A 114,213-nucleotide genomic window follows, 5' to 3' on the forward strand; every position below is an offset into this window, starting at 1 on the left:
GATGCGGTCCCCCGGAATGGAGCGGATCGACCGCAGGTCGATATTGCGCGACAGGGTGTGGAAACTGTCGAGGATCAGCCCGATATTCGGGTGGTCCGCCCGCCGCACGATTTCCCAAGCATCCCGATGATCGTTGACATGGCGGCCCCAGGCAAGGGCCTCGTAGCCGACGCGCAAGCCGCGCTTGGCCGCCCTCTCGCCCAGTTCCCGAAGGTCGTCGGCAGCGCGGTCGATACCGCCCAATGCGAGCGGGGAAACGCTGGAACAGACGAGCATCAGTTCCGTTCCAAGCTCCTGCATCACGTCGAACTTGCGCTCCGCCCGGTCGAAAGCACGCGACCGGTGCGGTTCCGGCAGACCTTCGAAATCGCGGAACGGCTGAAAAAGCGTCACCTCCAGCCCGTGATCGCCGACCATGCGGCCGACTTCCGCCGGCGAGCCGTCGAAGGTCAGGAAATCGTTCTCGAATATCTCTACGCCATTGAAGCCCGACGCAGCGACGGCGGCGAGCTTCTCCGAAAGAGTGCCGCTGATCGAAACGGTCGCGATCGAGGTCTTCATGCCGATCTCCTCTCGCCGGCCTCGTCCTTTGCCGGTCCGCGTGGCAGGGCCGGCTTGCTTCCGCAAAAAGGCGAAGCGTCGAAGCCTTGATGATGGTCACTTCCTACCTTTACCGCAAATACCGTTTTTTTCGTCCTCCATAACCTGTTGTTATGTATCTCGGCCGCCGCGCGAACGGCGGGTCGATTCATCCATGACGCGGCGCAGCGTCGTGACCAGCCGCTCGGCATAGCTGGAGAGCGCGGCGTCGGCGCGATAGGCGACATAGGTCTGGAACTCCGTATCCTCGCTGATCGGAATGACGGCCAGTTCCTGGTCGGCGATACCGCCCACGGTGAAGGCGTCGATGACCGCGATGCCGAGATTCCGCTTGACCAGCGCACAAACCGTCGTGCCGAAACGCGCCCTGATCGGGGTACGATATTCGAGCCTCTCCCTCTCGAATATGCCCGCGATGATCGCCCCGTAGGGATCGCGCGGGTCGATACCGATGAGCGGATGCTCGGCGATCTCGCGGGCGGAAATTTCGGTCCGGCCGGCAATCGGATGCTCCCTGGCGGCGATGCAGACGAGGTGCCCTTTGGACAGGGGCTCGAACGTGATCGAGGGATGGGTGAGATGATAGCTCATCGCGACCAGCTCTCCCTTGCCGAGCAACAGGTAATCGATCGCCTCCTCTATCCTCAGAATATCGAAATTGATGCGGATGTCCGGGTAGAGCCGCATAAGCCCGGCGATGGCCTGCGGCATCATTGCATTCGCAATGCTCGGCACGGAGCCGAGCGCGAGTTCCACACCTCGTCCTCGCTCCAACTGACGGATGGAAAATTGCAGGTCGTCGACCTTGCGATGGACCTCCTGGAGCTGGGCGAAGATGTCGCGCGCTTCGTCGGTCGGCACGTAACGCCCGGCTTTCTTGACGAAGAGCTTTATCCCCAGCGCGCTTTCGATATGCTTCATCGTCCGGCTGACGCCCGGCTGGGCGACATTCATCAGACGCGCCGCGCCGGCGATCGTGCCGGCGATCATCACCGCCCGGATCACTTCGATCTGGCGTAGCGTAAGCCCCATCGCACCCTCCCTGGCGGCTGCCTCACCGGCGGCAGTCGAGCAGAGCCGGTATCCGCGCGCAAGTAGCGTCCAGGGAGTTTGCGGCGGCCTCAAAACGGCAGCCCCACATAGTTCTCCGCGAGCGCGGTCGCCGCCGCGCGCGAGTGGGTGAGATAGTCGAGTTCCGCCTCCTGGATTCTCTGGTCGAAGTCGCTGGTCTCCGGAAAGCGGTGCAGCATCGTGGTCATCCACCAGGAGAAGCGCACCGCCTTCCAGACGCGGGCGAGTGCGCGGGCCGAATAGGCGTCGATGCCGGCATTCGAGCGGTCCCGATAGTGTTCGAGCAATCCCTCGAACAGATAGTGCACGTCGCTCGCCGCAAGGTTCAGGCCCTTGGCGCCGGTCGGCGGAACGATATGGGCGGCGTCACCCGCCAGGAACAGCCGGTTGAACCGCATCGGCTCGGCGACGAAGGAGCGGAGCGGCGCGATGGACTTCTCGAAGGAGGGACCCGTCACCACGCGCTCGGCGTGATGGGCGGGCAGGCGGCGGCGCAATTCGTCCCAGAAGCGCTGATCGTCCCAGTCCTCGATCTTCTCTTCCAGCGGGCACTGGATGTAATAGCGGCTCCGCGTGTGCGAGCGCATCGAACAGAGCGCGAAGCCGCGCGGGTGGTTGGCATAGACCAGTTCGTGGTCGACCGGCGGCACGTCGGCAAGGATGCCAAGCCAGCCGAAGGGATAGATTTTCTCGAAATTGCGGATGGCCCTTTCCGGCAGGCAACGTCGGCTGACCCCGTGAAAGCCGTCGCAGCCGGCAATGAAGTCGCAGTCGATGCGCTGCGCAATCCCGTCCTTCTCGTAGGCGACATGCGGTGTCCGCCCGTCGAAGTCCCGCGGCATCACGTTCGCCGCTTCGTAAATCGAGAGCGCCCCGACCCGTTCCCGATGGTCCATCAGGTCGCGGGTGAGTTCCGTCTGCCCGTAGATCATCACCCTCCTTCCGCCGGTCAGGCCGAAGAGGTCGATGCGATGGTCGCGCCCGTCGAAGGCGAGCGAGAAGCCGTCATGGGGGAGGCCCTCGGCATGCATGCGGGCGCCGCAGCCCGCCTCCTCCATCAGCCGCACCGTGCCTTCCTCCAGAACGCCGGCGCGCACACGGCCGAGAATGTGATCCTTGGTCGCGCGATCGAGGATCACATTGGCAATCCCCGCTCCCGTCAGCAATTGCCCGAGCAGGAGCCCCGAAGGCCCGGAGCCGATAATGACGACCTGAGTGCGCATGATTGTCCTCCCACTTCCCCCCGGGGAATTGCAGTTGACCGGCCGGTATCGGCACGCGAATTCTTTCCGCTATCGTACATCGCCGGCGGCTCGGCTGTAGCGCTTTGATCTGCTGCATGCTTTTTTCCGTCAATCGCGATACGATCGAAGGAAACATGAGGGGAGAGCAGTCGTGGCCGACGAAACACAGGCGCCGGAAACCAAGTTGACTTCCACGAAGCGCCGCTGGGCGGCCGACGGCAAGTTTCTCACCGGCCGCATTGCCCGTCCGGAGACGGACCGCCTGCCGCCCGGTCAGCATCTCGTCAGGGACTGGCCGGTTCTCGATCTAGGGCAGCAGCCGCACCTGACCCACGAGACGTGGCGGCTCGACGTCACCGGCCTCGTCGAGAACCCGCTCTCGCTCGACTGGAACGCCTTCCAGGCGTTGCCTCAGAGCGACAGCCTCTCCGACATCCATTGCGTGACGACCTGGTCGCGCTATGACAACAATTGGCGTGGCGTATCCACGCGCGATCTTCTCGATCGCGTCATGCCGAAGCCGGAGGCCGCCTTTGTCATGCTGACGAGCTTTGACGGTTACACCACCAACCTGCCGCTCGCCGACTTTGCCGCCGAGGATGCGATCCTCGCGACCGCCTGGGAGGGCGCGCCGATTACGCGGGCCCATGGCGGGCCGGTGCGCCTGGTGGTCCCGCATCTCTATTTCTGGAAAAGCGCCAAGTGGCTGCAGCGCATCGATTTTCGCGCGGCCGATTCGGCGGGTTTCTGGGAGCGGAACGGCTACCACATGCGGGGCGATCCGTGGCTCGAGGAGCGCTATTCCGGCGATTGACGCCAGCGCGGGATGAGTGTGGTTTTCCGTCCGGGATTGCGGAAAAGCAATTAGAGAGTGTCCGCGATTCGGAGAAAAACGGAAATGCTCTGACGCTCTCGTCTTCGACTGCAACTCGTGATTTTTGATGCTACAGTCCCCGGTTGAGGGGGGCGGTAACGCATCCCCGCGCCGAACTTGAAGCCAACATTCCTGTCCGGGAGGAAAGCATGCGCAGTCCCTGCCTGAAATCCCTGTCCATTACCCTGATCGTCGCGCTGAGTACGTTCTCGCCGCGGCCGGTCCTGGCGGCCTCGCCAGAGCCAGTCAAGGCCGAGCACGGCATGGTCGTGACCGCCCAGCATCTTGCATCCGACATCGGCGTCGAGGTCCTGAAGAAGGGCGGCAATGCGATCGATGCGGCGGTTGCGGTCGGCTATGCCCTCGCCGTCGTCTACCCGACGGCCGGCAACATCGGCGGCGGCGGCTTCATGACCATCCGCTTCAAGGACGGCAAGACGACCTTCCTCGATTTTCGCGAGCGCGCGCCTCTCGCCGCCACCAAGACCATGTATCTCGACGACAAGGGCGATCTCGTCGAGGGATTGAGCACCGAAGGCTATCTCGCCGTCGGCGTGCCCGGACCGGTCATGGGCTTCGAGTTCGCCCGCAGCCGTTACGGCACAAGGCCGCTGAAGGAACTGATCGATCCGGCGATCAAGCTCGCGCGTGATGGATTCGTGCTCGAACAGGGTGACATCGAGTCTTTCGACGGCGAGACCGAGCGGCTCGCCAGGGATCCGGCCGCCGCCGCCATCTTCCTGAAGCCGGACGGCAAGCCTTTTGCAGCCGGTGACCGGCTGGTCCAGACCGATCTTGCCGCTTCGCTTTCGAGCATTGCCGAAAAAGGCACGGACGCCTTCTATAAGGGCGCGATCGCCGACGCGATCGTCAAGGCGAGCACGGATAAGGGCGGCATTCTCGCCAAGGAGGATTTCGAGCGCTATCAGGTTCGCGAGCTCGAGCCGGTCAAGTGCAACTACCGAGGCTATGACATCGTCTCCTCGCCGCCGCCATCGTCAGGCGGATTGATCATCTGCGAGATTCTCAACATCCTCGAGGGCTACCCGCTCTCCTATCTCGGTTACGGCTCGGCCGAGACGGTGCATGCGATGATCGAGGCGATGCGCCATGCCTATGTCGATCGCAACACCGCGCTCGGCGATCCGGCCTTTGTCGAAAACCCGGTCGCAAAGCTCGTCGACAAGAGCTACGCGAAAGAAATCCGCGCCAAGATCGACCCCTTCAAGGCCGGCGTTTCCCAGGAGCTGATGCCGGCGGGCTTTACCGAAAGCAAGGAGACGACCCATTATTCCATCATCGACGACGAGGGGAATGCGGTTGCGGTGACCTACACGCTGAACGGCTCCTTCGGCGCGGGCGTCGTCGCGCCCGGCACGGGTATCCTCCTCAACAACGAGATGGACGATTTCACCGCCAAGCCGGGCACCCCCAATCTCTATGGCCTCGTGCAGGGCGAGGCGAATGCGATCGAAGCCGGCAAGACACCGCTCTCATCGATGAGCCCTACGATCATCTCGAAGGACGGCAAGCCCTTCATGGTGATCGGCAGCCCCGGCGGCGCCCGCATCATCACCATCACGCTGGAAGCGATCATCAACGTGATCGACCACGGCATGAACATCCAGGAGGCCGTCGACGCGCCGCGCGTCCACCATCAGTGGCTTCCGGACAAGGTCTTCATGGAGCCCTATGCTCTCTCGCCCGATACGCGCAAACTGCTTTCCGCCATGGGCCATGACGTTCAGGTCGACGAGAACTGGATGATCTGGGGTCAGGCAGCGGGCATCCTCGTCGGCGGCGAGAACGTTGCCGAGATCGAGGCGGGCGGCGGCGCCCGCTACAACGGCGCCGTCGACAGCCGCATCGGCGCAGGTGCGGCACGAGGATATTGAGGGCGATGGCTAAAGCGGGATGAGGAAAAATGCGTGCGGTTTTCCGCCCCCATCCCGCTCGTAGCCGGTCAATGGACAAAACATGCAGAGCTCAAAGGGCTACAGTGACCTTTGCTCGTCTCATAAGACGCGCGGCGCTGCAGGAAACTTTTCGGAGGGCTGCAATCTCTCCTCATCCTCATCTCTGTGCTTGTCACAGAGATCCAGCAGCGCCGCGTCTGCGGCGCGGAAGAGCCTTTCCAGCCCAAAGACTTGGGCTGGCTGGATTCCTGTGACAAGCACAGGAATGAGGGACCGGGGATACGTCACGCAATGAAAGGTTACGTCTACATTCTCGCATCGAAGCGAAGCGGGACGCTATATACGGGCGGGACCCGCGCCGCCTCGCTAACTTCACGGTTTATGAAGCGCGCCGAGGAACCGCACCCTCTCCACCCTCGCCCCTGTGCTCGTCACAGGAATGAGGAAATCAAACAACCCGCCGCGGGTATCCGATCTCAACACGCCTAGCGCAATACAAGCCGCAATGCGGCTTGTGTTTCCCTGAGCAGCGGCAGAAAGCGCTCGGCCATCTCGCGGGCCGGCACATGGGCGGCGGATGCGCCGATGTTCACGGCCGCGAGCACCTGCCCGCGATCATTGGCGACCGGTACCGCGATCGAGCAGAGGCCGAGCTCCAGTTCCTGGTCGATAACCGCATAGCCCTCGTCGCGAACCCGCCGCAATTCCGCCACCAGCTCTTCCGGGTCGGTTCTCGTCAGCGGTGTGTTCGCCTTCAAGTCGGAACGTCCGAGTATTTCGCGTGCCTCGGTCTCGGGTAGTGCGGCCAGCAACACCCGCCCCATCGAGGCGCAATAGGCGGGAAGACGCGAGCCGGGCGTCAGGTTGATCGACATCACCCGGCGCTGCGACGCGCGTGCCACATAGACGATCTCGGTCCCGTCGAGCACCGAGGCGGAAGCGCTCTGCCCGGCTCTTTCCGCGAGCTGGTCCAGGTAAGGCTGGACAATGGCCGGCAGCGGCGTCGCCGAAAGATAGGCATGGCCGAGCCTCAGGATCTTCGGTGTGAGCGTGAAGAACTTGCCGTCGTAATTGGCATAACCAAGCTGCGACAGCGTCAGCAGGCATCGCCTGACGGTCGCCCGGTCGAGCCCGGTGATCTTCGCGGCGTCGGCGATCGAAAGCCGCGGCTGCGCCTCGCCGAAGGCTTCGATCACCCTCAGACCGCGCGCAAAGCCGCTGACGAAATCCGTTTCCCGCATCGTGTCTCCCGCCGGTTTCTGGTCTGCGATTTTGTGCGACATACGAACAAATGTCAAATTTCGCACAAAAGAAATTGACGCCTGGGAGGAACAGGCGCTTATTCGGCTCGAACATCACTGGAGGAAAACGATGGCGCGGATAGTGTCTCTCGCCGAGGCGGTGGCGGAGAATGTCAGGGATGGCGATACGATGGCGATGGAAGGCTTCACGCACCTGATCCCCTATGCCGCGGGACACGAGGTGATTCGCCAGGGCCGGAAGGACCTGTTCCTCGTGCGCATGACGCCCGACATCCTCTACGACCAGTTGATCGGCGTCGGTGCGGCGCGGGGCATGAAGTTTTCCTGGGGCGGCAATCCGGGCGTCGGCTCGCTGCACCGCTTCCGGGATGCGGTCGAGAACCAATGGCCGCGGCCGATCGAGATCGAGGAACATTCGCATGCGGCCATGGCCAATGCTTATGAGGCGGGTGCCGCGAACCTGCCTTTTGCGTCCTTCCGCGGCTATATCGGCGCCGACCTGCCCAAGGTGAACCTCAATATCAGAAGCGTGACCTGCCCCTTCACCGGCGAGGTGCTCGCCGCGGTGCCTGCAATCCGCCCGGACGTCACGATCATCCATGCCCAACGCGCCGACCGCAAGGGCAACGTCCTGATCGAGGGGATCGTCGGCGTGCAGAAGGAAGCGGTGCTCGCCGCCAGGCGCTCGATCGTGACGGTCGAGGAGATCGTCGACGAACTCGACCCGCCCTCCCCCAATTCGGTGGTGCTGCCGGAGTGGGCGGTGACCGCCGTCGCGCATGTGCCGGGGGGCGCCTTCCCGTCCTATGCGCATGGTTACTATCCCCGCTCCAACGCCTTCTACATCCGTTGGGACGAGATTGCGCGCGAACGCGAGACCTTCAACGCATGGATCAGGGAGAACGTCCTTGCCGCCAAACCCGAGGACTTCGCCCGCCACGCCGCGAAGACAGCGGCCAAGGTTGCTTGAGGGGAAAGCGAAGAATGACTGATTTCACCCCCACCGAGATGATGACGGTCGCCGCGGCGCGCGCGCTTTCAAACGACGACGTCTGCTTCGTCGGCATCGGCGCGCCGTCAGCCGCCTGCAATGTGGCGCGGCTGACGCATGCGCCGGATATCACGCTGATCTATGAGAGCGGCACCGTCGGCACCAGGCCCGACGTACTGCCGCTCTCGATCGGCGACGGAGAGCTCTGCGATACCGCGCTTTTCACCGTCTCGGTGCCGGAAATGTTCCGCTACTGGCTCCAGGGCGGCCGGATAACCACGGGCTTTCTCGGCGGCGCCCAGATCGATCGTTTCGCCAATCTCAACACGACCGTCGTCGGCCCCTATGACCATCCCAAGGTGCGCCTGCCGGGAGGCGGCGGCGCGCCGGAAATCGCGTCCAATTGCGGCCGCATCTTCATCACCATGGCGCTGACGAAGCGCGGCTTCGTGGAGAGGCTGCCCTTCGTAACCTCCATGGGGCACGGCCAAGGCGGCAATCATCGGGAGCGGCTTGGATTGACGACCAGCGGCCCGACCCGCGTCGTCACCGACCTCTGCATTCTGGAGCCGGATGCGGAGACGAAGGAATTGACCGTCGTTTCCCTGCACCCCGGCGTCACCCGGGATCAGATCGCCGGAAATTGCGGCTGGCCGATCAAATTCGCGGAGACCGTCATCGAAACACCGGCACCGACCGAGACCGAGCTTGTCGTTCTGCGCGACATCAACGCCCGCACAAAAAAAGCCCACGAGGCCGCGGGAAGAGAGGCCACCTGATGCGCGAAGCCTATATCTGCGACTATATCCGCACTCCGATCGGCCGCTTCGGCGGCTCGCTCGCGTCGGTGCGCGCCGACGACCTCGGCGCCATTGCGCTGAAGGCGCTGATGGCCCGCAACAGGTCGGTCGACTGGGAAGCCGTCGATGACGTGATCTTCGGCTGCGCCAACCAGGCGGGCGAGGACAACCGCAACGTCGCGCGCATGTCGCTGCTACTTGCGGGGCTGCCCGTCGCCGTTCCCGGCACGACGATCAACCGGCTCTGCGGATCCGGCATGGATGCCGTGATTGCGGCCGCCCGGGCGATCAAATGCGGCGAGGCCGAACTGATGATCGCCGGCGGGGTCGAATCCATGTCGCGGGCGCCTTTCGTGCTGCCGAAGGCCGAGAGCGCCTTTTCGCGCAATGCCGAAATTCACGACACGACGATCGGCTGGCGCTTCGTCAATCCGCTGATGAAGGCACAATATGGGGTCGACTCAATGCCGGAGACCGGCGAGAATGTCGCCGAAGACCACAAGGTCTCGCGCGAGGACCAGGACGCTTTCGCCCTGCGCAGCCAGGCAAAGGCCGCGGCCGCCCAGACGAACGGCCGCCTTGCGAGCGAGCTCGTCCCCGTCACCATCCCCCAAAGGAAAGGCGAACCCGTCGTCGTCGACCGCGACGAGCATCCGCGCGCCACGACCATCGAAGCGCTCGCTAAACTCAAGGCACCCTTCCGGGAGGGCGGCACCGTCACTGCCGGCAATGCTTCGGGCGTCAATGACGGCGCTGCGGCGCTCATCATCGCCTCGGAGGAGGCTGCCAGAAAATATGGGCTGCGACCCATGGCCCGCATCCTCGGCGGCGCTTCGGCAGGCGTGCCGCCGCGCATCATGGGCATGGGACCGGTGCCCGCCTCGCAGAGGCTCATGACACGGCTCAGCGTGACGCAGGAGCGGTTCGACGTCATCGAACTCAACGAGGCTTTTGCCAGCCAGGCACTTGCGGTCCTGCGCGCGCTGGGAATCGCCGACGACGATCCCCGCGTCAACCGCAACGGCGGCGCCATCGCACTCGGCCATCCGCTCGGCATGTCGGGTGCGCGGATCACCGGAACGGCAGCGCTGGAGCTCGCCGAGACGGGTGGCCGCGCCGCGCTCGCCACCATGTGCATCGGCGTCGGTCAGGGCATCGCGGTGGCGCTGGAGCGGGTGTAGTTATCGTGTAATGCGAAATCCCGCCGGCGCTTCGACGGAAGAAGCCTCCTCGCTTGCGACATCGGCGACGGAAGCGCCGGGCGGCCCTTTCCAGAAATGATCCAGCATTCTGCTGACGGCGCCGTCCGACCCGGCGATGAGGGCGGTCACCGAGCCGTCGCTCTCGTTGCGAACCCAGCCGTCAAGGCCGAGCCTTTCGGCCTCCTCGCGTGTCCAGTCGCGAAAGCACACGCCCTGTACCCGTCCGGTAATTCTGACCAAAGCGGCCCTGCGGTCCTTCGTCATGGCGTTGGCCTCCTTTCCGCTTCGAATCTGGCGCATATGGCGGCTAAGGCAAGCGTCTTCCTGACGCTTCCGGCGCGGGACCCCGGTCCTTTCTTTTATCAGCCGGAAAAAATTTCATTTTCGGCCTTGAAGATGCTGCACTGCAGCATTATTATATAACTGTCGATGGAACACTCCTCCTCCCAGTTCCATCGCGGGATCGGCAACCCTCCTCCTCCCAGTTGCCGGTCAGGATCGAAAGCCCGGCGCACCTCCTCCCGCGCCGGGCTTTCTCTTTCAGCCGAGGCGTCGAGCCAGCGCAATCCCGAATTCCGTTATCCCTGCAAGACCAGACCGCGGTAAGATCCGAAACATGGCCGGCACATAGCTGGGAACATTTCCGGAGATGGGGCATCCAATATCCGAGAAGGAGCCCGACCATGCCTATCGCTGAAACCGAGCTTTGCCTGAATGCGCCGCCACCTGCGCAGGACCTCTCCCGTTTCCGCGCGATCATGCAGGCGCATAACCGCAAGCTCTACCGGATCGCCCGGAGCATCCTGCGCAACGACAGCGATGCGGAAGACGTGCTGCAGGAGGCCTATGTCCGTGCCTTCACGCGCTTTGAGGGTTTTCGCGGCGATGCGGCGATCACGACCTGGCTCGCCCGGATCGTCATCAACGAGGCGCTCGGCCGCCTGCGGAAAAAACGGCGGCTGATGAAACTTGCCGAAGATTTGCGGCAGTCGCAAGAGGCGGAGATCATCGCCTTTCCCCTCAACTCAGGCATCGGCGATCCGGAAAAGACGATGGCACAGCGACAAATCCTCGACCTCGTCGAAAGGCTGACGGACGATCTCCCGGACACCTACCGCACCGTATTCGTACTGCGCGTCATCGAAGGGCTCGACAACGACGAGGCGGCCGCCCTGCTTGGTCTCAAGCCTGAAACGGCACGCACAAGGCTGCACCGGGCGCGCCGCATCCTGAAAGAGCAGCTGGAGCGGCAGATCGGCCCGGTTCTGCTGGATGCTTTTCCTTTCGCGGGAAAGCGCTGCGAGCGTCTGACCGAGTCCGTTCTTGCCCGCATTTCGCCTCGGTCGCCGGAAACAGACGGAAAATAGCGGGAACGCTTCGAGCCGCGAAGCATCCAAAGCGTGGCGTTCAAACACGCTTTGATCTTCGAGGAAAGGAACATCCCATGACCATCAGACTGACGACCGCAACGGCCGTGATCGCCCTCCTTTTCGGCGCCGGCGGGGCACTCGGCAACGACAAGCCGACCGACCCGCAGATCGCCCATATCGCCTACACTGCCGGCGTGCTCGATATCGAAGCCGCCAAACAGGCGATCGCGACGTCGAAGAACGAGACCGTCGTCGAATTTGCCGAGAGCATGCTGCGCGACCACGAGTCGGTTAACGAGCAAGCCCTCGATCTCGTCAAGAAGCTCAACGTCACGCCTGAGGACAACGATACGAGCAAGACCCTCTCGCAAGCGGCCGAGGCGAAGCGGCAGGAGCTGGCGAAGCTCAAGGGCGAGGAATTCGACAAGGCCTATATCGCGCATGAGGTCGCCTACCACAAGCAGGTCAACGGCGCGCTGGAAACGCTGCTGATACCGTCGGCTCAGAATGCAGAACTCAAATCGCTGCTCAAGACCGGGCTTAAGCTGTTCCAGGGACATCAGCAGCATGCCGAACACGTCGCGGCCGAATTGAAGTGAGACCGCGATGTTCATGACGCGAGCGGCAACTGTCTTATTTTCGATGGGAGCGGCCGTCGTGGCCACTCCTTCTCAGGCCGAAACCATCCGTGTGACGATCGATCGCCTCGTCTACCTGCCCGTGGAGATCGAGGCGAAGGTGGGCGACGAGGTCGAGTGGATCAACAAGGATGCGCTCGTCCACACGGCGACCGTCAAAGGCGGCGCGGACGTGCTTCTGCCGGCGAAGAAATCCGGCCGGCTGGTGCTTCAGGAGGCGGGCAGCTTCGATTATATCTGCCGCTACCATCCCAACATGAAGGGCCACATCACCGTGCGGCCGTGACCCGCAGCTCCCTCCCGCCCGTAGGCGGAGGGAGCTGAAGCAACCGACAACTCAGTCCAGATCGTCGCTTTCCGGCTTCGGCGCATTGTCGCGGTTGCCGTAGATGATCTCGCGCTTGCCGACATGGTTCGCCGGGCCGACGAGACCGTCCTTCTCCATCCGTTCGACCAGCGAGGCGGCGCGGTTATAGCCGATGCCGAGGCGGCGCTGGATATAGGAGGTCGAGCACTTCTTGTCCCGCAGCACCACTTTCACCGCCTGATCGTAGAGCTCGTTGCCGTCTTCGGCGGCGATCGCGCTCTTGTCGAACACGGCGCCCTGATCCTCCTCGACCTCTTCCTCCTCTTCGTCCGCCGTCACCGTCTCGAGATATTCCGGACGCCCCTGCGTCTTCAGATGCGCGACCACATGCTCGACTTCCTGATCGGAAACGAACGGACCGTGGACGCGGGCAATGCGGCCGCCGCCGGCCATGTGCAGCATGTCGCCCTGGCCGAGAAGCTGTTCGGCCCCCTGCTCGCCGAGGATGGTGCGGCTGTCGATCTTTGAGGTCACCTGGAATGAGATGCGGGTCGGGAAGTTCGCCTTGATCGTGCCGGTGATGACGTCGACCGAGGGACGCTGGGTCGCCATGATCAGGTGGATGCCGGCAGCACGCGCCATCTGCGCAAGCCGCTGGATCGCCCCTTCGATCTCCTTGCCGGCGACCATCATCAGGTCGGCCATCTCGTCGACGATGACGACGATATAGGGCATCGGCGAAAGGTCCATTTCCTGCTGCTCGAAGAGCGGCTCGCCGGTGCCCTTCTCGAAACCGGTCTGCACCGTCGCGAGGATCGGCTCGCCTTTTTCCCGCGCGGCCGCCGCGCGCTGGTTGTAGCCGTCGATGTTGCGCACACCGAGCCGCGACATCTTGCGATAGCGGTCCTCCATCTCGCGCACCGCCCATTTCAGCGCCATTACGGCCTTCTTCGGATCCGTGACGACGGGGGTAAGCAGATGCGGGATGCCGTCATAGACGGAGAGTTCGAGCATCTTCGGATCGACCATGATGAGCCGGCATTCTTCCGGCTTCAACCGGTAGAGCAGCGACAGGATCATGGTGTTGATCGCCACCGATTTGCCCGAGCCGGTGGTGCCGGCGACGAGCAGATGCGGCATCTTTGCGAGTTCGGCGATCACCGGTTCGCCGCCGATCGTCTTGCCGAGGCAGAGCGCAAGCTTGCAGCCGGTCTTCTGGAAATCGCCGGATTCGATCAGCTCGCGGAAATAGACGGTTTCGCGCGTGGCATTCGGCAGCTCGATGCCGATGACGTTGCGGCCGGGCACCACCGCGACGCGGGCAGAGAGCGCCGACATCGAGCGGGCGATATCGTCGGCCAAACCGATGACGCGGGAGGACTTGACGCCCGGCGCGGGCTCGAATTCGTAAAGGGTGACGACAGGGCCGGGGCGGACATGGATGATCTCGCCCTTGACGCCGAAATCCTCGAGCACGCTTTCGAGCAGTCCGGCATTCTGCTCGAGCTGCTCCTGCGTCATGAAGAAACCCTGGCCTTGCGGCGGCTCCTGCAGAAGTTCCTTCGAAGGAAACTCGTAGGCGTCGCCGCCCTGCAGCGGCTCGATGGCGCCGATCGGCGGCAGAGACGGCGACGAACGCTGTATCACGGCCGGCATGGTGATCGCCGCCCTGGTCACCGGCACTTCGGGAGGCGGTTCGCTTGCGGGCACGACGGCGGGCACGATGGGTTCGGCCGGTTCCGAAGCGGGTGCTTCGGCTATAACCGGGGCGGCTGTCTCGATGACGGCCGGCTCAGCGGCAAGATCCTGCGGCGCGGCCGAAGCCGGTTCGGCAGCGGCGGGCTCGGGCCGCCGGCATTCCACCACCCGGAACAGCGAGCTTATCGCCGTGGGCGGCTGCGGCCGGATTTCGACAGGCGTCGCGGCGGCGATCTTTGGTGGCGAGACCTTCGGCGCGGCTGCGACCGGCGCGCGAAGGTGCGCGGCTTCCTTCACAGGTTCCGCGGCAGCCGGCGGAACAGCCGCCGCTTCGAGCGGCATGAACTCGAAAAACGCAAAATCGGATAGATAGGCCAGATGCGCTTCTGCCTGCCGGGGCACATCCTCCTCCACTCCGGCACTCCGGGGCGCAAGGTTCGCAACGGGCGGTGCATGCGGAACCACAGGCACCTCGTCCGCTACCGGCAGGGCAGATGGCGTTTCAGGAGTGGCGGGCTCTTCCTCCGTCACGGCCGCGCTTTCGGTGGTTGCCGGTTCGGTGGTGCCCGCTTCCGGCGCCGGCGAGCGTGCAGCGCTCCAGGAGGGCAGCTGCTGCGTCAGCACCCGAAGGAGCTCGGACGGACTGTAGGACGGCAGTTCCGTTTCGACCACCGACGGAGCGGGCTCGGATGCTTCCGCCGCGGCTTCGTCGGCCTCAGCCCGGCTTTCTTCTGGCGCCGGCGGGTGACGCTTCATGAGTTCGCGCTCGGGCGTGCGCGTGAAGCGCACGTTCGGCGACAGGAAGAAATGGCTCTCCCAGCTCGGCTCGCCGGATAGGCCGGTGATCTCGGCAAGCGTGGGAAGCGGATCGCGCGTAGAGACGGTAACCTCGGCCGGAGCATAGGCGGAGCCATGACCGTAGAGGCGCGCGGCGCGTCCCGCATAGCCTGTCTCCTGGTCCCGATGGCCAGGCGCGCGCCGCGGCGCTTCCGGTGCTTCGAACAGATGGTCGTGAGCGGCCGCCTCAGGCGCCGAAGCGTCCGCGGAACCTTGCGCAACCGGATGCGGGTCCTCGAAATCAACCGCGTGATTTGCGTCATACAAAGCTGCAGGCGAGAAATTTGTCCGGGGAATGCGCATGGCCTGAAAACTCGAAATTCATCATCGAAGGGGCTGCCCTACGGAATAGGAAATGAAGGTTAACAACTTCCTTCCGGGAGCCTCGCCGGAAGGGCGCCGGGCCGCCTTGAAAACCCTCCCGAGTGCTGTTCCGTGCTCGCGGCGCAAGGCTTTCCCGCGCTTTGGCGATGCAATTCCGTTCCGTTCAATTTCTGTTTCAGCTGTGGAAAATTTCCGATCCGCGGGCTCTGCATTTACAATCACGGAGCAGCGAACGCCTGCCGCCGTTCCGAAGGTCCGGAGCGGGTATGCGTTCGCGATCAGGCCATAGTGAAGAAAGGCACGTCACATGAGCGACAATCCCGCACTTCAAGGCTCCTTGGCCCTCATCGGCCGCCTGCTTCTCGCCGCCATGTTTATTCTTTCCGGCTTCGGAAAACTGGGTGATCCATCCGGCACGATCGGCTACATCGCCTCGGCGGGGCTGCCCCTGCCTCCGGTCGCCTATGCGATTGCTCTTGTCGTGGAGATCGGCGCAGGCATCCTCCTCGTCCTCGGCTATCGGGCCCGGTGGGTGGCGCTGATCCTTGCAGCCTTCACCCTGGCCTCGGCGATCGGCTTTCACACCGACTTCGCCGACCAGAACCAGATGATCCACTTCATGAAGAACCTGGCGATCACCGGCGGCTTCCTTCAGATCGCCGCCTTCGGCGCGGGTGCCTTCAGCCTGGACGGACGTACCGCCCCGGCCTGAACAGGTCCGCCTGCGGAGGATAATGATCCGCAGGGGGCTTATGAATGACGGTTCAAGGCTCAGCTGCGCGGCAGCAGGCTTTCGACTTCCGCGGCTGCGTCGTTCAGCGCCTCCTCGGGGGTTGCCGCCTGCTCGACGACGCGCGACAGGTTCTCGACGATCGTCTGCGTGACCTTGACGCCGTTCGTGCCCGGGAAGGCATACCACGGGATCATAACCGGCATCTGCTCGAGGCCGGCGCGGAAGAGCGGATTTTCCCTGTAGAAGTTTGCGAGATATTCCGGCGACTTCGCCGCGAGCTCGTTGTTCGGGACGTAGCCGGTACCCGGAACGACGACCGAAGCGCCATAGGGGCCGGCCGCGAACTTGGCGAACTTCCACGCAGCGTCCTGCTTGTCGGCGTCGCGCGTGAGGATCACGACCGCGTTGCCGCCGGTCGGCAGCTTGCCGTTCACCGGGTCGATCCGCGGAATGGCCGCGGTGCGCAGGTCGAACTTTTCGCCGACATTCTTGATCGTGTTGCGGAGCGCCCCGGTCGTCTGGAAGGCGAAACCGACCTTGCCCGCGACGAAGGCCTGCTCGCCGGCCTGCTTGGTGAGCACCGGCAGGCCGCCTTCCTTGACCATTCGGTCGAGAACTTCGATCGCCTTTTTGCCTTCCGGACCGTTGAAAGCGACCTTGCTCTCGTCCTCGGTCAGCATGCGGCCGCCCGCGCCGAAGAGGAGAGCGCAGAACATCCAGTCGTCGCCCTGCCAGCGGAAGTCGATCCCCTCGACGCCGTCGCCGAGCGCCTTGATCTTGCCTCCGAGCGCAATCACCTCGTCCCAGGTCTTCGGCGGAGTATCCGGATCCCCGCCCGCTTTGCGCACGAGATCGGCATTGTAATACATGATCGGATTGGAGGTCGCGAAGGCAAGGCCCACCTGCTTGCCGTTGACCTGGGCGAGCTTCAGGATGTTCTCCGAGAAGCCCTGTTCGGCCATGTCGCCATCCTTGGCGATGAAGGCTCCGAGGTCGACCGGGACGTCGCGTTCGTTGAGCATGCGCAGGCGGTTGAGCCCGATGAAGGTGATGTCGGGCATTTCGGCCGTTCCGGCCTGGCGCATGATCGTCTGGATCCCCTCCTCGTAAGTTGCGGAAGGATTGGCGAAGGCGATCTTGATATCCGGATTTTCCTCCATGAACTTCTTGGAGATCGTGTCCATCACGTCCTTGAAGAAGCCGGGCATCGGATAATGCACAGTCAGCACTGTTTCGGCCCGGGCCGGTAGGGCAAGGGTCATCGACACCGCCGCGGCGGTGAGAAGTTGCGTGAAATGTTTCATGATGTTCTCCTGGTTCGACCGATCAGCCCTTGAGACCGGTCATGGTTATGCCCTCGACGAAGCGCTTCTGTGCGACGAGGAACGCGGCGACGAGGGGAAGGGTAATGATCAGCGTGGCCGCCATCAGCGCGCCGTAGTCGTCGCCGGCTTCCGCAGCGCGGAAATAGAGAAGGCCGAGCGGAGGGGTGGCGTAGTTCTGGTTGGTGACGACCACCAGCGGCCAGAACAGGTCGTTCCAGTGCGCCACCACCGAAAAGATTGCGAAGGCGGTGATCGCCGGCCAGGCATTGGGCACGACGACGCGTGCGACGATGCCGATCTCCGACATGCCGTCGAGCCGGGCGGCATGGATCAGATCATCGGGAATGGCACGGAAAAACTGCAGGAACAGGAAGATCGCGAAGACCGAGATCGAGAAGGGCGCGACGAGTGCCGTGTAGCTGTTGAGCACTGCCAGCCGGTCGAAGGCGACATAGAGCGGCAGCGCGGTCGCATGGATCGGCACGAGCAGCCCCAGCATCACCAGCACCATCATCAGGCGTGCGGCGCGGAACTTGAGTTTCGCCATGGCATAGGCGCAGGGAATGGCGACCACGACCTGAACAATAAAGATCATCGCGCAGACGATCACGCCGTTCAGAAGCAGGATCGGCATCGAGACGCGCGACAGCGCCTTGGTGAAGTTCTCGACATAGGACCATTGCTGCGGGATCAGCGACAGCGAGGAGGAAAAGATCTCGCTCTGCGCCTTGCCGGCCGTCGAGATCATGAAGATGTAAGGCGCAAGGAAGATGAGAGCGCCGAGCGACAGGAGCGTGAACCGCAGGATGCGGCCGGGAGAAAGGCTGTTTACGGTCATGCGTAATGCACCTTCCGGTCGAGAACGCGGTATTGCAGGAACATCAGGACGACGAGGATCGCGAGAAAGATCACCGTCATCGCCGAGGCATAGCCGACCCGGAGATAGACGAAGCCTTCCTGGTAGATGGTGAAAAGCAGCACTTCGGAAGCCTTGTTCGGCCCGCCTTCGGTGAGCGTCTTCACCGTCTCGAAGACCTTGACGGAATTGATGATGCTGATGGTGGTGACGAAGAGCGTCGTCGGCGCGAGCATCGGCCAGGTGACGAGCCGGAACCGGTCCAGCCGGGATTTCGCGCCGTCCACCTGCGCGGCGGCATAGAGCTCGCCCGGGATCGCGGTCAGCCCGGCGAGAAACAGCACCATGTTGAAGCCGACCGACTGCCAGATGCCGATGATCGAAAGCCCGTAAAGCACGGTGCCGGAGGCGCCGAGCCAGTTCGGTCCGGGGATGCCGAGCTGTGCCAGGAAGGTGTTGATCGGCCCGATTGAGGGATGGAACAGGAATTGCCAGACCGTCGCCATGGCGACCAGAAGCGAGGCGACGGGCAGGAAATAGACGGTCCGGAAGAACGCCTTTGCGCGGGTCTCCGCCTCGATCAGGAGCGCGACGCCCAGCGCCAGCACGATCGATACCGGCGTGACGATCGCCGTATAGACGGCCGTGTTCCAGAGCGAACGGCGGAAGGTGCGGTCGCCGATCAGTTCCGCGTAGTTTTCCAACCCGACGAAACGGAAGCCGCCATAGCCGAGCTCGAAATCGGTAAAGCCGAGGAGCACGACCGCGAATGTCGGCAGCAGAATGAAGAGGAACAAGAGCACGATCGCGGGAGCGGCGAGCAACCAGGCGACCCGCGCTTCGCGCCGGTCGGCCCTCGCCATGGGCATATCGGACGCGATGCTAACCATGAGCCTTCTCCAGCGCCGCGTCGGCGGCAACTGTCTTTGCCCGCAGCCGCTCGCCCGAGGCGGCGAAGAGCATCGCCCGATCCGGTTCGATCTCGACCGACACCGGCATGCCGGTGGTAAGAGAGGAAGCTTCGGCCGGGCTGATCTTGGCGACGATCGTTTCGCCAATGGCGCCGAGACGGGCATGCACGATCACTTCGGAGCCGAGAAATTCCGTCCGCTCTACGCGCGCCGTGAGGATGCCGTCCGGATTTCCGCTAAAACGGACGAATTCGGGGCGCACGGCCAGCATCACCGACGCCTCGCCCGAAGCCGGCTTCTCGCCAGCCAGCGTGAGCGATCCGAAACGCACGATGCCCGACGGATCCATCCGCGTTTCCACCACGTTGATACGCGGCTGGCCCAGGAAGCGGGCGACCTCGACATGGGCGGGATCGTCGTAGATTTCCCTGGGCGACGCCAGTTGCAGGAGCGTGCCCCCGATCATCACCGCCACCCTGTCGGCCATAGACAACGCCTCGGACTGGTCGTGCGTGACATAGAGCGTCGGCACGCCGGCGCGCCGGTGCAACTCGACGATCTCGCTGCGGGCATGGACCCGCAGATTCGCGTCGAGGTTGGAGAGCGGCTCGTCCATCAGGAAGACGCTAGGGCGGCGGACCATGGCGCGGGCGAGCGCCACACGCTGGCGCTGGCCGCCCGACATCTGTCCGGGTTTGCGATCGAGCAGATGGTCGATCTTGAGGGAGGACGCCATCTCGCGAACCTGCCGCTGGATGTCGGCGCGGATCTGGCGCTGACCGGGAAGAAGATTGCCGACGAACGGAAATCGCTCAGCCGCCGAAAGCCGCCGCATGGCGAGGGGCACTGCGATGTTCTGGCCGGCGGTCAGATGCGGATAAAGGGCGTAGGACTGGAACACCATGGCGACGTTGCGGTCGGCGGCTGCGACCGGGGAGACCTCGCGGCCGCCGATGACGATCTCGCCGCGATCCGCATGATCCAATCCCGCGACGATGCGGAGAAGCGTGCTCTTGCCGCAGCCAGAGGGTCCGACGAGCGCGACGAATTCGCCCTCCTCCGCTTCGAGGCTCACGCCCTTGAGGATCGCATTGCCGGCGAAGGACTTGGCGATGCCGCGGAGCGAAAGAATGCTCATCGCGCCGCTCCCACGAGCTTCTTCGCGGCCTGCGGATAGACCTCTTCCACCATGTGATCCAGGACGTAAGGCTTCAGCCCGGGCACCGCGACGATCTCGCTGTCGATGCGACCTTCGCCCAGGTGGTGGACAACCGCGCCTACGAGGCGCTCGCCGGGCATTTCCCGCTCCAGCTTGTCTATGATGAAGGAGGTCGGCGGCGCCCATACGAGATCGGTGCCGGCATGATGGCCTTGCCAGGCCCAGTGTAGATGACCGCTCGCATGGAGCTTGACATCGTTCTCCGCCATCAACCCGTAAAGCCGCTGCCGCTGTTTCGGCCGCACGCTCCAATAGCCGGTATCGCCTTCCGCCGGATCGTCGACGAAAAGCGGCTTATGGGCGAAGATCGCGACGGGGCGGCCGTCGCGGCTCTCAAGTGCCTCCGCCAGCCAGCGGAACTGCCTCTCCTCTTCCGCGTCGTCGAAGCCGAGAAGAAGGCTGTCGAGGCCGATGAGCCGCCAGCCGCCGTGATCGGAGAACCAGAAATCCGGGCCGACGAGCCTGCGCCAGCGAGCGAGGCGCAAGGCGTTGACCTGCTGATCCGAGCCCGGCAGATGGCCGACATCGTGATTGCCGGGCACGATCAGCACCGGTACCGGCAGCCTGCGGAGGAGGTCCATCGCGAAGACGATGTCTTCCTCCTGGTCCGCGCCGTCTACCGTAAGGTCGCCCGTATGCACGACGACGTCGGCGCCGATCGTCTCGATCCAGCGGACAACGGGCTCCCAATTGTCGTTGAAATGGGATTTTGTCGGGCTGAAATGGGTATCGCTGATCTGCACGATCCTCATGGGAGCATGGCCTCCGGCGCGTGTTGACAGGGGCGACATGCATGAGAGGCCGTACCCCGCTCAGCGTCGCTTTGGCGCTCTCTTTAAGGGGCTCCCATGTCAGTTTGGTAACAGGCCTTCTCAGTTGTTTTTCAGTTTCTCCATGAAAGTTTCAATCTCCAGCCTATCGCTTTGCCGAGCGCGCGCTCCGAAAAATGGTTGACGCGAATCAGAGGATGAATCATTCCTCTAACGGAATAGACCGCATATTTCACATTTCGGCGTAGCTCAGTGATTACCTGTTAGGAAATGCGGCAGGCGCATCTGCACGGCGGCGAGGCGCCATGCGGGCACGAGGAGTTTAGACCATGGATATGATGACGGCAGGAGCGACCGGCGGGGCATTGCGCAAACCGGCAGACGAGGCTATCGCCGCCGACGCGCGGGCGCTTTCCGAACAGCTGAAGGCGATGCGAGACCGGCTCTTTGCGCCGACAGCGAGGAAGACGCTCCGGAGCTTCACCTCCGGCGAGGCAGCCAAGCTCATCGGGGTTTCCGACGGATACTTGCGCCAGCTGTCGCTGGCTGGCGAGGGACCGCAGCCCGACACCGGAGCCGGCGGACGACGCTCCTATTCGCTCTCCGATATCAACGCGCTGCGTCGGCATCTGGCCGAACAGGCGATTGCCAAAGGCAATGGCGCCAAGGCGCGCGGTTATCTCAAATGGCGCGATGCCGCGAGAAGCGAGCATCTGCAAGTGATCTCGGTCACCAACTTCAAGGGCGGCTCCGGCAAGACGACCTCATCGGTCCATCTCGCACAATATCTCGCTCTGACCGGGCACCGGGTGCTCGCGGTGGACCTCGACCCACAGGCATCGCTTTCGGCGCTGTTCGGCTACCAGCCGGAACTGGACCTGACCGGCAACGATACGCTCTACGGCGCAATCCGTTACGACGCCGAGGCGCGGCCACTGAAGGATATCATCCGCAAGACCTATTTCGACGGGCTCGACCTGGTGCCGGGCAACCTCGAACTGCAGGAGTTCGAACACACGACGCCGCAGGCGCTCAGTGCGCGGCAGAGCGGTGCCGATGCGGGGCCGCTCTTCTTCGCACGGGTGCAGGCGGCGCTGACAAGCGTCGCCGACGCCTATGACGTCGTCGTCATCGACTGCCCGCCGCAGCTCGGCTACCTGACGCTCTCGGCGCTCTGCGCTTCAACGTCGGTCATCGTCACCGTGCATCCGCAGATGCTCGACGTCGCATCGATGAACCAGTTCCTCTACATGACTTCGGACCTGCTCAGCGTGGTGCGCGAGGCCGGCGGCGAGCTCAATTTCGATTTCCTGCGCTATCTCGTCACCCGCTTCGAGCCGAATGACGGACCGCAGGCGCAGATCGTCGGCTTCATGCGCTCGCTCTTCGGCGACCGGGTGCTGACCTCCGCGATGGTAAAATCGACCGCGATCTCGGATGCAGGTCTCACCAAGCAGACGCTCTACGAGGTCGGCCGGGAGAATTTCACCCGCGCGACCTATGATCGCGCGATCGAATCGCTGAACGCGGTCAACGGCGAGATCGAGGCTCTCATTCACGGGGCATGGGGGCGCTGAGTCATGGCTGGTAACAACCGGAAAAACGAGTTGCGGGCGCTGTTTTCGGGAAGCGCGCCTGCCGGCGATCAGCAAGCCCCCGCCGAAGCGGCGCCGGCCGAGTTGACACCTGTCAACGCCAGGCCCGCCGCCCCGCTCGATGCGCCCCGTGCGGCTTCCGGCGCAGTGAAGGCCATGGGGCTTTCTCTCGGCAGCATCACCCGCGAGGCCGAGGAAGCACGGGTGCTCAGGGAGGCGTTGACCCAGGGAGAACGCGTCGTTTCGCTCGATCCGGCTTTGGTCGAAAGCTCCTTCGTCGAGGATCGGCTGACCGATGGCGAGGTAGACGATGCGGATTTCCTCGCGCTCGTCGAGAGCATTCGCGAGAACGGCCAGCAATCGCCGATCCTCGTGCGGCCGCACCCGGAAAAGCGGGGCCATTACCAGACCGCCTACGGCCACCGGCGCCTGAAGGCGGTGCGCCGGCTCGAGCTCCAGGTAAAGGCGATCGTCCGGACGCTGACCGATGACGAGCTCGTGCTTGCCCAAGGCAAGGAAAATGCCGAGCGGCGCAACCTTTCCTTCATCGAACGGGCGCTTTTCGCCGCTGCGCTCGTAGCGCGCGGCTTTGACCGCAAGGTGATCGGCGATGCGCTTGCGGTGCAGAAAAGCGAGCTTTCGCGCCTCCTGCAGGTGGCGGACGGCGTGCCGCACGAAGTCGCCCGCGCCATCGGCCCGGCGCCGAAGGCCGGGCGCGAGCGCTGGATGGCGATCGGGACGCTGCTTGAAAGGCAAGAGGCGCGCGCCAGAGCCCAGGACGAGATCGCTTCGCCACGCTTCCGCGCCGTCGATTCAGACCAGCGCTTTCAGCTCGTCTTCAATCGCCTGTCGCAAAGCGACAAACCGGAACCGGAAAAGCCGGAGGAGCTGAAAGATGCTAAGGGGCGGGTCTTCGCGCGGCTGAAGCGCGACGGCAAAGCCCCGAGGATCGAGTTCCTGCCCGGCACCCATCCGGCCGTCGTCCAGGAAGCCGTGTCGATGCTCGCCAAGTGGCATGCTGCCTTCGTCGAGAATCGGAAGACTTAGCCCGCCATCCTCACCGTCTCGCCGGGATAAAGCCGGTAGTCGAGGCAAAGGTGGCGGAATTGCACGCTGTTTTCAGCGATGTCGAGCAGCATGGCGGCCGCAGCGACACCCATGTCCGCATCCGGCATCGCCACGGTCGTGAGCGACGGCTTCATCAGCCGGCCGATCGCGATTCCGTCGAAACCGGCGACGGAAACGTCTTCGGGAACGGAGAGGCCTTCGCGCCGGAGCGCGGCGATCACCCCCAGCGCCAGGAGGTCGTTGGACGCAACAATTGCCGTTGGCGCATGCTTTTCGATGACCTGGGAAAGCTCCAGATCTTGGTAGCCGTCGACGAAGGGGATTTGGAGCGCCGGAAGTGCCGAATACCCGCCGTCCCGCATCGCCGCTGAATGGCCGACGTAGCGCAGGTGCGCGCGGTCGGACGAGGCGAAATAGCCTGAGACGAACTGGATGCGGCGGTGGCGATGGGCGAGAATGTGTTTGGTGATCTCGTATCCTGCCCGGTAATTGTCGACGGTCACGGCGGCTGGAAAACGCGGGACCGGTCGATTGTTGAGAAGGATCGTCGGCGGCAGCGCGGCCGAGAGCGCCTCGCTGGTCTCGGCGTTGCAGAGGGTCAGAATGAGCCCGGTCGGGCGCTGCTCCAGAAGTGCAGCGACGGCGCGGACTTCCGCCGAAGAATCGTAGTTCGATTGGGCGATCAGAACGCCATGCGACGCGGTCTGCATGCGGTGCTGTATGCCCGCCAGCGACGCCGCGAAGACCGGGTTGGTCACGCTCGGCACCAGCACGCCGACGACCGGGCGGCTGCGCCCGCTATTTGCGCCCGCGGAAGGCACCGGTCTGTAGCCGAGTTCGGCAGCTGCGCGGCGCACGCGGCGCACCATTTCGCCGCTCGCCGGCCCCTCGCCCCGCAAGACGCGTGAGACCGTCGCCAGCGAGCAGCCGGCATGAAAAGCTATCTGTTGCAGCGTCGCCATCCGCCGACGCCCTATCGCGGTTTTATGACAGCGGATTGAAGGTGCCGGTTTATGAAAGGGCTCTAGCGGCTCGGCGGCGCGCGGCCGTAAAGCAGGAGCGTGATCAGGAGACGCCTGCTACCGTGCCGAGATAGGAGTCCCGCCGCCAGGGATCGACGTGCCTTCGAGCACGACCGCCGCAATCGACGGCAGGTAATATGCGTCCCCATCGCCTGGGCCGCCTCGGACGCACAGCCTGCGAGCAGCACGAACGAAGCACACCGACGGGAATGGCGCCAAAGGCACCCGGATAGCCGAGGCCGGCAGCGGCGACGGCAGGCGCGTCCGGCGGGGGACTGCGCAGCACGGCCGCAACGATGACCATATCGGGCATCGCCACGGTCGCGGGCGGTGGCTTTATAAGCGTGCCGATCGAGATCCCGCCGAATCCGGCGATGGCGACGGAACGGAATGCATCGGATGGCTGAAGCGGTCGGCAAAGGCCTCGATGGAGCCGCGCCCGAAGCGTCTCAAGCGCCGCCGCACCAGAATGGACATGACCCGGGCGGCGGTCGAGAAGGTCATTGCGTCCAGCGGTCCGGCGCCGCTCCAGGGCTTCGTCAGCCGATCGGTGACTATACCGATCATATTGGCCGGCATGAGGTCCGTGCAGGGTCTCATCCATTCGAAAACGGCACTGACCGGAAGCACCTTGTCCTCGAAGGAAACGATGGGTTCGGGCATGCCCTCCTCCCAATCGTCATAGGCTTCGAGGGCGTCCTTGAAGAGCGTCTGGAGCGTAATGGGGGCGTGCCCTTCGTGAAGGGCGGGCAGGAAATTCGTCATTAGGGTCTCCTCCGATTGGATAGGCCGGAAACGCGAAATGGCCAATTCTGTCAGCGGGATGTGATTGCGAAACTCGCCACGGCACCATGTTTCGTCCGGAGACATGGAACGCGCCGTGACACTTTGAACTGCTGCATGGGCTAACCCTTCGACCGCCTCCGGTCGAAGAACCACGCAGGAGCAATCATCGAACATGCATGTGCAGTATGGGTCAAAGCGCTTGAGCGGGCAAACGCAATCCACAAAAGAAGTGGATTTTTCTGTCGCCCGCAGGCGACGCTGAGATCAGGTCTTCGGTCCAAACCATTGACTTTGCCGGCTATTTTCGGGTCTGTGGAAAACCGCGCGCAGGCTCGTTATGCGGCTTCAAACGGTTAGATGCCGGCGCGCCTGCGGCGTGTCGAGCGTCTCCGGCGGCCCCTCATGCACGAAAGCCCCGCGGTCCATGATATAGACGTGGTCGGCAAGCTCGCGACAGAAATCGAGATATTGCTCCACGAGCAGGATCGCCATGCCGGTCGAATCCCGCAAATATTTGATCGCGCGGCCGATGTCCTTGATGATCGACGGCTGGATACCCTCGGTCGGCTCGTCCAGCACCAGGATTATCGGGCGTGTCACGAGAGCGCGGGCGATCGCGAGCTGCTGCTGCTGACCGCCCGAAAGGTCGCCGCCCCGCCGGCCGAGCATCGTCTGAAGCACCGGAAACAGGCTGAAGATGTCGTCGGGGATCGAGCGTTGAGCCCGCCTCAGCGGAGCGAATCCGGTTTCGAGATTCTCCTTCACCGTCAGCAGGGGAAATATCTCGCGGCCCTGCGGCACGTAGCCGACGCCCTGCTTGGCGCGTCGGAAGGGCGCCATGCCGTCGAGCGGCGTGCCGTTGAAAGAGATCGTGCCGCTCGTCACCGCATGCTGGCCGGTGACGGCCCTGAGCAGGCTGGACTTGCCGACGCCGTTGCGGCCGAGCACGCAGGTGATCTTGCCCATCTCCGCCTTGAACGAGACGTCGCGAAGCGCCTGGGCGGCGCCGTAATGCAGGCTGACGTTTTCGACGTTCAGCATCGGTTCAATTCCTCCCGCTCATCGGCCGAGATAGTTCTCGATCACCTTCGGATCGTTGCTGACGAAATCGATCGAGCCTTCCGCCAGCACCGAGCCTTCCGCAAGGCAGGTGACCTTAACGCCGAGATCGCGGATGAAGCCCATGTCGTGCTCGACGACGATCACCGAACGCGTCCTGGCGATCTCCTTCAGGAGGATCGCGGTCTCCGCCGTCTCCGCATCGGTCATCCCGGCCACCGGCTCGTCCACGAGCAGGAGTTCCGGTTCCTGCGCGAGCAGCATGCCGATCTCCAGCCATTGCTTCTGCCCGTGCGAGAGATTGGCGGCGAGTTCGTCCCGGCGCGCCGTGAGCCGCACAGTCGAAAGGATCTCCTCGATGCGGCTCTCGTCCTCTCTCGTCAGCCGATAGAACAGCGTCGCGAAGACGCCGCGGCTGCGGTTCAGCGCCAGCTCCAGATTGTTCCAGACGGTATGGTTCTCGAAGACGGTCGGCTTCTGGAACTTGCGGCCGATGCCGAGCTCGGCGATTGCCGCTTCGTCCCTCCTGGTGAGGTCGATGTCGCCCTTGAAGAAGACCTCGCCCTCATCCGGCCGCGTCTTGCCGGTGATGATGTCCATCATCGTCGTCTTGCCGGCGCCATTGGGGCCGATGATCGCGCGCAATTCCCCCGGCTCCACGACGAAGGAGAGCGAGTTCAGCGCCTTGAAGCCGTCGAAGGAGACGGAGACGCCATCGAGATAGAGCAGGTTCCTGGGCTTCTTTCCGGTCATGGCGATCACTCCGCGGCCATCGTTTCGGCGGCCGCAAGGGTCGCCGCTTTTTCGCTCTCGCTTTGCTTCCGGGCCGCCGCGTGGGAAGCGCGCCGGCTTGCCAGATAGTTCTGCGCCGTGCCGACCACCCCCTTCGGCAGGAAAAGCGTGACGAGGACGAAGAGCCCGCCGAGCGCAAAGAGCCAGAATTCGGGGAAGGCGGCGGTGAAGATGCTTTTTCCGCCGTTGACGAGGATCGCGCCGACGATCGGTCCGATCAGCGTGCCGCGCCCGCCGACCGCCGTCCATATGACCACCTCGATCGAATTGGCGGGGGCGAACTCGCCCGGATTGATGATGCCGACCTGCGGTACGTAGAGCGCGCCGGCGACGCCTGCCATCATGGCCGAGACCGTGAAGGCGAAGAGCTTCATGTGCTCGACGCGATAGCCGAGGAAGCGGGTGCGGCTTTCCGCGTCGCGCAGCGCCACCAGCACCTTTCCGAATTTCGAGCGGACGATGCCCGAGGTGACGACGAGCGAAACGGCGAGCGCCAGCGCGGAGGCGGCGAAAAGCGCCGCACGCGTTCCGTCTGCCTGGATGTTGAAGCCCAGGATGTCCTTGAAATCCGTGAGCCCGTTATTGCCGCCGAAACCCATGTCGTTGCGGAAGAAGGCGAGCAGCAGCGCATAGGTCATCGCCTGGGTGATGATCGAGAGATAGACCCCGTTGACGCGCGATCGGAAGGCGAACCAGCCGAAGACGAAGGCAAGGAGGCCCGGCACCAGCACCACCATCAGCGCCGCGAACCAGAACATGTCGAAGCCGTGCCAGAACCAGGGCAGCTCCTTCCAGTTGAGAAAGACCATGAAGTCCGGCAGCAGCGGATTGCCGTAGGAGCCGCGTGAACCGATCTGGCGCATCAGATACATGCCCATGGCATAGCCCCCGAGCGCGAAGAAGGCAGCGTGCCCGAGCGAGAGAATGCCGCAGAAACCCCAGACGAGATCGAGCGCCAGAGCCAGGAGCGCATAGGTCAGGTACTTGCCGAAGAGTGAAACCAGATAGGTCGGCACATGCAGCGGGTGGTCCGGGGCGGTCAGGAGGTTGAGCGCGGGAACGGTGACGGCCAGTGCCAGCAGGATCGCGACGGCCGTGACGATGGTCCGATCCAGCGATTTGACGAGAAACGAGGTGATCATGCTTCCACCGCCCGGCCCTTGAGTGCGAAGAGCCCCCGCGGCCGCTTCTGGATGAAGAGGATGATCAGCACGAGCACGAGGATCTTGCCGAGCACGGCGCCGGCGTAGGGCTCGAGGAACTTGTTGAGGATGCCGAGTGAGAAGGCGCCGACAAGCGTTCCCCAGAGATTGCCGACGCCGCCGAAGACCACGACCATGAAGCTGTCGATGATGTAACCCTGCCCGAGGTTCGGCGAGACGTTGTCGATCTGCGAAAGCGCCACACCCGCAATGCCCGCAATGCCGGAGCCGAGCGCGAAGGTCAGCGCATCGACCCAGGGCGTGCGGATGCCCATGGAGGAGGCCATGCGCCGGTTTTGCGTTACGGCGCGCATCTGCAGGCCCATCGGCGTCTTCTTGAGCAGAAAGAGAAGTGCTGCAAACACGGCAAGCGCAAAGACGATGATCCAGAGGCGGTTCCAGGTGATCGCCAGTCCGCCGATCTCGAAGGCGCCGGACATCCAGGACGGATTGCCGACTTCGCGGTTGGTGGGGCCGAAGATCGTCCGCACCGTCTGCTGCAGGATGAGCGATATGCCCCAGGTGGCAAGCAGCGTTTCGAGCGGGCGACCGTAGAGGAAGCGGATGACGCCGCGTTCCAGCGCGAGGCCCACGGCGCCTGTAACAAGGAAGGCGAGCGGCAGCGCGATTGCCAGGGACCAATCGAAAAGATGAGGAAAGGAGGTGCGCACGACATCTTGAACGAGGAACGTCGTATAGGCGCCGAGCATCACCATCTCGCCATGCGCCATGTTGATGATGCCCATGACTCCGAAGGTGATGGCGAGGCCGATCGCCGCAAGCAGCAGCACCGAGCCCAGCGACAGGCCGTACCATATGTTCTGGCCCGCATTCCAGAAGGCTTGCGCCTGTTCGATGCTGGCGAGCGCCGCCTCGATGTCCGGCTTCAGGCTTTCGTCGGCGGAGCCGAGCGCGGCAGAAAGGATCGGCAGCGCCTCGCGGCCGCCGCTTTCCTCCAGCAGCCGCACCGCCTCCTTCTTCTCCTCGACCGGCCGGTCGGAGAGAAGAAGCATCGTGGCGCGCGCCTGTTCGAGGACCGCACGAACGGCTCCATCCTTCTCGGCAGTAAGCGCATTCTCGATGGTGCCAAGCGCGTCGGGATCGGGCGATTGCAGCACCGACTGCGCAGCCCTGAGCCGCTGATTTCGATCGGGACTGAGGAGCGTCAGGCTGCCGAGGGCGGTGCGCACGGCGCGCCGCACGCTGTTGTTCACCCTGATCTTCGAAAGTGCCGCCTTCGGCGCTTCGCCGGCGCTGTCGCCGGAGATCGGATCCGTGAGGGTCAGGTTCGAACCGCTCTCCTTCGTCAGGAAGACCTGGCCGTCCGCCTTGCGGGCATAGAGCCCGCCTTCACCGAGCGCCTCGAGGATGGCGACGGCTTCGGGCTTTCCGGTTCTCGCCAGTGCCGCGATGTGTTCGTCCATCTCGGACAACTTCGCCTCGCCGAGCGCGTTCACCAGATCGCGCAGTCCCTCTTCCGCGCGAAGCCCCGGAGCCATCGCAACGAAGAGGAACAAGGCAGCCAGCACGGTTTGGATGGTGCGGTACATTCGTCTCTCGCCTTGCAGTCCTCCGTCCGAAGGGACGCATTCGGACGGAGGGGATTTCGAGCTAGCGGTGCGTCATGAAAAGGGGCGTTCGGGGGAGCGACCCGACCCGGGCCGCTTCCTTAGCAAGTCTTTCGTCATGAAATCAGGAACCCTTGCCGCCGCACTTGCCGGTGGCCACATTAAAGTTGCCGCAGGACATGGGCGCGCGCCAATCGGAGATCAGGTCCTTCGAGTCCGGCAGGTAGTCCGACCATTCGTCGCCGACGACGAGGCCGGGCGTTTCCCAGACAGTTTCGAACTGGCCGTCGGACTGGATCTCGCCGATCAGCACGGGCTTGGTGATGTGGTGGTTCGGCATCATCGTCGAATAGCCGCCCGAAAGGTTCGGTACCGAGACCCCGATCATGGCGTCGAGCACGGCATCGGTATCCGTGGTGCCGGCCTTCTCGACTGCCTTCAGCCACATGTTGAAGCCGATATAATGGGCTTCCATCGGGTCGTTGGTCACCCGCTTGTCGTTCTTGGTGTAGGCCTGCCAGGTCTCGATGAACGCGGCATTGGCCGGGTTGTCGACCGACTGGAAATAGTTCCAGGCAGCGAGGTGTCCGACGAGCGGTCCGGTATCGAGGCCGGCAAGTTCCTCCTCGCCGACAGAGAAGGCGACGACCGGGATGTCCTCGGCCTTGATCCCCTGGTTGGCAAGCTCCTTGTAGAACGGCACGTTGGCGTCGCCGTTGATTGTCGAGACGACCGCGGTCTTCTTGCCGGCCGAGCCGAACTTCTTGATGTCGGAAACGATCGTCTGCCAGTCGGAATGGCCGAAAGGCGTGTAGTTGATCATGATGTCCTCGGGAGCGACGCCCTTGGAGATCAGGTAGGCCTCGAGGATCTTGTTGGTCGTGCGCGGATAGACGTAATCGGTGCCGGCGAGCACCCAGCGCTCGACTTCCTCGTTTTCCATCAGATAGTCGACGGCGGGAATAGCCTGCTGATTGGGAGCGGCGCCCGTATAGAAGACGTTGCGCTGGCTTTCCTCGCCCTCGTACTGGACCGGATAGAAGAGGATGGAATTCAGCTCTTCGAAGACTGGCAGCACGGATTTGCGCGACACCGACGTCCAGCAGCCGAAGACGGCGGACACCTTGTCGACGGAGACGAGCTCGCGCGCCTTTTCGGCAAAGAGCGGCCAGTCCGAGGCCGGGTCGACGACGACCGCTTCCAGCTTCTTGCCGAGCAGGCCGCCCTTCTTGTTCTGCTCCTCGATCAGCATCAGCATGGCGTCCTTGAGCGTCGTTTCGGAGATCGCCATGGTGCCGGAAAGCGAATGCAGGATGCCGACCTTGATCGTGTCGTCGGCCGCAAAGGCGCCGTTGAACGCCGTCGTCGAAAGGACGGCAGCGAGAAATGCGCCGGTGACGCGTGCCCTGATAGTCATCTGATTGAACCCCCTTGTTCCGATCGCCGCAAGGCAAGTGGCCGTTCTCCATGGCCGTTGCTCGGGGATCATCGGGCAGCCGCGCTGCACTGCACATACGTCATTCTACGTAGGTGCCGGGGGGAAGAAGGAAGCTTGGGCTTACCGCCCGGGGTTTTCTGCCGCGGATCCAGGTCGCTACCGCGGCAGACGCGAAGGAGCGGCACGCTCCTCACAAATAGGCCGTCACCGCGGGTGGCCGGTCCCATGCATCATGGCGCCCGTCCTCATAGACGATCGGGGCATTCGCCAGCTCCTCGTCGGTCGCGTCGTCGAGACAGGCGATATTCACCGCATGGAACGGCCCGCCCATGATCTCGAAGTCGGCGCTGCCTAAGGGGTGGACGCCGCAGTGCCGGCAGAACACGTGGCGGATCATGCGCTCGCCGAAGCGGTACTCCGCCAGGGCCTCTTCGCCTGAAAGCAAGGAGAAATCCTCGGGCGTGACGAACACCTTCCAGAATCGCGTCTTGAGGCAGGAGGAACAGTTGCAGCGGAAGGTCGTCGTCCACCACACGCCGGGCCGCGGCGCTGGGGAGCGTTTTCCCTCCGGAGCGAGGTCGAGATTTGCGGAAAAGCGCACCGCGCCGCAGTGGCAGCTCCCGTGATAGGTCTTCTTCATTGTATTTCCTCCTTCCGGGCAGCGACATAGGAAACGAGCCGGTCCATGCACTCGCCCCATCCTTCCGCATGAGAATCGCGGCTCTCGGCGCTCGTGAACGGCGCCTGGCGGAAGGTGAGACGCGTGCCGCCCGCCACGTCCTCAAGGGTTACCGTGATCAGCGTGTCGATGGCGCCCTCCTCTTCCCACGCGAAGCTGAGGACGATACGGCTCGGCTCCACGATCTCGCGATAGATGCCGTGCGCCCAGTAGTCCTGGCCCTCAGGCGAGCGGATACAGCCGCGCCAGGCGCCGCCTTCACGGAAATCCGCAGTGATCGCGGGCACCGTGAAGTCCTTCGGGCCCCACCAGCGCACCAGGTGTTCGGGTGTGGTCCAGACCTTGAAGACGAGGTTGGCGGGCGCGTCGAAGACGCGCGTGATGGTGAGCGCGATCTCTTCCTTCGGAGACGGGGCATTCATGATCTTCTCCCTTGCGGTCGGGCGAACCCGGTTCAGTCGTGATCCGATTTTTCGTTGCGCTGCAACTCGTGAAGATAGCTGTCGAGCCGGTCGAAACTGCCCTCCCAGAAGTGGCGGTAGCGCTCGACCCAATCGGCGATTTCCTTCAACGGCGCCGCCTCCAGCCGGCAGGGCCGCCATTGGGCGTTGCGGCCCCGGGATATCAGCCCCGCACGTTCCAAGACCTTCAGATGTTTGGAAACCGCCGGCAGGCTCATATCGAACGGAGCAGCAAGTTCGTTCACCGTCGCCTCGCCGGCGGCGAGGCGCGCAACGATGGCACGGCGGGTCGGGTCGGCCAATGCCGAGAGGGTGCTGCTGAGTTGGTCCAACATTGATAAACCATCAGGTTAATTAACTTGATGGTTTATTGCAGTAGCGTGGCGTTCTGTCAAGAGCTGCGATCTGCAATGGGCGGGTGTTCTCGCTAGAGCACCTCCAGGAGGAGTGCCTACGGTGCGGAAGTAGGCAGATTCAAAGGCTTGGAGAGCTTCGGTGTTTAATGAACACTGGGCGCTCTGGCGCGGGAGTTTAGCGACGTTGCGGTTGCGGGGGGGTGCGGTGCAACCGATCAACGCATGCCGGCCGAACGCGGAGCGCAAACCACGTCGGCATGGATGAGGTGTTCCTCGGTGCCGTAGGCGATGCCGTTGTAGTCGAAGCAGAAGCGCTTCGGCAGGATGCGGAACAGGTACCGCTCGCCGCAGCTCGCCGGGATTTCGATGCTGTAATCCCGCGGCATGCTGGCGGGCAGCGGATCCGTCCACTTGCGATGGCCGATGAAGGACGCGTCCTTCAGGAGGATCGCAGAGCCGGACGTGCCGACCTCCCCCGTGACGGCTTGGAATTGATCACCCCTGGCCTCCGCCATGGTCGGGTAGTCTTCGGCGTGCGCAGGAGCCGTCCCGGACAAAGACTTCTTTTTGACGGCGATGTGAAAACGCACGTCGTCGCGTTCGGGCACCTTTCCATAGCCGTTCAGATATTTCCACTTCAGCCGTATCGCCCGGTCGAAACCGTCTCGCGGGGAGACCGGTGAAACGATCTCGGTGGAAAATTCCTGGGGACTGTAGCCGTCGCCGTTGCGCCCCGGGCTGGGGCATGCCGTGTAGAGCGGTCTGTATCCGCACTCCTCTCCGCCGGCGCTCCACAGGCATTGACTGAGCGCCCGCCATTCGGCGTCGGTAATCGGGGGCGCTTGTTCGGACAGGTCGCCGCCATAATGGGGCAGCATCCATGGGTGGATCTTGCCTGCACCGCTTCTCGTCGCCCATGCCGTGCGGTGCTCGCCCACCACCGCCAGAAATTTTCGCTGGCCGAGAAGCGGCAGTGCCCGCTCGGGAGAGAGTATCGCCGTCGGCTTCTTTCCAGCGGCGTCAGCGGCAAAGCGCTGGCCCGTCTCCTGCGTCGTCAAGACATGGCACGAGGTGCACGGATGTCCCGGCATGGAGACGATCTTTGCTTCCGTCATTCGCCCCCGTCGAGCCGCCGTGTAGCTGGATCCTACGACGCGGAACGGAGCTTCTGCCCGCCCTTTCCTTTTCGGCAGAAACGCTCCGAGGCCAAAAGCGATGGAGCTCTCGTCGTCCCAGCCGTGACGATAACCGACCCTCGCCTGCTTGACGTGCGGGTCGATGACATGGGGTTCCTTGTTGTCGTGGCATGCGAAGCAATCGACCCTGAACGACCTGTCGTACAGATCTTCTGTGCGGGCTCTGCCTTCAACGTCGGAGTAGGATGCGCCACCGGGCGGCGGAAACGTTTCTCTCCAATCGAAGACTTCGCGGTCTTTCCTCCCGTCGATGAAGGAGACCTCCCCCGTCATCTCGTTGAAACCGATCGCGCCATAAAGGGCGAACCGCGGATCCCCCTCCCGCCAGTAGGGATCGGTGCTAAGCTCGAGGTTCCTGGATGACTTCCTGCAAAGGAACACCCACTCCACAGCGCCGCGCACGACGCGCCTCAGACGGGAGTTCATCCCGCAATAAGTCACCCCTGCAAGCGAAGGCTTGTCGCATCTGTCGATCCGGTCGGTCCATTTGACATGTCTGCCGAACGTATCGAGGTGCTCGAACTCCAGCGCGTTCGACTTCGACGGATTGGGCCTCAGCTCCACAAGATTGCCGCCCACTTCCAGACCGAGACGCCTCGAATCTTCAGCGAGGCAATTGCCTTCCGGCAGAGGTCCGAATACGGCGCGCAGCTCGTCGCCGAACTTGGTGACTGGCCTTTCCGTTGCGGAGGCCGGCGCCCAAGAGACTTCACGGTTCCAGGCCTCCAATGTCGTCGCGAAACCGTTCGCGCGGTCGGAAGGCCATAGCCGTGAAACCAGGTCACGAACGATGGCTTCGGCCGACCGTAATCGCAACACCATCTCGCGACAGGCGTGGAATGTTTCGTGGTTCGTCCGGCGAGGAGTCGAGCGTTCGGCTGTGGCCGCGGCCTGCCCGGGCTCGACCAGCTCCGGGGGAGGAACGAGACATCCGGTAGACGCCTCGCAGTTCACGCTTGTGGCGCACTCAGGCCGGCGCCGCATAGCCTCCGCAACGAGGCTGAAGTCTACCGCTTCAGCAGCAAACGCGGCCGTCTGCGCGTTCAACGACACGAACAAGAGCAGGTATTTCAGCATCGTGGCCTTCTCTCGGCTACGCCTCGGCCGCTTATCTCGCTCTTATGCTGATCCGACCATCGGCCGGTGTAACCACAAGCCTCTTTATCAGAAAAGTTCCTCTTTCCACCGTGACGAATAGGTCGGCCAAGTAGTCTAACTGAGGCAAATTCGAGTCGAAATTCTTGATGAATACAATAACGCTCATGGTCACGTTTAGATCAGTTCCGCGATTGTCGATAATAAATCCACTTAGAATTCGTTTCGTATAAAGACCATTGTCCGATAACGGTCCAAATACGTCTTCGAAATGTCTCCCTATGCCGTCTTTCGAACTGTAACTCTCGTCGGCCGTCGACTTTCCCATTTGACAGAACACATAGGATCCGCTGTCGGCAAAAAGATTCTTCAGAGCGCCTATTTCCCTGTTGTTCATGGCCCAGGTGTACCGCGCCATCAAATCGCTGAGGGCATTTCGGTGCTCGTTGGTGACATTGCTGAACGCGGGCGCGTCCTTCCATTCTTCCGCGGTGGGGCAATCTTGCGCGGCCCCGACGACAGGCATGCCAAACGTCAGGACTGCCGCTGGCACCAAACATTTGATAGTGTTGTGCATGGGAACACCTAATTGCGTTATGGGCATTCCAGCCCAGGAAAAGCGAGAAGACTGCAAAGTATTTGGACGCCATCTGTCAAAGCGCGTGAGAACGCGAAATCCTCCGCTAATGTGGCTGCATCGGCGACTTGGAAACTTCGGCTTTCAAAACAGGGTATTTCCCGTTACTAATGTAGCTTTATTGCAATAAAAGCGCAAGTTGAGGTGCCGAACCTTCGCGTCACGTGACGGGGGTACGATGAGCGATGTCGGAAAATGGCTGCAGAACATCGGGCTCGGCGATCTCGAGCAAACATTCGCGCGCGCCCGTGTCGATTTCGAGAGCCTGCACCTGCTTACGGAAGCCGACCTCCGGGAAATGCGCATCCCGATCGGCCAGCGTCGCAAGCTCATCGCCGCAATCGCGGCCATGGAGAAGACTCCTTCGCCCGACCTTGCCGATAAGAGGCTTCCCGAACGCCGGCAACTGACCATCCTTTTCTGCGACATGGTCGGCTCCACGGATTATGCGGCGAGGCTCGACCCCGAGGACTTCAGCGTCCTCACGCGCACCTACCTCAACACCTGCAACGGGCTCGCGAAATCACATGGCGGCTTTGTCGCGAACTATGTCGGCGACGCGTTGCAGGTCCTGTTTGGCTATCCGATCGCCGAGGAGGATGACGCGGAAAGGGCACTCGAGCTGGCCTTCGACATTCTGCGCGTGGCGCCTCAGGTCGAGACGCCAGACCATTCGCCTCTCAATGTGAGGATCGGCATCGCAAGCGGCCTTGTCGTGGTGGGTGACATCGAGGGGGCGCCGGCCGGCGTTTCCACCGTCGCCTTTGGCCCTGTCCCAAATCTCGCCCAGCGGCTTGAAGCGATGGCAGCGCCGCAGACGATCCTGACCGATCAGACCACCTGCCAGATGGCGCACGGCTCCTTCCTGTTCAGCGATCTTGGCGAAACGATCCTGAAAGGCTTCAGCACCCCCGTTCGCCTGTGGCGCGCCGATCAGCCGATTTCCGTCGGCAGCAGGTTCGCCCGCAAAGGTCATCTGACCGCGCTTGTTGGCCGCCAAAGCGAGATCGCACAGATCGCGGAAATCTGGCGGAGGGTCTCTCGGGAACGGCGCGGAAGAGCGGTCCTCATCAGCGGCGAGCCGGGCATAGGCAAGTCGCGGCTGCTCTTCGAGGTGAAAGAAGAGCTTTCCGGCGTGAAGACGCTTACCGCCCAGTGCTCGTCGGCCTACGCCAACAGCGCGCTCTTCCCTTTCCTTCAACTGTTTCGCCAGGAAGAGGGGATATCCGGCGCCGATCCGCCGGCCATTGCCGCCAGCAAACTGGAGGCCGCCCTCTCGGCGAGCAAGGTGCCGATCGCGGACTCCTTTCCGATCTTCGCCCGATTGCTGAACGTCGAGCAGTCTGACTACCCGCCATCCGCGCTTCCGCCGTCCCAGCAGCAGTTGACGGTCCGGCGAACATATATCGACTGGTTGCTGCGCCAGGCCGGAGCAGGCCCGATGCTGCTTGCCGTCGAGGACGAACAATGGATCGATCCGTCATCGGCAAATCTGCTCCACCGACTGATCGAAGAAGTATCGGATCTCCCCCTGCTCGTCGTTGTGACCTCCCGCGACGGCGCGCTGAAATCTGAACGCCGAAAGAGTTCCATCGAAGAGATCAGGCTCGCGCGCCTGTCGCGCGACGAAGCGAACGAACTCGTCCGGAAGGCTGCAACCGGGGTGCTGCTGGGGACGGACCTTACGCATGCCGTTCTGCGAAAGGCCGAAGGGGTGCCGCTCTTTCTCGAGGAGCTGGCACGGTCAACCTCTGAGCTCGCCGCCTCATCGGGCCCTCATCGATCGGGCGCTCACTACGCCGGTCTTTCGGTGCCGAACTCGCTCCAGTCCTCGCTCCTGTCACGGCTCGACAAGCTTGGCCCGGGCAAGACCATAGCGCAGGTCGCCGCGATCATCGGCCGCGAATTCGACGTCCGGATGCTCGCCAGCGTTGCCGACATGCCGATCGAAACATTGAAGCCGGAACTGGAGCGCCTCACCGCAGTCGGCCTGGTCGCTCCGCAACCCTTCTCGGACTGGCCGAGATACAGCTTCACCCACGCGCTTCTTCAGGAGGCGGCGAGCGGCGCTCTGCTGCGGGACAGGCGTAGACAGCTCCATGCACTGGTCGTGGATGCGATGGAGCGAACGGAGCCGTCGGCCGCAGCCGATCATCCGGAGGTCCTGGCCCAGCATCTGGACGAGGCCGGATTGTACGAGCGTGCCGCTGAACACTGGCTCACGGCCGGTTTGAAACTCGCAGCGACGTGGGCGAAGCAGGAGGCGGCCAATATGTTCGCCAGAGGCCTCGAATGCGCCCGCAAGCTGGCCCCCTCCCGCGATCGCGATGGTATGGAACTCCGCCTCGAGCTGGAGCGCGGTGATGTCCTCTACGCAACGTTCGGTTACATGACGCGCGAGGGAAGCGCTGCGTACCGCAACGTGATGCGCCTCAGCGAAGCGACGGGCGATCCGGAGGCAGCTATCAGGGCCCTGGACGGGCTTTTCGGCACGGCCTTCAACTCCGCCTCCCTCAAGGACGCCGAATGGGCGAGCGATCAGCTCCTGGAGATCGGGCAAAAACGGGACCACCTCAAGGCGCTCGTGCTTGGAAAGCAGTTCCGGGGCATGTGCGCCTTTTCTCGCGGCCAGTTCCGCAAGGCGAAGGCCCTGCTCGAAGATGCCCTTCGGCATCGCGAGAAGGCAGATCGGATCGGCAGCGATTTTCCGAGCATGGCGATGATCTATCTCTCCTGGACGCTTGAGCTTCTGGGGGAAGAGCAGGGCGCGCTTTCGCTCTTCCGGCAGGCGGAAGCCGATGCGAGAAAGCAGACCGACTACCGCCTCGCCGCATGCCTCGGCAACGGCTGCATCCTGATGGCCCTTCGCAACGACCCCGAAACGATGGAGCGCTTGACGGACGAACTCGTGCCGCTGGCGAGAAGGAACGGTTTTCAGCTTTGGCTGAACATGGGCTCCTTCTTCTCCGGATGGCTGCTCGCCATGACCCGCAAGGACGTATCGGGCCTCCAGCAGATGCGCCATGTTTGCGATAACATGGGCGAGCAGGAAATCGACAAGACCTGCTATTTGGGAATGCTCGCCAGCGGTTATCTGCAGCTTGGATTCGATACGGAAGCGTCACAAGCTATCGGTCAAGCCCTGGAACTCGCAAGGAAAACGGGCGAGAACTATTTCACGGCCGAGCTGTTGCGACTACAGGCCGAACTGCTCGTGAGAGGCGACAGCAAGCTTGAGCGAGGGTACAGGCCGCTCAAGCGTGCAATGGCACTGGCGCGCAGGCAGGGTGCCAGGACCTGGGAGGCCAAGGCAAGGCAGACCCTCGCTGGGTTCGAGGACAGGAAGGGGGCGACACGAAGCGAGGCGCGTGGGCCCATCTAGACTGGCTCATCGGTCTGCCGACGTTTTCCGCAATGCAGCAATTTCCCGGGGCGCGCGTCCGTGTTACGACATGGACGGCTGGCACATTCGGCCGGCGTTGAGATGACGAGGGACCATGGCGGCACGCCAGCGCATCATTCCCGTTCGGCGAGAATATAACCGCTGGGTCGCCAACCAGACGCTCGAAGACTATGCGCTGCGCTTCAGCGCCAAGAGCGCGCGGCGCTTCTCCTCGGCGCGCATTTCGCAGACGGCGATCGGCGCCATCTCCTTCCTGGCGCTGGAAGCCATCGGCGGTGCCATTACCATGTCCTACGGCACGACCAACGCCATCGTCGCGATCCTCGTCGCGAGCCTGATGATCCTTCTCGTCGGCTTGCCGATCAGCCGCTATGCCATTCGTCACGGCGTCGACATCGACCTTCTCACGCGCGGCGCGAGCTTCGGCTATATCGGCTCGACGATCACCTCGCTGATCTATGCGAGCTTCACCTTCATCCTCTTCGCGATCGAAGCCTCGATCATGTCCGGGGCGCTGGAGCTTGCGCTCGGCATACCGCTCTGGATCGGCTACATCGTCAGCGCCGTCATGGTGATCCCGCTGGTTACCCATGGCGTGAAGCTGATCAGCCGGTTCCAGCTCGTCACGCAGCCCTTCTGGATCGTCCTGAACATTCTTCCCTTCGTCTTCATCGCGTTTGCGGACTGGGAGAAGGTCGGCCTGTGGCTCGCCTATGCGGGCATCCATCACACATCGGGTCCCCCCGGCACGCTCGCGCCGTTCCATCTCGTCGAATTCGGCGCTGCCTCGGCGGTCATCTTCGCTCTGATGGCGCAGATCGGCGAGCAGGTGGACTTCCTGCGCTTCCTGCCGCCTGACGGCGAGCGCAAGCTCCGCCACCGAATCGCCGTCTTTCTTGCCGGCTCCGGCTGGGTGATCGTCGGCGCGCCGAAGCTGCTGGCCGGCTCCTTTCTCGTCGTCCTGGCGCTCAGTACCGGCGTTCCCTCGACCAGGGCCGCCGACCCGGCGCAGATGTATTACACGGCCTTCGGCTACATCTTCCCATCGGACACGGCCGCGCTCCTGCTGATGGCAGCCTTCGTCGTCGTCTCGCAGCTCAAGATCAACGTGATGAACGCCTATGCGGGCTCGCTCGCCTGGTCGAACTTCTTCTCGCGGCTCACCCACAGCCATCCGGGCCGCGTCATCTGGCTGGTCTTCAATGTGGCGATCGCGCTCCTCCTGATGGAGCTCGGCATCTATCGTCTGCTGGAGGAAACGCTCGGTATCTTTTCGATCGTCGCCATGGCCTGGCTCTCGACGATCTCGGCCGATCTCTTCGTCAACAAGCCGCTCGGTCTCGCCCCGCCCGGAATCGAGTTCAAACGCGCCCATCTTTACGACATCAATCCCGTCGGTCTCGGCACCATGGGCGTGTCGACGCTCTTCGCCCTCGTCGCGCATTTCGGCGCGGCGGGCGAAATCGCCGCCTCGCTCGCACCTTATATCGCGCTCGTCACGGCTTTCGTCGTCTCGCCGCTGATCGCCTGGTGGACGGAGGGGAAATTCTATCTCGCCCGCAAGCCGCGCAAGAGCTGGCTCCGCGAAAACGAGATCACTTGCTCGATCTGCGAGCACCCGTTCGAACCGGAGGACATGGCCTGGTGCCCGGCCTATGCGGCGCCGATCTGCTCGCTCTGCTGTTCGCTCGACAGCCGCTGCCACGACATGTGCAAGCCGAAGGCGCGTCTGAACGCGCAGGTCGCCACCGTGGCCAAGGCGGTCCTGCCCGAAACGGTCGTCGCAAAGCTCGCGACAAGGCTCGGCCGTTACGCGATTTCGGCGGTGATCTCTATTACCGGCATCGGGGTCATCCTGGCGATGATCGCTCACCAGACCACGGCCACCTCCCCCGAGACCGCCGACGTCGTCCAGCGGACCATCGCCATCGTCTTCTTCGTCTTCGCCATCCTTGCCGGCGTCGTGTCCTGGTTCTACGTGCTTGCCCATGACAGCCGGGTCGTTGCGGAAGAGGAATCCTCCCGGCAGAACACGGCTCTCCTGAAGGAGATCGCCGCCCACAAGAAGACGGACGCGGCGCTGCAGGACGCGAAGGAAAGGGCGGAGTCGGCCAATCGCGCGAAGAGCCGCTATGTCGTGGGCCTGAGCCACGAACTGCGCACGCCGCTCAATGCGGTGCTCGGCTACGCCCAGATCCTCGAGCGCGACGAGACGATACCGCCGCCGCGGCAGGGCGCGATCAAGGCGATCAGGCGCAGCGCCGACCATCTCTCCGGACTGATCGACGGCCTCCTCGACATTTCTAAGATCGAAGCCGGCAAGCTGCAGGTCTATTCCAACGAGATCAACATTCAGGACTTTTTGGATCAGATCGTCGACATGTTCCGCCCGCAGGCGCAGGCCAAGGGCATCGCCTTCGAGCACAACCGCGCAGCCTCGCTGCCGCAATATGTGCGGACCGACGACAAGCGCCTGCGGCAAATCCTCGTCAACCTGCTCTCCAATGCCCTGAAGTTCACGGAACGGGGGCATATCCGCTTCGACGTCGCCTATCGCAGCCAGGTTGCAAGTTTCACCATCGAGGATAGCGGCCGCGGCATCGGCGAGAAGGACCTGCCCAGGATCTTCGAGCCCTTTCAGCGCGGCGAGGCGGAATATCGCATGCCGGGCCTCGGTCTCGGCCTGACCATCACGCGCCTGCTCACCCAGACGCTCGGCGGCGAAATCTCCGTCACCAGCGAGAAGGACAAGGGCACGGCCTTCAAGGTCCGGCTGATGCTCTCTGCCGTCGACCGGCCCGCCGCGCTCAAGGACCCGGTCCGCAGGATCAAGTCCTATCGAGGACCACGTCGGACGATCGTCGTCGTCGACGACAATGCGGACCACCGCGACCTGATGGGCGAGCTGCTCGCGCCACTCGGTTTCACCGTTCTTGCAGCGGCGAGCGGGGCGGCCTGCCTGGCGCTCGTCGAACATACGAAACCGGACCTGTTCCTGATCGACATCTCCATGCCCGGCATGAGCGGCTGGGATCTGGTGATGCGGCTGAGGGAAGGCGGCCAGAGCGCGCCGGCGATCATGCTTTCGGCCAATATCGGCGACGGCTCGGCCGCCGGCGCCATCGGCCACAACGATGCGCTTGCCAAGCCCTTCGGCCTGCGCCAGCTCACCGACAAGCTCGCGGTCCACCTGAAACTCGAATGGATTTACGACGACGGCCCGCAGGAAACGTCCGGCACCGGCACGACCCCTGCGGTGGCGAGCCCCGGCCATGATCATTTGAAGGAATTGATCGAGCTCGGCGAAATCGGCTACGTGAGGGGCATCGAAGCAAAATTGACGGAGATCGCCCTGAACCCGGACAACCGAGCCTTCGCCGAGGCGGCGCGCGCCTATGTCGGGGCATTCGATCTCGCGGGCTATGACGCCTTCCTCAAACGCCTGCTCGCCGGGGAGGCGAATGCCCGTGCCTGAGGCAGCGAACGTGCGAGACATCGTACTCCTCGTCGACGATTCACCGGAGGCGCTCGGCTTTTTGACCGAAGCGCTGGAACAGTCCGGCTTTTCCGTATTGATCGCGACCTCCGGCAACGCGGCGCTCAACATCGCCGATCGCATCACGCCGGACATCATCCTGCTCGATGCGGTCATGCCCGGCATGGATGGTTTCGACACCTGCACCCGGCTGAAGGCGAATGCTTCCGTCGCCCAGGTGCCCGTGGTCTTCATGACCGGCCTCACCGAGACGGAGCATGTGGTGCGGGCGCTCGAAGCCGGCGGCGTCGATTACCTGACCAAGCCGATCAATATCGACGAGCTGCGCGCCCGCATCCGCGTCCATCTCTCCAATGCGCGCTCCGCCCAGAGCGCCCGCGTCGCCCTGGACGCGGCGGGGCGGCATCTGCTGGCGGTGCGAGGCGATGGAACGGTCCGCTGGTCGACGCCGCAGGCGACCCGTCTCGTCAACGCGGCCACCGGCAGCGACGACGGTCTCGCCTTCGTCGCCGGGCGCATTGCCGAGTGGATGCGGGAGCGGGAAACCAGTCCCGGCGAAAGGCAAGGGACCTTCACCCTGCAGCGCGCCAGCCAGACGGGCCTGCAGATCTCCTATCTCGGCGCGGTCGGCGCCAATGAATACCTCTTCCGGCTGACGGCCGAGAACGGCTTGAGCGACGACGAAACGCTGCGCCAGCACTTCCGGCTGACCCAGCGGGAGTCCGAGGTGCTGCTGTGGATCGCCAAAGGGAAATCCAACCGCGACATCGGCGAGATCCTGGGCTTGAGCGCGCGCACCGTCACCAAGCATCTCGAACAGATCTATGTGAAGCTCGGCGTCGAAAACCGGGCCTCGGCGGCAGTGAAGGCGACGCAGGTGCTGCACGGGATCTGATCGGCCCGTGCGGCGGGGGACCTTCCCGAAAAGCCCCGAGAGGATTGCGGATGCCGCACGCCATCGCAAAAAAGCGCGGCCCGGAGAACCGGACCGCGCCAACCGCACCGGCGTGCGGTCTCGCCTTGGGAGGCTAGCTTATTCGGCGGGCTGGACGAGCGCCGGGATGGCCTCGGCAGACGCCTCGCCGCCGAGAGCTGCGGAAAGCTGCGCCTGGTCGAGCTCGCCTTCCCACTTCGCCACGACGATCGTCGCAACCGCGTTGCCGACGAAATTGGTCAGGGCGCGGCATTCCGACATGAAACGGTCGATGCCGAGGATCAGCGCCATGCCGGCGACCGGCACGGAGGGAACGACCGAGAGCGTTGCGGCAAGCGTGATGAAGCCGGCGCCCGTAATGCCGGCCGCACCCTTCGAGCTCAGCATCGCGACGAGGAGCAGCAGGATCTGGTCGCCGTATGAGAGCGGCGTATCGGTCGCCTGGGCGATGAACAGGGCCGCAAGCGTCATGTAGATGTTGGTGCCGTCCAGGTTGAAGGAATAGCCGGTCGGAATGACGAGACCGACGACCGAGCGCTTGCAGCCGGCCTTCTCCATCTTGTTCATGAGGCCCGGAAGCGCCGCCTCCGAGGAAGAGGTCCCGAGCACCAGAAGCAGCTCCTCCTTGATGTAGCGGATGAGCGAGAGGATCGAGAAGCCGTTATAGCGTGCGACCGCGCCGAGCACGATGAAGACGAAGAGAAACGACGTCAAATAGAAGGTACCGATCAGCATGGCGAGATTGGCGATCGAGGCGATGCCGTACTTGCCGATGGTGAAGGCCATGGCGCCGAAGGCGCCGATCGGGGCGGCCTTCATGAGGATCGCAACGAGCCGGAAGATCGGAAGCGTCAGCGCCTGCAGGAAATCGACTACGGGCTCGGCTTTCTTGCCGACGATCGCCAGCGAAATACCGAAGAGCACCGAGATGAACAGGACCTGCAGGATGTCGCCCTCGGCGAAGGCGCCGACAAGCGTCGTCGGGATGATGTTCATCAGGAAGCCGGTGATCGACTGCTCGTGCGCCTTCTCGGCATAGGTCGCGACCGCCTTGGCGTCCAGCGAGGCCGGATCGATATGCATTCCCGCGCCCGGCTGGACCACGTTTGCGACGACGAGGCCGACGAGAAGGGCAAGGGTGGAGAAGGCGAGAAAGTAGATCATCGCCTTGCCGGCCACGCGGCCGACCTTGGCGAGATCGGTCATGCCGGCAATGCCTGTCGCGACCGTCAGGAAGATCACCGGCGCGATGATCATCTTCACGAGCCTGATGAAGGCGTCGCCGAGCGGTTTGAGCTCCGTGCCGATGTCCGGATAGAAATGCCCGAGCAGGATGCCCGCGGCGATCGCGGCCAGCACCTGGACATAGAGATGGCGGTAAAGGGGTGTCTTGCCGCGGACCTCCGCGGAATGTTCGATGATCATGATGTCCTCCACGTGGCAGGCCCAGTCCGGCGACATGCCGGGCCTCCCGGGCCGCTTTCCGAAGATCGACAGCAATGGCTGCCTTGTGGAGCTGGTGAGCAACATGCGTGCCAGTTTGCCGCGGAGGCCGATGCGATTGAATTCACGAGATTTTTGGGAGCGGCGCACGCTTTCTGTTCGTGGATATGTGCGGATTTCCGCACAGACACGCTGGCGCGCTGGGCGAAATCATGCACAATGCTCGCATGATCAGACTTCCTGCAGATGCGAGCGATCCGCATGCGCTTCGCAGCCGGGCCCGACGGTCCTGGCTGATTTTCGCGGCAGTCGCGCTGGTCCTTCTGGCGGCCGGCCTTCTTCTTGCGCGAGACTACGGCCGGTCGCAGGCGCTCGCCGGCCTTGCCGGTCAGAGCCGGATCGACGCCAGCCTGAAAGCCTCGCTTCTTCGGGCAGTCGTGGAACGGCAGCGCGCCCTGCCGCTTGTCCTCGCCGACGACGCAGCCATTCGTGGGGCATTGCTTTCGCCGGACAGGCCGTCGCTCGACCGTATCAACCGCAAGCTCGAGGCGCTGGCGACAAGCGCCGAAGCCGCGGTCATCTATCTGATCGACCGGAGCGGCGTGGCCGTCGCGGCCAGCAATTGGCAGGAGCCGACGAGTTTCGTCGGCAACGACTATGCCTTCCGCGACTATTTTCGGCTCGCCGTGCGCGACGGCATGGCCGAACACTTCGCCATGGGCACGGTCAGCAAGCGGCCCGGGCTTTATATTTCCCGGCGCGTCGACGGGCCCGGCGGTCCGCTGGGGGTGATCGTCGCCAAGCTCGAATTCGACGGGGTCGAGGCGGATTGGCAGGTCTCCGGCAAGCCGGCCTATGTCACCGACCGGCGCGGCATCGTCCTCATCACCAGCCTGCCCTCCTGGCGCTTCATGACGACGAAGCCGATCCCCGAAGACCGGCTCGCACCCATCCGCGAAAGCCTGCAGTTCGGCGATGCACCGCTGCTGCCGCTGCCTTTCCGGAAGATCGAAGCGCGGCCCGATGGCTCCTCCACGCTGGACGCCCTGCTGCCGGGCGACTCCAACGCAGCCTTCCTGCGCGTGGAAACCATGGTGCCGTCGACGAACTGGCGGCTCGAGCAGTTGTCGCCGCTGAAGGCGCCGCTTGCCGCGGGTGCGCGGGAAGCGCAGCTCCTCACCCTTGCCACGCTCGTACCGCTTCTCGCGCTTGCCGCATTGCTCCTGCGCCGTCGCCAGGTCGTCGCCATGCGCAGCGCCGAGGAGCGGCTGGCCCGCAATGCGCTTGAGGCAAGCGTCGAGGAGCGGACGCGCGACCTGCGCATGGCGCGCGACCGTCTCGAAACCGAGATCGCCGACCACCGGCAGACCACCGAGAAGCTCCAGGCAGTGCAGCAGGACCTCGTCCAGGCGAACCGACTGGCGATCCTCGGCCAGGTCGCGGCCGGGGTTGCCCATGAGATCAACCAGCCGGTCGCCACCATCCGCGCCTATGCCGATAATGCCCGCACCTTTCTCGACCGCGGCCAGAGCTCCACCGCCGCCGAGAACATGGAAAGCATCGCCGAACTTACCGACCGGGTCGGCGCCATCACCGACGAACTGCGCCGCTTCGCCCGCAAGGGCCATTTCGCGGCTGGGCCGACCGCGATGAAGGAGGTCGTCGAGGGTGCGCTCATGCTGCTCCGAAGCCGTTTTGCCGGACGGATGGACGCAATACGCATCGATCTGCCGCCCGATGACCTCCAGGCACTCGGCAACCGCATCCGGCTGGAGCAGGTCTTGATCAACCTTCTGCAGAATGCGCTGGAAGCGATCGGCGACAGCGAGAACGGCGCGATCCGGGTGCGCTGCGAGGACGTGGCCGGCGGTATCGCGCTGACCGTCGCCGACAATGGCCCGGGGATTGCGGCCGATGTCCGCGAAGAGCTGTTCACGCCGTTCAACACTTCGAAGGAAGACGGGCTGGGCCTCGGTCTCGCCATCTCCAAGGAGATCGTCTCCGACTATGGCGGCACGATCGAGGTCGAGAGCAGTCCCTCCGGAACGACATTTACCGTCAATCTCAAGAAGGCCTGAGCGATGAGCGCCGCCCCATCCGTGTTCCTGATCGATGACGACCGCGATCTGCGCAAGGCGATGCAGCAGACGCTCGAGCTTGCGGGCTTCACCGTCTCGTCCTTTGCCAGCGCGACGGAGGCGCTCTCCGAACTTTCCGCCGACTTCGCGGGAGTCGTCATCAGCGATATCCGCATGCCGGGCATGGACGGGCTCGCCCTTTTCCGCAAGGTTCTGTCGCTCGATCCGGACCTGCCGATGATCCTTGTCACGGGACACGGCGACATACCGATGGCGGTGCAGGCGATCCAGGACGGCGTCTATGACTTCATCGCCAAGCCGTTTGCCGCCGACCGTCTTGTCCAGAGCGCCCGGCGCGCAGAGGAGAAACGGCGGCTCGTCATGGAGAACCGGGCGCTGCGCCGCGCGGCCGAAGCCGCCTCCGAAGGCCTGCCGCTGATCGGCCAGACGCCGGCCATGGAGAGGCTTCGCCAGACCTTGAAACACATCGCCGACACCGATGTCGATGTGCTGGTCGCCGGCGAGACGGGCAGCGGCAAGGAGGTCGTCGCCACGCTGCTGCACCAATGGAGCCGGCGCAGAACCGGCAACTTCGTCGCACTGAATTGCGGCGCTCTGCCGGAAACGGTCATCGAAAGCGAGCTCTTCGGCCACGAGCCCGGCGCCTTTACCGGCGCCGTCAAGAAGCGGGTCGGCAGGATCGAGCACGCGAACGGCGGCACCCTCTTCCTCGACGAGATCGAGGCGATGCCGCCGGCAACCCAGGTGAAGATGCTGCGCGTGCTGGAAGCACGCGAGATCACCCCGCTCGGCACCAACCTGACCCGTCCCGTCGACATCCGCGTCGTCGCCGCAGCCAAGGTCGACCTCGGCGATCCGGCCGCGCGCGGCGATTTCCGCGAGGATCTCTATTACCGGCTGAATGTCGTGACGCTCTCGATCCCGCCCTTGCGCGAACGGCGCGACGACATCCCCCTCCTCTTCTCCCATTTCCTGGCCCGCGCCTCGGAACGCTTCGGCCGCGACGTGCCCGCGATCTCGGCTGCCATGCGCGCCTACCTGGCCACGCATTCCTGGCCGGGCAATGTGCGCGAGCTTTCGCACTTCGCCGAACGGGTCGCGCTGGGGGTGGAGGGCAACCTGGGAGCCCCGGCCGCAGCGCCCGCCTCAAGCGGAGCGACCCTGCCGGAAAGATTGGAACGCTACGAGGCCGATATCCTCAAGCAGGCCCTTACGGAGCACCGCGGCGACGTCAAGGAGACCCTGCAAGCCCTCGGCATCCCCCGCAAGACTTTTTACGACAAGCTGCAGCGACATGGGATCAACCGGGCGGATTTTATCGACCGGGCAGGCGCGAAGAGTGGCGACGCGTAGGTGGACAGTTTGCCCACTCCGACCCTCCCCGTTCGACCGGAGGGGAGTTGAGGCGGCGCTGCGAGCCCTCTTCGCCCCGCTTGCGGCGAGAAGGCCGCTATTCCGCCGTCGCCTCGAAGTCGACCCTGTCGAGAAGCAGAAGCGGATTTTGCGAAGCAACCGCGAATTCGAGCGCACCGATGCCGCTGGCGGATTTGGCCTTGGCCGTCAGCGTGAATGTCCCCGGTTTCGCGATGAACCGCGAAACTGCATCCACCACGTTCCGCAGCCGAGGCTCCTGCGCGGCAAATTGCTGCAGCATCACCGACGCCGTCATTTCCAGCATGCCGCGTGCCTGATCCTCCGTCATGCCGTTTTGTTCGGCATAGACCTGTATCCCTTTGGCGGTGAAGCCCTTGTCCTCGATCTTCAGGCTTGCTTCCCGCGCGGTGAGGCCGAACAACGCCGCCTGCGCCTTAGCCGCGTCGCCCGAAAAGAAGTCGCCGCTCACGCCTCCCAGAAGGCCGGAGAGGGAAAAGCGGCCAATATCCTTTCCGCTCGTGGAGATATCCTTGATGACCAGAGTCTCGGTCGCTTCGTCCCAGGCGGCTTCGAGGTTGGAGGAGAGGACCAACTCGTTGAAGCCCAGCTTGCGAAGTTTGGCGAGAGTCTCGTCCTGCGTATGCTCCGGGATTTGAAGGGCGAAGTCCTGGTATCCGGCGCGGACGTCAGTCGGAATGCCGTTTCGCGGTTTTGCGAGCGCCAGCTCGTATCCCTTCATCGTGAAGCGGATGCGTTGCGGCCGAGCGCCCTCTCCAGCATCCGGAGTGTCGTTGTATTCGTCCCAGTCTTCCACGCCGGTGCCCGAGTCAGGCAGATCCGCATCGATTCCCGCCACGCGGAACGTTCCGAACTCCGGCAGCAGCGTCGTGAAAGGGAAGCTCTCATGCTGCCCATCCTGCAGAGCGACGAACTTCTTCAGCGCTTCGACGCTGGGATCCCAGGAAAAGCCCGAAATGCTTGCTTCGGAGACTTTGACGTAGTCAGCGCCCTCCGCCATCGAGAAGCCATTCACAGACGCGTCGAGCTTCCGGCCATCCAGCCGGAGCGCGAGGCGATCCATCGCCAGCTTGATCCTCTCGCCCTCTTCACCATCCTTGTCCGGCGCGTCGATCTTCAGACCCAGCATTTCCATGTCGGCCTTCCTCGTCAAATCGGCGACCGACAGAATCCGGGCGAAATAGTCTTGACGCTCCGCCACGGGCAGATCCTCGGGCGACGAGACCGAGTTGAGCTTCTCCAGAGTCTCGCCAAGCGGCTCGTCCAGCATCCGCATGCTTACGCCGCTGCTGCGAACCTCGTCATAGCCGAAGCTCGCCTCGCCATCCGAAAAGGCGATATCCTTGATCGAGAATGGCCCATAGACAGGCCTTGCCTGCCCGTCGCCCGGCCCGGCTTTTTCAGTATAGATGCGGGCCAGATAGGCGGCATCGACGTCCTGCCCCGTCATGGCTCCGAGGGAGCCCGTCAGCCGCCTCTCCTCGCCGCCCTCTCCATCGGAGGCGCCTATGCCGGCTTCGAAGCTCGCACCACTCGCCGAATAGCGCGCGATGCGGCCATCCACGATACCTTCCGAGACCACGTTCTTGTAGACCAGCTTCTGCTCGCTACCGGCAACCGTCTGCGTGATGATCACCTCAGGGGCGGTGGCGCTCTTTGCCGTAAAAAGCGCCAGCTGTTTCGGCAGCGAAAGATCGCTTCCCGCGCCGAACATTTGCGCCAGCGTGTCGCGACCGAACTCCGCCTGCTCGACGATCACCTTCGGCACGGCGATCTTGCCCGGGCGCATATCGAGGTCCACGCCGCTGACCTCGAGCATGCCGTCCAGGAACAGGATCCTGGGCCGCCCGTCGATCGCGGCGACGCGAATTTCGGATCCTTCCTTCAGCGGCAGCGTCAGGTCGCGCAGGTGAATGCGCCCGAAGAAGTCCGCTTCGACCGTGCCCACTCTGCCGCCCCGTTCGGCGATCAGCCTGCTCACGCTCTTTTCGACAGCAATCTTGTAACCGGTCGCGCCTGCGGCTGCGATTGCGATGACCGCAACAGCCGCCCAAAGCGCCTTGCGTCCCCTTTTCCTGGTCCCCGTCTCCGCCTGCCCCAAGACCTTCACCCCTTTTCGCTATGCGCATCATGGCGCTTCGACTCGGACGGTAAGTAGATTTAGAACTTTGCATTTGCAAGCATGGCGCGAGCCCTGCGCACGGGATTTAGCCGGTGCAAAAACCATCTTGACGCCGCGGCGATAACCGTCCCTAATTGCGCCATTCACCAGGGGGGTCCCGGCAAGGGGCTGAGATACTGCTAGCGCGCGCAGTGACCCGTTGAACCTGATCCAGTTCATACTGGCGTAGGGACGGTGCAGACGTGCAGCAGCCAGGATTCCGTTTATCGGCAATTCATCGGCGATACGTCTTTTCATCCTTCCGGCTTCAGAACTGGGTCTCCAACGCGAAAACATTGGAGCCTCAAGATGAATCTAATCAAGCCTCTCGCCGCTGCGCCCTCGGTCACGCAAGGACCGCTCCCGGCATCCCGCAAGGTTTACAAGCCGGGCGAGATCCACCCGGAGATCCGCGTGCCGATGCGCGAGATCGCGCTGCATCCGACCTCCGGCGAGCCGCCGGTGACTGTTTACGATTCCTCCGGCCCCTACACGGTCGAAAACGCCGATATCCGCATCGACGCGGGCCTGCCGCGCCTTCGCAGCGACTGGGTTCTGAAGCGCGGCGATGTCGAAAGCTACGACGGCCGTGCGGTGAAGGCCGAAGATAACGGCTTTGCGACCGGCGAAAGGCTGACGCCGGAATTCCCGATTCGTCACCAGCCGCTCAAGGCGAAGCCGGGAAAAGCGGTAACCCAGCTCGCCTATGCCCGCGCCGGCATCGTCACGCCGGAGATGGAGTTCATCGCCATCCGCGAAAATCTCGGCCGGAAGGCCGCGAAGGAGGCGCTTGCCCGAGACGGCGAAAGCTTCGGTGCCTCGGTCCCCGATTTCGTGACGCCGGAATTCGTGCGACAGGAAGTGGCGAGCGGCCGCGCCATCATTCCGGCCAATATCAACCACCCGGAAGCCGAGCCGATGATCATCGGCCGCAACTTCCTGGTGAAGATCAACGCCAATATCGGCAATTCCGCCGTCACCTCATCGATGGCCGAGGAGGTCGAGAAGATGGTCTGGGCGACCCGCTGGGGCGCCGACACGGTCATGGACCTTTCCACCGGCCGCAACATTCACAACATCCGCGAATGGATCATCCGCAATTCGCCGGTACCGATCGGCACCGTGCCGCTCTACCAGGCGCTGGAAAAGGTAAACGGCATCGCCGAGGATCTTTCCTGGGAGGTCTTCCGCGACACGCTGATCGAGCAGGCGGAACAGGGCGTCGACTATTTCACCATCCATGCCGGGGTCAGGCTTCACTATATCCCGCTCACCGTGGATCGCGTCACGGGCATCGTTTCGCGCGGCGGCTCGATCATGGCGAAGTGGTGCCTGCATCACCACCGCGAGAGCTTCCTCTACGAGCATTTCGAGGAGATCTGCGACATCTGCCGCGCCTATGACGTTTCCTTCTCGCTCGGCGACGGCCTGCGTCCCGGCTCCATCGCCGACGCAAACGACCGGGCCCAGTTCGCGGAGCTCGAAACGCTCGGCGAACTGACGAAGATCGCCTGGGCCAAGGATTGCCAGGTGATGATCGAAGGGCCGGGCCATGTGCCGATGCACAAGATCAAGGAGAACATGGACAAGCAGCTCGCCGTCTGCGGAGAAGCGCCCTTCTATACGCTCGGGCCGCTCACCACCGATATCGCGCCCGGCTACGACCACATCACGTCAGGCATTGGCGCGGCGATGATCGGCTGGTTCGGCACCGCCATGCTTTGCTACGTGACGCCGAAGGAACATCTGGGCCTGCCCGACCGCAACGACGTCAAGACCGGCGTGATCACCTACAAGATCGCCGCCCATGCCGCCGATCTCGCCAAAGGACACCCGGCCGCCCGAACTCGCGACGACGCGCTGTCGCGCGCCCGCTTCGAGTTCCGCTGGGAGGATCAGTTCAACCTCTCGCTCGACCCCGAGACCGCGCGCAATTTCCACGACGAGACCCTGCCCAAGGAGGCGCACAAGGTCGCGCATTTCTGCTCCATGTGCGGACCGAAATTCTGTTCGATGCGGATTTCCCACGATATCCGCGCCGAGGCGCAGAAGGAGGGCCTCGAGGCGATGGCCGCCAGATATCGCGACGGCGGCGACCTCTATATGCCGGTCGATGAAAGCAATGCCGCGCCCGCTGGAGAATGAAATGCGCGTGCTGATCAGAGGGGCCGGCGTCGCCGGCCTCACCGCCGCCCATGAACTTCTCGGGCGCGGCGCCGCAGTGACGATCATGGAAAATGCCGCCGGCTTTACCGGGGCCGCTTCCTGGTATGCGGGCGGCATGCTCGCTCCCTGGTGCGAGCGCGAAAGTGCCGAGGAAACCGTCCTGAGGCTGGGGATCGGCGCCGCCGACTGGTGGGAAGCCGCGCTCCCTGCCGGTTCCGTGCATCGCAACGGCACGCTCGTCGTCGCGCAACCCCGTGACGGAGCCGAACTCAAGCGTTTCGCCTCCCGCACCTCCGGCTTCCGCTCGCTCGATGCAGAGGAGATCGCAGCGCTGGAGCCGGCTCTCGCCGGCCGTTTCCGGCAGGCGCTGTTCTTTCCGCAGGAGGCGCATCTCGACCCGCGCCGGGCACTCTCGGCGCTCCGGCAAGGGCTGACGGCACGCGGCGCGGTATTCGCCGGCGAGGACATGGACGATCGCGATTTCGCGCTCACCGTCGATTGCACCGGCGCGTCGAGCATCGGCGAGATCGACGGGCTACGCGGGGTGCGCGGCGAGATGGCCTTTCTGCAGACGGACGAGGTGACGCTCTCGCGTCCGGTGCGCATGCTGCATCCCCGCATCCCGCTCTATATCGTGCCGCGCGGCGGAGGGCTCTTCATGTGCGGCGCGACGATGATCGAGAGCGACGACGCCGGCCCGATCACCACCCGCTCGCTGATGGAACTGCTGAACGCCGCCTATGCGCTCCATCCGGCTTTCGCCGAAGCGCGCCTGATCGAGACCGGCACGGGCGTACGCCCCGCCTTTGCCGACAACCTGCCGCGGGCCTCGCGCCGCGAAAATACCATCACCGTCAACGGCCTCTATCGTCATGGCTTCCTGCTCTCCCCGGCCACGGCCCGGGAAGTGGCGGCGCTGGCCCTGGGCGACGAGACACGCAAAGGAGATTTCCGATGAAGCTGACCGTCAATGGCGAGGAACAGGAGCTTGAGGCCGCTACACTCGCCGAGGTCTTGCAGCGCCTCGAATTCGAAGGCGACTGGCTGGCGACCGCCGTCAACGGCGAACTGGTCCAGAAGGCAGACCGATCCAGCTACCGGCTGCAGGACAGCGACCGGATCGAGATTCTGTCGCCGATGCAGGGAGGCTGACGATGCCGCTATTCTATGGAACAGAAATCCGGTCGAGACTGCTGCTCGGAACCGCCCGCTATCCCTCGCCGGCCGTGCTCGCCGAGGCGGTGCGGCGGTCGGGCACCGATATCGTCACGGTCTCGCTCCGCCGCGAGACGGCCGGCGGGCGCCAGGGCGGCGCCTTCTTCGAGCTGATCCGCGAACTCGGCGTGCGCGTGCTGCCGAACACGGCCGGCTGCCATTCGGTCTCGGAGGCGGTGCTGACCGCGAAGATGGCACGCGAGGTTTTCGGCACGAGCTGGATCAAGCTCGAAGTGATCGGTCACCAGGACACATTGCAGCCGGACGTCTTCGGCCTCGTCGAGGGGGCCCGCATCCTCACCGGGGAAGGTTTCCAGGTCTTCCCCTATACGACGGACGACCTCGTCGTCGCCGAAAGGCTGCTGGAGGCGGGCTGCCGGGTGCTGATGCCCTGGTGCGCGCCGATCGGCAGCGCCATGGGACCGCAGAACGTGCAGGGCTTGCGCGCCATGCGCTCGGAATTTTCCGACGTGCCGCTGATCGTCGACGCCGGCATCGGCCGCCCGTCACATGCGACAACCGTGATGGAGCTCGGCTACGACGCGGTCCTGCTCAACACCGCCGTTGCCGGCGCTGCCCATCCCGCCGCCATGGCCGAAGCCTTCGCCAAGGCAATTGATGCCGGGCACGCGGCTCACGGCGCCGGCATGCTCGAGCCGCGCGACATGGCCGTCCCGTCCACCCCCGTCATCGGAAAGGCAGTCTTCTCGTGAAGCTCGACCCCTTTTATCTCATCGTCGACAGCGCCCAATGGATCGAACGGCTGGTGCCGCTCGGCGTCAGGCTCGTCCAGCTCCGCATCAAGGACCGGGACGAGGAAGACATCCGCCGTCAGTTACGGGTCGCCAGGGCAGTCTGCGCCGCCCATGAATGCCAGCTGATCGTCAACGACTACTGGCAGTTGGCGATAGCGGAAGGCTGCGATTTCATCCATCTGGGACAGGAGGATCTGGCGGAGGCCGATCTTGCCGCCATCCGTGCCGCAGGGCTCAAGCTCGGCGTCAGCACCCATGACGAGGCGGAACTGGCAAACGCGCTCGCAGCCGAACCGGACTACGTCGCGCTCGGACCCATCTATCCGACGATCCTCAAGAAGATGAAGTGGGCGCCCCAGGGGCTGGAGCGGCTTTCATGGTGGCGCGAGCGCGTTCACCCGCTCCCGCTCGTCGCCATCGGCGGCCTCAATACGGAGCGGATCGAGGGCGTCTTCGCGCACGGCGCCGACAGCGCCGCCGTGGTGACGGACATCACGCTGAATGCCGATCCGGAGGGAAGGACAAGGGAGTGGATACGGAAGACGGAGGCGTGGAGATGAAGTCGCCCGATCATCCTGACCTGGGACATTGGTCTTGTGACAGCCGCTGGGCAACGCCCAGGAGAACACGGGCACCGGTCACGATATGCTCGTCGGATACGAATTCCGCCTCGTTGTGGCTGATGCCGTTCCTGCAAGGCACGAAGAGCATCGCCGAAGGCGCGACACGTCCGACGAACAGGGCGTCGTGGAAGGCGCCGGAAACCATCGTGCGACTGCGGATGTCAAGTGATCTGCACGTGTCCGCTATCACCGCCGTCACCGACGGCGCAAAGCGCGCGGGCGGCATGTCCACGCGCAATCGGATTGCCGCATCGCATCCCCATCGCCTACCGGCTGCATGACATTGCTCCTTCACGCGTCGCTCGATGGCAGCAAGGGCGGCGGCGTCCGGATGGCGAATATCGATGGTGAACGAGACCCGGCCAGGGATGACGTTGATGGAACCGGGTTCGGTGGAAATACGACCGATTGTCAGCCGCGCCTCTTCGTCGGCTGGCATGATTTCCTCCTGCATGCGCGCGATGGCAACGGCGGCGGCCGCCATCGGGTCCTTGCGGAATGCGAGCGGCGTAGTCCCGGCATGGGCAGCCTCGCCGGAAAAGGTGACTTCGAGCCACTTGGTACCCTGGATGCCGGTAACGATGCCGATCGGGACGTTCTCACGTTCGAGGACCGGGCCTTGCTCGATGTGCAGCTCGATAAAGGCGGAGATGGCGTGACCGGTTGGGCGTATCTCGGCCTCCGGCAGTGCCTGCAGGGTTGCTTTCAGCTCGTCAGCAAAGACGGGATCGTCCGCTTGCCAGTCCTCGACGCGTCCGGCGCCGCAAAACGCCATCGAGCCCATGCAACCTGGCGAAAAGCGGCTTCCCTCCTCGTTGGTGAAGGCAACGATTTCGATCGGCCGGTCCGTCTCGACGCCGGCATCGCAGAACGCTTCCAGAACCTCGAAAGCGCAGAGCGTACCGAGAGCGCCATCGAAGCGGCCACCCGTCGGCTGGCTGTCAAGATGGCTGCCGATGAGCAGTGGCGCAAGCGTTGCATCCCTGCCTTCGCGTCTGATGAAGAGATTCGCGGCATCGTCCTGAAACACTGTAAAACCGCGCGCCAACGCACGCTCCGCGAGCAATCGGCGGGCGGTGCGGTCCTCGATGCTCAATGCCTGACGGTTCACGCCGCCGGCCGGCGTGGCGCCGATGGCCGCGAAATCGGAAATGGATTGCAGCAAGCGCCCAGCGATGACCTCAAGCCGTTCCTGGCTCATCGTCCGAGGCTCGCGAACAAGCGCTTGACCCGCTGGGGATCGACGGCATTCCACCAAACCCCGTCGTATTTGAGATCGCTTGCGATGATCACCCCGTCGGCGACGGAGAGGATGTCCTTGACATTTTCATGTGTCACGCCGCTGCCGACCAGTGTCGGCAGCTTGGCCGCCTCCTTGATCATGCCGATATAATCGAGTCCGGCGGCATGCCCTGTTCGCTGGCCCGTAGCGATGACCACGTCGGCGTCGAAAAAAACCAGGTCCTTGACTTGTTCCTCCACCGGCCGATCCGCAACGATCGCATGCGCGCCGTGCTTGACATGCGCATCCGCGAAAATGCGGATACCCTGCGCGCGAAGCTGTGCCCGATAGCGCATCGCGCGAGCAGCCTCGCCCTCCACGAAGCCTTCATTGGCTATATAGGCGTTGGCCCACTGGTTGACGCGGATGAAGGAGGCGGAGGCGGCGGAGGCGATGGCGAGTGCGGGAATTGCCGCGTTGGCGAGCACGTTGATACCGATCGGCCGGCCGAGTTCCCGGCGGATGCGATCGGCGATCACCGCCATGTGGGCGGAAGTCTCGTGGCCAATCTGGTCTGGCTTCGAGAATGGCACGTCACCGTGATTCTCGATTATCAGCGCGTCGCAACCGCCAGCAAGATAGGCTCGGGCGTCCGAAAGGCCGCGTGCATAGATCGCTTCCGCGCCCTCGTCGGCATAGCGCGGAGCGCCGGGTAGCGGGAGCAGATGCACTACGCCGATCACCGGATTGTCCCGTCCAAACAGCGTCTTCAGCGTATTCTTGTCCTGCCGTCCAATTGGGTTGTTCATATCGGTCACACATCTTCCAGCTTGGTTGTCTTTTTCAGGGAGGCAATTTCAGCGCGCGACGGGAAGGAAGCCAGCGTGCCAGGGCGGGCCACCGCAAGTCCCGCGGCAGCCGTCGCAACTTCTGCAGCGGAGGTGAGCGATGCGCCTTGCGCCAGAAGCCCGGCCAGCGTTCCCGCGAAACAATCACCGGCACCGCTGGCGTCAATGGCATCGATCTTCGCGGCTGGAAGGCGGATCGCCGGGGCGTGCGCAGTTTCGAGAAGCAGGGCGCCCGCGTCACCGAGCGTCACGATCGCACTGCCGGCCCCAGAGGCCAGCATCCGACGCGCTGCCCGCTCGTCATCGGCTTCGCCGGTGAGAGCCTCGGCCTCGGGCCGGTTGACGACGATGAGCGACACCGCGGAGAAGTCAAGGGATTGCGTCGGCAGCGGGCTGGGGTTGAAGACGGAATAAATCCCTGAAGCCCTTGCGGCACTGAGACAGGCCATCGTTGCCTCCGGCCGAAGGTTTCCCTGCATCAGCAGCATGTCGCTGTCGGTCCAGGTCTCTCCTAGCGTGGTCATGGCAAGCGGATCGAAGGCGGCGGCGCAGGCGGCAGCGGTGACGATGACATTCTCACCGGACCTATCGACCCAAATCACAGAGCGGTCGCAGGGAAAATCGAGGCGGCATAACCGGAGCGCCGGGACCTCGGCCGCGATCCGCGCCTCGACCCACTCGCTCGCCGCGTCGCGTCCGGCCGCTGCCCACAGCATCACGGATGCGCCGGTTCGGGCGGCGGCGACAGCCTGATTTGCGCCCTTGCCGCCCACGCCCTCCCCTGCAACCGTCGCATTCAGCGTTTCGCCCGGCCGCGGAAGCCGCTCCAGACGAAAGCTCGTATCGACGCAGACATTGCCGACGATATGGATGGTCATGAGCGCGTTCCCGCAGGGTTCGTCAGGCCGTTGCCCAGGCGAGCATCTGCTCAAACAGCGTCTTATAGCCGGGCCACGCGATGAACTCCGGCGGCAGCCAGTGCGGCCCTACGTCGGAGGTCCAGACCACTGTCTTGCCCTCTCCGTAGGTACCTGTGACGAGCAGAGGCAACGATCCGTATTCAGAGGAAACGGTCATCAACTGATTGGCGCCTTCCTTCAGCGTTACCTCGTTAAAACCGAGCAGATAGGGAAACTCGCCGGACAGGCCGGCAAGGATTGGGTGCGACGCGTCGCCAGATACCACGGGCGTGAAGCCTTCCGGCACTTCCACACGGTCATCGATCGGCAAACACGTTATAGGCAAAACCTCCTCGACGGCGGTATTGCGGAACCGCGCGCCGCCGTTGATCCCCTGGAACGAATAATAGCCGCCAAACATCAGCAGTGCGCCTCCCCTGGCGACATAGTCGCGCAGGAGCTTCAGCCGGTTCGGCGTCCGCCGGGAATGGATCCAGGTATGGGGATGAAGCAGGAGCGTGTTGGCGCCGATATCGGAGAGCACAACGGCGTCGTAGGCTTGAAGGCCGTCGAGCGTGCTCGGAAAGTCCCGCTGCGCCTCGTGCGCCGGCATGAAGGAGACATCGAAGTCGCTGCCCTTCAACGCTTTCAGCAATTCGTCGGCGCCCGTGTGATAGGTCACGGTCGGGAACTGGTCGAAGCCCTTGATATGGGTCGCGGTCGAGACCCAGGATTCGCCGGCGAGCAGGACTTTCTTCTTGGTCATGGGAACTCCTTGGACGATTGGCCGACGGGCTCAGCGCACGGCGGAAAAAACGGATTTCGGATTGTCTATGAGCATGCGGTCGAAAGCCGCTTGATCGACGCCGTGCCTCGTCAGCCGCGGCAGGAAGTGTTTCAGGATGTAGCCGTAACCGAAACCGCCATAGCGGGTGAGCATGATCTTGAGGAAGACGTCCTGCGACAGCAGGAGTCTGCCGACATGGCCCTTGTCGATCAGCGTGGCTATGGCGCGGGCATTTTCCTCGTCCGAAGGCGACTGGGCGTCCTGATCGGCGTAGTAGTAATCCATGCCGATCATGTCGTATTCCAAAAAGGCACCGCGCCGGGCGAGCGAGGTCTGGTAGTCGAGATCGCCATGACTCGGATTCATATGGCACAATACGGTGTGGGCTGGATCGGCCCCTTCTTCCTCCACCACGTCGAGAACGCGGTGCGCCAAGCGCTCCCAACCGGGGAGATGTATCGACAGCGGCAGGCCGGTAATCCTGGCTGCCCGCGCCGAAGCGCGCAACGACTTCTCCTCCTCGGCCGTGAAATGGCGGCTGACTCCGATCTCGCCGATGATCCCGGCCATGATCTCGGGCTGACTCTCGCCGCCACCGACATCCTCGACAATGAACTGGGTGACCTCCTCGACATCCATCTCCCTCAGCCATTCGGGATGGGTATGCTCCAGATAGAATCCGGTGCCCATGATGATCCGCAGACCGGACATGCGCGCGATGCGTGCAAGCCCCGCCGCGTCGCGGCCGATGCCGAAATTCGTGGTCTCCACCACGGTGCAGCCGCCGAGCATCTGGAACCGCTTGAGTTCGGATAGCGCCAAGTCCCCGTCGTCCAGCGAGACGTTGTCCCGGTTTATATAAGGATTCATCCGGAGTTCACCGATGATCCCGATGTCGACCTTCTGCTCGGCAATCGCCTTTTCGTCCGGATGGCACGGGCAGATCCAGCTCCGTGTTCCGTCGAGTAAGATGTGCTCATGCATCAGCGTCACGCCGAGATCCTCGACCGGAACGGGGCCGGTCACAGTCATGGCGGTGCCGGAAAAGACGCCGATCGGATGGCTCTTCTTCGGCTGGTCGGTAAAGAGTTCCTCCAGCATCAGCGTCCCTTCGCCTCGCCCCTGAACAGCCGGAAATTGAGCCAGATCGCCACGAGAATGATTAAGCCGGTCACAATCGGTGTGAAAAAGGGCGAGAGATGCGACAGGATGAGGCCATTCGCCAGGACCGCGACCGTAAGCGCGCCGAGGATCGTACCGACCAGAGAGCCGCGCCCGCCGAAGAGGCTGGTGCCGCCGAGCACGACCGCGGCGATGACGTCGAGTTCGAATCCCTGCCCCGCATTCGAGGAGCCGGAGCCGAGGCGGGCGGAAAGGATCACGCCTGCCGCCGCCGCTGACGTGCCGGAAAGCGTATAGACCCACAGGATGACCCGGCGCGTGTTGACGCCGGCCCGCCGCGTCGCTTCGGCATTGGCCCCCACCCCGGTCACATAGCGCCCAAAATGGGTTTCGTTAAAGGCGACATAGGCGGCGGCGAGTACGGCGACCGCGATCAGTGCAGGCGCGGGAATTCCGAATACCCAGGCTCGACCGATCGCCACGAACGGGCTTGCTGGGTCGATTGGGATCGAATAGCCGCCGGTGATCAGCAGCGCGAAGCCGCGGATGACCGAAAGGCCGGCGAGCGTGACGATGAACGCAGGGATACGCTCATAGGCGATGAAATAGCCCTGGATCACGCCCACTATACCGCCAAGCATGAGCATGAGCAGAATGGCCAGCGGCCAGGGAAGCCCGGCCTGGAGTGCGGCTGCCGAGAGCGTGGCGGTAAGCGCGAGAACCGAACCCACCGACAGGTCGATGCCGCCCGTGGTGATGACAAAGGTCATCGCCGCAGCGACGACGAGCAGCGGCGCGGACTGACGGACGACGTTGAGAAGATTCGGTGCAGTCAGAAAAGCGTCGGTCGTCGCCGAGAAGAAGACGCAGCAGGCGACGAAGAACAGCGCAATCGACATGACGCCGCCATTCGCCACAAGCTTGTCGAGGATCGTCGCCTCGCGCATGCGCGGCGGATGGCTGGCATAGGTGTTGCTTTCGGACGAGCTCATGCGGGAAGGCCTCGCTCCTGGGTGCGGCCAGCGGATCGGGCGGAGAACTTTCGCCCGACGATGAGGCTGACGACTTCCTCGATATCGGTTTCTTCGATGCGCCGTTCGGCGACGTTGCGGCCCTCGTACATCACCTGTATGCGGTCGCATACGAGAAAGAGATCCTGTAGCCGGTGCGTAATCAGGATCACGGACACACCGCGTTGCGAAACCGTGCGGATCAGTTCCAACACGGCTTCGACTTCGGCAACCGCAAGAGCGGCCGTCGGCTCGTCCATGATCAGCACGGAAGGGTCGAAAGACGCGGCGCGGCCGATCGCGATCGACTGACGCTGCCCGCCGGAGAGATTCTCCACTTTCATGCGCGTATCGGGGATGACGATACCCAAATTGGAGAGCATGTCGCGCGCGCGCTCATGCATGACCTTCTTGTCGAGCAGCGGCACGCCGGCCATCCGCCTCTTCGGCTCGCGGCCGAGAAAGAGATTGCCGGCGACGTCAACGGTGTCGCAAAGCGCGAGGTCCTGATAGACCATCTCGATGCGCGCGGCGCGGGCATCCGCCGGAGAGGTGAAGGATACGGGATTGCCGTCGATCTCGATCGTGCCCGTGTCTGGAATGACGGCGCCTGAAAGCACCTTACTCATGGTGGATTTGCCGGCACCGTTATCGCCGACCAGGCCGAGTACTTCTCCCGGCATAAGATTCAGTGACGCATTGTCGAGTGATTGCAGCGCGCCGTAGCGTTTCGATATGCCGGTCATTCTGACGCGGCTGACTTGCGTTTCGATCATGTTCCCTGGCCCTTGCGGTGAACCCGGCCGCCCGGTCCAGGTTGAAGACCGGGCAGCGGCGGCAGACGGCTTATTTGAACATGTCGCGATAATCGTCGACGTTCTCCTTGGTGACGATCGTGACCGGCACGTTGATGATCGGATCGATCTTCTCGCCTTTCTTCAGCTTGACGAGCGCCTCGACGGCTGCTTTGCCTTCCCCCGCCGGATCCTGTTGGATCACGGCCGTCACGAAGCCCTGATCGATACCGTCGATCGCGGACTTGGTCAGGTCCCAGCCGAACACCTTGATGGAGTCGCTACGGCCCTGGCTCGTAACGGCGGAGACTGCGCCCAGCAGCGCCGGTTCGCCCGTGGCATAAAGCGCGGTCATATCCGGATTAGCGGTCATCAGGTTCTCGGCAGCCGAGAGCGCCACGTCCTGCACATTCTGGCCATCGACGGTGTTGAGGAATTCAATCTTCTGTCCACTTTCCTCAACCGCAGCCTTGAAGCCGTCGAGACGCTGGTTCTGGATAAAAGAGTTCAGCGCGCCGATCACGCCGACCTTCGCTGTACCACTCATCTCGTTCTTGACGTAGTCTGCGAAGAATTTGCCAATTTCGCCACCCGCCTTGGTGTTGTCTACGCCTACGAAGGAGACGTTGTCGCCCTCCGGAATCTGCGCGTCGATGGCTATAACGGGAATGCCCGCGTTCTTGGCCGCGGTGATCGCCGGCTTCACCCCGTTGACGTCGATGGCGATCAAGATGATGCCATCCACCTTCTGGGTAATGTAGGTCTCGATGGCGTCATTTTGGGCAGAGGGGACATTGTTGGCGTTGAAGACGACGAGATCGACTCCGGCCGCCTTAGCCGCCTCGTTCGCACCCTCGTTTATCTGGTTGAAGAAGAGTGCCTGCTGGTTGATGGTGACGACGGCGAATGTATCGGCGAAGGCGCTGGAAGCGCTCGCCGATAGCGTCATGACGACGGCTGCGGCGCAGCCGAGCAAGTATCTGGTTCGACCCATTTTTGTCCCCTTGATTGTAGCCTCGAACGGCGTTTACGAAGGCATTATTCAAGCCACTTGAATTCATGTCAAGTAGCTTGAATAAACCTCGCGAAAGCGGGCGAGAAAAGGTTTCCAGGAGATATCAGAAGGTCGGTGGGGTATTGACCCAGAAGATCGAGGCGCGTTCTTTCCCTACGTTCCGGTACCAATGAGAAAGCTCGGAATTAAACACGAAACTGTCGCCAGCCGACAACCGGTACGTCTGCTCACCGAGCATCAGCTCGATTTCCCCGACCAGAACATAGCCTACTTCCTCGCCGAGGTGCTGGATGGGGCCGGCGCTCTGCCCTCCAGCATCGATGTGATGAATGTTGCACTGGAGCAAGTGACCGGTCGAATAGGGGATGACACGTTCGAGCGATATGCCTTCGCCGCGCCGTAGCGGGTCGAGTGCAATCAACGGACGGGTGCCGGCGCGAAACACCACCCCCTCCTCGCCGTCGGTCTCTTCGAACATCCAGCCAATATTGGAATCGAGCGCCCTCACTAGGCGGTGCAGCATAGGGAGAGAGGGGGAAGCCTTGCCGTTCTCGATCTTGGAAAGCAGGCTCTCCGAACATTCGGCGGCCTGCGCCAGCCCCTTCAACGTGAGCCCTCGCGTCTGGCGGGCGAGCCTCAAGCGCGCACCTAGCCGCACTGGATTGGACTGGATTCTATCCCCCTGGCTGCTCTCTGGCGGCAACGGCGGCTTGACCATGTTCATGATGTGAGTATCGCTTTAATCGGGATTGCGATCATATGTCTTTGTGCCGGTGGGTGTCCAGAGAGCGCCGGCATCGCCAACGGAGCTGGACAGCTGGCAACCGGTGCGTCGCCGCGGCCGCATCCTATTCCGGGTCGAAGCCGCGACACTTGACATTTGTCACACGTGATGAATTATGTCAGCATCTCCGTCCGAAAGAGCTCCATGCCGATCCGCGCCAACGACCAGATCATCCACAAGGCCGCCTGGCTCTACTATACGCACGGCCTGCGCCAGGATGAAGTCGCCCAGCGGCTGGAAATCTCGCGTGCTTCCATCGCCATGTATCTGCGCAAGGCGCGCGAGATGGGCATCGTCACCATCACCACATCGACGGAGCTCTTCTCCGACGACGTCCTTGCCCGCGAGCTGGAGGACGCCGCGGGACTGACGAGCGTCTGGATCGTCCCCGAGGACCGGCAGGCCATGGACCCGGCCGTCGAGATGCCCGTGGTGGCGGCCTCGGTTTTCCTGGAGCTCATCAACAAGGGGGACCGGATAGGGGTCGCCTGGGGCCGCACCGTGTATCACATAGCGGACGTCATGCCGTTCGCCGATCTTCGGGGCGTGTCGGTCGTGCAGCTCTGCGGCAATCTCGGCGCTCCCTACTCCTACCGCCCGGATCAGTGCACGACGGAAATCGCCCGTCGTCTCAATGCCGAAGGCATCAATTTCTATGCGCCCCTCGTCCTCTCATCCGAGCGGCTTGCAGAGGAGTTGCGCCGCGAGCCCGTCATCCGGGAGCAACTTGCCACGATTTCGGACTGCAAGCTCGCACTCTACTCCGTCGGGGGGATCGAGGAGGACAGCCACCTCGTCAAATGCGGTGCCCTTTCGGCGAAAGACATGCATGCCATGGGCAAAAGGGGAGCAGCCGGCGTCATCGCCGGACAACTGATCGATCTTGACGGTCAGTGGATGGACTGCGCGCATAATCGACGCTGCATCTCGGCAGACCTCGACTCCATCCGCGCGATCCGGAAGCGCATGCTGGTGGTGCAGGAGGACAGCAAGTTCGAGCCGCTGGTGGCGGCTCTGAAGGGCGGGTTTGCTTCGCATCTGGTCGTCACCGCCTCGATGGCGCGACGGATCATGGACCGCTGGAGCCGCGATCGTTGAAATGCGCGCCGAGCGTCCATCGGGACGCGCGGCGCACGCAATCAGGGCTTCGGCATCCAGGCCGGCATGGCGACGTCGGCATGAGCGAATTGCGGCAGCTTCACGCCGAGTTCTTCCATGTTCTTGATGTCCTGATCGCTCAGGTCCTTCTGGGTGATCAGCGTCGGCGGCACGATCACCTGACGGCCGGGATCCTCGCCGGCAAGCAGCATGGCGAGCGAACGCACCGAGACCTGGCCGACGACGGCGGGATTCGTCGCGGCGGTCGCCACCCAGGCCGAGCCCGCCTCCCGCATGGCGGCGATGTCCGAGGTCGAGATGTCGGCCGAGTAGATCTTCACGCTGGAGGAGAGGCCCGCCTCGTCGACCGCGATCTTCACACCCTTGGCGAATTCGTCATAGGGGGCGAACATCACCGTGATGTCCGGGTTGGCTGAAATCACGGAACGGGCCTGGTTGGCGACGGAATTTGCGATCGGGTTGTCCATCGTGCCGAACTGGGCAGCTTCCTCGATGCCGGAATATTTCGTCTTGAATTCCTTCCAGGTCTCGTCGCGGCGGTCGAGCGGCGCGATCCCGGCGACGTAGACGTAACCCGCCTTGAAGCTCTCGCCGTTATCCTTGATCGCCTGTTCGAGGGCGAGGCGGGCGAGGTCGCGGTCGGACTGTTCGATCTGCGGGATCTTCTCGTTCTCGACATTCACGTCGAAGGCGACGACCTTGATGCCGGCATCGACCGCGCGCTGTGCAGCTTCCTTCATGGATTCGGTCAGGCCGTGCTGGATGATGATGCCATCCACTCCGAGCGCTATCGCCTGATCGACCATATCGGCCTGGAGCGCGGCGTCCTGACGGCTGTCGAAGATCTGAAGCTGCACCCCGAGCGCCTTGGCCTGCGCTTCGACGCCCGCGAGATAGGACTGAAAGAAGTCGCCGGTCGAAAGGTAACGCACGAGCGCGATCTTCACGTCGCCGGGCTTGTCGAACGGCTTCGGCATCTCGGCGGCAAGGGACGGTACGCCGAAGGCAGCCGCGCCCATAAGCGCGAGCGTCCATCTGCCCAGGGTTCTGCGAGTTACGTCCATGTCAGTCTCCTCCACTGATGAACTTTGACGGTCCGCCGAGGTCTCCTCAGCGTTTGCCTCTTTTCGAGAGCGCAAAGGTAAAGATCAGGGCGACGACGAGCACCGCGCCCTTGATGAAATCCTGCGTGTAGTATGGCGCATTCATCATCGTCAGACCCTGCAGGAGGATGCCGACGAAAAGCGCGCCGACGGCCGTACCGAAAGCGTTCGGCTTGGCCGCGCCCAGCACGGCAAAACCGATCAGCGCGGCGGCGACGGCGTCGAGCAGCAAATTGTTTCCGGAAGCGATATCGCCGCGGCCGAGGCGTGCTGCGAGCAGAATGCCGCCGATAGAGGCGAAGACGCCGGAAATGACGTAGGCCGAGATCTTGTAGGCATTGACCGGCGCCCCCGCGAGCGCGGCCGCGCGCTCGTTGGATCCGACCGCATACATTATGCGGCCGAAGCGGGTGTATTCGAGGAAGAACCAGATCGCCACGGCGAGCACCACGAGCACCACGACCGAGACCGGCACGAGGTTCGGCAGGACGAGATCGAAGCGGTGGCGCCCGAGCGCCAGGAAAGCCGGACTGAAAGTGCCGGTCGCGACCGAACCGTCGGGCAGCGTCATGCCCGCGGCAATCGATCGGCCCTCGGTCGGGATGCGCTGAAGGCCGAGCAGCAGGAACATCATGCCGAGGGTAGCCAGAAGGTCCGGAACGCGCATGTAGACGATGATGAAGCCGTTGATCAGGCCGACGAGCGCGCCGACGGCAAGGCAGACGAGCGCCGCCGTAAGCGCGTCACCCCCCATCACCACCATGACATAGGAGGAAGCCATCATCGCCGTGGTGGCGACCGAGCCTATGGACAGGTCGAACCCCCCGACGACAAGCGTCGCCGTCACGCCGAGGGCCAGAATGCCGGTGATCGACACGGATTGCAAAATGAAGACGGCGCTTTGAGGGGAGGCAAAACCTCCGGTTACGAGCGAGAAATAAAGAACCATGCCGGCGAGCAGCATGAGGAAGCCGTACTTGATCGCGGTTTCCCTGATGCCCCACGGGCCCGGAAGCACGGGGGCCGCGGCGGATTTGCTCTGTTCACTGCTCATGATGCATGACCTGCTGATGGGATTGACCGGCGATCTCCGACAGCAGGCGCTCGACATCGACTTCAGTGTTCCGATGTTCGCCGACGATGGTCTGCTCCGACATGACAAGGATGCGGTCGGCGACCTCGAACGCTTCGTCGAGTTCGGTCAGGAAGAGGATGGTGGAACGGCCCGCGGCCGAGATGCGCAGCTTGTTGCCGATGTCCCGGCGCGCGGCGATGTCGACGCCCTGGAACGGCTCGTCGAGGATGAGCAATCGGGAAGGCTCGCAAAGCCAGCGCCCGACCATCACCTTCTGCTGGTTTCCGCCCGAAAGTGTCTGCATCTCGTCGCGTTCGTTTCGGCAGATGACGCCGAGCGAGGTGATCTGCCCGCGCGCCTTCTCTCTTTCGGCCCTGCGGCTCGATATGCCGAAGCGGGAGAGCCTGCTCAGAAACGGCAGGCTGATGTTCTCGTAGATGTTGAAATCGGGCACGATACCGCTTTCGGCGCGATCCTTCGCAACGAGGAAAACGCCGCGCGCAATCGCCTGACCGGTTGTCGTCGGCGCATAGCGTAGGCCGTCAAGGGTCATTTCGCCGGCCACCGGGGAGCGCGCACCAAACAGCGTTTCGGCAAGCGCCGTCTTGCCGACCCCAACCAGGCCGGTGACCGCGACGATCTCGCCGTCGAGGAGATCGAAATCGAAAGGCCGCGCATGGTCGGAGAGCTTCAGGCCGCGCACCTTGAAGATCGGCCCGCCGGCCTTGTGCACCGCGATTTTGCCGGCCGAAACCTTGCGGCCCAGCATCGCGTCGACGGCGCCCTCGTAGTCGAGGTCGGGCCCGTCGAAACGGCCCGTGATCCGGCCATCGCGAAGCGAGACGATGCGGTCGGCGAGACGGCGGATATCCGACATGCGGTGCGAGATATAGAGAATGGCGACGCCGCGTGCCTTCAGCCGGTCGACCAGATCGAAGAGGCGGTCCGCTTCGGCGCTCGAGAGGGAGGAGGTCGGCTCGTCGAGGATAAGCACCTTCGGCTCATGCGACATCGCCCGGGCAATCGCCACCATCTGCCGGTCGGCAAGGGTCAGGTCGTTGACGTTGGCGGCAAGATCGATGGAGAGCCCCATATGGGCGGCGACCGCGGCCGCCTCGCGCCGGACGCGCCGCGGATTGAAGAAGAACCGCGAGCCACGCCCGTTCAGCCGGTCGAACGTCAGATTGGTTGCGACATCGAGGTCGGCGACGACCCCGTCGTTGATGTTCTGGTGCACGGTGACGACGCCGGCGCGGATCGCCTCGGCGGGCGTCACCGGCTCGAAAGCTGCATCCGCAAGCGTTATCGCGCCGGCGTCGCGCGCATAGACGCCGGAGAGAATGCGCACGAGGGTCGATTTTCCGGCGCCGTTGGCGCCCATCAAAATCGTTACCGCGCCGGCCTTCAGATCGAGATCCACCCCCTGGAGGACCTGCACGGGTCCAAAGGATTTGCGCACGCCCTCGATGCGAAACACTGCCTGTCCGCTCATTGTCTCCTCCCGACGCTGCACGTTAGGATAGCCATTCATCAAATGTCAAGGTCATTGACATTTGCCAGAATGGTGCCTTAGCTGTGCCATGGCGGCGGGTGGTGGAGGCCGCGCCATGCGCAGGAGGAGGACGATATGGACAAGCAAGTCTTCGAGGCGCTCAGCGCCGAAACATTGCCGCATCGGCTCGGCGGCAATTCCGCTCTCAGGGAGAAGATCGGCGAGGACGTCTCGCACTGGACCGTCAAGGAGGTCGGCGACGGCAATCTCAACCTCGTCTTCATCGTCACGGGCAGCAAAGGCACGGCGGTCGTGAAGCAGGCGTTGCCTTATGTGCGCCTTGTCGGCGAGAGCTGGCCACTGCCTCTGAAACGCTCCTTCTTCGAATACCATGCGCTGGTGCGTCAGGCCGCGCGTGCTCCCGGCACGGTGCCGGCGATCTTCTTCTTCGACGAGACGCAGGCGCTGATCGTCATGGAGTATCTGACGCCGCACGTCATCCTGCGCCGCGCGCTGATCGATGGATGCGAATTGCCCAATATAGGCTGCGATCTCGGCCTCTTTGCCGCCCGCACGCTTTTCCGCGGCTCGGACCTTTCCATGGCGACGCGCGACAAGAAAGCGGACCTGGCGCTCTTTGCGGACAATGTCGAACTGTGCGACATCACCGAAAATCTCGTTTTTTCCGATCCCTATTTCGAAGCCGAACTCAACCGCCACACCGCGCCGCAGCTCGACCCGATCGTGACGGAGCTCCGTTCCGACCGTGACCTCAAGGTCGAGGCGCAGCGGCTGAAGCATCTCTTCTCCGCCAAGGCAGAAACGCTCTGCCACGGCGACCTGCATACCGGTTCGGTGATGGTCACGGACGCCGAGACCCGCGTCATAGACCCGGAATTCGCCTTCTACGGACCGATCAGCTTCGACGTCGGGATGCTTCTCGCCAATTTCTGGATGAGCTACTTCTCGCAGAGCGGCCAGGAGAGCACGACCGGCGCGCGCGACAGCATGCGCGTCTATCTGCTCGAGACGATCGAAACGATCTGGGAAACGTTCCGCTCCGAATTTGCCCGACTCTGGCGGACCGAGCGCATGGGCATGCTTTACCAGGCGCGCGTTTTCGAGGACAGGAACGACGCGCTCGGCGCCGAGCAGGCGCTCAACATCGTCATCGAGGAAATCTGGCGCGAGATGCTGGGCTTTGCCGGAATTGAGATCCACCGCCGCATTCTCGGCCTCGCCCACAATGCCGATTTCGAAACGATTGCCGATCCCGACCGCCGCGCCGCCTGCGAAAGCAAGGCGTTGAAGCTTGGACGTCATCTCGCCGTCAACCGGCATCGCATCCACAGCCTCAGGGACATCCGCGCCACGGCGGAGCGGCTTCAGAAGGAGACACTCGCGTGAAAATCGGAGAACGTCATTACCACACGATCTGGCTCAACGAGGATGGCCGCTCCGTCGACATCATCGACCAGCGGTGGCTGCCGCACGACTTGCGTGTCGTGACGCTGAAGACTGTCGCCGACGTGGCCGTCGCCATTCGCGACATGTGGGTGCGCGGCGCGCCGCTGATCGGCGTCACCGCCGCTTACGGCGTTGCCATTGCCATGGCGGAGGACCCATCGGATGTGCATCTTGATGCCGTCCGGGACAAGCTTCACGAAACGCGACCGACCGCCATCAACCTGCGTTGGGCCCTCGACGCGATGCGGGATCATCTCCGCCCGCTGCCGGAAGCAGGACGCGCGGACGCCGCCTATGAGCGCGCCGCGGAAATCGCCGAAGAGGACGTCGAACTCAACCGCGCCATCGGTGCGAACGGCCTCAACGTCATCCGCGAAATCGCCGCAAAGAAGAAGCCGGGCGAGCCGGTTCGCATCCTGACCCATTGCAACGCCGGCTGGCTGGCGACCGTCGATTACGGCACCGCGACGGCGCCGATCTACATGGCGGTCGAGGAAGGCATACCGGTGCACGTCTATGTCGACGAGACGCGGCCGCGCAATCAGGGCGCCTATCTCACCGCCTGGGAAATGAGCAGCCATGGCGTGCCACACACGCTGATCGTCGACAATGCCGGCGGCCATCTCATGCAGCACGGCGACGTGGACATGGTGATCGTCGGCACCGACCGCACCACGGCCAATGGCGACGTCTGCAATAAAATCGGCACCTACCTCAAGGCCCTCGCCGCACGGGACAACGGCGTGCCCTTCTATGTCGCTCTGCCGTCGCCTACGATCGACTGGACGGTCCATGACGGGATCAAGGAAATTCCGATCGAGGAACGGCCCGGCGACGAGGTGAGCTTCGTGCAGGGACGCGCGTCCGACGGCTCCATCGCCAGCGTTCGCATCTCGCCGGAGGGCAGTCCCGCGGCAAATCCCGCCTTCGACGTGACGCCCGCGCGCCTGATCACCGGACTCATCACCGAGCGCGGCATCGCCGCGCCGTCACCGGAAGGGCTTAAAGCGCTCTTCCCGGAACGGCGCTGAACCGACGCCGCGACCGGACGGCAGTCAGACCTCTATGCTGCGCCGGGAGGCCATGACATAGAGCCCGCTCGCGAGCGTCGCGACGGCGCAATAGGTGATGGCACCGAGCGGGCCGAAGCTGTCCACGAAGAGCCCGCCGAGAACAGCGCCGCTGGCGATGCCGACCTGAAAGGTCGCAACGATGAGACCGCCCGTGCTTTCCGCATGGTCGGGTGCGGCTCGCACCATCCAGGTCTGGACGGCGACTGGCAGCGCCCCGAACGCGAAGCCCCACAGGGTCACCGCCACGGCCGACACGACATCGAGCGAACCGAAGGTCACGAGGGCGAACGCCATCGCCGCGATGAGCAGCGTTCCGAGGCTCACGGCCGCCGTGATGCTGCGTTCGATGATGAGCCCGCCGGCCAGATTGCCGAAGAAGCCGCCGATGCCGTAAGCCAGCAGGATCAGGGAGATCGCCTCGATGCCGAACTCCGGGACGTTTTCGAGGAACGGGCGCACATAGGTGAAGCCGGCGAAGTGGCCGGAGACGAAAAGCAGGACGGTGATGATCCCGATTCGGATGCTCGGCATGTGCATGAGGTCGAACAGAAGCTTCATGCTAGGCGCCGACTGCGGCGGCAGCCGCGGTATGGTCGCCATCTGTACGATCAGCGTTACGGCACCGACCGCCGCAGCCATCAGGAATGCGGCTCGCCAGCCCCAGAGATCGCCGATATAGGCGCCTAAAGGCGCCGCACAGACCGTCGCCACCGAGACGCCGGTGAAGACGATCGACATGGCACGAGGCACGAGCGACATCGGCACGAGGCGCAAGGCGATCGCCGCCATCATCGACCAGAAGCCGCCGAGCCCGATGCCGAGGACGACGCGTGCGGCAAGGAGCATGGCGAGATTGGTGGCGAAAGCCGCAAGCAGGCTGGAGGCGATCAGCGCCAGGGTGAAGCCCCAAAGCACGAGCCGGCGGTCGAACCGGCGCGTGGCGATGGCGATCGTGAGCCCGGCGACCGCGCCGACGACGGCGGTCGCCGTCACCGCCTGGCCGGCCGTGCCCGTGCTGATACCGAGATCGGCGGCCATCGGCGTGAGAATGCTGACGGGGAGGAATTCTGCGGTGACGAGGCCGAACACGCCGAGCGCGAGGGAGCCGACCCCGGCCCATGCCGGATCGATTCGCTCCTCGCTTTCCGGTATGAACGTGGCGTCCAAAGTGGTCGCTGTATCTGTCATAAGAGCGGTCTCCTTGAGAGGGTCCGGCTTAGATAAGGCGTGACGCCCTGGACATTCCATGCTAGAAATTCCGTAATGCTTGATCATTCGTCCAAAATATCTTCTTCCGCTTCGGAGGATTTTCTCAGCGAACTTCTGCGCGGACTGCGCCTCGACGGCGTCGATTACGTCCGTTGCGAATTGACCGCGCCCTGGGGAATTTCATTTCCGGCGCAGGAGGCGGCACGCTTCCACTTCATCTGCGGAGACTGCTGGCTGCGGGTGGCCGACGGAGACTGGATCGAACTGAAGCGCGGCGATGCCGTGCTTCTGCCGCGTGGCGGCGCGCATGCGCTGGCGAGCGCGCCCGGCGAGAAGCTGTCGCCGCTCGAAGCCTATTCGGTCCAGGAGGTATGCCATTGCGTCTACGACGTCTGCGGGGGCGGGCGCGGCAAGACCACCATCCTTTTCTGCGGCAGTCTGCGGTTCAACATGGATGCCATGCATCCGTTGTTGCGCATGATGCCGGACGTGATGCGCATCGACGCCCTGACGGCAAGCGAGCCGGCGATCCCGCACATGCTCGACGCCATGGCGCGGGAAGTCGGCGCCAGCCGCGTCGGCTCCGGCGGCGTGCTTGCGCGGCTGGCCGACGTGCTCGCGGCGCTCATCATCCGCTCCTGGGTGGAGCACGGATGCGGCAATACCAATGGCTGGGTGGCGGCGGTCCGCCATCCCGGGCTCGGCCGCGTAATCGCGGCCATGCACCTCGATCCGGAAAAGAGCTGGACCGTGGATTCCCTCGCCAAGCTCATGGGCGCCTCGCGCTCCGGCTTCGCGCAGCAGTTCGCCGCCGTGGTCGGCGAGACGCCGGCCCGCTACCTCACGCAGGTGCGCATGCATCAGGCACGGCAATGGCTGACCCGCGACCGCATGCGCATCTCCGTCGTCGCGCGCCGCCTCGGCTATGACTCGGAAGCCTCGTTCAGCCGCGCCTTCAAGCGTGTGATCGGCCTGCCGCCGAGCCACTATCGCGGATCCGAACCGCCAGAAGCACCGACATTTACCATCGGCGAGGGCTGAACGAGAGGCAAAGTAGGCCTACGGCACGTTTCCTTAATCGTAATCGATTGAAGGGCAAAGACATGCAGCAGATCAAAGTGCTGCAGGACTTTTGCGTGTCTGACACGCGGCGCTGTAGAGCATTTGACCCAACGCACTTCCGGCCGGAGAACCGTTACACACTTTTCCTGGACGTGCTTTAAGGCGGCCATTCCTCGGCTGTCCATTCCCGCGCGGTGTGGATGACGCGCAGGATCATGACGCTTTCGCGGTCGCCGTGGCTCATCAGTGCATATGCGATTACATAGGGCAAGCGGTTGATGGACTTCTCGTACGTGCCGATCACCCGCCCCGGCCTCCCGGTCGCCATCTCGCCGAGTGCTGCGGCCGTATCGCGAACCCGGCCCGCCACTCTTGCCGCTGCATCCGGGTCTTCCCGTGCAATAAAGAAAACCTGATCCTTGAGGTCATCCAGAGCTGCACGCGACCACTGAACAGGCCGCCTCAAACTTTATCGCCCTTGCCGGTCTCGGCCTTCCGGATCAAGCCGAAAATTTCAACCATGGCCTCTTCATGCGGAACGAGGCGGCCAGCTTCGGCATCAGCCATGCCGCGCTTGATCCCGTCGATGATTTCAAGCTCCCGGTCCACATAGGCAGCCAGGGCTTCGCCCGCGAGGAAGGAGCGGCTGCGCGAAGTGGCGCTAGCGATCCGATCGAGCTTTTTCTTTAACTCGGGGCTGACCCGAATGGTCATGGTGGTGCTGACGGGCATGACATTATCCTGTATTCGGTTGTGTACACGCTAACACAAGGTAGCGAAACCGTCCAATCTACCTTCCTAAGACGTGTGAACACGGCCGCCGTGGACGCAGTCATCAGACGCGGAAAACGAGTGGTCTACACGACCCGACCACATCGCAGAGTTGCAAAAATGCAGCACGCGACATGTTTGTCGGTTCTGCCGTAATGAGGACTCCATCTCAAGCGGATCATTTGTTATCGCTTTGGTGAAGAGCGTTGGCATTGTAGAGGTCCACTTTGCCTAAGTAAAAACCGGTCTCAATCCATTTCTCACCCGTACTGCCGCCGGCCGACGAGAGTCGGTGGGGTATGAATGTGTTCATCGGGTGGTGGCATGAGACCGGTCTGGCATCGTTTAAATGTGCCAAGTGCAGCCCCGCTGTCTCAGCTCTTCACCCCCCGAACGCCGCCATGCCGTGCCCTAAGGGCTTTCTCACGCTCCCATCTTGGTGGACTTCCGAAAGGAAGGCCAAGACGGTATGTGCAATACACTTCAGGTCCGTTGGACCATCATTCCCCTAATCCCCCCTCAGCCTTGGGTAGCATGCAGCGGATGCGGCGGCGTTAGAGCCTTCGAAAGCAGCAACAAGATCAGGCTTAATGCCAATGGTCGGAAGCTTGATGCATGGCTTATCTACAAATGCTCGACGTGCGACAGGACCTGGAACCGCCCAATATTCGAACGCCGAAATGTTCGCGACATCCGTCCCGCTGTCCTCGACGCACTACAGTCCAACGATCCCTCTTGGATTCAAGCGGAGACTTTCAATCTCGAAGCACTCAGGCGGAAGTCGCAAAGGATCGATGAGTTTTCCGAATTCGAGGTTCGAAAGGAGCTGCTGCACGAGGTTGCTGATTGGGAGCACTTGGAGATCGAGCTTTCAGTTCCATTCCCGAGCAGTACGCGCCTCGATCGCTTACTTGCCTTGGAGCTAAGAATCTCGCGCTCTCAGTTGAGCGCACTCCATCGGAGCGCTTTGCTTCGGACGACACCTGATCGCACCGATCTCTTACGACGGCGAATCAGGAACGGTATTCGGGTAACCTTGGATCTTTCAGGCATGGCCGACAGGGATCTGGTGTGGAAGCCGGCTGCTATTGAAAATACTTCGTAGAAGGAGCCCCCCAAGGGCGGGAACTTCAGGCCCCCTTGCGGTGCTTTCCGATGGAAGACACTCCGGCTGCACTTAATCAGCGCGGTCTGCCGAAACTCGTCGTCGGTGACCAGGATCGGTACGCCTTTCGCGTCTCAGGGCATCCGCCTCGGGGTTGCTGACATTGATCGGCACGCCGGCCCTCCATGTGGAGCGTTTCTTTAAATGTAGACCCCTGCATCTGCATAACCAAGCACGGCCATGCGGCAGTTGTGAGCGGGGCGCCGGCTCGCTACCGCAAGCGCCGCCCGTCTTCGGCAAAGAACCGCCTTCGGTCCTCCGGTACGGCGAAAGAAAGTCTTTCCCCTGCCTGCCAGTTCGGACCCTCGCGCTGTTCGACGACGAGGCTCTGGCCGTCTTCGAGCTGGCAGTAGAGGTAGCGCGTTCCACCGAGATATTCCGAGAACTCGACCTGGGCAGTGATCCGTTCCGGTCCCGGCTCCGCCACGGCGATATGTTCGGGCCTTATGCCGAAAAGCAGGCGCTCGCCGTGCCTCAGGCTGCCGCCGTCGATCGCTGCCTCGACTGTGGTCTCGCCGACCCGGATCGTCCCGTCCCCCTGCCATTCCGCATCGAGAAAATTCATCCGTGGCGAACCGATGAAGCCTGCCACGAACATGTTGGCCGGGTCCTCGTAAACGTCGCGGGGGCTGCCGGCCTGCTCGATCCGGCCGTCCCGAAGCACGACGATCTGATCGGCCAGCGTCATCGCTTCCGTCTGATCGTGTGTGACATAGACCATCGTGTTGCCGAGCTCGCGGTGCAGGCGGGCAATCTCGATGCGCATCGAGACGCGCAGTTCCGCATCGAGGTTGGAAAGCGGCTCATCGAACAGGAAGACGTCGGGCTTGCGCACGATCGCCCGGCCGATCGCCACGCGCTGGCGCTGGCCTCCGGAAAGCTGACCGGGTCTTCGGTCGAGCAGATGGTCGATCTTGAGAATGGCCGAGACCTGCGCGACGCGGCGCTCGATTTCGGCCGAATCCGTTCGCGCCATCTTGAGCCCGAAGCCGAGATTGTCGCTGACGCTCATATGGGGGTAGAGCGCGTAGGACTGGAAGACCATGGCGATGCCGCGCTCGGAGGGGTCGAGGTCTGTCACGTCCCTGCCCTTGATTGCGATCTCCCCCTCGGTCACCTCTTCGAGCCCCGCGATCATTCGCAGCAGGGTCGATTTTCCGCAGCCCGACGGGCCGACGAAGACGACGAAATCGCCTTCCTCGATCGTCAGGTCGATGCCATGGATAACCTCCAGGCCGCCATAACTCTTGCGTATGTCGCTGAGCATGACGCTCTTGTTGCTGATGCCGTTCGCCATCCTGGAGGTCGCCTACTTTTCCGACTGGACCCAGACGAGCATCTCTCCCGGCGCCCGGTTGTCCCAGAGATGATAGGGCACGAAGCGCGCTTTGTGCGGGCGGCGCTCAGGCCTCGTCTGTCGGTAAAGCGCCTTTCCCCAGTCCTCCGTCTCCTCGCGCTCGACGGAAATGTCGATGGCAACCGCACCGTTCAGATCATCGAGCACGACCGTTTCGGCAGCCGGCAGTTCGCGGGGAAGCACAATTGCGTTCAGATCCTCGCCATTGTCCGTGGCCTCGACGCAATAGACCAGCGGGCCGCGCATCAGCGCCACGCGGCCGACATCCTGCCGGACCTTCGGATTGGCATATTGCGGCCGAAGGGCCAGCGGCAGATAAAGCGCCACCCGGTCGCCGTCCGACCATTCGCGTTCGATGCGGGCATAGCCGCCGGTCAAATGAGCCGAGAGATCGAGCATCCTACCGTTGACGCTTAACGTCGCGCCGACCGCCCATTCCGGTATGCGCAAGGACAGCGCGAACTTCGCCGGCCTGGCGAGCTTCGTCGTGAAGGCGATCGCCCCCTCCCAGGGATAGCTGGTCTCCTGCCTGAGCTCGACATCGGCGCCGTTCGCGAGTTTCAGCCGCGCCGTGCTTTCGCCGTAGAGATGGACTGCGATCTCATCCTCCGCGACCGCATACATATAGGAACCGATCGAGGTCACGAGCCGCGCGATATTGGGCGGGCAGCAGGGGCAATGATGCCACTTCCATCGGTGGTGCCCGCCAGTGCTTTCGAGCGGGTTGTCGTAGAAGAAGGTCTTGCCGTCGATCGAAAGACCCGGCAAGGCGCCGTTGTAAAGCGCCTGCTCCATGACGTCGGCATAGCGGCGGTTCGGGCCGCGGCCGAGCAGGCGGCTCGCCCAGAAGACAAGGCCGACGGAGGCACAGGTCTCGGCATAGGCCGTGTCGTTGGGCAGGTCGTAATAGCAGGTGAAACCCTCGTTCGAGGCTGCCGGACCGATGCCGCCGGTGATGTACATCTGCTTCGTGGTGAGGTCGTCCCACAACGTTTCCAAGGCCGCCGTCAGGCTGTCGTCCCTGTATTCGGTCGCGATGTCGGCCATGCCGGAATAGAGATACATCGCGCGCACGGCGTGGCCGACGACCTTTTTCTGCTCGCGCACCGGCTGATGCGCCTGCCCGTATTCATAGGTCTTCTGGATGAAACTCTCCGGATCGCGGCCATCCCTTTTGGCCTCTTCGGTGAAGAAATGCGGCTCGGTGCCGCGCTCGTCGATGAAGAACTTCGAAAGGTCGAGATACTTCTTCTCGCCCGTCACGCGCGCAAGCTTGACGAGAGCGAGCTCGATCTCCTCATGGCCGCAATAACCCGGAATCTGCCCTTCGCCATGCCCGAAGACCGTAATCATATAGTCCGCAAAGCGGCACATGATGTCGAGAAGCTTGCGCTTGCCGGTCGCCTGGTAATAGGCGACGGCAGCCTCGATCAGATGGCCGGCGCAATAGAGCTCGTGGTGGTCGCGCAGGTTGGTCCAGCGCCTGTCGGGCTGAACGCGCTGGAACCAGGCATTGAGATATCCGTCCTGGTCCTGCAGCTTCTCGTACATGTCGATGATCCGGTCGGCACGGGTCTCGAGTTCCGGATTGGGGCGGCGGTAGAGCGAATAGGCGATCGTCTCGATCGACTTGCCGAGGTCGGAGTCCCAGAACATCTGGGTGGTACCGCCCCAGGGTTGGATGGGGATGACGATACCGGGGCTTGGCTCACTGACGTCGATCGCCTTGATCATGCCAGCCTCGACGCAACGGTCGAGCAGGGTTTCGGCGGTGGATTGGCAGACGGCATCCTGCCATTTGCCCCAGAATCCGCCGAGTTCGACATCGGGAACGGCAACGGGGCGGAACTGGCGGTCTTTCACGGTCTTTGTCATGAGGTTTCTTTCTCTCGGATCATTTCACCGCGCCGGCCATCAGCCCGCGCATGTAATAGCGTTGCAGAAGAAGGAAGACGAACAGGCAGGGAACGACCATCACCGCGACGCCGGCCTGCACCGCGCCCCAGTTGATCGCGCCGAGACGGCCGGCGCGCACGGCGGTCATCAGAACGGGAAGCGTGTAATTGTCGTTGCTGGACAGAAGGACGAGCGCGGCGAAGAATTCGTTCCAGGCATTGAGGAAGGCGAAGATCGACACGGTCGCAATCCCGGGCATGACCAGCGGCAGCAACACCCGCACGAGCAGTTTCAGGTCGCGGGCGCCGTCGATGCGCGCCGCCTCCTCGATTTCCTTCGGCACGGCATCGAAGGCGTTGCGCATCATGAAGACGGAGAAGGGAAGCTGCAGCGTCACATAGACGAGCATCAGCCCGATGAGCGAATTGTTGAGCCCGAGCCGCGCCAGGATGATGAAGAGCGGCGTCAGGATCGACTGGAACGGGATCATCAGCGTCGCGATGATCAGCACGAAAAGCGCGTTCTTGAAGGGAAAGCGGTAGCGGGAGAAGCCGTAGCCGGCGAGCACGCTGACGGCGACCGTCAGGGCGACCGTTCCGATCGACACGAGGAGCGAATTGAACATGTGCTGCCAGATGCCGGCACCGAAGCTGTCGAGCGCCCGGTAGGCGTCGAAGCTCAGCCCCGAGATCGGCCATGGCGGCAGCGGCGGCCTGCCGGACTCGCTGTTCGGCCGGAAGGAGGCAAGAAAGGAAACGGCAAAGGGCGCCAGGAAGAAGAAGGCCGTGCCGATGCCGATGCCGTGATAGACGATCCTGTCCCGGAGTGCCTTGCGGGCGCGGATTTCGCGGCGCGTCCTCATGGGCGTTCGTCCCCCACCTTGAGCAGCCAGAGCTGGACGACGCTGAGCGTCACCAGGATCAGGAGGAGCGCGATCGACAGTGCCGCGCCGTAGCCGAGATTGAAGGACACGAAGGACTGGTTGAAGATATAGTAGACGACGGAGATCATCTTGTTCTGCGGGCCGCCGCTGGTCATGATGTAGAACTGGTCGAAGGCGAGGATCGAGCCGGTGACCGAAAGGATGAGCGCCAGCGCCATGGTCCGGCGCATCAGGGGCAGCGTCAGGTGGCGGAAGCGTTGCCAGCGGCCGGCGCCGTCGATGCGCGCGGCCTCGGTCAGTTCGGCCGGGATGGCCTGCAGCCCCGTCAGCAGGATGATCATGGTGAAGCCGGCGATCTTCCAGACCACCATGACGATGATGGTCAGAAACGCGGTATCGAACTTGGCGAGCAGGTTGATCCGTCCGGAGGTGAGGCCCAGCATATCGAAGAGCGGCGCGAAAAGCCCGCTGTCGACATTGGCGAGCCACACCCAGAGCAGCGAGGCGGATGCGAGCCCCACCACGACAGGCAGAAAGACGATGGTCCGGTAGAGCGAGACCAACGGCCTTTGTTTCTCCACGAAAATCGCCAGCGGAAAGGCGACCGCGAAAATCGCTATCGTGACGATCAGGGTATAGTGGGCGGTGAACCCGAGCGCGTTGAAGAACCGCGCATCGGTGAACATCCGCGTATAGTTGCGCAGACCGATCCAGGCCGGCTCGCCGAGCAGCGGCCATTTGTGAAGGCTCATCCACAGCGTGAACAGCACGGGCAGCACGAAGAAGAGCGTGACGAGCGCCATCGCCGGCGCGATATAGATGAGCCCGCGCCAGCCGGGTTGCCGCTTCGGGCGGCGTCGGTGCCTGGCGGATGTGAGCGCTGACGTCGTCATGTATGCACTTTCGAGAGTTTCGGGGCACTGGTGGCGGAGGGGGTTATCCCCACCCGCCATCCGCGAAGCGGCAGTTTCTTCGTGTCCGCCTTACTGCCCGGCGTCGATGATCGACTGCATCTCGTCTTGTGCGTTCGAGAACGCCCCGTCGACGTCATCGCCATAGATCGCAGCATTGGTGAAGGTCGCCCACGGCCCGTTGGCGCTGTTGATCAGGTCGTTGAATTGCAGCGTATAAGGCGTCTGGGCGACGGCGATCGCCTCCATGCCGACCTTGAGGCGCGGGTCGAGGCCTTCGAGCACCTCATTGGCGATGTCGCCGCGGGTGGGCAGGCTGCCGAATTTCGCCATGATCTTCTGGCCTTCCGGCGAATAGGTATATTCGAGGAATTCCTTCACCTCTTCGAGCTTCGGCGTGCCCTTGGTGACGACGAAGTTGTCGCCGCCGGCGAAGGAGGACGGCTTGCCGTCGACGCCCGGGATCAGCGTCACGCCGAAATCGATCTCCGGATGCTGCGTCACCAGCGTGCCGATGGCGAAGGCGCCGAGGCTCTGCTGGCCGATCTTGCCATTGGTGAAGCTGAGGAAATTTACGCCGTTGTCGCTCGCGGCGCCCGCGGGAACGAGGTCCTTCTCGACCATGTTGCGGTAGATGTCGACGGCCTTGCGCATTTGCGGCGTGTCGAGCGTCGCGGTCTTGCCGTCGGCTGAAAGGATATCGGCGCCCGCGCCCCAGGTCAGCGGCGTGAAGGTGAAGATCATGCAGCCACCGCAGCCGCCCCCGGAGAAATAGAAGCCGTAGGTGTCGCCACCGAGCGCGCGGATTTTCTCGGCATTGGCGGTGATCTCCTCCCAGGTCTCCGGCGCCTTTTCGGGGTCGAGGCCGGCCTTTTTGTAGAGGTCCTTGTTCCAGGCGAAGATCGAGGTCTCGACCGTGAGCGGCAGGCCGTAGATCTTGTCCTCATAGGTGCCGAGCTTCACATGCGAGGGCGAGAGCGAATTGAAGTAGGGCAGCGCCTTCGCCCAGTCGGTGAGGTCTTCCAACTGACCGGCGGCGGCGAATGCCGGCGTGTAGATCAGGTCGAGCGAAAGCGCGTCCGGCGCCTGGCCGCCGGCGATCGCAGTGGCATATTTCTGCACGAGCTCGGCAAAGGGCACCTCGGTGAGCTCCACCTTGTGCTCGTGACCTGCATTGTAGGCCTTGACGACTTCCTTGAACGAGTCGCCGATACCCGAGCGGACCCACATGCTGATCGTCTCGGCCGATGCGACCGAGATCATGCTGGCCGATATGAGGGCCGTCGCTGCCATCAGTTTCGTGAACATTTCGCATTCCTCCCAAATGCGGGGCCACTCCGGGTGACCCCATCTCCTCAATCAGATCTGTCTTCCCCCGCCTCCGCAGGAGTCCCGTACGACAAGCCGGCAGGGCAGCTTGCGCAGGCCGGGCTCGATCGTCCGCCCCTCTGCAAGTGCAAGCACCATCAGCCCGGCCTCCCGCCCAAGCTCCTTCAGGTTCATGTCGATGGTGGTCAGCGGCGGCCGCGTCTGAGCCGCCATGATCTCCCAATTGTCGAAGCCGATGACGGAGACATCCTCCGGCACCCTGACGCCGCGCTCGCGCAGCGCATCGACCACGCCGCGGGCGATCTGGTCGTTGCCGCAGAAGACGCCGTCGGGCCTCTCACCGCCCGCATCCCAGATGCGGCCGATCGCCTCGTGACCCCAGGCCTCCGACCAGACCCCATGCAGGACCGGCGCCCCACCGCCGGCGACGGCCCGAAATGCCTCGGCGCGCTCGACCGCGGAGGTAAATTCCAGCGGGCCTGTGATGTGCAACAGCCGCTTGCGGCCCATCTTCTTCAGCCGTCCTGCCGCCAGTCTTGCGCCATGACCGTCATCGGAGGTCAGCGTCACGCTGCCGGGCTCGCCCTTGGTGAAAGCATAGACGACCGGCACCGGCAGGCCGGCGAGATCGACCGGGAGAGACCTGTCGACCCGCTTGCCTGTCGCGATGATGCCGTCCACCTGCTTGTCCAGCATGGCGTCGACATGGATTTTCCCGAGCGCCGGGTCGTCCTCGATTGCGCAGAGGAAGACCGAAACCCCATGATCCACCAGCGCCTCGGAAATGCCGGCCATTACCGGAAGGGTGAAGCGGCCATAGGTGTCGTTGGTCAGAAGGCCGACTGTAAAGCTGCGATTGCTGAGCAGGCCGCGCGCCAGTGCGTTCGGACGAAAGCCGATTTCCGCCGCGAGATTCTTGATACGCTCGCGCGTTCCGGCGGCCATGCGGCCGTTATCGTTGAGAGCCTTGGACACGGTCGAAACGCTCACGCCGGCAACCCTTGCCAGATCGTGAATGGTGACGCGATGCCCCTTGCTGCGCCGTGAATTCAGTTTCGCCTCCTCCCAGAGAACTGCAGCTGAGAAAACCTTTTCTCAAACCGGGAGTCAAGATGGGAAAAGGTTTTCCCGCCGAAAGCATGATTTTTGTGAGGTGGCGTGGAGGCCCGCGACGGGTTGCGGAGCGTCATGTCGTCGATCATGCGGCAGCGCAGGGGGTTCACCGCTGCCGGGGCGTCGGTCATCGGTCGGTCTCCTGGTCAGGGGTTGGTTCTCAAAACCCCAACATCCCATCAGGAGACCGAGCCTCCAAACACCCCACCTCTCCCGCGTCAGCGGGTTAGTTCAATCCCGGTTCGATTCCGCTTAAGGCTGACCGACTCTAATAGTTTCAGTGGCTTACCGTTTGTGGATGGCACTAGGCCAGAATGAGATCGGCGGCCTTTGCGGCGGCGCCGAGAACCGCGGCATTGGTGTTGCCACTGACGATGGAGGGCATGATCGACGCGTCGATCACACGCAACCCGTCGACGTCGCGCACCTTGAGGTCGCGCGTCAACACCGCGTCCGGATCCTGGTCATGGCCCATGCGGCAAGTGCCGACGGGGTGATAACCGGTCTTGACCGTGCGGCGGCAATGATCGGCGATCGCCTTGTCGCTGGTGACGCCGGTGCCGGGAAAGATTTCCTTGTCTATCAGTTCGCGCATTGGAGACGCCGCAAGCACAGTGCGGGCGAAGCGGAAGCCGGCTATCGTCAGACGCAGATCGTCCGGATGGCTGAAAATCTGGGTATCGACAATGGGGTTGATAAACGGATCGGCGGACGCAAGAGTCACGCTCCCGCGTGCCTTCGGCCGCAGCAGCAGCGAGTTGAGCGTCACGCCGTCACCAGGATCGGTGCCCATGACATCGCGATCCAGATAGACGGTCGGCACACAGAACATCTGGATCGTCGGTTCAGCATTGTTGCCGTCGGGGTCGTAGAAGGCGCAGGTTTCGACACCCGTCGTGGTCGCGGGACCGGTTTTGAACAGCAAATATTGCAGCCCGGCCTTGATCATCGGCCAGCCCCGGTCCGCCCCGTAATAGCCGAACGAGCCCTTTGTCGCCGCGACAACCGGGCATTCGTAGTGATCCTGCAGGTTTTGGCCGACGCCGGACAGGGATATTTCGGTCCTTATACCGTGGCGGGACAGCTCGTCGTCCGGGCCGATGCCGGAGAGCATCAGCAGCTTGGGGGTCTGATAGGCGCCGGCGGCAAGAATGACTTCGACGCCGACCTTGGCGGTCTTCTTCGAGCCGTTCCGCATGTAGTCGACACCGATGGCCCTGCCGTTTTCCAGGATGATGCGCGTGACCGTTGCTTCGGTTTCGATGGTCAGCCGAGGATCGTTCATGACCGGCGCTAGAAAGGCATCGACTGCGCTGCAGCGGCGACGTGTCTGCCAGTCGATCGTATGCTGCATGAAGCCCACGCCGAACTGTTCGGCGCCGTTGAAGTCGGGATTGTAGGGAATGCCCATGCCCTGCAGAGTCTTAACGTAGGCGCGCGTCATCGGGCTGGTGTGGCCAAGGTCCGAAATCTTCAGTGGTCCGCTGACGCCGTGGAATTCGCCACCGAGATGATCATTGTCTTCCTGTGCCTTGAAGTAGGGCAGGATGTCCCGATAGGACCATGCACCGTCGTTGTTGGCGCCGGGTGCGGTCACCGCTTCGTTCCAGCGATCGTAATCGGCTGCCTGTCCACGCATGTAGACCATGGCATTGACGGTGCTGCCGCCGCCCAGAACCTTGCCCTGCGGCACAATCGGGCCGCGACCGTTCAGCTGCTCCTGCGGCTTGGTCTGGTGCATCGACAGGTAAGTGTCCTTGGCGAGGAACTTCATGTAGCCAGCCGGGAAATGCATGATCGGATTGGCCTTGCGCGGCCCGCGTTCCAGCATCAGCACCCGTGCCTTGCCGTCCTTGATCAGGCGCGCTGCGACGACGCAGGCGGAACTGCCACCGCCGATGATAATGTAATCGTATGCCGTCCCTTGGGACATGTCTCATTCTCCAGCCGCTTCGATTGGCGACAACTGCTATTGATCCGTCCAGATCGACGGCTTCATTCGAATACTGCCACTGAGCGTCTCACCCGCCTGCAACACGGAGAGATCGCCGAGCCTGGGCAAATTGTGGCCATTCGCCAGATGCGTCATAGGCTCGAAACAGAAATAATCGCGCGCGAAAGCCGGGTCGAACTGCGTGTCGGACACGAAAACGAAGGCATGGCGGAAAAGCGGATCGGCCGTCAGCGACAGTTGCGCAGTTCGTTCGGGCCAGACGATTTGCGCCTTACCACACCAGTCTTCAAAACCATTGTTCACCCAGCGATGGGGCAGACCCCGGGGATCGCTAAAATCGACGTCGAGGGGGATATCGATGGCTTCGCCGGGCAACCAATCTTTCACTTCGGTCCAATATTTCCGCGCTGGCGCCAGCAATGTGGTCTTCAGCGTCATCGGGAAATAAGGATGCCACCCGAGACCGAAGGGAAGCGCGTCCCCTCCCAGATTGGTGACGGACAGCGTCAAGTCGAGGGAGCCGTCCCGCAGGGAAAACCGCTGGATTGCGGAATAGCTATAAGGCGTCGCATCGTCCGCTTCATGATCGAAGACGAGTTCCACCATTGTTGCGTCCTGCTGGCGCATGCTCCAGTCTGCTTGCCATCCTTCACCATGGAGATAGTGCCTGTCCCAATCAGTATTCGGCCGCAGCCGGTAATCCCTGTCGTTGAAGCGAAATTGGTTGTCCTTCACCCGGTTGCCAAACGGTACGAGCGGATAGCAACCGGATGCGAGCGCATCGACGTCGTCGCCGGGAGCCTCGCGAAGCAATGGCACGCGCGCGCCACCCCGCGTCCACCAAAATCCAAGCACGATGCCGCCACGCGTGGAGATACGGATTGAAAGTTCACCGCTGCTGAGATCGACAACGGTCACCGGATCACCCCTTGTTGCGCGCTGCGCCGCGCTTGATCGCCTGAATGTTGGCGAGCACCGCGACGACGATGATGAGGCCGCGCACGACCTGCTGGAAGAAGGGATTGATGCCGAGAAGCACCAGTCCGTTGCCGATCAAGGTGATGACCAGGACGCCCAGCAATGTTCCGAGCATGGAACCGCGCCCGCCGGAAAGAGCCGTGCCGCCGACAACGACAGCGGCAATCACGTCGAATTCCAGGCCGTTGGCGGCCGTCGCGTTGCCCGAGCCGAGCCGCGAGAGGAGCAGTATCCCGGACACGGCAGCCATCGCCCCGGCAATGGCAAACAGCGCAACGCGGATGCGAGCGACATTGATGCCCGACAGGAATGCAGCATGCGGATTGCCGCCGATTGCAAAGACCGAACGACCGAAAGCGGTCTTGCGGCTGACGAAGGCAAAGACGGCAAACAGCACCAGCATGATGATGGCCGCAGGCGGCACGCCGAGCACCGGCCGGTCAAGCATATCGACGATGTCATTGCGCCCGATCGAAACCGGCAGCGCGTCGGTGACGAACAGGGCCGTGCCGCGCAGAGCGCTCCACAGGCCGAGTGTGCCGACGAAGGACGGAACGTCGAAATAGGCGCGCAGGATGCCGGCGATCGAGGCAAGTGCCGCTCCGATCGCGATGGCGAACACGAAGGCGATCGGGGTCGGAATGCCCCACTGCAGGAGATAGGCGAGTGCCACGGAGATGAAGGCGACCATAGGACCGACGCTGACATCGATCTCGCCGGAGATGATGATCAACGTGGCGGCCCAAGCGGCGATGCCGATGGTTGCCGCGTCGCGCAGGATGTTGATCTGGTTGTTGAATGTCATGAAGCCGCCGGCGGTGGCGGTAAAGACGATGTAGAGCACGGCGATCGCGACGAAGAGGCTGACTTCGTTCATGTGCTGCGAAAATCCACCGCGCCGGGGCTTTGGGGATGCAGGTGATTGTGCTGCCTGTTCGAGGGACATTCCGTATTCTCCGTCAGTGACCGGCGATGCAGGCGGCCATGACGGCGTCCTGATCAATATCGGGGGATGTGAATTCTTCCTTCAGCGTGCCTTCGCGCAGGACCACGACGCGGTCGCAGACGAGCGGCAGTTCCTCAATCTCGCTGGAGACGAAGATGATGCTACGGCCTTCGGCGGCAAGCTGGCGGATGATGGCATAGATCTGGGCCTTCGCCTCGACGTCGACGCCGCGCGTCGGCTCATCAAGCAGAAGGACACGGCTGTCTGCATGGACCCAGCGACCAATGACGACCTTCTGCTGGTTGCCGCCCGAAAGCGTGCCGATCGGTGTATCGGTTTCGGCGGCCTTGATGTGGAGCCGCTGGACAATCCTGCGCGTTGCCTCCGCCATCCGGCTAGCCGAGAGAATGCCGTTGCTGCTGACCGCTGCGAAATTGGTGGCGATGGTATTCTCGTCGACGCCGAGCAAGGGAACGATGCCCTCCTCCTTGCGGCTTTCCGGCGTATAGCCGAAGCCAGCGTCGAGCATGCGTTTGTATTTCGGTCGCCCGACCGATTTTCCATCGACCGAAACAGTCCCGCGATCGAAATGCCGGACGCCCATGATCGATTGCAGCAGCTCGGTGCGGCCTGAACCGAGCAAGCCGGCAATGCCGAGAACTTCGCCCTGGCGCAGCTTGAAGGAGATCGACGAGAGTTTCGGCTCCAGCGCCAGGTCCGCGACCTCAAGAACGAGCTTCTCGCGTGCCTTCGTTTCGAGAACTGCGGCCTGCGCCGCCTCCGAACCTAGCATCAGCCGGACGATCTCGCGCGTATCGGCGCCGGCAACATCGACTGTGTCGATAATCCGGCCGTCACGCATCACAGTTGCCGACTGCGAAATACGGCGGATCTCGTTCATCCGATGGCTGACATAGATAACGGCAATGCCTTCGCTGGCGATGCGCTTAACGGCGGTCATCACCTTTTCGGCCTCGGCCGCTGCGAGCGAACTGGTCGGCTCGTCGAGAATGACGAGCTTCGGCTTGCCGAGCAGCACACGGGCGATCTCAAGTAGCTGGCGCTCTGCGGGGCTAAGGCCGGCAACGAGGCGGGAGGGCGGGAGGTCGAGGCCAAGGCGTGTCATCGCCTCCTGGGCCTGCGCTTCCATATCCGAATAGTTAAGGATGCCGCTTTTGCGTGGCCAACGGCCGAGAAAGAGATTTTCCGCCAGCGTCATGCCGGGGACCAGCGACAGTTCCTGATATACGACGCGCACCCCCCTGGCGAAGGATTCCTGCGCGCGCGCGGAGCCGTATTGGGTCAATTCCTCGCCGGCGATGCGCACAGTGCCGGTGTCCGGCATTTCCGCACCCGTCAGCATGCGGATCAGCGTGGATTTACCGGCGCCGTTTTTGCCAAGAAGTGCGCGGACTTCGCCCGCAGACACGTCGAAACTGGCATTGTCGAGCGCCAACACTCCAGGGTAGCGTTTCGTGCAACCGTCGATCGACGCTATAATCGTGCGTTCATGGCTCTGGCTGGCAGCAGTGTTCGTCATGAGAAGGCCTGTCTCGGAGTTGTTCGCCATCGCGATCTTGGCGTGTCCCGGCCGGACAGACTGAGATGTCCATCCGGCCGGTCAGGTCAGTTGTGCCAGCCTTCCGGCAACACAGCTTGGGAAATCAAGGAATACCGTCGGAATGGGCTTCGAGCCAGGCCTTGCCGGATTCCGCTGTGTTGTAGAGGTCGATCTCGTAAGGCACCTTGACATCGGCAGGCGCCTGGCCTTCGATCGACTTGATCGCCTGCGTCAGGGCCAACTTGCCCAGGCCCTGTCCGGAGATATCAACAACCGCCTTGATGATTGTGAAATCGACCAGTTCCAGTGCGATTTCCGTCGTCATGTCGCCTCCGAACACCACCGTCTTGCCGGCACGACCCTGGCTTTTCACGGCACGGGCGGCACCCAGCGTCGCACCACCGGCTTCACCGAAGAAGGCGTCAAGGTCCGGATGGGACGACAGCATGGTGCTGGCGACGGAGACCGCCTTGTCGAGCGTCGCACCCTCCTGGTTGGCGACGATCTGCGCGCCGGGCAGCTTGGCTTTCAATGCTTCCTCGAAGCCTTTGCGCCGGATGACGCAAACCTCGACGAATTCGCAGTTGAGAACGCCGATGGTCGGCGCGTCCATTTTCTCGGCGAGGAAATAATCAGCGGCGGCATCGCCCAGCTTGAAGCCGAAGTCATAGGGATCGCCGACGGCGTAGGCCGAGACGAATTCCTTCATGTCGTCTTCGCCGAGGCAGGTGTTGTAGCAAACGACCGGGATACCGGCGTCATGGGCACGCTGGATGGCGCGATAGGACCCATCGGCCGAAACCGGCGAAACGATGATCGCCTGGACGCCGGCAGAGATCAGCGCGTCGATGAAGGACGATTCCTTGCTGACATCGCCCTGCGCGTTGGTCTCGATGATCTCGAGCTTGCGCCCGGCATCAGCCGCGCCGGTCTGGATGCCCTTTCGCACTCCGGCATAGAAGCCCTGCGCATCCATATAGATCGCGCCGACTTTCAGACCGTTGTCTTGTGCTGAAACGGACGCGGCAGCCGCACTAAGGGCCAATACAGTCATTGCCGTCAAAGCGGCGGTTTTCATGAGCTTCATGTGCTCCTCCAAAGGAATCTTATCTTGTGATGCGTGGTCGAATTGGTCGCGATCCCGCTCCTCCGGCGGAACGCGGTTAAAATACCGTTGATCATATCATTGTCAATATAAATACGATTTATTTTACGGCGATGAGTCGTTGGAGATTGCGTCATCGAAATCGGTGCAGGTAGGCTGATTTACGTTCATCTCGAATTTTGCTATTTACGTCAGTTAGTTACCCGCTCACCATACTCAAATACTTAGCGGTAGGGGGAATAAAAAGGCTTGATATAAATACTATTTATTTTTAGATTGGCCCCGGATGCAATTTCCCGGCGCTTCATGCCGGCAACCTGACGCGGCAGACTACCGTCTGGGGGAGAGTAAGATGACAGTGGCACGGACGGCGGGAATGATTTCCTCCAAGGGCTTTCCCATCGCCGACAGCGGCAAGCGAAGTGTTCGTGAAGCACTCCTCCAGCAACTTGTCGATATGATCATTTCCGGTGAGATGGCCGAAGGCTCAATCCTGCCGAACGAAGCCGATCTGACTGACAAGTTCGGTGTCAGCCGCACGACACTGCGAGAAGTCATGCAATACCTCTCTGCTCTTGGCATGGTCCGCTCGCGCACGCGGGCGGGAACGACAATACTGCCACGGGAGAACTGGAATTATCTGGACCCATTGGTGCTGGACGCGACGCTCAAGTTCGGTGCTGACGAACATTTCTACATATCGCTGATCGATGCGCGACAGTTGCTGGAACCGGCCGCAGCAGCTCAGGCAGCCGCTAACGCAACGGCGCGTCAGCTGTTCCAGATTTCGAAAGCATTCGAGGAAATGGTGGAGGCCAATGCGCGTGACACCGAAGAATGGAGCCGCGCAGATCTCGACTTCCACACCGCCATTATCAACGCGAGCGGCAATTGGGTCTATCGACAGTTTGCCACCGCGATCCGTGCGGCACTGCTTGCCAGCTTCCGGCTGACCAATCGCGCAAGCCAGTCCCACGAACAGGCGATATCGAAGCACCAGGATGTACTGGAAGCAATTAGGATGCGGCAGCCCGACGTCGCGCGCCACGCAATGGAACAATTGATCGGCGTCGCGCGAATCGAGGTCGTCGAGGCTTTGCGAAATGCACAATTGTGAGAGCTCTGTGCGATGGCAAGTGCTGTCGTATTTAAGACAGTGATTGACCTTGGCTCTTCCGGTTAGATAAAGCCCGATCGGTAACGTTGATAGTGTCGAACCTAAAGTCGACGCGGAATCACTGCGGGGCTCCTAAGACGCCGCAGCCGGCTTTGGGCAAACCTCGTCCGCGCGCTCGCCGCCGAAACCCACGAAACTGGATGGTGGCCAATCGCTACATCAACATGGACGACCTGCGAGAACACAAGAAACTCGCACTCCGTCAAGACCATCACTCAGGACCGGCGCCCCACCGCTGGCGACGGCCCGAAATGCCTGGGCGCGCTCGACCGCGGAGGTAAATTCCAGCGGGCCTGTGAAGTGCAACAGCCGCTTGCGGCCCATCTTCTTCAGCCGTCCCAGGCGCGAGCGAGGCCGGCCTTCGCGGGACGATACGCTCCCCGAGAGCTCCGCAGACGAGCAGCCGAGACGCTCACCCCGCGGGGTGATGCCAGGTCGAGGTTGATCGCCTATAGTAAGAGCCTGGGCTGCTCAGGAACTGCAGGCGGGGGACGTGCAGTCCGGAGCAGGTCTGCCCACTATGCAGGAGGGGCCGCCATGAGCATCGAAGCTGCAGTCGAGAGCAGGCTTGCCGACCGGATCTATTCCGCATTGCTTCACGAGACGACGTGGCAAAGTTTTCTCGACGGCTTGGCCGCTACGCTTCCGGACGGCCGATCGACCTTGTTCTATCACGACGTCGACAGTGGGGCTGGGGCATGGGAGCTTACATCGGGTCTGCCGGCCGACGTCGTCTCGGACTACGCCAGCCACTATGCGAAGCTCAATCCGTGGATGCCCGCAGCCTCTCGGCGGAAGATCGGGATCGGTGTCGTCGCCGAGCAGATGCTGCCACGCGAGCAATTCGTGAAAACACCCTTCTACAACGACTTCTTTCGACCGATGGTCGGGGAAAGCGCGGTCGGCGTGACGCTCGCCAGAGAGCGCGGACAGTCAATGCTGCTGTCGATTACCACCTCGAGAGCCGATCCCGAGAAGAACCGGGACGTGGCCGATCTCCTGACGCGGTTGGCGCCGCATCTGCGGCGGGCCTTCCGGTACGCCAACCGGCGGAGCTCCGTCGCGTCCGAAATTGGCCGTTCCGTATGTCAGAAGAGTGAGCTGGGCGTCGTCGTCGTCGACGAAGGCGCTCGCGCGATCAATTTCGGCGCCCAGGGCCAGGCGATGGTCGAAGCGGGACGGGTCCTGAGGCTGACCCCCGGGGGAAAACTGCATATCCGGGACAGCGATGCTGACGCGGCGCTCCATGGGATGCTCCGCCGCGGCTTCGACGGAGACACGGCCACGACCTTCGTCCTCGGTTCAACGAAGCTCACGCTCATTCGCACGTGCAAGGACTGCGAGTCTGCCTATTTCGAAGGCCCTTCCGTGATCGTGCTGATCGAATCCCAAGCAAAGGAGCCGCCCCTGGATCTCAGGGGATTTGCAAGCGCGAATGGTCTGACGGCCGCGGAGTTGCGGGCAATGCAGGGTCTGATCTCGGGGCAGAACGCGGCGCGGATCGCCGATGCCGCCGGCATCTCGCGGGAGACGGTCAGGACCCAGGTGAAGAGCCTCTACGGCAAGCTCGGCGTCAGAAGCCAGATGGAGCTTCTTCGAATAAGCGGGCTGCTGCGAATGGAAAACTGACAATCGCTGGCGGGGGAAACGATGGCGACAATAGAGAGCCCGACCCAGTCGGGTCGTGGGAAGCGCTGGGGAACGAAAATCATGTACTCTTTGATTGCGGGCGCTGCCTCGCTTGGCACGGCGATGGCGGAGCCGAGATGGGAGATGCTGCCGGAAACGCCGGACCTTCCCGCAGCAGGGCGCGAGGGAGAGGCGCCTGTGAACGGCATCAAGATCTGGCATGCGGTCTACGGCAGCGGCGAGCCCGTCATCATGCTCCACGGCGGACTCGGCAATTCGAACTATTGGGGAAACCAGATTTCCACGCTCGCCGGCGCCTATCAGGTCATCGTCATGGACAGCCGCGGCCATGGCCGCAGCACCCGGGATGAACGACCCTTGAGCTATGACCTCATGGCAACCGATGTGGTGGCGCTGATGGATTTCCTCGGCCTGCAGAAAGCCGCCATCGTCGGCTGGAGCGACGGTGCGATCATCGGACTGAAGCTCGCGATAGACCATGCGGAACGCATAAGCAGGGTGTTCGCTTTCGCAGCGAACAGCAAGCCGTCAGGCCTCTACCCACTGGACCAAAACGTGTTGTTCAAAGCCTATCTCGACAGGGCGCGCGAAGAATATGTGAAACTGTCTCCCACACCGGGCGGCTACGGCGACTTCCGTGAGCAGATGGACCGGATGTGGGAATCGCAACCGAACCTCACCGCAGAGGCTCTCGGCAGCATCGCCGTTCCCGTTTGGGTCGTGGATGGTGACCATGAGGAGGTCGTCAGGCGAGAAGACACGCTGTTCATCGCGGACAGCATTCCCGCAGCGGGTTTATTGATCCAGCCGGAAGTCAGCCATTTTTCGCTGCTTCAGGGTCCGGAGCAATTTACCGATCACATCCTGCATTTCCTGGACCGGGAATAAGGGGGCGTCGCGGCGATTGCAGCCCGGCCGTCATATGACGGCCGGGCTGCAATCGGACTCCCGTTCGGGCCCCGGCGTCTTTCAGGAAAAGCTGAGTGCCCGATCCCCCTGCTCGTCCCTGATGCGCGTCGGCAGGCCGATGCGGTTCAGGATGTCGAGGAAGGGCCGGGGCGGCAGTTCTTCGACATTTGCCATCTGCTTCACATCCCACTCGCCGCTGGCGATCAGCATCGCGGCGGCCACCGGCGGAACGCCGGCCGTATAGGAGATACCCTGCGAGCCCACTTCCTCATAGGCTTGCCTGTGGTCGGCGACGTTGTAGATGAACACCTCGTGTTCCCTGCCGTCCTTGAGGCCCTTCACGAAATCGCCGATGCAGGTCTTGCCCTCGTAGCCGGGCGCGAGCGACGCCGGGTCCGGCAGGACTGCCTTGACCACCTTCAGCGGCACCACTTCGAGGCCCTCGGCCGTCTTGACCGGCTGCTCTGAAAGGAGGCCCAGGTTCTTCAGAACCGTGAAGACGTTGATGTAATGGTCGCCGAAGCCCATCCAGAAGCGCACGTCGGCCCCGTCCATGTTCTTCGACAGCGAGTGAACCTCATCATGGCCGGTCATATAGGCCTTGCGCTTGCCGACGACGGGCAGGTCGAACTCCTTGCCGACCTCGAACATCCGGTTCGTCTGCCAGGCGCCCTTCTGCCAGGAGTAGACGACGCCGGTAAATTCGCGGAAGTTGATCTCCGGATCGAAATTGGTGGCGAAATATTTGCCGTGGTTGCCGGCATTGATGTCGACGATGTCCACATCCGTGATCTTGTCGAAATATTCGTCCTTGGCGAGGCGCGCATAGGCATTGACCACGCCCGGGTCGAAGCCGACGCCGAGAATGGCGGTGATGCCCTTTTCCCTGCATTCGGCGGCGCGCTTCCATTCATAGTTCCCGTACCACGGCGGCGTCTCGCAGATCTTGTTCGGCTCTTCGTGGATCGCCGTGTCCATATAGGCCACACCCGTGTCCATGCAGGCGCGCAGCACCGACATGTTGACGAAGGCGGAGCCGACATTGATCACGATCTGAGAGCCGGTGCTCACGATGAGCGCCTTCGTCGCCTCGACGTCGAGCGCGTCGAGCGCATGCGCCTCGAGCTTCACCTCGGTCTTCAGGCTGTTCTTTTTGCGTACGGACTCGATGATCTTGCGGCACTTGTCGACCGTGCGTGAGGCAACATGAATATCTCCCAATACATCGCTGTTCTGGGCGCATTTGTGCGCCACGACCTGTGCCACGCCACCGGCGCCGATGATGAGAACGTTCTTTTTCATTTCGGGGGATATCTCCTTCTACCCGTCTTGCTTGCGCGAAGCCTCAGGAGAGGCTCTGCTCGTAGTCCGCGTAGGTGAATTCGCGGACGGTCCTGACGCTTCCGTCAAGTTCCCTGATGGCGATCGCCGGCATCTTCACGCCGTTGAACCAGTTCTTCTTGACCATGGTGTAACCGGCGGCGTCCTGAAACGAGATGCGATCGCCCACCTTCAACTCTTCGGCGAAGCGGAACTCGCCGAAGACGTCGCCGGCGAGGCAGGACTTGCCGCAGATCATGTAGCTATGCGGCCCCTCGTTCGGCGAAACCTTGGCCGCCTCGCGATAGATCAGCAGGTCAAGCATGTGCGCCTCGATCGAACTGTCGACGATGGCGAGATTCTTGCCGTTATAGAGCGTGTCGAGCACCGTCACTTCGAGCGTCGTGCTCTTCGTAATCGACGCTTCGCCCGGCTCCAGATAGACCTGGACGCCGTAACGGTCGGAAAATGCCCTGAGGCGCGCCGAAAAGGCCTCGACGGGATAGTCGTCCCCGGTGAAGTGAATGCCGCCGCCGAGGCTTACCCAATCGACGCGGGCGATGAGCGAGCCGAACCTTTCCTCGATCCGCGCGAGCATCCGGTCGAAGAGACCGAATTCCTTGTTCTCGCAATTGTTGTGGATCATGAAGCCGTTGATCCGGTCCATGACGCGCTCGACCTTCGCAACGTCCCACTCGCCGAGCCGGCTGAAGGGACGCGCGGGATCGGCCAGGTCGAAGCTCGAGGAACTGACCTGAGGGTTGAGCCGCAGTCCGCGCGCGATGCCCGCCGCCTTGTCGGCAAAACGCTCCAATTGCGAGATCGAGTTGAAGATGATCTTGTCGGCGTGAGAGACCACTTCGTCGATCTCGTTGTCACCATAGGCGACACTATAGGCATGGGTTTCCTTGCCGAACCGCTCGCGGCCGAGCCTCACCTCGAAGAGCGAGGAAGACGTGGTGCCGTCCATATGGTCGCGCATGAGGTCGAAAACCGACCAGGTGGCGAAGCACTTCAGCGCCAGCAAAGCCTTGGCGCCGGATTTCTCGCGCACATGGGCGATCCTTTCCATGTTGCGAGTAAGCTTGGCTTTGTCGATGAGGTAGTATGGGGTCTCGATCAAGGCAGGACCTGCTGTTCTTAAATCCGAAACGGTCCTCCTAGGAAAACGTGGCCGTTTGCGCAACCCGGCTCGGCCGGCCGAGACAAAATGCCCGCCCCGTGGCCCTTGCGGGGCGCGTCCGTCAAAGGAAGCTGCCTCCCGCGGCAGCCTGGAGCAGCGGGTCGCAAGGGGGATCGGCGAATCCCGCCTCCGCAAGCGCACTCAGCGCCTCCGCGACCTTGTGAAGGCCGTGCGCCTGGGCATGATGCATCAGCCCGCCCCGCCAGCGCGGAAAGGCGTAGCCGTGGATCTCCACGAGATCGATATCGGAGGCCCTCAGAGCCGTTCCGTCTTCGAGAATCCGCGTAGCCTCGTTGACCATCGGCCAGAGGATGCAGTCGACGATGGAGGCCTCGTCCCAAGCTCTTCGGGGCCGGCCCCGAGCCTCCTCCGCGATGAGGCGGGCGACCGTCGCGGAGGGCCGTGGCGTGCGGTCGCCGGGCGCGTAGTCGTACCAGCCGCCGCCGCTCTTCTGGCCGAAGCGCCCGATCTCCGAAAGGCGTTCGGCAACCGGCGCAAAAGTCCTCTCGCCGCGGGCGCGGGCGGCACGGCGCTGGAAGGCGGCGATATCGAGCCCGCCGAGGTCCTGCGCCTCGAACGGTCCCATCGGCAGCCCGAAGGCGCGCATGGCGGCATCGACGGCGGCGGGTGTCGCGCCGCCGAGCAGCAGCCGCTCGGCTTGGGCCCGCATCACCTTGAGAATCCGGTTGCCGATGAAACCGTCCGAGATACCCGCGCGCACGGGGATTTTGTTCAGCATCCGCGCTAGCGCGAAACCGGTCGCCAGCACCTCGGGCGCCGTCGCTTGCGTGGGCACGATTTCGAGAAGCTTCATCACCTGCGCGGGGCTGAAGAAATGCAGCCCGAGAAACCGCTCCGGGCTCCCGATGTCCGCGGCGATCCGTTCGGGATCGAGATAGGACGTGTTCGTCGCGAGAATGGCGTCAGCGCGACAGTCGGCGGCGAGCTTTCGAAAGACATCGCGCTTCACGTCCAGATCCTCGAAGACCGCCTCGATGATCAGGTCCGCCTCCGCCAGCGCCGTATAATGCGTCGTACCGGTAACGGTTGCCAGGCGCTCGGTCGCAAGCCTCACGGAGATGCGCCCGCGCTTCACCGCGCCGTCGAAGATTGCGCGCAGCCTGGCAAGCGCCCGTTCCACCGCGGCCTCGTCGCGCTCGACCAGGACGAGCGGAAGTCCGGCGTTGAGCAGGGCAGCGGCGATGCCGGTTCCCATGGTGCCGCCGCCGATCACCGCCGCCGAACGGATCGGGTGCGGCTCGATGCCGGCTAACGCCGGCGGACGGCGTGCGGCGCGCTCGGCATGAAAAACGTGGCGCAGGGGGTTGCCCGCGGCGACGACGGCGACCCCGTCTCTATGCACGATGCTGAGGGGCACGATGCTCGTCCTCCGTGCGTCATGATTGACCGGCCGGTCGGACCATGCAAGGCTTTTATGGGCGGGAACCAGAGGGTGCAGGGAGGAAACATGTCCGATTCCGACACCGTACTGTCGGCGCTTGAAGCCGGCGTCCTGCGCCTGACGCTCAACCGACCCGACAAGCTCAATGCCTTCAACGAGGAAATGCATCTCGCACTGCGCGCCGGCTTCGAGCGCGCCGGATCGGACGACGATGTGCGTGCCGTGATGCTGACGGGAGCCGGGCGCGGCTTTTCCGCGGGCCAGGATCTCGGCGACCGCGATCCCCGCAAGGGCGGCACGCCGGACCTCGGCCACACGATCGAGACCTTCTACAATCCGCTCCTGAAGCTGATCCGAAGCCTGGAAAAGCCGGTCGTCTGCGCCGTCAACGGGGTTGCCGCCGGGGCCGGCGCCAACATCGCCTTCGCCTGCGACATCACGCTTGCCGCCCGCTCCGCCCGCTTCATTCAGGCCTTCGCGAAAATAGGACTGGTGCCCGATTCCGGCGGAACCTGGAGCCTGCCGCGGCTCGTCGGCGAAGCGCGAGCCAAGGCGCTGGCGATGACGGCCGAACCGCTGGACGCAGAGACGGCGGCGAGCTGGGGCCTGATCTGGCGCGCCGTCGACGACGCGGCGCTGATGGACGAGGCCTCCGCACTTGCCGTGCGGCTCGCTGCCGGGCCGACCAGGGGGCTCGGTCTGACCAAGCGCGCGATCCACGCCGCCGCCACCCATTCCTTCGACGAACAACTCGACCTCGAACGCGACCTGCAGCGCGAAGCCGGCCGCAGCGCCGACTATGCAGAGGGCGTGGCAGCCTTCCTGGAGAAGCGCAACCCGGAATTCAGGGGTCGCTGACCGATGCGGCGGACCTTGACGCCGGGCACCCCCTCTGAATTGGATCGGCAGGGCGGAGAGGGTATCGACGCCATCCGATCGGAGTCCGTCTACTCCCCAACATCCCGCCCCGTTTCCGCGACCGTCTTCAGCCGATGGGCGAATTCCCGCCGAAGCGTGCGGCGCAGCTCGGCCGCCTGGTGGCGGCGTTTTTCGGTTGCCGTCTCCGGATGATACTCCGGGACCGTGACGGGACGGCCCGCTTCGTCGACGGCGACCATGGTGAAATAGCAGGAATTGGTGTGCCGCCGCGTGCCCGCCCGGATGTTTTCCGCCTCCACCCTTATTCCGACCTCCATCGAGGTACGGCCGGCATAGTTGATCGCCGCGCGGAAGGTGACGAGTTCGCCGACATGGATCGGCTCCTTGAAGATCACCTGGTCGACGGAGAGCGTCACCGCATATTGCTTGGAAAAGCGCGACGCGCAGGAGAAGGCCACTCGGTCGAGCAGGTTCAATAGCGCACCGCCATGCACCTTGCCGCTGAAATTCGCCATGTCCGGCGTCATCAGGACGGTCATCACCAGATGCCGCGTCTCCTGCTCCGTCATCATTCTTCCCCGCTTCCGGTCTTCGCCACCATGGTCAATACATCATATTGCGCGACGGTTGCGCCAGTCTGGTTGGAAACGCGGCAGTCCCATCGCACCTCCCCATAGTCGGCATTCATTCGCGGACTGATCTCCTTGCAGGTGAGGCGGACCCGAAGCGTGTCGCCGGGAGAGACGGGAGCCAGGAAGCGCAGTGCGTCGACGCCGTAATTTGCGAGCACCGGCCCCGGGGCGGGATCGACGAAGAGACCGGCGGCCAGGGAAACGACGAGATAACCATGCGCGACGCGGCCGTCGAAGAACGGATTGGCGCGGGCGGTCTCCTCGTCCATATGCGCGTAGAACGTATCGCCGGTGAACTCGGCGAAATGCTCGATGTCCTCGAGCCTGACGGTGCGCGTCGCCGTAACGATCTGGTCGCCGACCCGCAGCTCTGCCAGCGACTTGCGGAAGGGGTGCTCGCCCCCGGCTCGCGCCGGCGCACCCTCCATCCAGCGGCCGGTGACCGCCGAGACGAGGCCTGGCGCGCCCTGAACGGCCGTGCGCTGCATGTAGTGCCTGACGCCCCGCATGCCGCCCAGTTCCTCGCCGCCGCCCGCCCGGCCCGGGCCGCCATGGACGAGACCCGGCAAGGGCGAGCCGTGCCCGGTCGAGGATTTCGCGCTCAGGCGGTTGCCGATCATCACGCGGCCATGGAACGGCGCCATGCCGATCACCAGCTCCTGCGCAATATCGGGATCATTGGTGAAGACGGAGGTGACGAGACTCCCCCTTCCGCGCCGGACGAGTTCAACCGCCTCTTCCGCCGTATCATAGGGCATGATCGTGCTCACGGGGCCGAAGGCCTCGACGTCGTGAACCGACCGCGCTGCGCCGGGACGATCGCAATAGAGAAGAACGGGATTGAGGAAAGCCCCCGCCTCCGCATCGCCGGAGACGAGCTGCGGCCTTGCCGGATCGCCCGCAACAATCTCTGCATCCGTTGTGAGATCGCGGATGCGCGCCCTCACCTCTTCGCGCTGGCCGAGGCTTGCGAGCGGCCCCATCCGCACGTTCTCGTCGGCGGGATCGCCGAGCGGAACCTTGGCAAGCCGCTCGCCGAGAGCGGCGACCAGCGCGTCGCAATGGGCCCGCGGCGCAATCACCCGGCGAATGGCCGTGCATTTCTGCCCGGCCTTGGACGTCATCTCGCGCGCGACTTCGCGAACGAAAAGATCGAATTCCTCCGTTCCAGGGGCCGCATCGAGCCCGAGGACAGCCGCATTGAGGCTATCGGCTTCCATGGTGAAGCGCACCGAATTGCCGACGATCGCGGGATGGGTCTTGAGCTTGCGCCCGGTCGTGGCCGAACCGGTGAAGGTCACCACGTCCTGGACGCCGACATGATCCAGAAGATCGCGCGAGGAGCCGCAGACGAGCTGGAGCGCGCCTTCCGGAAGCAAACCGGCGTCGACGATCCGCCGCACCACCAGCTCGGCGAGATAGGCGGTCTGGCTCGCAGGCTTGACGATCGCAGGCATCCCCGCCAGCAGCGTCGGCGTGAGCTTTTCGAGCATGCCCCAGCAGGGAAAGTTGAAGGCATTGATGTGCACCGCGATGCCCTGAAACGGCGTCAGGATATGTTGGGCGGAAAACGTATCGTCGCGTGACAGCGCCTCGACGCCGCCGTCAAGGAGGACGCGGCTGTTCGGTAGCTCCCGCCTGCCCTTCGAGGCATAGGAGAAAAGTGTCCCGATGCCGCCTTCGATGTCGATCCAGCTGTCCGCACGCGTGGCGCCGGTGGCGGTGGAGAGCGCATAGAATTCCTCCTTGCGCTCCATCAGTACCTGGGCAAGCGCCTTCAGCATCATCGCCCGCTCGTGGAACGACATCCGGCGAAGCGCCGGCCCGCCCTTTTCGCGTCCATAGGCAAGCGCGGCGGCGAAATCGATGCCGCCGGAATCGACGAGCGCCACCGGCGCGCCGGTCGCGGCGTCGCAAAGGGTCACGCCGTCCTTCGCTCCGCGCATCCAGGTGCCGGCGATATAGCTTTCGAGCCGGCGCGGCCGGTCCGCCACTGCGTTCATCGGATGGTCCTCCCGTCAGTTCAGCTTCAGCGTCGGCTCGGCATCGGCGGTCACTGATCGTAGCTGACAACGATCCGGTCGCTGAGCGGATAGGATTGGCAGGTCAGCACATAGCCCTGCTCTACCTCGTAGTCTTCGAGCGCGTTGTTGCTCTCCATCTCCACCTCGCCTTCCAGCACCTTGGCGCGGCATGAGGAGCAGACCCCCGCCTTGCAGGCGAATGGCGCGTCCATTCTGTTTTCGAGCGCCGCTTCGAGCAGGCTCAGCCCCTCTTTCGGAAAGGTGAAGCTGCGCGTGGCGCCGTCGAGTGTCACGGTCGCCTCGCAGCGCGCCCGGCTATCGGCGCCGGCGGCGCTTTCGACCTTGCGCCGGGCACGGCCGGGCTGGGAGGCGGCGAACAGCTCGAACTTGATCCGATCGTCGCCAAGGCCATGCGCGCGAAGTGCTGCGGCAACCGCGAGCATCATCGGCTCAGGCCCGCAGATGAAGGCGGTATCGGCCGACCTCACATCGATCCAGCTGCGGAAGAGGGCAGTGCATTTTTCCTGATCGAGCCGCCCACTGAACAGGTCGACCTCCTGGGCTTCGTTCTCGAGGACGTGCAGGACGGAAAGCCGCCCCAGATAGAGGTTCTTGAGGTCGTCCAGTTCCTCGCGGAACATGATCGAGCTGAAGTGGCGGTTGGCATAGACAAGCGTGAATGCGGACCGCGGCTCCCGCGCGAGCACCGTCTTGATGAGCGAGAGCACCGGCGTGATGCCGCTGCCGCCCGCAAAGCCGAGATAGTGTCTGGCGGCCTCCGGCTCGATAGGCGTGAAGAAGGCCCCCATCGGCGGCATGGCTTCCAGCGTGTCGCCGGGCGCGAGCTCCTCATTCGCCCAGCTGGAGAAGCAGCCGTCATCGACGCGCTTGATGCCCACCTTCAGGGCGCCTTCGTCGAGACCGGCGCAAATCGAATACGAACGGCGCAGTTCCTCGCCGCCGAAGAGGCGGCGGAACGTCAGATATTGCCCCTGCTTGAAATCGAAGGCAGCGCGGTCCTCCTCGCGCGGCTCGAGCGTCACGACCACGGCATCGCGCGTATCGCGCCGGACGTCGATGACCTGAAGAGGATAAAAGCGTGCCATGTGAGCGTTCTTCCCCGCCTCGTATTCAGATGCATTTGAAATAATCGAAGGGCTCCAGACAGTCCCGGCAGCGATAGCTCGCCCTGCAGGGCGTCGATCCGAACTGGCTGACCTTTTCGGTCCGGGCGGAGCCGCAACGCGGACAGGAGACCGTCTGCGCCGCGCCGCCCGAGAGGCCTTCGATCCGTTTCAACAGCCTGCCCTCGGCTCCGGTGCCGTCGACGGGGGCCGCAATGCCGTAGCTTTCAAGCTTTTCGCGGCCCTCGGCGCTGATCCAGTCGGTGGTCCATGCGGGCGAGAGCTGGCGTTCGAGCCTGACACTCTCGATGCCGTTCTCCTTGAGCTGCCGCTCGATATCGAGATTGATGACCGCCGTGGCGGGACAGCCCGAATAGGTCGGCGTCACCGTCACCACCAGCGTTTCACCATCCCAGCCGACGTTGCGGACGATGCCGAGGTCGGTCACGGAGATGACCGGAATTTCCGGGTCCGGCACTTGCGAGAGCCAGTGCCACACATCCGCGATCGAGGGGCGTATCGCCGTTGCCATGCGAGCCTCCTACCAGCTGGCGCCGGGATAGGCGCGCTGCAGGAACTGCATCTCCGCGAGCACATAGCCGAGATGCTCCGTATGGAGGCCGCGCTTGCCGCCCCCGTGCATATAGCGGTCCTCCGGTTTTTCGAGCGTCGCCGCGCGAAGTGTCTCGGCGGCCAGCGCCTCCCAATCGGCCCTCAAGCTCTCCGGTTCCGGCGCGACGCCGGCAGCCGCAAGGGCGAGGTCGTGCGCCTCGCTCACGAACATCTCGCCGGTATAGGGCCAAAGATCGTCCAGCGCCTCCTGCATGCGGGCGTGGCTTTCCGCCGTTCCGTCGCCGAGGCGGATCACGAGATCGCGGCTCCGTTCAAAATGATAGGCCACCTCCTTCGACGCCTTCTCGGCTATCCCGGCAATGCGCGGCTCGCGGGAGCTGCGAAGGCCTTTCAGTGCGAGATAGTGCCATGCATCGAACAGGAACTGGCGCATCAGCGTCTCGCCGTAATCGCCGTTTGGCCGCTCGGTAAGCAGCAGGTTGCGGAAGTCTCGCACGTCTCGGAGATAGACAAGATCGTCCGCGCTGCGGCCCCTTCCCTCGACCTCGCCTGCAAGGCCGAGCCAGAGCTGCGTCTGGCCGATGAGGTCGAGTGCCGTGTTGGCGAGCGCGATGTCCTCTTCGAGAGCCGGGGCGTGGCCGCACCATTCCGAAAGGCGATGGCCGAGGATCAGCGTATTGTCGCCCATGCCGAGCAGGAAATCGAAAAGCGCGGCCCGGTCGACGGCCGCCTGCATCGCGGTTGTCTGAACCATCACATATGCCCTGCCTCATCCGGAATGTCGAAGAAAGTCGGGTGACGGTAGACCTTCGCATTCGCAGGTTCGAACAACGGGCCCTTTTCCGAGGGCGCGCTTGCCGCTATGTCGCTCGAACGCACCACCCAGATGCTGACGCCCTCGTTGCGGCGGGTGTAGACGTCACGGGCGTTGTTGATCGCCATTTCGGCATCCGGCGCGTGCAGGCTGCCGACATGGCGATGGCTCAGGCCGTGCTGGCCGCGGATGAAGACTTCCCAGAGGGGCCATTCGCTGGACATAACGTTTCGCTCCCGATGTTCATTCGGCGGCAACCGGCTGCGCGCAACGTACGGCCTTTTCGGCATGTGCCGTCAGGCCGTCCCGGAACCAGGCGCCGTCCTCCCAGGCCGTCCTGCGCGCGCCGAGACGCTCGGCATTACAGGGGCCATTGCCGGCGATCACCTCGAAAAATTCGTTCCAGTCCGGCTCGCCGAAATCGTAGCCGCCTTTTTCCTCGTTCCACTTCAGATCCGGATCGGGAACGGTCAGTCCGAGATATTCTGCCTGTGGTACCGTCTGGTCGACGAATTTCCGTCTGAGTTCGTCGTTGGAGTTCTGCTTGATCTTCCAGGCCATCGACTGGGCCGAGTGGACCGAGGCGTCGTCCGACGGGCCGAACATCATCAGCGACGGCCACCACCAGCGGTTCAGTGCGTCCTGCACCATGGCCTTCTGGGCAGGCGTGCCCTTCATCATCTTGATCAGGATGTCGTAGCCCTGCCGTTGATGGAAGCTCTCTTCCTTGCAGATGCGGATCATCGCGCGCGAGTAGGGGCCGTAGGAACAGCGCTGCAGCGGCACCTGATTCATGATCGCCGCGCCGTCGACGAGCCAACCGATGGCACCGATATCCGCCCAGCTGAGCGTCGGATAATTGAAGATCGACGAATACTTGGCCTTGCCGGAATGGAGCTGCTCGTAAAGCGCGTCGCGGCTCACCCCCAGCGTTTCGGCGGCGCAGTAGAGATAGAGACCATGCCCCGCCTCGTCCTGAACCTTGGCGAGCAGGATCGCCCTGCGCTCCAGCGTCGGCGCACGGGTGATCCAGTTGCCTTCGGGAAGCTGGCCGACGATCTCGGAATGGGCGTGCTGGCTGATCTGGCGGATGAGCGTCTTGCGATAGCCTTCGGGCATCCATTCCTTCGGCTCGATCTTCTGACCCGCGTCGATCCGCTCCTGGAAAGCGCGCTCTTGCGGGTCCATGTCGTCGCGGCTTTTGACCCGAGGGGCATCCGTCTTCACCATTTGAGCATACATGCTGCTCTCTCCTCCGCCGGAGGCGTTCGGGAGTGATGTCGATGCAGTTCCTTTTGACCGATCGGTTAGAATTTAGCGCAGGACATGTCACACTTCAACGTCATTTACACATTTTTCTGTGACATTTAATGAATGAGATGGGGCGGGTATTTTCGTCCGTCTTCGTACGCGTCGCAGGAATGAGGAACGAAGGAGCGCGGCAGGTCAACCGGGGCCGCCGGCTTTCCCAGGCGCAGCTTCGCCGCTCAGCATTTGAAGCCGATGCTCCGTCGCCCCGGTCGTCTTCGGCAGCGGACCCGTGAGCGTGACGCAGCTCCGCCCGACATGCAGGTCCGCCCGGGGAGACAGGCTGCGGTACAGCCGGGCGAACAGGCGGCGGGCTTCGTTCCCCGGCCAATCGGCGGGCAGAATTTCGGCTGGCAGGCGCGGCTCGCGGAGCGTCACGAAGCGGAACTGGTGTACCATGAGTAGGCGTGCAGAGAGGCACTCAGCGGGAGCAATCGCCGTAGCGGTATCCGGAAGATCGGCGAGCCTGCCGAAGCAGGCAAGGAACCGCCGGTAGGCCTGCGCGTGAGGTGCGAGGTCCCAACAGCCCGAGGCAAAGGCCTTCAACTCGCTCGCGCCCTGGGCAGGCTCCGCGCGGAAGACCACGGCGGGCATGATCGCGCTCGGAAACGGCCGCACGCCGACCGCGAGCCGGGGGCCAAGGCGCGCATGACCGGAGCGCTCGAGCACCTGCATCCGCTCCTCGGCCGACGAACCCATCAGCTGCACGAAGTGCCAGCTCGCTTCCTCCGGAGGTCCGAAGATCACCTGCGCCGCCGCGGCGAATTCCGCGCGTGCGGCATCCGTCAGCCGATAGAAGCTGCGCCGTCCCTCCCGTTCTCCGGCGAGCTGGCCGGCGGCGACAAGACGGGATACGGCGGTTCTCACAAGCGTCTCGCTGATGCCGACCCCGGCGCAGATCTCGATCAGGTTGCCGATCCAGATCGCGCCGCCGCGCGGCTCCACCACGTCGCCATAGATGGTAACGATGAAGCTTGCGGCCCTGAGCGGCGTTTCATCCAGAATTGCCCGGATGATCCTAGAGCCCTGCTCTGCCGAACTTTCGCCATTCGCCTGCATCCGACCGCCTTCCGAGCCCCACCCGCTGCGTGTTTTTAAACCGTAGCCGATTAAAGAACAAAAACATGCAGCAGATCAAAGCAAGCCAGCGCCGCGCATCTGATCACATGCGCGGCGCTGGCGTGAACGGTGCCTAGCCTGTTGCGGTGTTCGCAACCGCCGGGGCCAATGCGGCGGGTGGCCTCGCGCCGTTTATTTCACCAGGGTCAACTTCACGCTGGCAATTCCAACAGCGACATTCAGTCCGGTCTGGCCGTCAATCTTCACCGGCTGCAGCGCGATTTCCTTTTTCGAGCCGACCAGGGATTTCGCGCCCAGCCCGAGCCCGGCCGCGAATTCGGCAGAAAGGCCGGAATAGTTGCCGGCAAGAGCGCCCTTCAGCTTGGTTTTCGGCTTCGCGTAGACCGACCACACGACGCGGCTCTCCGCTGTTACGCCGATATCGAGGCCCAGCTTGTCGATCGTGCCGCTATATTTGTAAGGCGACTTTTGTCCGTCTGCTTCGAAAACACACGTCAGCGCTTTCGACGAACCCACGACCAGCCCGATACCTGCCGCAATGTCGCAGGAGAGTGTGCCGCGTTTTACGAACTCGGCCTGAGCCTGCCCCTTGGCCTCCTCGGCCGTCGCGCCGGACACTGCGATAGCGCTGAAAGCGAGGCCGCCAACTGTCGCGCGGATCAGGACGTTACGGAATCGTTCAATCATTAATGCTTCCTTACTGTGGGTTACGGCCTTTGAGTCAGGCATTGTCGAAAGCAGGCTTGAAGCCGCCAAGACCAGTTTCGGAAAGCGCTGCCTGTCGCAAAACATCTTGCCTGCGTGCGCTCCGTATAGCCGCTGTCCCACATCTCCCAGACCACGTCTATTGGACTACGGGCTTGCGCCCGGTCTTAGGTCTTCACCCTGAAAACCCGGAAATCTCGAGTGCGCGGTTGCGCCAGTCCGCATAACGATGCGGCCCCGGAACCGATCGGTTCCGGGGCCGTCTGGTCGCCTGACCGGGAGAAGAAATCAGGCGGCCGCTACCTTCTTCGTCACACGCGCCCATTCCGGAATCCAGTCGCGGTGCGCCGCCAGCAGATCGTCAACGAGCGACCAGATCTGGTCGAGATCGAGCTCGGCGGCGGTATGCGGATCCATCATCGCGGCGTGATAGAGGTGCTCGCGGTTCTCGGTGACGAGCGCCTGGACAGTCAACTCCTGGACGTTGATGTTGGTGCGGATCAGGGCCGTGAGCTGCGGCGGCAAGGCGCCGATATAGGTCGGCTGGATACCGGAGGAATCGACGAGGCAGGGCACTTCCGCCGCACAGTTTTCCGGCAGCGAGGTGATGCAGCCATTGTTCCTGAGGTTGCCGTAGATGACCGAAGGTTCGCCGGTCCAGACCGAATTCATGATCGAGGAGGCATATTCACGGCTCTCCGCGACTTCGATCGTCTCGGCTTCCTTGAAGGCGGCCGCCTGTCCCTTCCAGCGCTCGATCTGCTCGACGCAGCGCTTTGGATATTCATCGAGCGGAATGCCGAATTTCTCGATCAGATCGGGGCGCCCGTCCTTGATGAAGTAGGGCGTGTACTCGGCGAAATGCTCCGAGCTCTCGGTGACGAAGTAGCCGAGCCGCGTCAGCATTTCGTAGCGCACCTTGTTCGGGCAGCGCGGATTCCAGTGGCTGGGCTTCGGGAAGCGGCCCTCGCGGTAGCCGCGGATCAGGTCCGGATAGAGATCGCGATAGCTGCCGTCCTTCTGACGGTGCTCGAACTTGAGGTAAAACGCCATGTGATTGATGCCGGCGGCGCGGTAGCGGATCTCTTCGACTGGAATGTCGAGGTCCCGGGCAAGCTCGAAAGCCGTGCCCTGCACCGAATGGCAGAGGCCCACCTGTTTGATCGCCGGATATTTCTCGGCGATCGCCCAGGTGTTTATCGCCATCGGATTCACATATTGCAGAAGGATCGCCTCGGGGCAGACCTCGAGCATGTCCTCGCAGATCTTCCACAGATGCGGCACGGTGCGGAGCCCGCGCATGATGCCGCCGACGCCCAGCGTGTCGGCGATCGTCTGACGCAGCCCGTATTTCTTGGGCACTTCGAAATCGGTGACGGTGCAGGGCTCGTAACCGCCGATCTGGAAAGCGACGACGACGAAGTCCGCTCCTTCCAGAGCCTTGCGCTGGTTCGAATGGGTTTCGATCCTGGCATCGGCGCCAAGAGTGCGCGCGAGTTTGCCGGCGACGATCTCGCTTTCGGCGAGCCGCTCGGGGTTGACGTCCATCAAGGCGATGGTTGCGGCCGAAAGCGCCGGCCGCTGCAAAATGTCGCCGATGATGTTCTTCATGAAAACGGTGGAACCGGCGCCGATGAAAGTAATCCTGGGTCGTTTCGTCATGGGATAGCCTCTGTTTGATTTCACGCGGCCACTTCGAAGGCGGCCTTAACCAGCCGCTTCGTGTAGGCAGTCTTGGGATTGTTGAGGATTTCGCTCACCGGCCCCTCTTCGACGATCTTGCCTTCCTGCATGACGACCACGCGGTGGCAGAGCGCGCGCACGACCTTCAGGTCGTGCGAGATGAAGAGATAGCTCAGACCGCGCTCGTCCTGCAGCCGGCGCAGGAGTTCGATGATCTGCGCCTGCACCGAAAGGTCGAGCGCCGAAGTCGGCTCGTCCAGCAGGATGAATTCCGGTTCCAGCGCGACGGCGCGAGCGATCGCGATGCGCTGGCGCTGGCCGCCGGAGAATTCGTGCGGGAAGCGCGAAAGGATGTTCGAGGGCATGCCGGCGCTGACGAGCGCGTCCTCGACGCGCTTCAGCCTGTCCTTGCGGTTTTCGCCGATGCCGTTGACGATCAGACCCTCCTCTATGATCTGGCCGATCGACATTCGCGGGTTGAGCGAGGAGAAGGGATCCTGAAAGACGATCTGGATCTTCGAGCGAAGCGGCCGCATGCCCTTGCGGTCCTTGTCGTGGATCGGCTCGCCTTCCAAATAGATCTCGCCGCCATCGGCGTTGAGAAGCCGAATCAGCGCCTGACCGAAAGTGGTCTTGCCGGAACCGGACTCGCCCACCAGGCCGAGCGTTTCGTGCCGGCGAAGATTGAGGCTGAGCCCGTCGACCGCGACGAGCTCTTTGAAATCCGGCCTGAAGAACCCGCCCTTCTTCAGGGTGAAGGAGACACGGACATTGCGGCCGTCGAGCAGGATCGGCGCGTCGTCCGGCAACGGATTGGCAGAACCGGAGGGTTCGGAGGAAAGCAGCCGCCGCGTATAGGCGTGCTGCGGATCGGCAAACAGCGCCTCCGTCGTATTGTGTTCCTTCACCTCGCCGAGCTGCATGACATAGACGTAATCGGAGAATTGGCGGACCACCGTCAGGTCATGGGTGATCAGGATCACCGCCATGCCGAGCTCCTGCTGCAGCTTGCGGATGAGGTTGAGAATTTGCGCCTGTACCGTCACGTCGAGTGCCGTCGTCGGCTCGTCGGCAATCAGCACGTCCGGATCGTTGGCAAGCGCCATGGCGATCATGACGCGCTGGCGCTGGCCGCCGGAAAGCTGATGCGGATACTGGTTGAGCCGTGCTTCCGGGTCGGGGATCTGGACATGACGCAAGAGCTCCAGCGCCCGCTCGGCGGCGGCGCGCCGGCTGACGCGGCGATGCGCCCGGATCGCTTCGATGATCTGGCTGCCGATCGTGTAGACCGGGTTCAGCGAGCTCATCGGCTCCTGGAAGATCATCGAGATACGATCGCCGCGCAGCGCCCGGCGCTCTCTCTTCGAGAATTTCAACACGTCCCTGCCGTCATATTCGATGCGCGCCTGCGGCGCGATCGTAGCGCGCTTCGACAGGAGCCCCATGACGGTGCGCGCCGTCACCGACTTGCCGGAGCCGGATTCGCCGACGATCGCCACCGTCTCGCCGCGGTAAAGCTGAAAGGAGACGTCCTTCAACGCCTCGACCGTGCCGTTCTCGACCTTGAAGGATACAGCCACCTTTCGGGCATCGATCACCGGCCTCGCATCTTTCGTATCGCGGTCGCGCCGTTCCTCGGGTGCCGGGACAACACTTTCGATCGTTACCATCGGCATGCTCCTCAATAGGGGTCGATTGCGTCGCGCAGGCCGTCGCCCAGCGCATTGAAGGCGAAAACGGTGACGAGCACGAAGGCGACGGGCGAGAGGATCCAGGGATAGGAACCGATCGCGGAATAATTCGCCGTGTCCTGCAGCATCAGCCCCCAGGAGATCAGCGGCGGCTTGACCGCAAAGCCGAGGAAACCGAGGAACGATTCGAGCAGCACCACATGCGGGATGGCGAGCGTCACCGCGACGATGACGTGGCTCATCACGTTCGGGAAGATGTGCTGGAATATGATGCGCCGGTCCGTGGCGCCGATGGCGATCGCCGCCCGCACATATTCGATCCGGGCAAGCGCCAGGGTCTTGCCGCGCACCTCGCGCGACATCTGCGCCCAGCCGAGCGCGGACATCACGATGATGACGAAGGCGAGAAAGACATTGGTCGGTGCGGTGACCGGGATCAGCGAGGCGAGCGCCAGATAGAGCGGCAATTGCGGGAAGGCGAGCACCAGCTCGACGAAACGCTGCACCCAGGCATCGAAGCGCCCGCCGAAATAGCCGGACACCATGCCGACGGTCGTCCCGACCACGGTGACGATGAAGACGACGGTGAGGGCAATCATCAGCGAGATGCGCGAGCCGTAGAGGATGCGGGACAGCACGTCGCGGCCGAATTTGTCGGTGCCGAGCAGATGCACCGGCGTACCGTCGACGGCGCCGAACAGATGCCGCTCGGCGGGGATCAGCCCGAAGAGCCTGTAGGGTGCGCCCTTGACGAAGAAGCCGAGGACCTGCGGGTTGTCGTAATCCGGTCCGATGATCGGCTGGAAGGTGACCGGATCGAGCTCCTCCGTCTCCCGCACCGGATAGCTCCTCGGCGGAAAGACGAAATTGCCCTCCTTGTCCCGGAAGCTGATCGTCTGCGGCTGCGCGAAGGCCACATCCGTCGCCTTCGGATCAACGGGCGACAGGAACTCGGCGAAGACCGCCATCAGGATCAGGAGGCAGACGAGGACAAGGCCGAGCAGGCCGGTCCACGAACGCTTCAGCCGCCGCCAGACGAGGGCGGAGTAGCTCTCGTGGTGGTGTTTTTCCCCGGGCTCGATCGCCACCGGAAGAGTTCCCTCGGCTTCGACGGTCATGCGTATACCCCCCCTCCCATGCGCACGCGCGGATCGAGCGCGGCGAGCATCATGTCGGCGATGATGTTGCCGACGATCAGCGTTGCGGAGAGGACCAGCATGAATGTCGCCGTCACATAGACGTCGCCCACCCACATGGAACCGACGATCGCCGGCCCGACGGTCGGCAGCGCGAAGATGATCGCCGTCTCGATCTCGCCGGTCAGCATGTAGGGAAGCACGACGCCCTGGTACATGATCAGCGGGTGCAAAGCGTTCGGCACCGCATGGCGCATGACGACCGCACCCTCGCTCAGGCCCTTGGCGCGTGCCGTTTCGACATATTGCGCGTTCAGCGTATCGAGGAGATTGCCCCGCATCACCCGCATATTGTAGGCGAGCCCGCCGAAGGTGGCGATCGCCACGACCGGCCAGACATGTTTGACCAGGTCGACGAACTTGTCCCAGGACCAGGGCGCCCCGCCGTAGCGGGCGGAATGGAAGCTGTTGATCTCGCTCACATTGAAATGAAAGACGAGGATATAGACGATGATCAGCGCCATGAGGAAGCGCGGCACCGTCATGCCGAGGAACGATACGGTCGAAAGCAGGCTGTCTATCCAGGAATATTGCCGCGTCGCCGCGATGATGCCGAAGGCGATGCCGATCACCGACGCCAGGATGTGGCAGACGAGCGCCAGCGCCAGCGTTCGCGGCAGGCGCTCGCCGACCACGTCAGCGACGGGCTTGTTGTAGTAGAGGCTGTGGCCGAAATCGCCTCGCGTCACGATGCCCGTTATCCAGTCGACGTACTGGATCGGCAGCGGCTTATCGAGGCCGTGCTCCTTGCGGTAGGCCTGCGCCTGGGCATCTGCCTCCTCGAAAGAAGCGCCGCCCTGATTGATGAGCTGCGAGCGGATGTAGTCGCTGTAATCTCCCGGCGGTGCCTGGATGATGCCGAAGGTCACCACGCTCAGGACGAGCAGCACCGGAATGGCAGAGGCGATTCGGACAAGCAGAAATCTGAACATGCCGTTTCCTTCTGTCTCGAGTTCCGCGAGAGCCATGCCTGCATCGGCTCTCGGCGGCGTGAAGGGCTTGCACCCTCGCCGGCTCCTTTCCTCGGAGCCGGCGGAGGCGGTTCAGCTTCAGTTGATCGGGCCGCTTTCGCCCGGCTTGCCGGGAAGCTGCTCGGGATAGAGTTCGTAGTCGCCCTGCTTGTCGGCGGCAACGAAGACCCGTTCGCGGATGATCGTGTCTTCCGCCCAGTTGAACATGAAGATCGGCGCGCCCGGAGGAATGTTCGAGAAGCGCTTGTTGATGATCAGCGCGCCCGGATACTCCGTCAGGCCGACGGTATCGACATTGGTGGTGGCTACCTTCTGGTATTGCTTCATCAGCTCCGTTCGCTCGTCATTGTCGTTGCTGGCGATGAACTTGTTGACGATGTCGACGAGCTCCTGCTCGTGGGGCATGACATCGACTTCGCCGCCTTCCGGAGCGCGGTGATGCCAGCTCGTGCGCGGGCCGGTCGGGGCGAGCTGAGGCGTGTTCTGCACCACGGAAGCAAATTCGGCCGTGTTGCGATGAATCATCCAATCGAAGCGGCCGGCATAATTGGCGGCGTCCCGCTGCTTGCCGTCGAGTGCATTGAGGACGACCCGGAGCCCGAGCTTCTCCATCTGCCCGACCATCCCTTCGGCAAGATTACGGTCGGTGCTGTAGTCGGAATTGACGAGCAGAACGATTTCGACGTCGCGGCCGCCAAGCTTGTCGGCCGGGAAATTGACGAAGCCGTTGCCGTCCGTGTCCTTGAGCCCCACCTTTTCGAGAAGCGCCTTGGCGCCTTCGAGATCGTGGGGGTAGTAGATGGTGGAGTTCCGGTCGTAGAAGCTCGTGCCGGAGGAAAGCCCGCCCGGATAGATCGCCGTGAAGGGACCCTTCACCAGGGCTTCGCCAAGCTTCTTGCGGTCGACCGCCATGGTGACGGCCTTGCGGAAGTCCAGGTTGCGGTTGAGCTCTCGCACCGCCTTAGCGCGTTCGTCCGGGTCTCCCCAGCCATTGCCGGAGAAGTTCATGTGCATGTTATAGCCGATGACGCGCGGACCGAAGGCAAGCCGCGCCGGCGCGCTCTCGTTGGCGGCGCGCTTCAGCGATTCCACGAAGTTTTCCGGCTGTTCGAGGTTCGAAATGTCACCCGAACCCGCGATCGCCTGCACGTCGCGGTCGGCCCAGGTCGACAGCTTGTAATGGACTTCGTTCAGATAGGGGAGCTGATTGCCGGCCTCGTCGACCTTCCAGTAATAGGGATTGCGGCGCAGCACGATGATGTCGTCAGGACGATAGGCGACCGGCACCCATGCACCCATCACCGGAAGGTTCATATATTCGGCGGGGAAGCCGTTCTTGTATTCGTTGTAGGTCGTGCCGGCATATTTCGGATGCTTGGTCTTGAGGATATGCGACGGGCCGGGGCAGAAGGTACCGTAGGCCATTGCGAAAAGATGCTGGCGCGGGAAGGCCTCCTTGAAGGACCATTCGACCGTATACTGGTCGATCTTCTTGAGCGTCGTGCCCTCGCCGAAGGTTTCGGGCGTCGCCCCGTTCAAGGGTGAAACGCTCGAGTCGAGGACATTGTCCTCCCAGTAGAACATGACGTCATCGGCATCGAAGGGATCGCCGTCCGACCATTTCGCGCCTTCGATCAGATGCATGGTCAGCTTGCGTCCGTCCTCCGACCAATCCCAGCTTTTCGCGAGATTCGGCAGCGGCTCCATATCGTCCGCCTCGACCTGGAAGAGCGGCGCGGTGCGCGTCAGGCATTCGAACATGCCGATGTCGATGCCGCCCCACCCCTGAGTCTGGCCTGCGCTGTAATTCCAGCCTTCCGGCCGGCCGCCGATCACGTGGCGCATGACATCGCCATAGACGCCCATGCCGTCGGGCATGTTGCCGGTCTTGTAGACCATCGGTTCCTTCGGAAGCCGCTCGGCCACCGGCGGCAGCTTGCCGGCCTTGACGAATTTCTCGGTGACCCATTCGGGCTCCCTGTATTCGGGCAGCGCCTTGAACTCGAGAATGGAGTCGCGCGACACATAGGTGACCTTGCCCTGCGCGGGAAAGGGCGGCTGCTCCGGCACCACGGTCGGCTCGGATGCGAAGGCCTGCACGGCAAAGGCGGATATGCCGATCAGCAGGCTCGCGGTCATATTCAGTCGATGCGTTTTCATGTCCCAGGTTCTCCCTCCTGTCTTCGCCGGGCCGGGGCGGCCGGCGCTCCTCTTCCTTCGTGGCACTCGCGTCTCCTCACGCAGGTGACCTCG

General features: G+C 63.2%; 100 protein-coding genes, 2 pseudogenes and 1 riboswitch (1 of these 103 running past the window's edge). Of the genes and pseudogenes, 30 read left to right on the top strand and 72 right to left on the bottom strand.

Annotated elements, in window-relative coordinates; all coding sequences use genetic code 11:
* The 3 genes from ACTJKL_RS06215 to pobA all read right to left on the bottom strand — a co-directional run.
* Positions 1 to 561, bottom strand: the 5' portion of a protein-coding gene (locus tag ACTJKL_RS06215) for a bifunctional sugar phosphate isomerase/epimerase/4-hydroxyphenylpyruvate dioxygenase family protein (protein ID WP_440852459.1). It extends 1,329 nt beyond the left edge of the window; the window shows 561 of its 1,890 coding nt (coding positions 1–561); its start codon is at positions 559 to 561; its stop codon lies beyond the left edge, outside the window.
* A gap of 150 nt (positions 562 to 711) precedes the next feature.
* Positions 712 to 1,632, bottom strand: a complete 921-nt coding sequence (locus ACTJKL_RS06220) for a LysR family transcriptional regulator (protein ID WP_440852460.1) — start codon at positions 1,630 to 1,632, stop codon at positions 712 to 714.
* Positions 1,633 to 1,721: 89 nt separating this feature from the next.
* Entirely contained in the window at positions 1,722 to 2,894 is a 1,173-nt protein-coding gene (gene pobA / locus ACTJKL_RS06225) for a 4-hydroxybenzoate 3-monooxygenase (protein WP_440852461.1), read from the bottom strand.
* A gap of 172 nt (positions 2,895 to 3,066) precedes the next feature.
* On the opposite strand from pobA, the gene ACTJKL_RS06230 reads away from it, so the two are divergent.
* Together ACTJKL_RS06230 and ggt are read left to right on the top strand one after the other, a co-directional pair.
* The gene (locus tag ACTJKL_RS06230) at positions 3,067 to 3,729 is read left to right on the top strand and encodes a sulfite oxidase-like oxidoreductase (protein WP_100671208.1); all 663 of its coding nucleotides are present in this window, start codon (positions 3,067 to 3,069) and stop codon (positions 3,727 to 3,729) included.
* 209 nt (positions 3,730 to 3,938) lie between these two features.
* Positions 3,939 to 5,684: a gamma-glutamyltransferase gene (gene ggt / locus ACTJKL_RS06235; RefSeq protein ID WP_411926538.1), complete on the top strand. Its 1,746-nt coding sequence runs from the start codon at positions 3,939 to 3,941 to the stop codon at positions 5,682 to 5,684.
* A gap of 506 nt (positions 5,685 to 6,190) precedes the next feature.
* Here the strand turns inward: ggt and ACTJKL_RS06240 are convergent.
* A complete protein-coding gene (locus ACTJKL_RS06240) occupies positions 6,191 to 6,946 on the bottom strand; it encodes an IclR family transcriptional regulator (protein WP_440852462.1) in 756 nt (251 codons plus the stop codon).
* Between the two features lie 130 nt (positions 6,947 to 7,076).
* Between ACTJKL_RS06240 and ACTJKL_RS06245 the strand changes: the two genes are divergently transcribed.
* From ACTJKL_RS06245 to pcaF, 3 genes are read left to right on the top strand one after another with little or no spacing between them, the layout of a single operon-like run.
* On the top strand, positions 7,077 to 7,937 hold the full coding sequence (locus ACTJKL_RS06245; protein ID WP_440852463.1) for a CoA transferase subunit A: 861 nt from the start codon (positions 7,077 to 7,079) through the stop codon (positions 7,935 to 7,937).
* Between the two features lie 14 nt (positions 7,938 to 7,951).
* Positions 7,952 to 8,737 (top strand): CoA-transferase subunit beta, encoded by a 786-nt coding sequence (locus ACTJKL_RS06250; RefSeq protein WP_440852464.1) that lies wholly within the window; start codon positions 7,952 to 7,954, stop codon positions 8,735 to 8,737.
* Positions 8,737 to 9,939 (top strand): 3-oxoadipyl-CoA thiolase, encoded by a 1,203-nt coding sequence (pcaF, locus tag ACTJKL_RS06255; protein WP_440852465.1) that lies wholly within the window; start codon positions 8,737 to 8,739, stop codon positions 9,937 to 9,939. The genes ACTJKL_RS06250 and pcaF overlap by 1 nt, the downstream gene beginning before the upstream one ends.
* Here the strand turns inward: pcaF and ACTJKL_RS06260 are convergent, their stop codons facing one another.
* Complete coding sequence (locus ACTJKL_RS06260; RefSeq protein ID WP_440852466.1) at positions 9,940 to 10,224, bottom strand: acylphosphatase; 285 nt, start codon at positions 10,222 to 10,224, stop codon at positions 9,940 to 9,942.
* Positions 10,225 to 10,322: 98 nt separating this feature from the next.
* Complete coding sequence (locus tag ACTJKL_RS06265; RefSeq protein WP_440852467.1) at positions 10,323 to 10,526, bottom strand: hypothetical protein; 204 nt, start codon at positions 10,524 to 10,526, stop codon at positions 10,323 to 10,325.
* 117 nt (positions 10,527 to 10,643) lie between these two features.
* Between ACTJKL_RS06265 and ACTJKL_RS06270 the strand changes: the two genes are divergently transcribed.
* The 3 genes from ACTJKL_RS06270 (at position 10,644) to ACTJKL_RS06280 (ending at position 12,254) form a co-directional block, all read left to right on the top strand.
* On the top strand, positions 10,644 to 11,327 hold the full coding sequence (locus tag ACTJKL_RS06270) for an RNA polymerase sigma factor (protein ID WP_440852468.1): 684 nt from the start codon (positions 10,644 to 10,646) through the stop codon (positions 11,325 to 11,327).
* Between the two features lie 77 nt (positions 11,328 to 11,404).
* Positions 11,405 to 11,929, top strand: coding sequence for a DUF4142 domain-containing protein (locus ACTJKL_RS06275; protein ID WP_440852469.1), 525 nt, complete (start codon positions 11,405 to 11,407; stop codon positions 11,927 to 11,929).
* Between the two features lie 7 nt (positions 11,930 to 11,936).
* Positions 11,937 to 12,254, top strand: a complete 318-nt coding sequence (locus ACTJKL_RS06280) for a cupredoxin domain-containing protein (protein WP_100671194.1) — start codon at positions 11,937 to 11,939, stop codon at positions 12,252 to 12,254.
* Positions 12,255 to 12,305: 51 nt separating this feature from the next.
* Here ACTJKL_RS06280 and ACTJKL_RS06285 read toward each other — a convergent pair whose 3' ends face one another.
* Positions 12,306 to 15,113, bottom strand: coding sequence for a DNA translocase FtsK (locus ACTJKL_RS06285; protein ID WP_440852470.1), 2,808 nt, complete (start codon positions 15,111 to 15,113; stop codon positions 12,306 to 12,308).
* Between the two features lie 328 nt (positions 15,114 to 15,441).
* Between ACTJKL_RS06285 and ACTJKL_RS06290 the strand changes: the two genes are divergently transcribed.
* Positions 15,442 to 15,846 (top strand): DoxX family protein, encoded by a 405-nt coding sequence (locus ACTJKL_RS06290; protein WP_102763696.1) that lies wholly within the window; start codon positions 15,442 to 15,444, stop codon positions 15,844 to 15,846.
* A 59-nt stretch (positions 15,847 to 15,905) separates the two neighbouring features.
* Here the strand turns inward: ACTJKL_RS06290 and ACTJKL_RS06295 are convergent, their stop codons facing one another.
* From ACTJKL_RS06295 to ACTJKL_RS06315, 5 genes are read right to left on the bottom strand one after another with little or no spacing between them, the layout of a single operon-like run.
* Positions 15,906 to 17,171, bottom strand: a complete 1,266-nt coding sequence (locus ACTJKL_RS06295; RefSeq protein WP_440852471.1) for an ABC transporter substrate-binding protein — start codon at positions 17,169 to 17,171, stop codon at positions 15,906 to 15,908.
* A gap of 22 nt (positions 17,172 to 17,193) precedes the next feature.
* On the bottom strand, positions 17,194 to 18,030 hold the full coding sequence (locus tag ACTJKL_RS06300; protein WP_275599478.1) for a carbohydrate ABC transporter permease: 837 nt from the start codon (positions 18,028 to 18,030) through the stop codon (positions 17,194 to 17,196).
* The gene (locus ACTJKL_RS06305; RefSeq protein ID WP_275599479.1) at positions 18,027 to 18,938 is read right to left on the bottom strand and encodes a carbohydrate ABC transporter permease; all 912 of its coding nucleotides are present in this window, start codon (positions 18,936 to 18,938) and stop codon (positions 18,027 to 18,029) included. Before ACTJKL_RS06305 ends, ACTJKL_RS06300 begins: the two co-directional genes overlap by 4 nt.
* Entirely contained in the window at positions 18,931 to 20,097 is a 1,167-nt protein-coding gene (locus tag ACTJKL_RS06310) for an ABC transporter ATP-binding protein (protein WP_411926531.1), read from the bottom strand. The genes ACTJKL_RS06305 and ACTJKL_RS06310 overlap by 8 nt, the downstream gene beginning before the upstream one ends.
* A complete protein-coding gene (locus ACTJKL_RS06315) occupies positions 20,094 to 20,930 on the bottom strand; it encodes a metallophosphoesterase family protein (protein WP_102763701.1) in 837 nt (278 codons plus the stop codon). Before ACTJKL_RS06315 ends, ACTJKL_RS06310 begins: the two co-directional genes overlap by 4 nt.
* Positions 20,931 to 21,277: 347 nt before the next feature.
* Between ACTJKL_RS06315 and repA the strand changes: the two genes are divergently transcribed.
* Positions 21,278 to 22,525: a plasmid partitioning protein RepA gene (repA, locus tag ACTJKL_RS06320; RefSeq protein WP_440852472.1), complete on the top strand. Its 1,248-nt coding sequence runs from the start codon at positions 21,278 to 21,280 to the stop codon at positions 22,523 to 22,525.
* Positions 22,526 to 22,528: 3 nt separating this feature from the next.
* Positions 22,529 to 23,590 (top strand): plasmid partitioning protein RepB, encoded by a 1,062-nt coding sequence (repB, locus tag ACTJKL_RS06325; protein WP_440852473.1) that lies wholly within the window; start codon positions 22,529 to 22,531, stop codon positions 23,588 to 23,590.
* On the opposite strand, the gene ACTJKL_RS06330 is transcribed toward repB, so the two are convergent.
* From ACTJKL_RS06330 to ACTJKL_RS06390, 13 genes and pseudogenes are all read right to left on the bottom strand, one after another.
* Positions 23,587 to 24,573: a substrate-binding domain-containing protein gene (locus ACTJKL_RS06330; RefSeq protein ID WP_440852474.1), complete on the bottom strand. Its 987-nt coding sequence runs from the start codon at positions 24,571 to 24,573 to the stop codon at positions 23,587 to 23,589. The two genes, repB and ACTJKL_RS06330, sit on opposite strands and share 4 nt — an antisense overlap.
* A gap of 62 nt (positions 24,574 to 24,635) precedes the next feature.
* A pseudogene (locus tag ACTJKL_RS06335) lies at positions 24,636 to 24,821 on the bottom strand (ABC transporter permease); the annotation flags it as partial.
* Between the two features lie 148 nt (positions 24,822 to 24,969).
* Positions 24,970 to 25,398 (bottom strand): BRA0787 family protein, encoded by a 429-nt coding sequence (locus ACTJKL_RS06340; protein ID WP_102763705.1) that lies wholly within the window; start codon positions 25,396 to 25,398, stop codon positions 24,970 to 24,972.
* A gap of 366 nt (positions 25,399 to 25,764) precedes the next feature.
* Positions 25,765 to 26,460, bottom strand: coding sequence for an urea ABC transporter ATP-binding subunit UrtE (gene urtE / locus ACTJKL_RS06345; protein WP_440852475.1), 696 nt, complete (start codon positions 26,458 to 26,460; stop codon positions 25,765 to 25,767).
* 18 nt (positions 26,461 to 26,478) lie between these two features.
* Complete coding sequence (gene urtD, locus ACTJKL_RS06350) at positions 26,479 to 27,231, bottom strand: urea ABC transporter ATP-binding protein UrtD (protein WP_440852476.1); 753 nt, start codon at positions 27,229 to 27,231, stop codon at positions 26,479 to 26,481.
* A gap of 5 nt (positions 27,232 to 27,236) precedes the next feature.
* On the bottom strand, positions 27,237 to 28,412 hold the full coding sequence (gene urtC / locus ACTJKL_RS06355) for an urea ABC transporter permease subunit UrtC (protein ID WP_324764489.1): 1,176 nt from the start codon (positions 28,410 to 28,412) through the stop codon (positions 27,237 to 27,239).
* Positions 28,409 to 30,022: an urea ABC transporter permease subunit UrtB gene (gene urtB / locus ACTJKL_RS06360; protein WP_440852477.1), complete on the bottom strand. Its 1,614-nt coding sequence runs from the start codon at positions 30,020 to 30,022 to the stop codon at positions 28,409 to 28,411. The genes urtC and urtB overlap by 4 nt, the downstream gene beginning before the upstream one ends.
* Before the next feature lie 142 nt (positions 30,023 to 30,164).
* Positions 30,165 to 31,457, bottom strand: a complete 1,293-nt coding sequence (gene urtA / locus ACTJKL_RS06365) for an urea ABC transporter substrate-binding protein (RefSeq protein ID WP_440852478.1) — start codon at positions 31,455 to 31,457, stop codon at positions 30,165 to 30,167.
* 211 nt (positions 31,458 to 31,668) lie between these two features.
* Complete coding sequence (locus ACTJKL_RS06370) at positions 31,669 to 32,118, bottom strand: GFA family protein (RefSeq protein WP_100671176.1); 450 nt, start codon at positions 32,116 to 32,118, stop codon at positions 31,669 to 31,671.
* Positions 32,115 to 32,579 (bottom strand): SRPBCC family protein, encoded by a 465-nt coding sequence (locus tag ACTJKL_RS06375; protein WP_127708166.1) that lies wholly within the window; start codon positions 32,577 to 32,579, stop codon positions 32,115 to 32,117. The genes ACTJKL_RS06370 and ACTJKL_RS06375 overlap by 4 nt, the downstream gene beginning before the upstream one ends.
* Positions 32,580 to 32,611: 32 nt before the next feature.
* Complete coding sequence (locus tag ACTJKL_RS06380; protein ID WP_018096111.1) at positions 32,612 to 32,950, bottom strand: ArsR/SmtB family transcription factor; 339 nt, start codon at positions 32,948 to 32,950, stop codon at positions 32,612 to 32,614.
* A 239-nt stretch (positions 32,951 to 33,189) separates the two neighbouring features.
* Entirely contained in the window at positions 33,190 to 35,247 is a 2,058-nt protein-coding gene (locus ACTJKL_RS06385) for a hypothetical protein (protein WP_440852479.1), read from the bottom strand.
* A gap of 31 nt (positions 35,248 to 35,278) precedes the next feature.
* Positions 35,279 to 35,842 carry a hypothetical protein gene (locus ACTJKL_RS06390; protein ID WP_338282046.1) on the bottom strand — a complete coding sequence of 188 codons (564 nt, stop codon included), beginning with the start codon at positions 35,840 to 35,842 and terminating at the stop codon, positions 35,279 to 35,281.
* 238 nt (positions 35,843 to 36,080) lie between these two features.
* Here ACTJKL_RS06390 and ACTJKL_RS06395 point away from each other — a divergent pair, with 238 nt between their 5' ends.
* From ACTJKL_RS06395 to ACTJKL_RS06405, 3 genes are all read left to right on the top strand, one after another.
* Entirely contained in the window at positions 36,081 to 39,284 is a 3,204-nt protein-coding gene (locus ACTJKL_RS06395) for an ATP-binding protein (RefSeq protein WP_440852480.1), read from the top strand.
* Positions 39,285 to 39,399: 115 nt separating this feature from the next.
* Positions 39,400 to 42,780, top strand: coding sequence for a hybrid sensor histidine kinase/response regulator (locus ACTJKL_RS06400; RefSeq protein WP_440852481.1), 3,381 nt, complete (start codon positions 39,400 to 39,402; stop codon positions 42,778 to 42,780).
* Positions 42,767 to 43,696: a response regulator transcription factor gene (locus tag ACTJKL_RS06405; RefSeq protein ID WP_127708172.1), complete on the top strand. Its 930-nt coding sequence runs from the start codon at positions 42,767 to 42,769 to the stop codon at positions 43,694 to 43,696. Before ACTJKL_RS06400 ends, ACTJKL_RS06405 begins: the two co-directional genes overlap by 14 nt.
* A gap of 138 nt (positions 43,697 to 43,834) precedes the next feature.
* Here the strand turns inward: ACTJKL_RS06405 and ACTJKL_RS06410 are convergent, their stop codons facing one another.
* The gene (locus ACTJKL_RS06410) at positions 43,835 to 45,160 is read right to left on the bottom strand and encodes a dicarboxylate/amino acid:cation symporter (protein ID WP_100671166.1); all 1,326 of its coding nucleotides are present in this window, start codon (positions 45,158 to 45,160) and stop codon (positions 43,835 to 43,837) included.
* A gap of 230 nt (positions 45,161 to 45,390) precedes the next feature.
* Between ACTJKL_RS06410 and ACTJKL_RS06415 the strand changes: the two genes are divergently transcribed.
* The gene (locus ACTJKL_RS06415; RefSeq protein ID WP_440852482.1) at positions 45,391 to 47,256 is read left to right on the top strand and encodes a sensor histidine kinase; all 1,866 of its coding nucleotides are present in this window, start codon (positions 45,391 to 45,393) and stop codon (positions 47,254 to 47,256) included.
* 3 nt (positions 47,257 to 47,259) lie between these two features.
* On the top strand, positions 47,260 to 48,630 hold the full coding sequence (dctD, locus tag ACTJKL_RS06420; protein WP_411926523.1) for a C4-dicarboxylate transport transcriptional regulatory protein DctD: 1,371 nt from the start codon (positions 47,260 to 47,262) through the stop codon (positions 48,628 to 48,630).
* Between the two features lie 97 nt (positions 48,631 to 48,727).
* Here dctD and ACTJKL_RS06425 read toward each other — a convergent pair whose 3' ends face one another.
* The gene (locus ACTJKL_RS06425) at positions 48,728 to 50,770 is read right to left on the bottom strand and encodes an aq_1923 C-terminal domain (RefSeq protein WP_440852604.1); all 2,043 of its coding nucleotides are present in this window, start codon (positions 50,768 to 50,770) and stop codon (positions 48,728 to 48,730) included.
* 159 nt (positions 50,771 to 50,929) lie between these two features.
* Positions 50,930 to 51,041: riboswitch (TPP riboswitch) on the top strand.
* 98 nt (positions 51,042 to 51,139) lie between these two features.
* Between ACTJKL_RS06425 and thiC the strand changes: the two genes are divergently transcribed.
* The 5 genes from thiC to ACTJKL_RS06450 are packed head-to-tail and all read left to right on the top strand — an operon-like array spanning position 51,140 to position 55,526.
* Positions 51,140 to 52,975 carry a phosphomethylpyrimidine synthase ThiC gene (gene thiC / locus ACTJKL_RS06430; protein ID WP_275599496.1) on the top strand — a complete coding sequence of 612 codons (1,836 nt, stop codon included), beginning with the start codon at positions 51,140 to 51,142 and terminating at the stop codon, positions 52,973 to 52,975.
* Between the two features lies 1 nt (position 52,976).
* A complete protein-coding gene (gene thiO, locus ACTJKL_RS06435) occupies positions 52,977 to 53,954 on the top strand; it encodes a glycine oxidase ThiO (RefSeq protein WP_440852483.1) in 978 nt (325 codons plus the stop codon).
* Complete coding sequence (gene thiS, locus ACTJKL_RS06440) at positions 53,951 to 54,148, top strand: sulfur carrier protein ThiS (protein ID WP_102763715.1); 198 nt, start codon at positions 53,951 to 53,953, stop codon at positions 54,146 to 54,148. Before thiO ends, thiS begins: the two co-directional genes overlap by 4 nt.
* A 2-nt stretch (positions 54,149 to 54,150) precedes the next feature.
* Entirely contained in the window at positions 54,151 to 54,924 is a 774-nt protein-coding gene (locus ACTJKL_RS06445) for a thiazole synthase (protein ID WP_275599499.1), read from the top strand.
* Positions 54,921 to 55,526, top strand: coding sequence for a thiamine phosphate synthase (locus ACTJKL_RS06450; protein ID WP_411926519.1), 606 nt, complete (start codon positions 54,921 to 54,923; stop codon positions 55,524 to 55,526). Before ACTJKL_RS06445 ends, ACTJKL_RS06450 begins: the two co-directional genes overlap by 4 nt.
* A gap of 10 nt (positions 55,527 to 55,536) precedes the next feature.
* On the opposite strand, the gene ACTJKL_RS06455 is transcribed toward ACTJKL_RS06450, so the two are convergent.
* From ACTJKL_RS06455 to ACTJKL_RS06495, 9 genes are all read right to left on the bottom strand, one after another.
* The gene (locus ACTJKL_RS06455) at positions 55,537 to 56,790 is read right to left on the bottom strand and encodes a Zn-dependent hydrolase (RefSeq protein ID WP_411926518.1); all 1,254 of its coding nucleotides are present in this window, start codon (positions 56,788 to 56,790) and stop codon (positions 55,537 to 55,539) included.
* A complete protein-coding gene (locus tag ACTJKL_RS06460) occupies positions 56,787 to 57,620 on the bottom strand; it encodes a BtpA/SgcQ family protein (RefSeq protein WP_102763853.1) in 834 nt (277 codons plus the stop codon). The genes ACTJKL_RS06455 and ACTJKL_RS06460 overlap by 4 nt, the downstream gene beginning before the upstream one ends.
* Before the next feature lie 5 nt (positions 57,621 to 57,625).
* The gene (locus ACTJKL_RS06465) at positions 57,626 to 58,537 is read right to left on the bottom strand and encodes a PfkB family carbohydrate kinase (protein WP_411926517.1); all 912 of its coding nucleotides are present in this window, start codon (positions 58,535 to 58,537) and stop codon (positions 57,626 to 57,628) included.
* Between the two features lie 22 nt (positions 58,538 to 58,559).
* Entirely contained in the window at positions 58,560 to 59,324 is a 765-nt protein-coding gene (locus ACTJKL_RS06470; protein ID WP_411926516.1) for a glutamine amidotransferase, read from the bottom strand.
* A 30-nt stretch (positions 59,325 to 59,354) separates the two neighbouring features.
* Positions 59,355 to 60,446 carry a phosphotriesterase family protein gene (locus ACTJKL_RS06475; RefSeq protein ID WP_411926515.1) on the bottom strand — a complete coding sequence of 364 codons (1,092 nt, stop codon included), beginning with the start codon at positions 60,444 to 60,446 and terminating at the stop codon, positions 59,355 to 59,357.
* The gene (locus ACTJKL_RS06480; protein WP_411926823.1) at positions 60,446 to 61,414 is read right to left on the bottom strand and encodes an ABC transporter permease; all 969 of its coding nucleotides are present in this window, start codon (positions 61,412 to 61,414) and stop codon (positions 60,446 to 60,448) included. Before ACTJKL_RS06480 ends, ACTJKL_RS06475 begins: the two co-directional genes overlap by 1 nt.
* A gap of 41 nt (positions 61,415 to 61,455) precedes the next feature.
* Entirely contained in the window at positions 61,456 to 62,253 is a 798-nt protein-coding gene (locus ACTJKL_RS06485; protein WP_102763723.1) for an ATP-binding cassette domain-containing protein, read from the bottom strand.
* Positions 62,254 to 62,323: 70 nt separating this feature from the next.
* Positions 62,324 to 63,265, bottom strand: a complete 942-nt coding sequence (locus ACTJKL_RS06490) for an ABC transporter substrate-binding protein (protein ID WP_440852484.1) — start codon at positions 63,263 to 63,265, stop codon at positions 62,324 to 62,326.
* Positions 63,266 to 63,389: 124 nt separating this feature from the next.
* Positions 63,390 to 64,004, bottom strand: a complete 615-nt coding sequence (locus tag ACTJKL_RS06495) for a cupin domain-containing protein (RefSeq protein ID WP_411926822.1) — start codon at positions 64,002 to 64,004, stop codon at positions 63,390 to 63,392.
* 174 nt (positions 64,005 to 64,178) lie between these two features.
* Between ACTJKL_RS06495 and ACTJKL_RS06500 the strand changes: the two genes are divergently transcribed.
* Positions 64,179 to 65,168, top strand: a complete 990-nt coding sequence (locus ACTJKL_RS06500; RefSeq protein WP_338282080.1) for a sugar-binding transcriptional regulator — start codon at positions 64,179 to 64,181, stop codon at positions 65,166 to 65,168.
* 41 nt (positions 65,169 to 65,209) lie between these two features.
* Here ACTJKL_RS06500 and ACTJKL_RS06505 read toward each other — a convergent pair whose 3' ends face one another.
* From ACTJKL_RS06505 to ACTJKL_RS06515, 3 genes are read right to left on the bottom strand one after another with little or no spacing between them, the layout of a single operon-like run.
* Positions 65,210 to 66,253: a substrate-binding domain-containing protein gene (locus ACTJKL_RS06505; protein WP_338282081.1), complete on the bottom strand. Its 1,044-nt coding sequence runs from the start codon at positions 66,251 to 66,253 to the stop codon at positions 65,210 to 65,212.
* Between the two features lie 46 nt (positions 66,254 to 66,299).
* Complete coding sequence (locus ACTJKL_RS06510; protein WP_411926513.1) at positions 66,300 to 67,346, bottom strand: ABC transporter permease; 1,047 nt, start codon at positions 67,344 to 67,346, stop codon at positions 66,300 to 66,302.
* On the bottom strand, positions 67,336 to 68,859 hold the full coding sequence (locus ACTJKL_RS06515; protein ID WP_411926512.1) for a sugar ABC transporter ATP-binding protein: 1,524 nt from the start codon (positions 68,857 to 68,859) through the stop codon (positions 67,336 to 67,338). Before ACTJKL_RS06515 ends, ACTJKL_RS06510 begins: the two co-directional genes overlap by 11 nt.
* Before the next feature lie 135 nt (positions 68,860 to 68,994).
* On the opposite strand from ACTJKL_RS06515, the gene mtnK reads away from it, so the two are divergent.
* Both mtnK and mtnA read left to right on the top strand, forming a co-directional pair.
* Positions 68,995 to 70,266 (top strand): S-methyl-5-thioribose kinase, encoded by a 1,272-nt coding sequence (mtnK, locus tag ACTJKL_RS06520; RefSeq protein ID WP_440852485.1) that lies wholly within the window; start codon positions 68,995 to 68,997, stop codon positions 70,264 to 70,266.
* Entirely contained in the window at positions 70,263 to 71,357 is a 1,095-nt protein-coding gene (mtnA, locus tag ACTJKL_RS06525; RefSeq protein ID WP_411926510.1) for an S-methyl-5-thioribose-1-phosphate isomerase, read from the top strand. Before mtnK ends, mtnA begins: the two co-directional genes overlap by 4 nt.
* A gap of 24 nt (positions 71,358 to 71,381) precedes the next feature.
* Here the strand turns inward: mtnA and ACTJKL_RS06530 are convergent, their stop codons facing one another.
* The gene (locus ACTJKL_RS06530; RefSeq protein WP_102763730.1) at positions 71,382 to 72,587 is read right to left on the bottom strand and encodes an MFS transporter; all 1,206 of its coding nucleotides are present in this window, start codon (positions 72,585 to 72,587) and stop codon (positions 71,382 to 71,384) included.
* Between the two features lie 75 nt (positions 72,588 to 72,662).
* Between ACTJKL_RS06530 and ACTJKL_RS06535 the strand changes: the two genes are divergently transcribed.
* Positions 72,663 to 73,649 carry an AraC family transcriptional regulator gene (locus ACTJKL_RS06535; RefSeq protein ID WP_411926508.1) on the top strand — a complete coding sequence of 329 codons (987 nt, stop codon included), beginning with the start codon at positions 72,663 to 72,665 and terminating at the stop codon, positions 73,647 to 73,649.
* Positions 73,650 to 73,827: 178 nt separating this feature from the next.
* Here the strand turns inward: ACTJKL_RS06535 and ACTJKL_RS06540 are convergent, their stop codons facing one another.
* A complete protein-coding gene (locus ACTJKL_RS06540) occupies positions 73,828 to 74,136 on the bottom strand; it encodes a type II toxin-antitoxin system RelE/ParE family toxin (protein WP_275599518.1) in 309 nt (102 codons plus the stop codon).
* The gene (locus ACTJKL_RS06545) at positions 74,133 to 74,402 is read right to left on the bottom strand and encodes a CopG family ribbon-helix-helix protein (RefSeq protein ID WP_100671119.1); all 270 of its coding nucleotides are present in this window, start codon (positions 74,400 to 74,402) and stop codon (positions 74,133 to 74,135) included. The genes ACTJKL_RS06540 and ACTJKL_RS06545 overlap by 4 nt, the downstream gene beginning before the upstream one ends.
* A gap of 508 nt (positions 74,403 to 74,910) precedes the next feature.
* Here ACTJKL_RS06545 and ACTJKL_RS06550 point away from each other — a divergent pair.
* Entirely contained in the window at positions 74,911 to 75,546 is a 636-nt protein-coding gene (locus ACTJKL_RS06550; protein ID WP_100671115.1) for a DUF1062 domain-containing protein, read from the top strand.
* A gap of 271 nt (positions 75,547 to 75,817) precedes the next feature.
* Here ACTJKL_RS06550 and ACTJKL_RS06555 read toward each other — a convergent pair whose 3' ends face one another.
* The 12 genes from ACTJKL_RS06555 to ACTJKL_RS06610 all read right to left on the bottom strand — a co-directional run bounded on the left by ACTJKL_RS06555 (position 75,818) and on the right by ACTJKL_RS06610 (position 89,621).
* Positions 75,818 to 76,903 carry an ABC transporter ATP-binding protein gene (locus ACTJKL_RS06555; protein ID WP_411926506.1) on the bottom strand — a complete coding sequence of 362 codons (1,086 nt, stop codon included), beginning with the start codon at positions 76,901 to 76,903 and terminating at the stop codon, positions 75,818 to 75,820.
* Positions 76,904 to 76,915: 12 nt separating this feature from the next.
* A complete protein-coding gene (locus ACTJKL_RS06560; protein ID WP_440852486.1) occupies positions 76,916 to 78,838 on the bottom strand; it encodes a glycoside hydrolase family 127 protein in 1,923 nt (640 codons plus the stop codon).
* Positions 78,839 to 78,857: 19 nt separating this feature from the next.
* Complete coding sequence (locus tag ACTJKL_RS06565; protein WP_275599522.1) at positions 78,858 to 79,721, bottom strand: carbohydrate ABC transporter permease; 864 nt, start codon at positions 79,719 to 79,721, stop codon at positions 78,858 to 78,860.
* Positions 79,718 to 80,635 carry a carbohydrate ABC transporter permease gene (locus ACTJKL_RS06570; RefSeq protein WP_018096085.1) on the bottom strand — a complete coding sequence of 306 codons (918 nt, stop codon included), beginning with the start codon at positions 80,633 to 80,635 and terminating at the stop codon, positions 79,718 to 79,720. Before ACTJKL_RS06570 ends, ACTJKL_RS06565 begins: the two co-directional genes overlap by 4 nt.
* Positions 80,636 to 80,725: 90 nt before the next feature.
* The gene (locus ACTJKL_RS06575; RefSeq protein ID WP_018096084.1) at positions 80,726 to 81,961 is read right to left on the bottom strand and encodes an ABC transporter substrate-binding protein; all 1,236 of its coding nucleotides are present in this window, start codon (positions 81,959 to 81,961) and stop codon (positions 80,726 to 80,728) included.
* A 51-nt stretch (positions 81,962 to 82,012) separates the two neighbouring features.
* Positions 82,013 to 82,972 carry a LacI family DNA-binding transcriptional regulator gene (locus ACTJKL_RS06580; RefSeq protein ID WP_440852487.1) on the bottom strand — a complete coding sequence of 320 codons (960 nt, stop codon included), beginning with the start codon at positions 82,970 to 82,972 and terminating at the stop codon, positions 82,013 to 82,015.
* A 59-nt stretch (positions 82,973 to 83,031) separates the two neighbouring features.
* Positions 83,032 to 83,226 (bottom strand): hypothetical protein, encoded by a 195-nt coding sequence (locus ACTJKL_RS06585; protein ID WP_440852488.1) that lies wholly within the window; start codon positions 83,224 to 83,226, stop codon positions 83,032 to 83,034.
* A gap of 173 nt (positions 83,227 to 83,399) precedes the next feature.
* A complete protein-coding gene (locus ACTJKL_RS06590) occupies positions 83,400 to 85,028 on the bottom strand; it encodes a GMC family oxidoreductase (protein ID WP_440852489.1) in 1,629 nt (542 codons plus the stop codon).
* A 36-nt stretch (positions 85,029 to 85,064) separates the two neighbouring features.
* A complete protein-coding gene (locus ACTJKL_RS06595; protein ID WP_411926501.1) occupies positions 85,065 to 85,967 on the bottom strand; it encodes an aldose 1-epimerase in 903 nt (300 codons plus the stop codon).
* Positions 85,968 to 85,971: 4 nt separating this feature from the next.
* Positions 85,972 to 86,973: an ABC transporter permease gene (locus ACTJKL_RS06600; protein ID WP_411926500.1), complete on the bottom strand. Its 1,002-nt coding sequence runs from the start codon at positions 86,971 to 86,973 to the stop codon at positions 85,972 to 85,974.
* Between the two features lie 13 nt (positions 86,974 to 86,986).
* The gene (locus tag ACTJKL_RS06605; RefSeq protein ID WP_411926499.1) at positions 86,987 to 88,513 is read right to left on the bottom strand and encodes a sugar ABC transporter ATP-binding protein; all 1,527 of its coding nucleotides are present in this window, start codon (positions 88,511 to 88,513) and stop codon (positions 86,987 to 86,989) included.
* 124 nt (positions 88,514 to 88,637) lie between these two features.
* Positions 88,638 to 89,621 (bottom strand): substrate-binding domain-containing protein, encoded by a 984-nt coding sequence (locus tag ACTJKL_RS06610; protein WP_411926498.1) that lies wholly within the window; start codon positions 89,619 to 89,621, stop codon positions 88,638 to 88,640.
* Positions 89,622 to 90,015: 394 nt separating this feature from the next.
* Here ACTJKL_RS06610 and ACTJKL_RS06615 point away from each other — a divergent pair, with 394 nt between their 5' ends.
* Positions 90,016 to 90,756, top strand: coding sequence for a FadR/GntR family transcriptional regulator (locus ACTJKL_RS06615; protein ID WP_440852490.1), 741 nt, complete (start codon positions 90,016 to 90,018; stop codon positions 90,754 to 90,756).
* Between the two features lie 276 nt (positions 90,757 to 91,032).
* On the opposite strand, the pseudogene ACTJKL_RS06620 reads toward ACTJKL_RS06615, so the two are convergent.
* Positions 91,033 to 91,152: pseudogene (locus ACTJKL_RS06620) on the bottom strand (LacI family transcriptional regulator); the annotation flags it as partial.
* 201 nt (positions 91,153 to 91,353) lie between these two features.
* Here ACTJKL_RS06620 and ACTJKL_RS06625 point away from each other — a divergent pair.
* Both ACTJKL_RS06625 and ACTJKL_RS06630 read left to right on the top strand, forming a co-directional pair.
* A complete protein-coding gene (locus tag ACTJKL_RS06625; RefSeq protein ID WP_440852491.1) occupies positions 91,354 to 92,445 on the top strand; it encodes a helix-turn-helix transcriptional regulator in 1,092 nt (363 codons plus the stop codon).
* A gap of 81 nt (positions 92,446 to 92,526) precedes the next feature.
* Entirely contained in the window at positions 92,527 to 93,354 is an 828-nt protein-coding gene (locus ACTJKL_RS06630) for an alpha/beta fold hydrolase (protein ID WP_440852492.1), read from the top strand.
* Between the two features lie 81 nt (positions 93,355 to 93,435).
* Here ACTJKL_RS06630 and ACTJKL_RS06635 read toward each other — a convergent pair whose 3' ends face one another.
* The 3 genes from ACTJKL_RS06635 to ACTJKL_RS06645 form a co-directional block, all read right to left on the bottom strand.
* Positions 93,436 to 94,677 carry a saccharopine dehydrogenase family protein gene (locus ACTJKL_RS06635; protein ID WP_440852493.1) on the bottom strand — a complete coding sequence of 414 codons (1,242 nt, stop codon included), beginning with the start codon at positions 94,675 to 94,677 and terminating at the stop codon, positions 93,436 to 93,438.
* Positions 94,678 to 94,720: 43 nt separating this feature from the next.
* Positions 94,721 to 95,818, bottom strand: coding sequence for a carboxynorspermidine decarboxylase (gene nspC / locus ACTJKL_RS06640; RefSeq protein ID WP_440852494.1), 1,098 nt, complete (start codon positions 95,816 to 95,818; stop codon positions 94,721 to 94,723).
* Positions 95,819 to 95,939: 121 nt separating this feature from the next.
* A complete protein-coding gene (locus tag ACTJKL_RS06645; protein ID WP_440852495.1) occupies positions 95,940 to 97,256 on the bottom strand; it encodes a 3-hydroxyacyl-CoA dehydrogenase family protein in 1,317 nt (438 codons plus the stop codon).
* 90 nt (positions 97,257 to 97,346) lie between these two features.
* On the opposite strand from ACTJKL_RS06645, the gene paaG reads away from it, so the two are divergent.
* A complete protein-coding gene (gene paaG, locus ACTJKL_RS06650; protein WP_440852496.1) occupies positions 97,347 to 98,138 on the top strand; it encodes a 2-(1,2-epoxy-1,2-dihydrophenyl)acetyl-CoA isomerase PaaG in 792 nt (263 codons plus the stop codon).
* Between the two features lie 89 nt (positions 98,139 to 98,227).
* Here paaG and ACTJKL_RS06655 read toward each other — a convergent pair whose 3' ends face one another.
* From ACTJKL_RS06655 to ACTJKL_RS06720, 14 genes are all read right to left on the bottom strand, one after another.
* Positions 98,228 to 98,728 (bottom strand): acyl-CoA thioesterase, encoded by a 501-nt coding sequence (locus ACTJKL_RS06655; protein ID WP_018096076.1) that lies wholly within the window; start codon positions 98,726 to 98,728, stop codon positions 98,228 to 98,230.
* Positions 98,728 to 100,794: a phenylacetic acid degradation bifunctional protein PaaZ gene (gene paaZ / locus ACTJKL_RS06660; RefSeq protein WP_440852497.1), complete on the bottom strand. Its 2,067-nt coding sequence runs from the start codon at positions 100,792 to 100,794 to the stop codon at positions 98,728 to 98,730. Before paaZ ends, ACTJKL_RS06655 begins: the two co-directional genes overlap by 1 nt.
* 50 nt (positions 100,795 to 100,844) lie before the next feature.
* Positions 100,845 to 101,921, bottom strand: coding sequence for a 1,2-phenylacetyl-CoA epoxidase subunit PaaE (gene paaE / locus ACTJKL_RS06665; RefSeq protein WP_440852498.1), 1,077 nt, complete (start codon positions 101,919 to 101,921; stop codon positions 100,845 to 100,847).
* A gap of 25 nt (positions 101,922 to 101,946) precedes the next feature.
* Positions 101,947 to 102,471 (bottom strand): 1,2-phenylacetyl-CoA epoxidase subunit PaaD, encoded by a 525-nt coding sequence (gene paaD / locus ACTJKL_RS06670; protein WP_440852499.1) that lies wholly within the window; start codon positions 102,469 to 102,471, stop codon positions 101,947 to 101,949.
* Positions 102,472 to 102,480: 9 nt separating this feature from the next.
* Positions 102,481 to 103,266 carry a 1,2-phenylacetyl-CoA epoxidase subunit PaaC gene (paaC, locus tag ACTJKL_RS06675; protein ID WP_440852500.1) on the bottom strand — a complete coding sequence of 262 codons (786 nt, stop codon included), beginning with the start codon at positions 103,264 to 103,266 and terminating at the stop codon, positions 102,481 to 102,483.
* On the bottom strand, positions 103,266 to 103,550 hold the full coding sequence (gene paaB / locus ACTJKL_RS06680; RefSeq protein WP_100671085.1) for a 1,2-phenylacetyl-CoA epoxidase subunit PaaB: 285 nt from the start codon (positions 103,548 to 103,550) through the stop codon (positions 103,266 to 103,268). Before paaB ends, paaC begins: the two co-directional genes overlap by 1 nt.
* Before the next feature lie 19 nt (positions 103,551 to 103,569).
* Complete coding sequence (gene paaA / locus ACTJKL_RS06685; RefSeq protein ID WP_440852501.1) at positions 103,570 to 104,568, bottom strand: 1,2-phenylacetyl-CoA epoxidase subunit PaaA; 999 nt, start codon at positions 104,566 to 104,568, stop codon at positions 103,570 to 103,572.
* A gap of 204 nt (positions 104,569 to 104,772) precedes the next feature.
* On the bottom strand, positions 104,773 to 105,693 hold the full coding sequence (gene paaX / locus ACTJKL_RS06690) for a phenylacetic acid degradation operon negative regulatory protein PaaX (protein ID WP_440852502.1): 921 nt from the start codon (positions 105,691 to 105,693) through the stop codon (positions 104,773 to 104,775).
* Positions 105,694 to 105,885: 192 nt separating this feature from the next.
* Positions 105,886 to 106,506 carry a DUF992 domain-containing protein gene (locus tag ACTJKL_RS06695; protein ID WP_440852503.1) on the bottom strand — a complete coding sequence of 207 codons (621 nt, stop codon included), beginning with the start codon at positions 106,504 to 106,506 and terminating at the stop codon, positions 105,886 to 105,888.
* Positions 106,507 to 106,707: 201 nt separating this feature from the next.
* A complete protein-coding gene (locus ACTJKL_RS06700; RefSeq protein ID WP_440852504.1) occupies positions 106,708 to 108,081 on the bottom strand; it encodes an alpha-glucosidase/alpha-galactosidase in 1,374 nt (457 codons plus the stop codon).
* A gap of 20 nt (positions 108,082 to 108,101) precedes the next feature.
* Complete coding sequence (locus ACTJKL_RS06705; RefSeq protein WP_440852505.1) at positions 108,102 to 109,772, bottom strand: ABC transporter ATP-binding protein; 1,671 nt, start codon at positions 109,770 to 109,772, stop codon at positions 108,102 to 108,104.
* A gap of 11 nt (positions 109,773 to 109,783) precedes the next feature.
* Entirely contained in the window at positions 109,784 to 110,911 is a 1,128-nt protein-coding gene (locus ACTJKL_RS06710) for an ABC transporter permease (RefSeq protein WP_324764449.1), read from the bottom strand.
* A complete protein-coding gene (locus ACTJKL_RS06715; RefSeq protein WP_100671602.1) occupies positions 110,908 to 111,921 on the bottom strand; it encodes an ABC transporter permease in 1,014 nt (337 codons plus the stop codon). The genes ACTJKL_RS06710 and ACTJKL_RS06715 overlap by 4 nt, the downstream gene beginning before the upstream one ends.
* Positions 111,922 to 112,038: 117 nt before the next feature.
* Positions 112,039 to 114,120, bottom strand: coding sequence for an ABC transporter substrate-binding protein (locus tag ACTJKL_RS06720; RefSeq protein WP_411926487.1), 2,082 nt, complete (start codon positions 114,118 to 114,120; stop codon positions 112,039 to 112,041).
* Between the last annotated feature and the right edge of the window lie 93 nt (positions 114,121 to 114,213).

This window comes from Sinorhizobium sp. 22678 (assembly GCF_052044265.1).
GTDB lineage: Bacteria > Pseudomonadota > Alphaproteobacteria > Rhizobiales > Rhizobiaceae > Sinorhizobium > Sinorhizobium meliloti_A.

Bases quoted from the DNA above. Each gene is read 5' to 3' on its own strand.
- ACTJKL_RS06655 (WP_018096076.1), bottom strand. From the start codon at position 98,728: ATGACGGAGCAGGAGACGCGGCATCTGGTGATGACCGTCCTGATGACG.
- urtA (WP_440852478.1), bottom strand. From the start codon at position 31,457: ATGACTATCAGGGCACGCGTCACCGGCGCATTTCTCGCTGCCGTCCTT.
- ACTJKL_RS06300 (WP_275599478.1), bottom strand. From the start codon at position 18,030: ATGACCGTAAACAGCCTTTCTCCCGGCCGCATCCTGCGGTTCACGCTC.
- ACTJKL_RS06465 (WP_411926517.1), bottom strand. From the start codon at position 58,537: ATGACCATCCATATCGTCGGCAATGTCTGCGTCGATACGAGCTTTCGT.
- ACTJKL_RS06495 (WP_411926822.1), bottom strand. From the start codon at position 64,004: ATGGTCAAGCCGCCGTTGCCGCCAGAGAGCAGCCAGGGGGATAGAATC.
- urtC (WP_324764489.1), bottom strand. From the start codon at position 28,412: ATGATCACCTCGTTTCTCGTCAAATCGCTGGATCGGACCATCGTCACG.
- urtB (WP_440852477.1), bottom strand. From the start codon at position 30,022: ATGTACCGCACCATCCAAACCGTGCTGGCTGCCTTGTTCCTCTTCGTT.
- ACTJKL_RS06370 (WP_100671176.1), bottom strand. From the start codon at position 32,118: ATGAAGAAGACCTATCACGGGAGCTGCCACTGCGGCGCGGTGCGCTTT.
- ACTJKL_RS06270 (WP_440852468.1), top strand. From the start codon at position 10,644: ATGCCTATCGCTGAAACCGAGCTTTGCCTGAATGCGCCGCCACCTGCG.
- ACTJKL_RS06625 (WP_440852491.1), top strand. From the start codon at position 91,354: ATGAGCATCGAAGCTGCAGTCGAGAGCAGGCTTGCCGACCGGATCTAT.
- ACTJKL_RS06585 (WP_440852488.1), bottom strand. From the start codon at position 83,226: ATGACCGACGCCCCGGCAGCGGTGAACCCCCTGCGCTGCCGCATGATC.
- thiO (WP_440852483.1), top strand. From the start codon at position 52,977: ATGCGCGTGCTGATCAGAGGGGCCGGCGTCGCCGGCCTCACCGCCGCC.
- ACTJKL_RS06700 (WP_440852504.1), bottom strand. From the start codon at position 108,081: ATGACGAAACGACCCAGGATTACTTTCATCGGCGCCGGTTCCACCGTT.
- ACTJKL_RS06560 (WP_440852486.1), bottom strand. From the start codon at position 78,838: ATGACAAAGACCGTGAAAGACCGCCAGTTCCGCCCCGTTGCCGTTCCC.
- ACTJKL_RS06545 (WP_100671119.1), bottom strand. From the start codon at position 74,402: ATGCCCGTCAGCACCACCATGACCATTCGGGTCAGCCCCGAGTTAAAG.
- thiS (WP_102763715.1), top strand. From the start codon at position 53,951: ATGAAGCTGACCGTCAATGGCGAGGAACAGGAGCTTGAGGCCGCTACA.
- ACTJKL_RS06385 (WP_440852479.1), bottom strand. From the start codon at position 35,247: ATGCTGAAATACCTGCTCTTGTTCGTGTCGTTGAACGCGCAGACGGCC.
- ACTJKL_RS06605 (WP_411926499.1), bottom strand. From the start codon at position 88,513: ATGACGAACACTGCTGCCAGCCAGAGCCATGAACGCACGATTATAGCG.
- paaC (WP_440852500.1), bottom strand. From the start codon at position 103,266: ATGGTTCAGACAACCGCGATGCAGGCGGCCGTCGACCGGGCCGCGCTT.
- ACTJKL_RS06555 (WP_411926506.1), bottom strand. From the start codon at position 76,903: ATGGCGAACGGCATCAGCAACAAGAGCGTCATGCTCAGCGACATACGC.
- ACTJKL_RS06290 (WP_102763696.1), top strand. From the start codon at position 15,442: ATGAGCGACAATCCCGCACTTCAAGGCTCCTTGGCCCTCATCGGCCGC.
- ACTJKL_RS06720 (WP_411926487.1), bottom strand. From the start codon at position 114,120: ATGAAAACGCATCGACTGAATATGACCGCGAGCCTGCTGATCGGCATA.
- ACTJKL_RS06610 (WP_411926498.1), bottom strand. From the start codon at position 89,621: ATGAAGCTCATGAAAACCGCCGCTTTGACGGCAATGACTGTATTGGCC.
- ACTJKL_RS06340 (WP_102763705.1), bottom strand. From the start codon at position 25,398: ATGACGAATTTCCTGCCCGCCCTTCACGAAGGGCACGCCCCCATTACG.
- ACTJKL_RS06295 (WP_440852471.1), bottom strand. From the start codon at position 17,171: ATGAAACATTTCACGCAACTTCTCACCGCCGCGGCGGTGTCGATGACC.
- ACTJKL_RS06250 (WP_440852464.1), top strand. From the start codon at position 7,952: ATGACTGATTTCACCCCCACCGAGATGATGACGGTCGCCGCGGCGCGC.
- ACTJKL_RS06445 (WP_275599499.1), top strand. From the start codon at position 54,151: ATGCCGCTATTCTATGGAACAGAAATCCGGTCGAGACTGCTGCTCGGA.
- ACTJKL_RS06530 (WP_102763730.1), bottom strand. From the start codon at position 72,587: ATGACAGATACAGCGACCACTTTGGACGCCACGTTCATACCGGAAAGC.
- urtE (WP_440852475.1), bottom strand. From the start codon at position 26,460: ATGCTGAACGTCGAAAACGTCAGCCTGCATTACGGCGCCGCCCAGGCG.
- pcaF (WP_440852465.1), top strand. From the start codon at position 8,737: ATGCGCGAAGCCTATATCTGCGACTATATCCGCACTCCGATCGGCCGC.
- paaD (WP_440852499.1), bottom strand. From the start codon at position 102,471: ATGGCAACGGCGATACGCCCCTCGATCGCGGATGTGTGGCACTGGCTC.
- ACTJKL_RS06245 (WP_440852463.1), top strand. From the start codon at position 7,077: ATGGCGCGGATAGTGTCTCTCGCCGAGGCGGTGGCGGAGAATGTCAGG.
- ACTJKL_RS06470 (WP_411926516.1), bottom strand. From the start codon at position 59,324: ATGACCAAGAAGAAAGTCCTGCTCGCCGGCGAATCCTGGGTCTCGACC.
- paaG (WP_440852496.1), top strand. From the start codon at position 97,347: ATGTCCGATTCCGACACCGTACTGTCGGCGCTTGAAGCCGGCGTCCTG.
- mtnK (WP_440852485.1), top strand. From the start codon at position 68,995: ATGGACAAGCAAGTCTTCGAGGCGCTCAGCGCCGAAACATTGCCGCAT.
- ACTJKL_RS06575 (WP_018096084.1), bottom strand. From the start codon at position 81,961: ATGTTCACGAAACTGATGGCAGCGACGGCCCTCATATCGGCCAGCATG.
- paaZ (WP_440852497.1), bottom strand. From the start codon at position 100,794: ATGAACGCAGTGGCGGACCGGCCGCGCCGGCTCGAAAGCTATATCGCC.
- ACTJKL_RS06485 (WP_102763723.1), bottom strand. From the start codon at position 62,253: ATGATCGAAACGCAAGTCAGCCGCGTCAGAATGACCGGCATATCGAAA.
- ACTJKL_RS06600 (WP_411926500.1), bottom strand. From the start codon at position 86,973: ATGTCCCTCGAACAGGCAGCACAATCACCTGCATCCCCAAAGCCCCGG.
- ACTJKL_RS06710 (WP_324764449.1), bottom strand. From the start codon at position 110,911: ATGACCGTCGAAGCCGAGGGAACTCTTCCGGTGGCGATCGAGCCCGGG.
- dctD (WP_411926523.1), top strand. From the start codon at position 47,260: ATGAGCGCCGCCCCATCCGTGTTCCTGATCGATGACGACCGCGATCTG.
- ACTJKL_RS06460 (WP_102763853.1), bottom strand. From the start codon at position 57,620: ATGAACAACCCAATTGGACGGCAGGACAAGAATACGCTGAAGACGCTG.
- ACTJKL_RS06330 (WP_440852474.1), bottom strand. From the start codon at position 24,573: ATGGCGACGCTGCAACAGATAGCTTTTCATGCCGGCTGCTCGCTGGCG.
- ACTJKL_RS06505 (WP_338282081.1), bottom strand. From the start codon at position 66,253: ATGGACGTAACTCGCAGAACCCTGGGCAGATGGACGCTCGCGCTTATG.
- ACTJKL_RS06410 (WP_100671166.1), bottom strand. From the start codon at position 45,160: ATGATCATCGAACATTCCGCGGAGGTCCGCGGCAAGACACCCCTTTAC.
- pobA (WP_440852461.1), bottom strand. From the start codon at position 2,894: ATGCGCACTCAGGTCGTCATTATCGGCTCCGGGCCTTCGGGGCTCCTG.
- paaX (WP_440852502.1), bottom strand. From the start codon at position 105,693: ATGCAGGCGAATGGCGAAAGTTCGGCAGAGCAGGGCTCTAGGATCATC.
- ACTJKL_RS06280 (WP_100671194.1), top strand. From the start codon at position 11,937: ATGTTCATGACGCGAGCGGCAACTGTCTTATTTTCGATGGGAGCGGCC.
- ACTJKL_RS06310 (WP_411926531.1), bottom strand. From the start codon at position 20,097: ATGAGCATTCTTTCGCTCCGCGGCATCGCCAAGTCCTTCGCCGGCAAT.
- ACTJKL_RS06415 (WP_440852482.1), top strand. From the start codon at position 45,391: ATGCACAATGCTCGCATGATCAGACTTCCTGCAGATGCGAGCGATCCG.
- ACTJKL_RS06390 (WP_338282046.1), bottom strand. From the start codon at position 35,842: ATGCACAACACTATCAAATGTTTGGTGCCAGCGGCAGTCCTGACGTTT.
- ACTJKL_RS06500 (WP_338282080.1), top strand. From the start codon at position 64,179: ATGAATTATGTCAGCATCTCCGTCCGAAAGAGCTCCATGCCGATCCGC.
- ACTJKL_RS06705 (WP_440852505.1), bottom strand. From the start codon at position 109,772: ATGGTAACGATCGAAAGTGTTGTCCCGGCACCCGAGGAACGGCGCGAC.
- ACTJKL_RS06375 (WP_127708166.1), bottom strand. From the start codon at position 32,579: ATGAATGCCCCGTCTCCGAAGGAAGAGATCGCGCTCACCATCACGCGC.
- ACTJKL_RS06275 (WP_440852469.1), top strand. From the start codon at position 11,405: ATGACCATCAGACTGACGACCGCAACGGCCGTGATCGCCCTCCTTTTC.
- ACTJKL_RS06515 (WP_411926512.1), bottom strand. From the start codon at position 68,859: ATGAGCGGACAGGCAGTGTTTCGCATCGAGGGCGTGCGCAAATCCTTT.
- repA (WP_440852472.1), top strand. From the start codon at position 21,278: ATGGATATGATGACGGCAGGAGCGACCGGCGGGGCATTGCGCAAACCG.
- ACTJKL_RS06510 (WP_411926513.1), bottom strand. From the start codon at position 67,346: ATGAGCAGTGAACAGAGCAAATCCGCCGCGGCCCCCGTGCTTCCGGGC.
- ACTJKL_RS06405 (WP_127708172.1), top strand. From the start codon at position 42,767: ATGCCCGTGCCTGAGGCAGCGAACGTGCGAGACATCGTACTCCTCGTC.
- paaA (WP_440852501.1), bottom strand. From the start codon at position 104,568: ATGTATGCTCAAATGGTGAAGACGGATGCCCCTCGGGTCAAAAGCCGC.
- ACTJKL_RS06305 (WP_275599479.1), bottom strand. From the start codon at position 18,938: ATGGTTAGCATCGCGTCCGATATGCCCATGGCGAGGGCCGACCGGCGC.
- ggt (WP_411926538.1), top strand. From the start codon at position 3,939: ATGCGCAGTCCCTGCCTGAAATCCCTGTCCATTACCCTGATCGTCGCG.
- ACTJKL_RS06285 (WP_440852470.1), bottom strand. From the start codon at position 15,113: ATGCGCATTCCCCGGACAAATTTCTCGCCTGCAGCTTTGTATGACGCA.
- ACTJKL_RS06480 (WP_411926823.1), bottom strand. From the start codon at position 61,414: ATGCGCGAGGCGACGATCCTCGACAAGCTTGTGGCGAATGGCGGCGTC.
- urtD (WP_440852476.1), bottom strand. From the start codon at position 27,231: ATGACCGGAAAGAAGCCCAGGAACCTGCTCTATCTCGATGGCGTCTCC.
- ACTJKL_RS06395 (WP_440852480.1), top strand. From the start codon at position 36,081: ATGAGCGATGTCGGAAAATGGCTGCAGAACATCGGGCTCGGCGATCTC.
- ACTJKL_RS06550 (WP_100671115.1), top strand. From the start codon at position 74,911: ATGTGCAATACACTTCAGGTCCGTTGGACCATCATTCCCCTAATCCCC.
- ACTJKL_RS06535 (WP_411926508.1), top strand. From the start codon at position 72,663: ATGCTTGATCATTCGTCCAAAATATCTTCTTCCGCTTCGGAGGATTTT.
- repB (WP_440852473.1), top strand. From the start codon at position 22,529: ATGGCTGGTAACAACCGGAAAAACGAGTTGCGGGCGCTGTTTTCGGGA.
- paaE (WP_440852498.1), bottom strand. From the start codon at position 101,921: ATGGCACGCTTTTATCCTCTTCAGGTCATCGACGTCCGGCGCGATACG.
- ACTJKL_RS06570 (WP_018096085.1), bottom strand. From the start codon at position 80,635: ATGACGACGTCAGCGCTCACATCCGCCAGGCACCGACGCCGCCCGAAG.
- paaB (WP_100671085.1), bottom strand. From the start codon at position 103,550: ATGTCCAGCGAATGGCCCCTCTGGGAAGTCTTCATCCGCGGCCAGCAC.
- ACTJKL_RS06400 (WP_440852481.1), top strand. From the start codon at position 39,400: ATGGCGGCACGCCAGCGCATCATTCCCGTTCGGCGAGAATATAACCGC.
- ACTJKL_RS06220 (WP_440852460.1), bottom strand. From the start codon at position 1,632: ATGGGGCTTACGCTACGCCAGATCGAAGTGATCCGGGCGGTGATGATC.
- ACTJKL_RS06260 (WP_440852466.1), bottom strand. From the start codon at position 10,224: ATGACGAAGGACCGCAGGGCCGCTTTGGTCAGAATTACCGGACGGGTA.
- ACTJKL_RS06715 (WP_100671602.1), bottom strand. From the start codon at position 111,921: ATGTTCAGATTTCTGCTTGTCCGAATCGCCTCTGCCATTCCGGTGCTG.
- ACTJKL_RS06630 (WP_440852492.1), top strand. From the start codon at position 92,527: ATGTACTCTTTGATTGCGGGCGCTGCCTCGCTTGGCACGGCGATGGCG.
- ACTJKL_RS06565 (WP_275599522.1), bottom strand. From the start codon at position 79,721: ATGAGGACGCGCCGCGAAATCCGCGCCCGCAAGGCACTCCGGGACAGG.
- ACTJKL_RS06635 (WP_440852493.1), bottom strand. From the start codon at position 94,677: ATGAAAAAGAACGTTCTCATCATCGGCGCCGGTGGCGTGGCACAGGTC.
- ACTJKL_RS06455 (WP_411926518.1), bottom strand. From the start codon at position 56,790: ATGAGCCAGGAACGGCTTGAGGTCATCGCTGGGCGCTTGCTGCAATCC.
- ACTJKL_RS06590 (WP_440852489.1), bottom strand. From the start codon at position 85,028: ATGTCCCAAGGGACGGCATACGATTACATTATCATCGGCGGTGGCAGT.
- ACTJKL_RS06315 (WP_102763701.1), bottom strand. From the start codon at position 20,930: ATGAGGATCGTGCAGATCAGCGATACCCATTTCAGCCCGACAAAATCC.
- ACTJKL_RS06475 (WP_411926515.1), bottom strand. From the start codon at position 60,446: ATGCTGGAGGAACTCTTTACCGACCAGCCGAAGAAGAGCCATCCGATC.
- ACTJKL_RS06240 (WP_440852462.1), bottom strand. From the start codon at position 6,946: ATGCGGGAAACGGATTTCGTCAGCGGCTTTGCGCGCGGTCTGAGGGTG.
- ACTJKL_RS06615 (WP_440852490.1), top strand. From the start codon at position 90,016: ATGATTTCCTCCAAGGGCTTTCCCATCGCCGACAGCGGCAAGCGAAGT.
- ACTJKL_RS06695 (WP_440852503.1), bottom strand. From the start codon at position 106,506: ATGTTTTGCGACAGGCAGCGCTTTCCGAAACTGGTCTTGGCGGCTTCA.
- thiC (WP_275599496.1), top strand. From the start codon at position 51,140: ATGAATCTAATCAAGCCTCTCGCCGCTGCGCCCTCGGTCACGCAAGGA.
- ACTJKL_RS06490 (WP_440852484.1), bottom strand. From the start codon at position 63,265: ATGGGTCGAACCAGATACTTGCTCGGCTGCGCCGCAGCCGTCGTCATG.